102 protein-coding genes, 2 pseudogenes and 1 riboswitch (1 of these 105 cut by a window edge) are annotated in these 97,158 nt (G+C 39.1%); of the genes and pseudogenes, 71 read left to right on the forward strand and 33 right to left on the reverse strand.

Going from position 1 to position 97,158, the window contains the following annotated elements:
* Positions 1 to 606 carry the 3' portion of a nitroreductase family protein gene (locus MHH33_RS03785; RefSeq protein ID WP_342543002.1) on the forward strand. 30 nt of this gene lie to the left of the window's left edge, so only the last 606 of its 636 coding nucleotides appear in the window; its start codon lies beyond the left edge, outside the window; its stop codon occupies positions 604 to 606.
* Positions 607 to 644: 38 nt separating this feature from the next.
* Positions 645 to 941 carry a putative quinol monooxygenase gene (locus MHH33_RS03790; RefSeq protein ID WP_342543003.1) on the forward strand — a complete coding sequence of 99 codons (297 nt, stop codon included), beginning with the start codon at positions 645 to 647 and terminating at the stop codon, positions 939 to 941.
* Between the two features lie 136 nt (positions 942 to 1,077).
* On the opposite strand, the gene MHH33_RS03795 is transcribed toward MHH33_RS03790, so the two are convergent.
* Positions 1,078 to 2,361, reverse strand: a complete 1,284-nt coding sequence (locus tag MHH33_RS03795) for an ATP-binding protein (RefSeq protein ID WP_342543004.1) — start codon at positions 2,359 to 2,361, stop codon at positions 1,078 to 1,080.
* A 389-nt stretch (positions 2,362 to 2,750) separates the two neighbouring features.
* On the opposite strand from MHH33_RS03795, the gene MHH33_RS03800 reads away from it, so the two are divergent.
* The 4 genes and pseudogenes from MHH33_RS03800 to MHH33_RS03815 all read left to right on the forward strand — a co-directional run bounded on the left by MHH33_RS03800 (position 2,751) and on the right by MHH33_RS03815 (position 5,221).
* A complete protein-coding gene (locus tag MHH33_RS03800) occupies positions 2,751 to 3,326 on the forward strand; it encodes a GNAT family N-acetyltransferase (RefSeq protein ID WP_342543005.1) in 576 nt (191 codons plus the stop codon).
* 171 nt (positions 3,327 to 3,497) lie between these two features.
* Positions 3,498 to 3,903: pseudogene (locus tag MHH33_RS03805) on the forward strand (GNAT family N-acetyltransferase).
* A 199-nt stretch (positions 3,904 to 4,102) separates the two neighbouring features.
* Positions 4,103 to 4,885, forward strand: a complete 783-nt coding sequence (locus tag MHH33_RS03810) for a SurA N-terminal domain-containing protein (RefSeq protein ID WP_342543006.1) — start codon at positions 4,103 to 4,105, stop codon at positions 4,883 to 4,885.
* 102 nt (positions 4,886 to 4,987) lie between these two features.
* Positions 4,988 to 5,221 carry a hypothetical protein gene (locus tag MHH33_RS03815; protein ID WP_016429314.1) on the forward strand — a complete coding sequence of 78 codons (234 nt, stop codon included), beginning with the start codon at positions 4,988 to 4,990 and terminating at the stop codon, positions 5,219 to 5,221.
* 42 nt (positions 5,222 to 5,263) lie between these two features.
* Here the strand turns inward: MHH33_RS03815 and MHH33_RS03820 are convergent, their stop codons facing one another.
* Complete coding sequence (locus MHH33_RS03820) at positions 5,264 to 5,800, reverse strand: YdhK family protein (protein WP_016429313.1); 537 nt, start codon at positions 5,798 to 5,800, stop codon at positions 5,264 to 5,266.
* A gap of 497 nt (positions 5,801 to 6,297) precedes the next feature.
* On the reverse strand, positions 6,298 to 7,950 hold the full coding sequence (locus tag MHH33_RS03825) for an ABC transporter substrate-binding protein (protein WP_342543731.1): 1,653 nt from the start codon (positions 7,948 to 7,950) through the stop codon (positions 6,298 to 6,300).
* A gap of 102 nt (positions 7,951 to 8,052) precedes the next feature.
* Between MHH33_RS03825 and MHH33_RS03830 the strand changes: the two genes are divergently transcribed.
* Both MHH33_RS03830 and MHH33_RS03835 read left to right on the forward strand, forming a co-directional pair.
* Entirely contained in the window at positions 8,053 to 9,303 is a 1,251-nt protein-coding gene (locus tag MHH33_RS03830) for an MFS transporter (RefSeq protein WP_342543007.1), read from the forward strand.
* Between the two features lie 182 nt (positions 9,304 to 9,485).
* Positions 9,486 to 10,325, forward strand: a complete 840-nt coding sequence (locus MHH33_RS03835) for an STAS domain-containing protein (protein ID WP_342543008.1) — start codon at positions 9,486 to 9,488, stop codon at positions 10,323 to 10,325.
* A gap of 83 nt (positions 10,326 to 10,408) precedes the next feature.
* Here the strand turns inward: MHH33_RS03835 and MHH33_RS03840 are convergent, their stop codons facing one another.
* Together MHH33_RS03840 and MHH33_RS03845 are read right to left on the reverse strand one after the other, a co-directional pair.
* A complete protein-coding gene (locus MHH33_RS03840; RefSeq protein WP_016429309.1) occupies positions 10,409 to 10,612 on the reverse strand; it encodes a hypothetical protein in 204 nt (67 codons plus the stop codon).
* Between the two features lie 282 nt (positions 10,613 to 10,894).
* Complete coding sequence (locus MHH33_RS03845) at positions 10,895 to 11,899, reverse strand: vanadium-dependent haloperoxidase (RefSeq protein WP_342543009.1); 1,005 nt, start codon at positions 11,897 to 11,899, stop codon at positions 10,895 to 10,897.
* Between the two features lie 228 nt (positions 11,900 to 12,127).
* On the opposite strand from MHH33_RS03845, the gene MHH33_RS03850 reads away from it, so the two are divergent.
* From MHH33_RS03850 to MHH33_RS03865, 4 genes are all read left to right on the forward strand, one after another.
* A complete protein-coding gene (locus MHH33_RS03850; RefSeq protein ID WP_016429307.1) occupies positions 12,128 to 14,023 on the forward strand; it encodes a PrkA family serine protein kinase in 1,896 nt (631 codons plus the stop codon).
* Positions 14,024 to 14,164: 141 nt separating this feature from the next.
* On the forward strand, positions 14,165 to 15,328 hold the full coding sequence (yhbH, locus tag MHH33_RS03855) for a sporulation protein YhbH (RefSeq protein WP_342543010.1): 1,164 nt from the start codon (positions 14,165 to 14,167) through the stop codon (positions 15,326 to 15,328).
* Positions 15,329 to 15,382: 54 nt separating this feature from the next.
* Positions 15,383 to 16,783, forward strand: coding sequence for a SpoVR family protein (locus tag MHH33_RS03860; protein ID WP_342543011.1), 1,401 nt, complete (start codon positions 15,383 to 15,385; stop codon positions 16,781 to 16,783).
* Between the two features lie 238 nt (positions 16,784 to 17,021).
* Entirely contained in the window at positions 17,022 to 17,336 is a 315-nt protein-coding gene (locus tag MHH33_RS03865; RefSeq protein WP_016429304.1) for a hypothetical protein, read from the forward strand.
* 299 nt (positions 17,337 to 17,635) lie between these two features.
* Here MHH33_RS03865 and MHH33_RS03870 read toward each other — a convergent pair whose 3' ends face one another.
* The gene (locus MHH33_RS03870) at positions 17,636 to 17,758 is read right to left on the reverse strand and encodes a sporulation histidine kinase inhibitor Sda (RefSeq protein ID WP_081637837.1); all 123 of its coding nucleotides are present in this window, start codon (positions 17,756 to 17,758) and stop codon (positions 17,636 to 17,638) included.
* 336 nt (positions 17,759 to 18,094) lie between these two features.
* On the opposite strand from MHH33_RS03870, the gene MHH33_RS03875 reads away from it, so the two are divergent.
* A complete protein-coding gene (locus tag MHH33_RS03875; RefSeq protein WP_016429303.1) occupies positions 18,095 to 18,631 on the forward strand; it encodes a GNAT family N-acetyltransferase in 537 nt (178 codons plus the stop codon).
* A 484-nt stretch (positions 18,632 to 19,115) separates the two neighbouring features.
* Here MHH33_RS03875 and MHH33_RS03880 read toward each other — a convergent pair whose 3' ends face one another.
* The 3 genes from MHH33_RS03880 to MHH33_RS03890 all read right to left on the reverse strand — a co-directional run bounded on the left by MHH33_RS03880 (position 19,116) and on the right by MHH33_RS03890 (position 21,340).
* Positions 19,116 to 19,568 (reverse strand): GDYXXLXY domain-containing protein, encoded by a 453-nt coding sequence (locus MHH33_RS03880; RefSeq protein ID WP_016429302.1) that lies wholly within the window; start codon positions 19,566 to 19,568, stop codon positions 19,116 to 19,118.
* Entirely contained in the window at positions 19,565 to 20,734 is a 1,170-nt protein-coding gene (locus MHH33_RS03885; RefSeq protein ID WP_016429301.1) for a DUF2157 domain-containing protein, read from the reverse strand. Before MHH33_RS03885 ends, MHH33_RS03880 begins: the two co-directional genes overlap by 4 nt.
* A 378-nt stretch (positions 20,735 to 21,112) precedes the next feature.
* Positions 21,113 to 21,340, reverse strand: coding sequence for a hypothetical protein (locus tag MHH33_RS03890; RefSeq protein ID WP_016429299.1), 228 nt, complete (start codon positions 21,338 to 21,340; stop codon positions 21,113 to 21,115).
* Between the two features lie 264 nt (positions 21,341 to 21,604).
* Between MHH33_RS03890 and MHH33_RS03895 the strand changes: the two genes are divergently transcribed.
* Complete coding sequence (locus MHH33_RS03895) at positions 21,605 to 22,330, forward strand: gamma-glutamyl-gamma-aminobutyrate hydrolase family protein (RefSeq protein WP_016429298.1); 726 nt, start codon at positions 21,605 to 21,607, stop codon at positions 22,328 to 22,330.
* Between the two features lie 26 nt (positions 22,331 to 22,356).
* On the opposite strand, the gene MHH33_RS03900 is transcribed toward MHH33_RS03895, so the two are convergent.
* Positions 22,357 to 23,355 carry a M23 family metallopeptidase gene (locus tag MHH33_RS03900; protein WP_016429297.1) on the reverse strand — a complete coding sequence of 333 codons (999 nt, stop codon included), beginning with the start codon at positions 23,353 to 23,355 and terminating at the stop codon, positions 22,357 to 22,359.
* A 188-nt stretch (positions 23,356 to 23,543) separates the two neighbouring features.
* Here MHH33_RS03900 and MHH33_RS03905 point away from each other — a divergent pair, with 188 nt between their 5' ends.
* The gene (locus tag MHH33_RS03905) at positions 23,544 to 24,881 is read left to right on the forward strand and encodes a D-serine ammonia-lyase (RefSeq protein WP_342543012.1); all 1,338 of its coding nucleotides are present in this window, start codon (positions 23,544 to 23,546) and stop codon (positions 24,879 to 24,881) included.
* Between the two features lie 269 nt (positions 24,882 to 25,150).
* On the opposite strand, the gene MHH33_RS03910 is transcribed toward MHH33_RS03905, so the two are convergent.
* Positions 25,151 to 25,291, reverse strand: a complete 141-nt coding sequence (locus tag MHH33_RS03910) for a hypothetical protein (RefSeq protein WP_342543013.1) — start codon at positions 25,289 to 25,291, stop codon at positions 25,151 to 25,153.
* Between the two features lie 245 nt (positions 25,292 to 25,536).
* Here MHH33_RS03910 and MHH33_RS03915 point away from each other — a divergent pair, with 245 nt between their 5' ends.
* The 15 genes from MHH33_RS03915 to MHH33_RS03985 all read left to right on the forward strand — a co-directional run bounded on the left by MHH33_RS03915 (position 25,537) and on the right by MHH33_RS03985 (position 36,508).
* Positions 25,537 to 26,265: an amino acid ABC transporter ATP-binding protein gene (locus MHH33_RS03915; RefSeq protein WP_016429295.1), complete on the forward strand. Its 729-nt coding sequence runs from the start codon at positions 25,537 to 25,539 to the stop codon at positions 26,263 to 26,265.
* A gap of 15 nt (positions 26,266 to 26,280) precedes the next feature.
* Positions 26,281 to 27,084, forward strand: coding sequence for a transporter substrate-binding domain-containing protein (locus MHH33_RS03920; protein WP_016429294.1), 804 nt, complete (start codon positions 26,281 to 26,283; stop codon positions 27,082 to 27,084).
* Positions 27,085 to 27,172: 88 nt separating this feature from the next.
* On the forward strand, positions 27,173 to 27,811 hold the full coding sequence (locus MHH33_RS03925) for an amino acid ABC transporter permease (protein ID WP_016429293.1): 639 nt from the start codon (positions 27,173 to 27,175) through the stop codon (positions 27,809 to 27,811).
* Positions 27,812 to 27,823: 12 nt separating this feature from the next.
* Positions 27,824 to 28,486: an amino acid ABC transporter permease gene (locus MHH33_RS03930; RefSeq protein ID WP_016429292.1), complete on the forward strand. Its 663-nt coding sequence runs from the start codon at positions 27,824 to 27,826 to the stop codon at positions 28,484 to 28,486.
* A gap of 199 nt (positions 28,487 to 28,685) precedes the next feature.
* Complete coding sequence (locus MHH33_RS03935) at positions 28,686 to 28,901, forward strand: small, acid-soluble spore protein tlp (protein WP_016429291.1); 216 nt, start codon at positions 28,686 to 28,688, stop codon at positions 28,899 to 28,901.
* Positions 28,902 to 29,156: 255 nt separating this feature from the next.
* Complete coding sequence (locus MHH33_RS03940) at positions 29,157 to 29,546, forward strand: SRPBCC family protein (protein WP_016429290.1); 390 nt, start codon at positions 29,157 to 29,159, stop codon at positions 29,544 to 29,546.
* A gap of 65 nt (positions 29,547 to 29,611) precedes the next feature.
* Positions 29,612 to 29,803 carry a hypothetical protein gene (locus MHH33_RS03945; protein WP_016429289.1) on the forward strand — a complete coding sequence of 64 codons (192 nt, stop codon included), beginning with the start codon at positions 29,612 to 29,614 and terminating at the stop codon, positions 29,801 to 29,803.
* 89 nt (positions 29,804 to 29,892) lie between these two features.
* Positions 29,893 to 31,845 (forward strand): translation factor GTPase family protein, encoded by a 1,953-nt coding sequence (locus MHH33_RS03950; protein WP_342543014.1) that lies wholly within the window; start codon positions 29,893 to 29,895, stop codon positions 31,843 to 31,845.
* A 20-nt stretch (positions 31,846 to 31,865) separates the two neighbouring features.
* A complete protein-coding gene (locus MHH33_RS03955) occupies positions 31,866 to 32,513 on the forward strand; it encodes an SAM-dependent methyltransferase (protein WP_342543015.1) in 648 nt (215 codons plus the stop codon).
* Positions 32,514 to 32,540: 27 nt separating this feature from the next.
* Positions 32,541 to 32,825, forward strand: a complete 285-nt coding sequence (locus MHH33_RS03960; protein WP_016429286.1) for a hypothetical protein — start codon at positions 32,541 to 32,543, stop codon at positions 32,823 to 32,825.
* Between the two features lie 34 nt (positions 32,826 to 32,859).
* Positions 32,860 to 33,126 carry a zinc ribbon domain-containing protein gene (locus MHH33_RS03965; protein ID WP_342543016.1) on the forward strand — a complete coding sequence of 89 codons (267 nt, stop codon included), beginning with the start codon at positions 32,860 to 32,862 and terminating at the stop codon, positions 33,124 to 33,126.
* A gap of 264 nt (positions 33,127 to 33,390) precedes the next feature.
* A complete protein-coding gene (locus MHH33_RS03970; RefSeq protein WP_342543017.1) occupies positions 33,391 to 34,155 on the forward strand; it encodes a GTP cyclohydrolase II in 765 nt (254 codons plus the stop codon).
* Complete coding sequence (gene ribD / locus MHH33_RS03975) at positions 34,148 to 35,242, forward strand: bifunctional diaminohydroxyphosphoribosylaminopyrimidine deaminase/5-amino-6-(5-phosphoribosylamino)uracil reductase RibD (protein ID WP_016429283.1); 1,095 nt, start codon at positions 34,148 to 34,150, stop codon at positions 35,240 to 35,242. The genes MHH33_RS03970 and ribD overlap by 8 nt, the downstream gene beginning before the upstream one ends.
* 24 nt (positions 35,243 to 35,266) lie before the next feature.
* Positions 35,267 to 35,848, forward strand: a complete 582-nt coding sequence (locus MHH33_RS03980) for an HAD family acid phosphatase (protein ID WP_016429282.1) — start codon at positions 35,267 to 35,269, stop codon at positions 35,846 to 35,848.
* A gap of 219 nt (positions 35,849 to 36,067) precedes the next feature.
* The gene (locus MHH33_RS03985) at positions 36,068 to 36,508 is read left to right on the forward strand and encodes a HEAT repeat domain-containing protein (RefSeq protein WP_016429281.1); all 441 of its coding nucleotides are present in this window, start codon (positions 36,068 to 36,070) and stop codon (positions 36,506 to 36,508) included.
* Positions 36,509 to 36,553: 45 nt separating this feature from the next.
* Here the strand turns inward: MHH33_RS03985 and MHH33_RS03990 are convergent, their stop codons facing one another.
* Entirely contained in the window at positions 36,554 to 37,477 is a 924-nt protein-coding gene (locus tag MHH33_RS03990) for an LD-carboxypeptidase (protein WP_342543018.1), read from the reverse strand.
* A 165-nt stretch (positions 37,478 to 37,642) separates the two neighbouring features.
* Here MHH33_RS03990 and MHH33_RS03995 point away from each other — a divergent pair, with 165 nt between their 5' ends.
* Positions 37,643 to 38,836, forward strand: a complete 1,194-nt coding sequence (locus MHH33_RS03995) for a class I SAM-dependent rRNA methyltransferase (protein ID WP_016429279.1) — start codon at positions 37,643 to 37,645, stop codon at positions 38,834 to 38,836.
* A gap of 243 nt (positions 38,837 to 39,079) precedes the next feature.
* Complete coding sequence (locus tag MHH33_RS04000; RefSeq protein ID WP_016429278.1) at positions 39,080 to 40,375, forward strand: HAMP domain-containing sensor histidine kinase; 1,296 nt, start codon at positions 39,080 to 39,082, stop codon at positions 40,373 to 40,375.
* A 186-nt stretch (positions 40,376 to 40,561) separates the two neighbouring features.
* Here the strand turns inward: MHH33_RS04000 and MHH33_RS04005 are convergent, their stop codons facing one another.
* Entirely contained in the window at positions 40,562 to 41,692 is a 1,131-nt protein-coding gene (locus MHH33_RS04005) for a CAP domain-containing protein (RefSeq protein WP_016429277.1), read from the reverse strand.
* Between the two features lie 304 nt (positions 41,693 to 41,996).
* On the opposite strand from MHH33_RS04005, the gene MHH33_RS04010 reads away from it, so the two are divergent.
* The 8 genes from MHH33_RS04010 to MHH33_RS04045 all read left to right on the forward strand — a co-directional run bounded on the left by MHH33_RS04010 (position 41,997) and on the right by MHH33_RS04045 (position 48,717).
* Positions 41,997 to 42,569 (forward strand): VanZ family protein, encoded by a 573-nt coding sequence (locus MHH33_RS04010; protein ID WP_016429276.1) that lies wholly within the window; start codon positions 41,997 to 41,999, stop codon positions 42,567 to 42,569.
* 49 nt (positions 42,570 to 42,618) lie between these two features.
* Complete coding sequence (locus MHH33_RS04015) at positions 42,619 to 42,771, forward strand: Fur-regulated basic protein FbpA (protein ID WP_016429275.1); 153 nt, start codon at positions 42,619 to 42,621, stop codon at positions 42,769 to 42,771.
* Between the two features lie 345 nt (positions 42,772 to 43,116).
* Positions 43,117 to 43,281, forward strand: a complete 165-nt coding sequence (locus MHH33_RS04020; RefSeq protein WP_342543019.1) for a hypothetical protein — start codon at positions 43,117 to 43,119, stop codon at positions 43,279 to 43,281.
* A gap of 88 nt (positions 43,282 to 43,369) precedes the next feature.
* Positions 43,370 to 44,590 carry a hypothetical protein gene (locus MHH33_RS04025; RefSeq protein ID WP_016429274.1) on the forward strand — a complete coding sequence of 407 codons (1,221 nt, stop codon included), beginning with the start codon at positions 43,370 to 43,372 and terminating at the stop codon, positions 44,588 to 44,590.
* Positions 44,591 to 44,593: 3 nt separating this feature from the next.
* Complete coding sequence (locus tag MHH33_RS04030) at positions 44,594 to 45,295, forward strand: amino acid racemase (protein WP_016429273.1); 702 nt, start codon at positions 44,594 to 44,596, stop codon at positions 45,293 to 45,295.
* Between the two features lie 129 nt (positions 45,296 to 45,424).
* Positions 45,425 to 46,576 carry a DEAD/DEAH box helicase gene (locus tag MHH33_RS04035; RefSeq protein ID WP_016429272.1) on the forward strand — a complete coding sequence of 384 codons (1,152 nt, stop codon included), beginning with the start codon at positions 45,425 to 45,427 and terminating at the stop codon, positions 46,574 to 46,576.
* A complete protein-coding gene (locus tag MHH33_RS04040; RefSeq protein WP_016429271.1) occupies positions 46,573 to 47,802 on the forward strand; it encodes an aminopeptidase in 1,230 nt (409 codons plus the stop codon). The genes MHH33_RS04035 and MHH33_RS04040 overlap by 4 nt, the downstream gene beginning before the upstream one ends.
* Positions 47,803 to 47,811: 9 nt before the next feature.
* Positions 47,812 to 48,717 carry an SGNH/GDSL hydrolase family protein gene (locus MHH33_RS04045; RefSeq protein WP_016429270.1) on the forward strand — a complete coding sequence of 302 codons (906 nt, stop codon included), beginning with the start codon at positions 47,812 to 47,814 and terminating at the stop codon, positions 48,715 to 48,717.
* Positions 48,718 to 48,934: 217 nt separating this feature from the next.
* Here MHH33_RS04045 and MHH33_RS04050 read toward each other — a convergent pair whose 3' ends face one another.
* Both MHH33_RS04050 and MHH33_RS04055 read right to left on the reverse strand, forming a co-directional pair.
* Positions 48,935 to 49,288: a DUF4870 domain-containing protein gene (locus MHH33_RS04050; RefSeq protein ID WP_016429268.1), complete on the reverse strand. Its 354-nt coding sequence runs from the start codon at positions 49,286 to 49,288 to the stop codon at positions 48,935 to 48,937.
* A gap of 57 nt (positions 49,289 to 49,345) precedes the next feature.
* Positions 49,346 to 50,416: a M20/M25/M40 family metallo-hydrolase gene (locus tag MHH33_RS04055; RefSeq protein ID WP_342543020.1), complete on the reverse strand. Its 1,071-nt coding sequence runs from the start codon at positions 50,414 to 50,416 to the stop codon at positions 49,346 to 49,348.
* A 134-nt stretch (positions 50,417 to 50,550) separates the two neighbouring features.
* Positions 50,551 to 50,655, forward strand: a riboswitch (TPP riboswitch).
* 95 nt (positions 50,656 to 50,750) lie between these two features.
* On the opposite strand from MHH33_RS04055, the gene thiT reads away from it, so the two are divergent.
* Both thiT and map read left to right on the forward strand, forming a co-directional pair.
* Positions 50,751 to 51,320, forward strand: coding sequence for an energy-coupled thiamine transporter ThiT (thiT, locus tag MHH33_RS04060; RefSeq protein ID WP_016429266.1), 570 nt, complete (start codon positions 50,751 to 50,753; stop codon positions 51,318 to 51,320).
* Between the two features lie 257 nt (positions 51,321 to 51,577).
* Positions 51,578 to 52,327 (forward strand): type I methionyl aminopeptidase, encoded by a 750-nt coding sequence (gene map / locus MHH33_RS04065; RefSeq protein ID WP_016429265.1) that lies wholly within the window; start codon positions 51,578 to 51,580, stop codon positions 52,325 to 52,327.
* A gap of 20 nt (positions 52,328 to 52,347) precedes the next feature.
* Here map and MHH33_RS04070 read toward each other — a convergent pair whose 3' ends face one another.
* Positions 52,348 to 53,079, reverse strand: coding sequence for a TspO/MBR family protein (locus tag MHH33_RS04070; protein WP_016429264.1), 732 nt, complete (start codon positions 53,077 to 53,079; stop codon positions 52,348 to 52,350).
* 149 nt (positions 53,080 to 53,228) lie between these two features.
* Here MHH33_RS04070 and MHH33_RS04075 point away from each other — a divergent pair.
* The 4 genes and pseudogenes from MHH33_RS04075 to MHH33_RS04090 form a co-directional block, all read left to right on the forward strand.
* Positions 53,229 to 53,381, forward strand: a pseudogene (locus tag MHH33_RS04075) (polyphosphate kinase); the annotation flags it as partial.
* Between the two features lie 51 nt (positions 53,382 to 53,432).
* Positions 53,433 to 55,235 (forward strand): M3 family oligoendopeptidase, encoded by a 1,803-nt coding sequence (locus MHH33_RS04080; protein ID WP_016429263.1) that lies wholly within the window; start codon positions 53,433 to 53,435, stop codon positions 55,233 to 55,235.
* Positions 55,236 to 55,241: 6 nt separating this feature from the next.
* Positions 55,242 to 55,787, forward strand: a complete 546-nt coding sequence (locus MHH33_RS04085; protein ID WP_016429262.1) for a GNAT family protein — start codon at positions 55,242 to 55,244, stop codon at positions 55,785 to 55,787.
* 219 nt (positions 55,788 to 56,006) lie between these two features.
* Positions 56,007 to 56,390 (forward strand): DUF4395 domain-containing protein, encoded by a 384-nt coding sequence (locus MHH33_RS04090; RefSeq protein ID WP_342543021.1) that lies wholly within the window; start codon positions 56,007 to 56,009, stop codon positions 56,388 to 56,390.
* Between the two features lie 73 nt (positions 56,391 to 56,463).
* Here the strand turns inward: MHH33_RS04090 and MHH33_RS04095 are convergent, their stop codons facing one another.
* Complete coding sequence (locus MHH33_RS04095) at positions 56,464 to 57,012, reverse strand: carbonic anhydrase (RefSeq protein ID WP_016429260.1); 549 nt, start codon at positions 57,010 to 57,012, stop codon at positions 56,464 to 56,466.
* Positions 57,013 to 57,184: 172 nt separating this feature from the next.
* Here MHH33_RS04095 and MHH33_RS04100 point away from each other — a divergent pair, with 172 nt between their 5' ends.
* Complete coding sequence (locus MHH33_RS04100; RefSeq protein ID WP_016429259.1) at positions 57,185 to 58,333, forward strand: nitric oxide synthase oxygenase; 1,149 nt, start codon at positions 57,185 to 57,187, stop codon at positions 58,331 to 58,333.
* On the opposite strand, the gene mreBH is transcribed toward MHH33_RS04100, so the two are convergent.
* From mreBH to MHH33_RS04115, 3 genes are all read right to left on the reverse strand, one after another.
* Positions 58,334 to 59,341 (reverse strand): rod-share determining protein MreBH, encoded by a 1,008-nt coding sequence (gene mreBH, locus MHH33_RS04105; protein ID WP_016429258.1) that lies wholly within the window; start codon positions 59,339 to 59,341, stop codon positions 58,334 to 58,336.
* 247 nt (positions 59,342 to 59,588) lie between these two features.
* Complete coding sequence (locus tag MHH33_RS04110; protein ID WP_016429257.1) at positions 59,589 to 59,729, reverse strand: hypothetical protein; 141 nt, start codon at positions 59,727 to 59,729, stop codon at positions 59,589 to 59,591.
* Between the two features lie 101 nt (positions 59,730 to 59,830).
* Positions 59,831 to 61,063, reverse strand: coding sequence for an aminopeptidase (locus MHH33_RS04115; RefSeq protein ID WP_342543022.1), 1,233 nt, complete (start codon positions 61,061 to 61,063; stop codon positions 59,831 to 59,833).
* 172 nt (positions 61,064 to 61,235) lie between these two features.
* Here MHH33_RS04115 and MHH33_RS04120 point away from each other — a divergent pair, with 172 nt between their 5' ends.
* From MHH33_RS04120 to MHH33_RS04130, 3 genes are all read left to right on the forward strand, one after another.
* Positions 61,236 to 62,330, forward strand: a complete 1,095-nt coding sequence (locus MHH33_RS04120; protein WP_016429255.1) for a carbohydrate kinase — start codon at positions 61,236 to 61,238, stop codon at positions 62,328 to 62,330.
* Positions 62,331 to 63,251, forward strand: a complete 921-nt coding sequence (locus tag MHH33_RS04125; RefSeq protein ID WP_016429254.1) for a pseudouridine-5'-phosphate glycosidase — start codon at positions 62,331 to 62,333, stop codon at positions 63,249 to 63,251.
* A 256-nt stretch (positions 63,252 to 63,507) separates the two neighbouring features.
* The gene (locus tag MHH33_RS04130) at positions 63,508 to 64,098 is read left to right on the forward strand and encodes a hypothetical protein (protein WP_016429253.1); all 591 of its coding nucleotides are present in this window, start codon (positions 63,508 to 63,510) and stop codon (positions 64,096 to 64,098) included.
* Positions 64,099 to 64,495: 397 nt separating this feature from the next.
* Here the strand turns inward: MHH33_RS04130 and MHH33_RS04135 are convergent, their stop codons facing one another.
* Positions 64,496 to 64,717, reverse strand: coding sequence for a DUF1128 domain-containing protein (locus MHH33_RS04135; RefSeq protein WP_016429251.1), 222 nt, complete (start codon positions 64,715 to 64,717; stop codon positions 64,496 to 64,498).
* A gap of 143 nt (positions 64,718 to 64,860) precedes the next feature.
* Here MHH33_RS04135 and MHH33_RS04140 point away from each other — a divergent pair, with 143 nt between their 5' ends.
* Together MHH33_RS04140 and MHH33_RS04145 are read left to right on the forward strand one after the other, a co-directional pair.
* Positions 64,861 to 65,271: a YtxH domain-containing protein gene (locus tag MHH33_RS04140; RefSeq protein WP_016429250.1), complete on the forward strand. Its 411-nt coding sequence runs from the start codon at positions 64,861 to 64,863 to the stop codon at positions 65,269 to 65,271.
* Positions 65,272 to 65,287: 16 nt separating this feature from the next.
* A complete protein-coding gene (locus MHH33_RS04145; RefSeq protein WP_016429249.1) occupies positions 65,288 to 66,265 on the forward strand; it encodes a YihY/virulence factor BrkB family protein in 978 nt (325 codons plus the stop codon).
* 13 nt (positions 66,266 to 66,278) lie between these two features.
* On the opposite strand, the gene MHH33_RS04150 is transcribed toward MHH33_RS04145, so the two are convergent.
* The 4 genes from MHH33_RS04150 to MHH33_RS04165 all read right to left on the reverse strand — a co-directional run bounded on the left by MHH33_RS04150 (position 66,279) and on the right by MHH33_RS04165 (position 71,455).
* Positions 66,279 to 68,186, reverse strand: a complete 1,908-nt coding sequence (locus MHH33_RS04150) for a heavy metal translocating P-type ATPase (protein WP_016429248.1) — start codon at positions 68,184 to 68,186, stop codon at positions 66,279 to 66,281.
* A gap of 151 nt (positions 68,187 to 68,337) precedes the next feature.
* Entirely contained in the window at positions 68,338 to 69,879 is a 1,542-nt protein-coding gene (locus tag MHH33_RS04155; protein WP_016429247.1) for a fumarate hydratase, read from the reverse strand.
* A 680-nt stretch (positions 69,880 to 70,559) separates the two neighbouring features.
* Positions 70,560 to 70,745 (reverse strand): SE1561 family protein, encoded by a 186-nt coding sequence (locus MHH33_RS04160; protein ID WP_016429246.1) that lies wholly within the window; start codon positions 70,743 to 70,745, stop codon positions 70,560 to 70,562.
* Between the two features lie 329 nt (positions 70,746 to 71,074).
* Positions 71,075 to 71,455: an OsmC family protein gene (locus tag MHH33_RS04165; RefSeq protein ID WP_016429245.1), complete on the reverse strand. Its 381-nt coding sequence runs from the start codon at positions 71,453 to 71,455 to the stop codon at positions 71,075 to 71,077.
* Between the two features lie 83 nt (positions 71,456 to 71,538).
* Between MHH33_RS04165 and MHH33_RS04170 the strand changes: the two genes are divergently transcribed.
* Positions 71,539 to 72,717, forward strand: coding sequence for an MFS transporter (locus tag MHH33_RS04170; RefSeq protein WP_342543023.1), 1,179 nt, complete (start codon positions 71,539 to 71,541; stop codon positions 72,715 to 72,717).
* A 39-nt stretch (positions 72,718 to 72,756) separates the two neighbouring features.
* Here MHH33_RS04170 and MHH33_RS04175 read toward each other — a convergent pair whose 3' ends face one another.
* From MHH33_RS04175 to MHH33_RS04190, 4 genes are all read right to left on the reverse strand, one after another.
* Positions 72,757 to 73,605 carry a neutral zinc metallopeptidase gene (locus tag MHH33_RS04175; RefSeq protein WP_342543024.1) on the reverse strand — a complete coding sequence of 283 codons (849 nt, stop codon included), beginning with the start codon at positions 73,603 to 73,605 and terminating at the stop codon, positions 72,757 to 72,759.
* A 186-nt stretch (positions 73,606 to 73,791) separates the two neighbouring features.
* Positions 73,792 to 75,165 carry a 23S rRNA (uracil(1939)-C(5))-methyltransferase RlmD gene (gene rlmD, locus MHH33_RS04180; protein WP_342543025.1) on the reverse strand — a complete coding sequence of 458 codons (1,374 nt, stop codon included), beginning with the start codon at positions 75,163 to 75,165 and terminating at the stop codon, positions 73,792 to 73,794.
* 51 nt (positions 75,166 to 75,216) lie between these two features.
* Positions 75,217 to 76,020 (reverse strand): delta-lactam-biosynthetic de-N-acetylase, encoded by an 804-nt coding sequence (pdaA, locus tag MHH33_RS04185; RefSeq protein WP_016429241.1) that lies wholly within the window; start codon positions 76,018 to 76,020, stop codon positions 75,217 to 75,219.
* Between the two features lie 48 nt (positions 76,021 to 76,068).
* Positions 76,069 to 76,968 carry a TIGR01777 family oxidoreductase gene (locus tag MHH33_RS04190; protein ID WP_342543026.1) on the reverse strand — a complete coding sequence of 300 codons (900 nt, stop codon included), beginning with the start codon at positions 76,966 to 76,968 and terminating at the stop codon, positions 76,069 to 76,071.
* Positions 76,969 to 77,083: 115 nt separating this feature from the next.
* Here MHH33_RS04190 and recX point away from each other — a divergent pair, with 115 nt between their 5' ends.
* Genes recX through MHH33_RS04205 form a run of 3 tightly spaced genes read left to right on the forward strand, consistent with a single transcriptional unit; the run spans position 77,084 to position 78,489 of the window.
* On the forward strand, positions 77,084 to 77,896 hold the full coding sequence (gene recX / locus MHH33_RS04195; protein ID WP_342543027.1) for a recombination regulator RecX: 813 nt from the start codon (positions 77,084 to 77,086) through the stop codon (positions 77,894 to 77,896).
* A complete protein-coding gene (locus tag MHH33_RS04200; RefSeq protein ID WP_016429238.1) occupies positions 77,886 to 78,218 on the forward strand; it encodes a YfhH family protein in 333 nt (110 codons plus the stop codon). Before recX ends, MHH33_RS04200 begins: the two co-directional genes overlap by 11 nt.
* Position 78,219: 1 nt before the next feature.
* Entirely contained in the window at positions 78,220 to 78,489 is a 270-nt protein-coding gene (locus MHH33_RS04205) for a YfhJ family protein (protein WP_016429237.1), read from the forward strand.
* 69 nt (positions 78,490 to 78,558) lie between these two features.
* Here the strand turns inward: MHH33_RS04205 and MHH33_RS04210 are convergent, their stop codons facing one another.
* A complete protein-coding gene (locus MHH33_RS04210; RefSeq protein ID WP_342543028.1) occupies positions 78,559 to 79,539 on the reverse strand; it encodes a metal-dependent hydrolase in 981 nt (326 codons plus the stop codon).
* 163 nt (positions 79,540 to 79,702) lie between these two features.
* Between MHH33_RS04210 and mutY the strand changes: the two genes are divergently transcribed.
* The 10 genes from mutY (at position 79,703) to MHH33_RS04260 (ending at position 90,132) form a co-directional block, all read left to right on the forward strand.
* Positions 79,703 to 80,767, forward strand: a complete 1,065-nt coding sequence (mutY, locus tag MHH33_RS04215; RefSeq protein WP_342543029.1) for an A/G-specific adenine glycosylase — start codon at positions 79,703 to 79,705, stop codon at positions 80,765 to 80,767.
* On the forward strand, positions 80,767 to 81,513 hold the full coding sequence (gene fabL, locus MHH33_RS04220) for an enoyl-[acyl-carrier-protein] reductase FabL (protein WP_342543030.1): 747 nt from the start codon (positions 80,767 to 80,769) through the stop codon (positions 81,511 to 81,513). Before mutY ends, fabL begins: the two co-directional genes overlap by 1 nt.
* Before the next feature lie 65 nt (positions 81,514 to 81,578).
* Positions 81,579 to 81,791: a gamma-type small acid-soluble spore protein gene (locus tag MHH33_RS04225; protein WP_016429233.1), complete on the forward strand. Its 213-nt coding sequence runs from the start codon at positions 81,579 to 81,581 to the stop codon at positions 81,789 to 81,791.
* Positions 81,792 to 81,927: 136 nt separating this feature from the next.
* The gene (locus tag MHH33_RS04230) at positions 81,928 to 82,473 is read left to right on the forward strand and encodes a DUF402 domain-containing protein (protein ID WP_016429232.1); all 546 of its coding nucleotides are present in this window, start codon (positions 81,928 to 81,930) and stop codon (positions 82,471 to 82,473) included.
* 53 nt (positions 82,474 to 82,526) lie between these two features.
* A complete protein-coding gene (locus MHH33_RS04235; protein WP_342543031.1) occupies positions 82,527 to 84,278 on the forward strand; it encodes an ABC transporter ATP-binding protein in 1,752 nt (583 codons plus the stop codon).
* A gap of 176 nt (positions 84,279 to 84,454) precedes the next feature.
* Positions 84,455 to 85,474, forward strand: a complete 1,020-nt coding sequence (locus MHH33_RS04240) for an ABC transporter ATP-binding protein (RefSeq protein WP_342543032.1) — start codon at positions 84,455 to 84,457, stop codon at positions 85,472 to 85,474.
* Positions 85,449 to 86,432 (forward strand): dipeptide ABC transporter ATP-binding protein, encoded by a 984-nt coding sequence (locus tag MHH33_RS04245; protein WP_342543033.1) that lies wholly within the window; start codon positions 85,449 to 85,451, stop codon positions 86,430 to 86,432. The genes MHH33_RS04240 and MHH33_RS04245 overlap by 26 nt, the downstream gene beginning before the upstream one ends.
* Positions 86,433 to 86,462: 30 nt before the next feature.
* On the forward strand, positions 86,463 to 88,067 hold the full coding sequence (locus MHH33_RS04250) for an ABC transporter substrate-binding protein (RefSeq protein ID WP_342543034.1): 1,605 nt from the start codon (positions 86,463 to 86,465) through the stop codon (positions 88,065 to 88,067).
* Between the two features lie 149 nt (positions 88,068 to 88,216).
* On the forward strand, positions 88,217 to 89,221 hold the full coding sequence (locus tag MHH33_RS04255; protein WP_016429227.1) for an ABC transporter permease: 1,005 nt from the start codon (positions 88,217 to 88,219) through the stop codon (positions 89,219 to 89,221).
* A 17-nt stretch (positions 89,222 to 89,238) separates the two neighbouring features.
* Positions 89,239 to 90,132: an ABC transporter permease gene (locus MHH33_RS04260; RefSeq protein ID WP_016429226.1), complete on the forward strand. Its 894-nt coding sequence runs from the start codon at positions 89,239 to 89,241 to the stop codon at positions 90,130 to 90,132.
* Positions 90,133 to 90,313: 181 nt separating this feature from the next.
* On the opposite strand, the gene MHH33_RS04265 is transcribed toward MHH33_RS04260, so the two are convergent.
* Entirely contained in the window at positions 90,314 to 91,393 is a 1,080-nt protein-coding gene (locus MHH33_RS04265) for an aromatic acid exporter family protein (protein WP_016429225.1), read from the reverse strand.
* A gap of 235 nt (positions 91,394 to 91,628) precedes the next feature.
* Positions 91,629 to 92,918 carry a glutamate-1-semialdehyde 2,1-aminomutase gene (locus tag MHH33_RS04270; protein ID WP_016429224.1) on the reverse strand — a complete coding sequence of 430 codons (1,290 nt, stop codon included), beginning with the start codon at positions 92,916 to 92,918 and terminating at the stop codon, positions 91,629 to 91,631.
* 128 nt (positions 92,919 to 93,046) lie between these two features.
* On the opposite strand from MHH33_RS04270, the gene bcp reads away from it, so the two are divergent.
* The 4 genes from bcp (at position 93,047) to perR (ending at position 95,569) form a co-directional block, all read left to right on the forward strand.
* On the forward strand, positions 93,047 to 93,526 hold the full coding sequence (gene bcp / locus MHH33_RS04275; protein ID WP_016429223.1) for a thioredoxin-dependent thiol peroxidase: 480 nt from the start codon (positions 93,047 to 93,049) through the stop codon (positions 93,524 to 93,526).
* The gene (locus MHH33_RS04280) at positions 93,523 to 94,470 is read left to right on the forward strand and encodes a D-2-hydroxyacid dehydrogenase (RefSeq protein ID WP_016429222.1); all 948 of its coding nucleotides are present in this window, start codon (positions 93,523 to 93,525) and stop codon (positions 94,468 to 94,470) included. The genes bcp and MHH33_RS04280 overlap by 4 nt, the downstream gene beginning before the upstream one ends.
* Position 94,471: 1 nt before the next feature.
* Complete coding sequence (locus MHH33_RS04285) at positions 94,472 to 95,023, forward strand: cob(I)yrinic acid a,c-diamide adenosyltransferase (RefSeq protein WP_342543035.1); 552 nt, start codon at positions 94,472 to 94,474, stop codon at positions 95,021 to 95,023.
* 102 nt (positions 95,024 to 95,125) lie between these two features.
* Positions 95,126 to 95,569, forward strand: coding sequence for a peroxide-responsive transcriptional repressor PerR (perR, locus tag MHH33_RS04290; RefSeq protein WP_342543036.1), 444 nt, complete (start codon positions 95,126 to 95,128; stop codon positions 95,567 to 95,569).
* Between the two features lie 84 nt (positions 95,570 to 95,653).
* Here perR and MHH33_RS04295 read toward each other — a convergent pair whose 3' ends face one another.
* Complete coding sequence (locus tag MHH33_RS04295) at positions 95,654 to 95,998, reverse strand: YgzB family protein (protein WP_016429219.1); 345 nt, start codon at positions 95,996 to 95,998, stop codon at positions 95,654 to 95,656.
* A 127-nt stretch (positions 95,999 to 96,125) separates the two neighbouring features.
* Between MHH33_RS04295 and MHH33_RS04300 the strand changes: the two genes are divergently transcribed.
* The gene (locus MHH33_RS04300; RefSeq protein ID WP_016429218.1) at positions 96,126 to 97,013 is read left to right on the forward strand and encodes a nucleotidyltransferase-like protein; all 888 of its coding nucleotides are present in this window, start codon (positions 96,126 to 96,128) and stop codon (positions 97,011 to 97,013) included.
* Positions 97,014 to 97,158 lie beyond the last annotated feature (145 nt).

Here is a 97,158-nt window from a genome sequence, read left to right on the forward strand (position 1 = left end):
GAAATCGTAACAGGACGTCGTTCCATCCGGAATTATGATCCAACTGTGAAAATAACAAGACTGGAAATGACTGAAATACTAACAACTGCCACGCTTGCCCCTTCATCCGTTAATCTTCAACCTTGGCGTTTTGTTGTCATCGATAGCCCAGAAGGTAAAGCGACATTGGCTCCCCTGGCCAAATTCAATCAAAACCAAGTGGCAACATCTGCTGCAATGATTGCCGTATTTGCAGATATGAACAGCATCGACTATGCTGACGACATTTACGGTAAGGCAGTGGAACAAGGTCTGATGCCAGCTGAAGTCAGAGATGCACAGCTACCAGCTATCAAAGGATTGGTTTCAACCATGTCACCGGAACAATTGAAGGAAATGAACTTAATTGATGCTGGTTTAGTATCCATGCAACTGATGCTCGCAGCAAGAGCTCACGGCTATGACACGAATCCAATCGGTGGTTATGAAAAGGACCAAATTGCTGAAGCTTTTGGTATGGACAAAGAGCGTTACTATCCCGTTATGCTAATTTCGATTGGAAAAGCGATAGATAAAGGGTATCAGTCTGTCCGTCTACCTGTGGATGCCATCACAGAATGGAAATAAAGCTAACAGTCAAGTAACAGAAAAGAGGAACTGAATCGATGTTTATTATTCATGCTGAATTTCAAGTGCAAGTAGAAAAAGAACAAGCATTTTTGGAAGAAATTCATCCACTAATCACAGCCTCTAGAGCTGAAAGTGGAAATGTTTCATACGACTTAATGAAAGATATAGAGAAAGAAAACTTATACACGATGGTCGAAGTATGGCAAGATATGAACGCTGTCGAAAGTCACAACAAAAGTGATCACTTCACTTCCTTTTCAAGTAGAGCTGCAGAATATCTAGCCGGACCTTTGAATGTGAAAATCTACGAAGGTAATGAAAGAATCAAATAATAAGATGGTAAAAAGACACTTCCAGTAATATAGATTGGAGGTGTCTTTTTGCTTTTGTAACTATACTTGCATAATGAATGACGAACGATTTATGAACAAGGTTAATTGATGCTAGGATGCAGAGGGACAAATTCATTTATGAAATAACTTGAAATTTAGATTTAGGCAACAACACTTCCACGCTAGTTCCTTTATCGACTTCACTTGATATATTAATAGTTCCTTTATGAGATTCAATAATACTAAAACTAACAGTCATTCCTAAGCCAATACCTTTTTCTTTTACGCTATAGAATGGCTCACCAATGTGTTTCAAACGGCTTTCCTCAATCCCACACCCATTATCTTCAAATTTAATCGCAAAATAGTTTTCATCTTTTTCGGATAAAGTGACATTGACTTCACCTTGAGTGGATATAGATTCTATAGCATTTTTTAGAATATTGATAAACACCTGTTTTAATTTACTATCATTACAATATGTATCAAAGTTTTCTAATTCATTTAAATTCAGTTGAATGTTTTGAAGCGATGCTTCTGTCGATAACAATTGAATGACTTCTTTAACAATTGTATTTATGTTTTTGTTGGAAAAAATAACTTCCGATGGTCTTGAAACAATCAATAGTTCGTTAACGATGGTATTAATTCGGTCTATTTCATCAATCAACATCTCGGTATGAGGCTCAAGATTAATGGCCTTATCTTTCCCCATTTGCAAAAAACCTTTAATAGTGGTCAAAGGGTTACGTATTTCGTGAGCAATGCCTGCAGCCAGTTCACCAATAACAGACATTTTTTCTGACTGTCTCAACATACTTTCCGTTTCTTTTAATGCGGTAATATCTCTCCCGATTACGACCAGCCCTTTTCTCGAACCATCAGGATTGAAAATGGGCACTTTGAATGCATCGAACGTTTTGCTTGAGCCATCTCTTAATTGAATGGTTTCTTCACAGCGAGTGACTTTCCCAGCCCTCCAAGCTTCCTCGTCGGTATCAATACAATAAATCAAAGCATCATGATAATAATCAGTGTACTGGGCCATCTCTCTATCGTCCTTGCCCCTGTAATCGATGCCTTCTAGTTCGAATAATTGAGCACCAAATTTATTGATTTGAAGCCACTTGCCTTCACCATCTTTAAATGAAACACAGTCTGGCATGGTATCTATTAGCAGTGTGAGCTTCTCTTTTTCTTCTTCAATTAGTTTTGAATCTCTCAAATTTTTAATATAAAAATACAAAAGAATGGCGGTAAAGAAAACAAATAACAGACTTTTGAATGTCTGAAGGAGAAGGACTTTTTCAAAAATGGTGTTAGGATCATATAATAAATAATCTGTCCCTATAACCCAGACTGGACCTATAATCAAATAGACAAACGGAATTATTCGGTAAAAATCGGTGCTTTTTTTCATTGTTGTACCCCTTAAATATTGGAAAGTATGATGCTATTTAGTTATATTGTCACATACAAATGAAATTTCAGCAATTTAACATTACGTTTACTGCACGCTGGGCCTCACAATTTATAGTTTTTCCAGAAGAGATTGGCCATCGGACATATTGTAAAGCAGTTCGTCAAAAGAGGGAATATGAATATGATTAGAGAAGATAAACCTTACACAATAACTTCATAAATACGTACAAGAAGGTTCATTAATGCAGCAAAAGATTAAAATAGCTAAATGGTTACTGGAAGTTGATATTTTGTGCTGGATTACATCACTCTACCTATTGTTCAGTTAGATTTTGTTGCTTTAATGCCATGGAGTCACGGGAAAAATAAATTAAAGTAGGTGCGAACATGATTAAATTCCACGGAACACCAACGCTGGAAACCGAACGATTGATTCTTAGAAGACTGGTTATTGAAGATGCACAAAGCTTCTTTACCCATTGGATGTCTGATGAACGGGTTACGGACAATCTCATAAAAGGAGCACATAAATCAATCAAGGAGTCAGTTGAGAGGGTAACGAATATTGTCAATGAATATGAGGAACAAGAATTTTGTTATTGGGGCATTGAATTAAAAGCAACTGGTGATCTTATCGGAGCAATCGATTTTTATCATTTCGACCTCGGCACGGAAAATTGCGAAGTAGGATTTACACTCGGTTACGACTGGTGGAATCAAGGATATGGAACAGAATCGTTGAAAGCCGTTATGGAATTTGGCTTCAGGCATATGAATATTCATAAGATATCTGCAGCACATAACAGTGATAATCCTGCATCCGGAAAAATCATGCAAAAAGTTGGAATGAAACAAGAAGGGTCGATACGGCATATGATTCGTAACGCTAAAAATCAATACAAAGACTGTGCAATCTACGGGATTCTCCAGGAAGAGTACTTACTACAAGTAAAGATGGGGTGATTACTCATGTCGACAAAACCAGATTTACATGATCTAGTATTCACTCTTTTTTTATTTAAAAAATATCATAATTTAATAATAGGAAACATCATAGATTGATTGGGGCGTAATAATTTGAATATAGTTAGTCTGGAAAGAGCAACAATACCCGATGCAGAAGCTATTTTTAATATGCAAGTCAAAGCATTCATGCCGCTTATGGAAAAGTATAAGGATTACGATATAAACCCAGCGAATGAAACAATAGACCGAGTTGTTTCGAGGATCACTAATCCTCAAGGCATATTTTATAGATACAAAACTTGTAGGTGGAATCCGTATCTTTTGGAAAGAAGATGTTCATTTTTGGATTAGCCCCATGTTTATCAGTCCAACCCATCAAGGGCAAGGTATAGCAAAAAAAGCGATATTGTTAGTAGAAGAAAGCTTTCCTCAAGCCATCAGTTGGGAACTGGCAACAATCCTGGAGGAAGAACGTAACTGCCATTTGTATGAAAAAATGGGGTATATACAGACGGGGGAAAAACGGCGTATTAATGATAATACCACACTGGTTTTTTATAAAAAGTCTGTGTAAAGTGAATCGCCAAAAACAAATGGGAGTGTATTATCATTAAATTTCATGCCAAGCCTAATTTTGGTCATCATATGACAACAAGTTAACAATTCGATGACATGAAGGGGTATGGGTTTAACTATCAGGGATTCTCCGTTAAGATGCAGACTATGCTTTAGTTATAAAGCGTAGCTTTGAATCGAAAGGGGTTTACATGAGAATGAATATTAAAAAAATTATATTACCGTTTGCAGCAGGTGTATTGGCATTGAGTTTAACTGCTTGCAACGGAGAAGATAAAGCAACAAAAGAAGAAAAGCCACAAGAAGAAACGAAGCAGGAAGCAACAAAAGCACCATCTGAACAAGACCAAGCAGCTGCAGCTAAAGAAATGCAGGCAAAGCTTGCTAAGCAAGAAGTAGACGAGAGCAAAGTTGTTGCGGTAGTCAATGAAGAAGAATTAAAAGGTGAGGAATATAATGCAGTATTGGCTTCCGTTCAAGGGCAAATGCAGCAGACAGGTCAAGATCCTAGTAGCAAAGAAGCAGCAAAACAGGTAAAAGAGCAAGTACTTAATACGCTTGTTGGACAAACGTTGATTTTACAAAAAGCGAAAGAAGCAAAAATTACTGCTACAGATAAAGAGATTGATGAACAATATAAATCTTTTGTAGAGCAATACGGTGGAGAAGAAGCAATGAATAAAGCGTTGAAAGCACAAAGCATGGATACTAAAATGCTGAAAACCCAAATTGCTGACTCCATTCTGTTTGAAAAATATCAGGATAAAGTAGTACCTGCCAAAGAAGTAACAGAAAAAGAAATTAAAGCCTATTACGATCAAGCTGCTTCTCAAGCAAAATCGGCTGGACAAGATCTTCCTCCACTTGAAGAAGCAAAAGAAGAAATTAAAGGGATTCTTAAACAACAACAACAGCAAGAATTATTGACTAAACATGTTGAAGAGTTAAAAGCTGACGCTGAAATTGAATTGAAAATCTAATGTATAACTTGCATGGCCTCCCATTAATCTGATTAATAGGGAGGCTTTTGCATGGGTATACTAATCATTATTCACTAAATTAATTATCAGGAGCTATATGTCATGAAAGAATTCAAAATCACTTATTTTTTTGATGAAGACCATTACATCCGGCGATTTATCCATGTTGAATCCATGGAAATTGCAGAAGAGCTGATACAAAGTGAAAGAGAACAAACCATTTCATTTCGTGATAGCAGAGATATATACCATGAGTTGAATACGCGAAATGTTCGAGTCATTCAACTTTCGGAATATCACCGGGTGGATAAAAGCACAAAAAGAGAGGGGCGATGACCATGTCACCGTCCCTCTCTTTATTGTGACTACGAACACACCTTATTCAGCAGAAAGTTCACTTTCAGTTACCCATTTATGATTCTTTACTTCTTCACCATCAGTCGAAGTGTAATCTACCATATACACAGTTGTTTCCTCAGCTGAGTCGATAACTGCGGTGGTGCCTTTCATCCCTTCCGTATGATCTCCCTCGACAATTACTTCATCGCCTTCTGCATATGGTTCAGTAGCAGCGTCTTTTATTTCCTCATGAATGATCCATTTATGGTCTTCTACTTTTTCTCCACCAGTCGTTGGTGTATAAGAAATGGTATATACTGTCGTATCGTAAGCTCCAACGATTGTAGCTTCGGCATCCTTCATGCCTTTCATGTGATCTGTTGTAATGGTTGCTTCGCTACCAACTTTAAAAGTTGGATTTGTTGCGTCTTTTAGCCCTTCAGGAATCTCACCAGAGCTGGAATGTGAACCTCCATGATCCATCTCACTATGGTCGGATTCCTTGCTCGTTTCATTTCCACAACCGCTCAGTGCCACTAGTAATGCAAAACTCAATAAGTACCGTTTCTTTTTCAATGGTATATACTCCCCTATCATTTTGATTTCTTAAATGTAGTATACCCTAATGGGGTATATAATAAAAGTGAAAAGTCTGTCAGGTAGACAGAATGGGATTCTAGGTTGACAGTTCTGGATTCCAGGTAGACAGTTCTGCATTCCAGGTTGCACAAAATTCCGTTCTGCTGAAAATCGTCTCGCTAGCTAAAACTTTCGACGCCGATAATGTCCCACTCTATGAAAAAACCCTTGAATACGTCGATTACGTATCCAAGGGTTGCTCTTATATTTAGTTTGGTGGGGGAATCAGCCAAACGTTATCTTTGTTAACACGTAACAATTTGGCACCATGCGTTAAATACTACAAAACGTTATTACTTTAATGATGCGAAGACAAAACATTATATGTTTCTGTCGAAGAAGAATAAAGAAAACAGATAAAAATCAAGTAACACTTAAACGAAAAGGGCTACCAAATCGGTAGCCCTTTTTAGTACCATGGATGATCTTTTATTCTAAAGTTCGGGTATTACCCATAACTTGGAAAAATCAACGTATCCAAAATGCTTGATATTGACGTTCATTAGATCGGTAGAGAAGGGGATTTGACGTTTTTCATAATATAAAGGAATCATCAGCGAAGCTTCCAAAAGAGCTCTTTCCATTCTCAAGTTCAAGGTAGTCCACTTTTCAAAAGGGGTATGCACATATTCCTTTAAATACATGCTGGCCGTTTCATCGGCCTCAATCATTTTTGCTAATGGGGAGTACCCATTTTTAAGAAAATAGTAAAAGGACAAATCTTGATTCAATTCGAATACTTCACCGTGAATGAACAGATCGGCTTCCTGGTTTCTTGGACTGTTTTGAACTGTCTCGGCAAAGGGAAGCCAAGTGACTTCCACAGGGACGCCTTCTTTTTCGAATACTTCCTTCAGCCACATAGTGGTTTTTTCCGTATAGTTCACTCCTTTTAAAATCAATGGTTCTGAAAAATGGGGGCGTTGCATCACTGGTACTTTGTATTGCTGATCATGACCTATGAGGCAGCTCTTATCGTTGGCCCAAGCACGTGAATGTACGAGTGGAATTTCATGGCGATGCTTCGCTATTACATAGTGCAGATAGTCTCGGACTTCCTTGCACTGAATCTGTGAATCGCGAAACGCATTCATGATTACGACTCCGAAACCTGAGCTACTTTCTACTTGAAAAGTGCCATCTACTGGGTCTTTAGTTGCAGAACGGTAGGCGGTATCGAAGTCTTTTGGTACCTGCACAAATTCCACTGCATCCAATAAAGGTCTTTCCAAAAAATAATCCTTGAAAGCACAGATCGTGGTTTTTAAGTCATTGCTTTCTTCTAAATAAAATGCTCCAGTGCCAAGTAACTGTCCTTTAGTTTCCTTGTAAATGCTTGCAGTTAACGTACCCAAAAGTTGGAGGCAATAGCTGCAACCGTTTGGGAATTCAATATCAATTACTAGAGGTGCCACGATTTCAATGCGCTGAATGGGCTCCCATAAATCCCGGAAATGCTTATGACACATCAATTTTTCCAGACAGAACTTCACATCTTCCGCGGTCAGTATGGATGCATCATGGAACTTAATATCTTTTCTCAAATAGAGTCGGAGTTTCGATGGGGTTACATCCCAACTGTGGGCAAGTTCAGGTGAAACCATCCCCTTTTCGTCAATGGCCACTAATCGATTGAATAGATTCGCCACCAAGCTCGCGCTATGTACTTCTGCCGCTTCCAGTGGATGCATCGTTAGGAAGGTGTATCTTCTTGGAATGATGAGCTTGTCCATGTGGTTTGTGCTTTGGTTGTAGCCGAATTTGGAATGGAACTTATTCATCAAACGCATTTTGCTGTCGCTTGACCACTCGTAGAGTAAATATTTCCCGATCGTTTCGACTGGTTCTTCATCAATCATTTTCATGACCAAGTCTTCATAAACTTCTTCCACATTTTTTTGCCATTGAATCTTCGATGCTTTGCCTCTCCCAAGTCCTGAAGTAAAGATGAGCCAGCCTTCTTTTGTCCACTTCTGCAAGTATCTTGCCGTTTGTTTCCTACTCAGACCGAGGAGTTCCGTTAGTTCATCCAGCCTGATGCTCCCTGATGAAACCGAACGCCATACGGTCAATAAATGTCTATCCATCATGTTCTCCTTTTTTTGAAAAGTGGACATAATTATTTATTTTGTCCATTTTTAATGTCAATAGTCTAGTTTAATATACATAAGTAATAGGAGGGGTTCAACATGGCCTTTAAAGACTATCCACAAAATATAAAAGTTCGGTTGATTACATCGTTTTTCAACCGTGCGGTATCATCAGCGGTCATGCCTTTCATGGCATTATTTTTTGCACAGGAAATGAGCAAGGTATGGGCAGGTATGTTTCTGGTATTCACAGTCATCGTCAGCTTTTTCACTAATTTGATCGGGGGCTATATTTCGGATCGATTCCCACGCAAAAGGGTGTTGCTCCTCACATCTTCCTTAAGTGCGTTGCTGTTTCTATTCATGACCTTGAGTCTATTACCTGAAGACAACTTGATTTGGTTATTTGCGATTGCCTATGCAGCATTCGTAGTGACAAGCAGCCTAGGGCGACCTGCCATGCATGCGATCATCATCGATTCGACCACGCCTGAAAATCGAAAAGCAGTCTATGCCATTGAATACTGGCTCGTAAATCTATCTATGGCAATCGGTGCGGCACTTGGAGGATTGCTTTACGTCAACCATCAAATTGAACTGTTTGCCATGTTGACGGTCACATCGGCCAGTTTACCGATTGCTTATCATATATGGCTGCGGGATGAGTCCACAAGTAGATTGGAAAAACAGCATCAAAATGTATTACTGGATGTAATTCAAAATTATAAAATTGCTTTTCAAGATATACCGTTTGTCAAAGTTGTCGTAGGCTCGATGTTTATTTTTGCCGCTGAGTTTTCACTTAACAGTTACATCGGCGTTCGTCTCGCAGAAACGTTCGAGACGGTACAAATAGGGGAGTTCCAAGTGGGGGGAGTAAGGATGCTGAGTTACCTCAATATCCAAAATATGCTTCTCGTTGTGTGTTTTACGTTTATCATCAATAAACTCACTGATAGGTTCAATAAGAAAAATGTCTTACTGTTTGGACTTCTACTATATGGAATCGGTTATGTAACGGTCACATCTGCCAACACGTGGTACATTTTAGTTCTCTTTAATATCATTGCAACACTGGGAGAACTGATTTATTCACCGATTCGAAATACGGAAGAGGCAAACATGATGCCAGCCAATAAGAGGGGATCTTATTCTGCCTTTTCGAACCTATCATTCAGCGGTGCAGACTTGGTTGCTCGCTCCACGATTATCATGGGTGCATACCTGGTCCCGACCATGATGTCCGTTTACATTGGAGTGATTCTGATGGCTGGTATCGTCTTGTTATATGCAGGTTTATTTATGAGCAAAAATGTTTCAAATGAAGGAATAATAAATGCAACTGTTTGAAGGAAAAAGACCATCCAAAAGATGGTCTTTTTTCGTGCAAAGTGAATGATTTTAAAGTTGAAGCAGTTCATTTGTTATAATTGCATCGTGCAATATTTTACGAACCATTCAAAATCCGATAGTATAAGTAATAATTTAACATCAAATATCGAAAAGTATTTATTTAAAGGAGTACACTCAAGATGTCTACACTCGCAATATCCAACTACTTGAAAGATCATGCACATCAAATAACGGAAGAATGGTTGACTGAGAGAGTAAAAGAGCCGGGTTCATTTTATTCTAATCAAGCTTCACCAGATGTGGAGAAACTCTTGAGAAAGCAGCATCAACATACCATTCAGTTATTGATATCAAGCTTTGATCAAAATGATTTCGATTTTCGGGAAAAACTTGATGAATGGGCTCAAACTGTAGCAAAGTCGCGAGTGGAACATCGAATAGCTATTCATGAAGTTATTAAATTTCTTGGAAAAACGAGAACGCTCTTTTGGGAATATATGAAACAATATATCGATCAAACGAATGAAGATGTTTGCAAACATCAAGTATCGGAATGGAGTGAAATGCTGAATTCCGGATTTGAACTGATGATTGTCAAGTTCTCTGAGTATTACCATGAATTCAACGAAAAACGATTGACCGAGCATCAGGCCTTGATAAAATTACTGGAAATACCACTCATCAAGATTTGTGATAAAATTTCTGTTCTTCCGGTAATCGGTGTGATTAATTCGGAACGTGGATTGTCCTTACTTAATGATATCCCGATGAAGTGTAGTGAAAACATGGTAGAAAGTTTAATTATCGATCTTTCTGGTGTGATTGAAATTGAAGAAGTCGTTGCATTCCAGCTGACTCAACTTGTTCAAGTTTTGAACTTGATGGGGATTGAAAGCTTTATCTCCGGTATTCGGCCAGAAGTTGCAAGAAAAGCAATCAGTTTTGGAGAAGAATTTCATGCAATTTCTAAAATATCTTCAGTTCAAGAAGTGATTGGAAAAAAGAACAATCAAATGTGAGTATCATTAAAATTCAAAAATAGGACACCTCCAATTCTTTTCAAATTGGAGGTGTTTTTTCTTCTATTCAGTTTCACGATACTCTAGGACTTGTAAGATTTTTCTCTTTCACTTTTTTTCCGATGATTCGATGTCATTGGCTCATGTTTTGGTTTTAAGAATCCCTGCTCCACTAATTCCATCGAAATCTCTTCTTTTGGTGAAGTTGCATTAAAATCTTTCTTCTTTGGTGTTTGAGACAAGGGACCTGTAAAGTTAATAGCACCTTTATGATTGTCACTTCCCATCAAAAAACCTCCTTAAAAGTATCGTTCCTTCTTAACATGGTTATAAAAGCGAAGTTCATTCTTTAAATTTCAAAAAAAAAAAAATCATGTAGAACGAAAACATGTTCATGTAAAAGGCGCTTTAAAGGTTTTCTCCAGTCAGCTCCCATTTCTGTACACACACTCAACAATCACTCTTGTACGACTTGGCTATGTCCTCAAATTAAAAAAGACAATCACATAGGATTGTCTTTTGGTTTGAGGATTGATATGTCGGGTTGAATTGTAAAGGTTTTCGTCACACTAAAAATACCATGGAGGCTTGGGCCGGATATCGTTTTGATGGGATTTCTGGTTAACTTTGATTTCACTAGATTCATTCGATTCATGCGTTTTATTGGATTCAAAGGATTCATTGGAATCATTGAATTTAATAGGTTCATTGAAATCTTTGGATTTGGAGATAGATTTGGAATTGAATTTTGTTCGAGACGTACCTTCATCATCGAAATCATACGGGATAAACTGCTTATAGTCATGCGTATTAATATTGGCATTCCGGTATTCCTTAAAAGGTTTGTCAATGGACTTGCCATCTTCATTCTTCTGCGCACGTAAGTGGTCAACTATTACGTTTCCAATATATCTGCCTAATTTCAAGCCTTCGATGTTATCGGCTTCAAAATGAACGCCAGCACATAGACGGCTGAAGGCGTCATCAAAAGCAATTTTTCGTAACTTTTGTGCTTCCATTGGGAAGAAATAGCTTAACACCACTTCTGCACAGCCAGACATGCTGGCATGGCCAGAAGGATAGGAAGGAAATTTAGGCGTGGAAAGAATCGTTTCCATCTCATGGTCATATTGATTTGGTCTGGCAACATCCAATTTATACTTCAAATCCCATACGACAATCTTGGTGTCATTGATTGCCATATGGACAGCAGCTAGTATTCGAGAGGCATAGACAGGACTGACCCCATAGGATTCTACTAAACGGTCAATAATAGAAGTCCACTGTTTAGTAGGGACACCTGTTCCATAAAAAATGGCCAACTGTTTCTGAGTGTTTGTCAGGTGGTTGAGTGTACGCTGAACAATCTTTAATTCTTTTTCAAAATCTATTGCACTAGGTTTTTTAATGGGGAAATGCATTATCGTTCCATTTGGATTCAAGAAGTTCTTTTCTTTGTCTCTTTTTAAATAGGTCAAAGACCGAGAACCTGAAGATGGTGTATCAGGATTTACTGGTGGTTTCTTTTCACCTGCATAAGGTACTTCGGACCAACGTAAATAATTTTTCTTCATTTTTTTCATCTCCACTCTATTATTCCTTTAACCTATGTCAAAGAGTAAGAACATGTGTATTAATTAAAGCTATTCGCAACATGAAAATGATGAGAAAAGTACTTTCTAAAATCGGATATTAATTTTGAAGATCTTTTTGCCGGATGAGGCAATTGTGAAAAGTCCCGGTAATCATAAGTTGTCTCATTTCATACTATGAATAAATCAAACCCTAAACGGAGGGAAAAAATGGATATTTTGAACAAGGTGAAGAGCTTCCGAGAAGAAGAAAACAGCCTAAAGTGGGAGGGTACATTTGCTGAATACTTGACCATCGTTAAGGAACGACCAGAAGTTGCCCAATCGGCTCATTCACGTGTTTATAATATGATCAATAGCCATGGGTTGACGCAAAAGAATGGTCATAAAATGTACCATTTTTTTGGTGAAGAAATATTTGGACTTGAAACGGCCATTGAGCGACTAGTAGAAGAGTACTTTCACCCAGCTGCAAAAAGATTGGATGTTCGAAAGCGTATTTTATTGTTGATGGGACCTGTAAGTGGAGGGAAATCAACAATTGTGACATTGTTGAAACGTGGTTTTGAAAAATATTCAAAAACCGACGAAGGAGCTGTTTACGCGATAAAAGGATGCCCAATGCACGAAGACCCACTTCACCTCATTCCCCACGAGTTACGTGACGAATTTTTTGAAGAGTATGGAGTCCGCATTGAAGGCAGCTTGTCTCCTTTGAACGCGATGCGTTTGGATAAAGAGTTCAATGGACGCTTGGAAGATGTAATGGTGGAAAGAATTTTCTTCTCCGAGGACAAACGGGTGGGAATTGGCACATATACGCCTTCTGATCCGAAATCACAGGATATTGCCGATTTGACAGGAAGTATTGATTTTTCAACAATCGCAGAATTCGGTGCTGAATCAGATCCTCGTGCTTACCGATTTGATGGGGAACTGAATAAAGCGAACCGCGGAATGATGGAATTTCAGGAGATGTTGAAACTCGATGAAAAATTCCTATGGCTGTTGTTATCTCTAACTCAGGAAGGAAATTTCAAGGCAGGAAGGTTTGCATTAATCAGCGCGGATGAACTCATAGTGGCTCATACAAATGAAACAGAGTATGCTTCGTTTATTTCAAATAAGAAGAATGAAGCCTTGCATTCCAGAATTATTGTCATGCCAATTCCTTATAACCTGAAAGTGAGTCAGGAAGAACGGATTTATGAAAAAATGATCCAGGAAAGCGATATGACACATATTCATATTGCTCCGCAAGCATTGCGAGCGGCCGCCATTTTCTCAGTATTAACAAGGCTTGAAACACCTAAAAAGCAAGGCATTGATATTGTGAAGAAAATGCGTTTATATGACGGCGAAAGTGTAGAAGGCTTCAATCAAATCGATGTGGAGGAATTGCAGAAGGAGTTTCCGCATGAGGGGATGAACGGCATTGATCCGCGTTACGTAATCAATCGGATTTCTTCGGCCATCATCCGCAAGGAAGTACCATCGATCAACGCTCTGGACGTTTTGCGTGCACTGAAAGATGGTCTCGACCAACATGCTTCCATCACGCAGGAAGACCGGGAAAGGTACATGAATTATATTTCTATTGCCAGACGGGAATATGATGAAATTGCCAAGAAAGAAATTCAAAAAGCTTTTGTTTATTCCTATGAAGAGTCAGCAATTACCTTAATGGATAATTACCTGGACAATGTAGAAGCTTATTGTAATAAAAATAAAATAAGAGATACTTTGACTGGTGAAGAAATGAATCCGGATGAAAAACTGATGCGTTCAATCGAAGAACAAATTGGCATCTCTGAAAATGCGAAAAAAGCGTTCAGGGAAGAAATCCTCATTCGTCTGTCTGCCTACGCTAGAAAAGGAAAGCGCTTTGAATACAATTCACATGAACGTCTACGCGAAGCTATACAAAAGAAACTTTTTGCGGATTTAAAAGATGTGGTGAAGATTACGACATCGTCCAAAACACCGGATGAATCACAGCTTAAAAAGGTAAATGAAGTAGTTGCGAGACTCATTGATGAACATGGCTATAATTCAATTTCAGCCAATGAATTATTGCGTTACGTAGGAAGCCTGCTTAATCGATAATGGGATGAATATGAATAACAGAACAAGACGAATCAGATAATTCGTCTTGTTTTTCTTACTCTCTGAAGTCAATAACTTGTTCGCCAACGCATATGATAATTAAATTAAAAAACTTTTAATACTGGATGGGTGTGGGTGGAAATGAACGAAAAACCTGATAATCATTTTGTCATCTCACAGGAAGACTGGTCGCTCCATAGAAAAGGCTATCAAGATCAGCAACGTCATATGGATAAAGTCAAAGAAGCCATCAAGAATAATTTGCCGGATTTAATCAGTGAAGAAAGCATTGTTATGTCAAATGGACGGGATGTCATCAAAATTCCGATTCGCTCCTTGGATGAGTACAAAATTCGCTACAATTACGACAAATCAAAACACGTGGGTCAAGGGAATGGTGATAGTCAGGTAGGAGATGTCATCGCCCGTGGTTCCGGGGAAGGAAAAGCCTCTCCAGGGCAAGGGAAACAAGCAGGGGATCAAGCGGGTAAGGATTTTTATGAAGTGGAAATCACCATGGCAGAGCTGGAAAGTGCCCTTTTCAATGAACTTGAGTTACCCAATTTAAAGCAAAAAGAACAAGCTCAAATTAGAAAAGAAAAAATTGAATTCAATGATATTCGTAAAAAAGGGCTGATGGGCAATATTGATAAAAAGCGCACCATCTTAACGGCTATCAAACGCAACGCAGCGAATGGGAAAGCGGAAATTTCGCCTATCCATAATGAGGATTTGCGGTTCAAAACATGGAATGATGAAGTAAAACCGGAATCCAAAGCAGTTGTACTTGCGATGATGGATACGAGTGCATCCATGGGACCATTTGAAAAATATATGGCTCGCAGCTTTTTTTTCTGGATGACCAAATTTCTACGTACCAAATACGAAACGGTGGAAATTGAATTTATCGCTCATCATACTGAAGCAAAGGTTGTCACGGAAGAGAACTTTTTTTCAAAAGGTGAAAGCGGCGGCACCATTTGTTCATCTGCCTATCTAAAAGCGCTGGAACTGATTGAACAAAAATATCATCCTTCTCGATTCAATATTTACCCGGTCCACTTTTCAGATGGTGAAAACATGTCAAACGATAATGAAAGATGTTTGAAGTTGGTAAATGAACTGATGGCCGTTTCCAGTATGTTTGGCTACGGAGAAGTGAACCCCAATAATCGATATTCCACTTTGATGTCCACTTATAAAAAAATCTCGAATCCGATGTTCCGCCATTATATATTGAAAGAAAAACAAGATGTCTATAAAGCATTGAAAAGCTTTTTCCAAAAAGAAATAACTTCCGTTTGAACTGGTCGGTGCCTTGCACTTGTCATTGAATAAACCGTCGGAGGGATTCAATAGATGGAAAAGAATGCTCTTCATCGGGCAATAGACGAAATTACGGAAATTGCAACTGGATTTGGACTGGATACGTATCCGATGCGTTATGAAATTTGTCCTGCTGATATTATTTACACATTTGGTGCATACGGCATGCCCACACGATTCAGCCATTGGAGCTTTGGGAAACAATTTCATAAAATGAAGCTGCAATACGACTTGGGTTTAAGTCAGATTTATGAGCTGGTGATCAATTCAAATCCATGTTATGCGTTTCTGCTTAATACAAATAGTCTCATTCAAAATAAATTAATTATTGCCCATGTGCTTGCCCACTGTGATTTCTTTAAAAACAATGCTCGATTTTCCAATACGAAGCGTGATATGGTCGAAAGTATGACGGCAACTGCCGAACGGATTGCCAATTATGAAATGATTTATGGCAAAGTAGAAGTAGAACGTTTTTTGGATGCGGCCATGGCCATACAGGAGCATGTGGATCCCTCCATTATCAGACATAAATTATTGGACTACGATACGAATGAAGAAGAAAAAGAAGTCAATCGGAAAACTCAGTATGATGACTTATGGAACTTGGATATAAAAGCGAAAGACAATAAGGCACTCATAGAAAAAAGAAAGAAATTTCCGCCATCCCCTGAAAAAGACCTCTTATTGTTTATCCAGGAATATAGCCGTGAACTGGAAGAGTGGCAAAGGGATATCTTAACCATGATGCGGGAAGAAATGCTGTATTTCTGGCCGCAAATGGAAACGAAAATCATGAATGAGGGCTGGGCGAGCTATTGGCATCAGCGAATATTAAGAGAAATGGATTTGACGTCAGCTGAAACCATCGAATTTGCGACATTGAATGCCGGAGTTGTTCAGCCTTCCAAAACGAGTATCAATCCCTATTATCTGGGCTTAAAGATTTTTGAGGATATTGAAAAGCGATACAATCATCCAACAGAGCGAATGAAGAAAAACGGCGTTAAAGAAAATTCTGGCCGGGAAAAAATGTTTGAAGTAAGAGAAATTGAATCAGATATTTCTTTCATCCGAAATTATTTGACGAAGGAATTGGTGAAACAGGAAGATCTATATTTGTTTGAAAAGAAGAATGGAAACTATCAAATTACCGATAAAGACTATGAACAGGTTCGTGACCAATTGATTTCGATGAGGGTGAATGGAAGCTTTCCTTATATCGTGGTTGAGGATGGGGACTACTCGAGAAATGGTGAACTCTATTTAAAGCATGGATACGAGGGAACTGAGCTGGATCCTCTTTATCTGGAACATGTACTGCCTTACATTTATCAGTTGTGGGGACGGTCAGTCTATTTGGAAACGTATGTTGAGAATAAACCAATTGTTTATTCATATGATGGGAAAAAGGTGTCACGTCGATTATTATGATAGACAAAAAAATTCCAGCATCTTTTGAAGATGTTGGAATTTTATTTGGTTTAACCATTACATTTGCTTTCTTAAATAAAAACGGACAGAAATTAAGTTGTAGTTTTTATTTTATTGGCTGTGTTAAAGGATGTAGAAGATATCGGTTGTTTAGCGTACAATTGTACTAGTCGCATGTTCCGCATGAGCCAGCAAGTATGACAGAGCCTATTAATTAACAAGAAAGGAGGTGTTTAAATTGTCCACATCTAAAATATTGAAATGGGTCACCGGCGGTCTTGAAGCGTTATTGGGGATTCCTTTTCTAGGAGCAGGCATTGTAATTGGATTTTTATGGATTCCATTAGGCATTATGTTAGCATTACACATTGTAACATTGGTTCTCACCAAAAAAGATGGTGGTTCGACCACGGGAAGTATACTTGGTATCGTCACTTCTTGTATCGCATGGATTCCTTTTGTAGGAATGATTATGCACATTCTTTCTGCCATTTTCCTAATGATCGACGCTGCTAAACCGGAACATCACAATCTAAATCAACATAATGGATGAAGTATAATATGTAAAATCAAAAGGGTGCCATTACATAGGATTCACTCACTTTTTATAGCAGTTTTCAAAAAAAGTTTGTTTTTCTTTTTAATATCATCTAGTTATTAATTTACATTTTCTGGCAACCGAATTAATTTAAAAAGAATTCCAACTGCTTAGCTAGCAGCTGGAATTCTTTTTGTTCTGATATAAGAAAATCCCATAATCATAGAAAGGAAACCAGCAGCTAATGAGCTACTGGTTTCCTTTTTATAATGATTATTACATGTATATGATAAAAAACAATGAAAGAAAGAGTGTCAGATGTGTAGAGAGCGTCGGCGAATTTCGATTTCCAACAAGTAGATAAATTCAGGACATAACTTTAATTCTTTTGCCTTAACATACGATTCAATCAACAATTCAGATGATAGTTTACTCAAAGTGAATTCACCTCCGATTACATAATAGATGGGCCATTTTAGGAAAGCAGCAAATAAATTGGTAAATATCTTTGATGTAATCTTAATCTATCAGATAGTTTTGTTCGGAACAAGCGTTCTCTTATCCACAGCTATCGGTGGATTAATTGTGATTAACTTGTTGATAGTTAGTAGAAATGTACACTCAGTACCCGGGAAAATGTGTATAACCTTATCCACAGAAACGAAAAAGTGAGAAATTTGTCGAAAAATTTTTTTGGAAATATTGACCTTGGAAGGAATTTCAAGAAAAGTAACGAATAACTCTATTAGAAAGTTGCAATGGAGGAAACGAATTTGATTGATAAGAATGGGCAAATAACAGTGCGAGAACTGAAAATAGAGGATAAGCACTTATTGGCAAAATGGCTTTCGGATCCGAAAGTCTTACAATATTATGAAGGAAGGGACAATCCATTTGACTTGGAAAAAGTAAATGAGAAATTCTATAATTGCGATGAAAATGAAATGAAATGTATGGTTGAATATGAGGATGTTAAAATAGGTTACATCCAGTACTATGAATTGGATGAAGAAACGAGAAATCATTATGGTTATTCTGATTCACCATATAAGATTTATGGCATGGACCAGTTTATTGGGGAAACAGAGTATTGGAATAGAGGCTTAGGAACTCATCTTGTGAAATCTATGGTAACGTTCTTGGTTGAGCAAAAACATGCTGAACTTGTAGTAATGGACCCACAGACATGGAATGAACGTGCCATACGGTGTTATGAAAAATGTGGATTCAAGAAGGTAACTCTATTACCTAAAAATGAACTGCACGAAGGTGAGTATCGTGATTGCTGGCTGATTGAATATCAAAGGTAACAAAAACGGCAAAAGCAATCAAAATAAAAGTATAAAAATTCGCATTCTTATCTATTGCACTCTATCGAAAAAGTTTATGGTCGGCTATTTCTTTCGCTTTCCGCGGACGAAACGCTAGCCTCCTCGGCTCAGCTGTCTATGACAGCTGAGCCTGTGGGGTCTAGCTTATTTCGTTTTTCCGCAGGAGTCTTCAGAAATAACCGACCATCTTACTAATAAAATAATATGAAGAGATACGATAACAGAAGCGAATTCCGTTGATTGGAGTGGAGGCGGCGACTTCAGCGAGAACAGCACGAGCTGAAGGCCCCGCAGGAACGTAGTGACGAGGAGACTAAAGCCGTGCCCGCGAAACGCGTCCGCCGCAAAGGAAATCAACATTTTCTTGCATACGCCTCTTTTTCATTAGTATACAGTTATATTCACTCTTTTTATTTTTTGTCTACAGTCTAACGGCAAAAGCATTTAGCTTTTGCCGTTTTTTCTATTTCTGATCGTGGCGTTTCTCTAAAAATGTAGGACGTATAGAACCCCAAGGGGCTACATCAAGAGTGAGCGCCAAATCCTTCGTTTCCTCTAAATTAGGACCGGTACCTTGTTCCACATAATATTGTTCAAGCTGTGGTGTAGTAATTTGCCCACCATAATTTGTTCCTTGTATAGCTCCCCAAAAATGTTCGCTATCCAATCGATCAATAATGGCATAGCCATCTTTGCCTTCTTTTAATGAAAAATAAATATCGCCTTCCGGTGCAGAAGAGGAAGATTTCAAATCAGGGTATTGCAACATCACATACTCGCCGTAAAAAGGATCATACGGGTCGTAAGGCTCGGCTCGTAACACATATTCTTCACCAAACCAAGAAGCTGCAAAGAAGCTCAAAGCAATCAAGCAAATCATCAGTGTCTGTAAGGCAGGAAATAAAAAGGACTTCATGAAGAGACACCTACTTTCTTCTTGTTAATTCTCCAGGCGATGCCGGACAATGCAAAAAGTAAAAGCGCTCCGATTAGGAAGAATAGGGAGACATCCATTCTTCCCCACGCATAAATGAAATACAGGACAAACTGGACAAGAATGAAAAATACAAAGCCAGGTGCAAGTAGTCTGTCTTTACGATGCTCATTTATTAAATAAGCAAGTGCGATGACTTCGGCCAAAATGGCAAGACCTATTGCCGATTCATCATAAAGCAGAAGTCCGATTAGACTTAGTGCAGCAACCCATTGGAATTTTTTGAATCGGAAATAACTGAACGCGAGTAATGCTGCTCCAACGATAGCCAGAGTGATTGATTCAACAATATTTATCTCGATGAAAGAGAGTTGGGTTTCTCCCAAAATAGCTAAGTAAACTAGAAGCTGTATTCCCCCTATCATAAGGTAGAGAGGACGTACAATCTGTTCTTTTTCCGGGAAGAAATGAATGAAAGCGACAACACCAAATAGTGACCATATTGGCCAAAGTACGTTGTCATATTCAACGACTGACCAAAGTGTGAGTCCTGCTCCAAATAGTAGAATCCAACTAAATGAAATCGAGATGGGCGTTTTACTGAAATAAAACCAGGCTAATGAAACAGCTAAGAATGCTCCCCATTCAAACCACCCCAGAGTTACAACGGAAGTAAATAATACTTGAGCCCCAAAAACAAAAGCGACGATGGCATAAGGAAATTGACGCCAGTGCCAATAATGACCAAGTGCTGCAATGAATATTGCCCATGGTAAAAACGAATTATATAAGGAAAAATGATATGTTTGGACCGTTACAACGATGCTTGCTGCAAACATGGCCAAACCAATAAGACGGAATATGATTGGTTGACCAAATTTTTTCATCTCAGAAAAATGCCCAAGGATGTAAAACAACCACATTACAGAAAGTGTAAGAAATATTCTTAACACATCAGGCATCGCTTGCCAATTGGCCGCAATGAAACTGAACACGGCCAATGAAAAGAAGATAAGCCCGATAATCAAAAGCAGTGGGATTTTAACAGGTTTCGGTTGCTTACTTTCAAATGCAAGAATCTTTTCAACAGTTGATTCGTCGATAAATCCTTCATTTTTCCAACTTTGTAGTTTTTGTTTAAGTACCACGTTACAACTCCTTTATTCTATTTTTTACATTATAGTTTCTTATTATCAGTATAGACATGTCGTCAACTAGGCCATGGATATTTCCTAGAAAAAGGAATAAATGTACATGGCCCATCCCCATCATGATGGAAATGAATTAGTTGGGCAAATTATGTCGGCACTCCCATTTGTGATAGCTCTTATTCTTTATGTATATGCAGTTACATTGACACAGCGTCGATATAGGAAATGATGGCCGCTATATAGAATCTTTTGTTGGTTACAGGGATTATTTGTACAGCGGCCTCGTGTAGTGACCTTTCAGGATTCGCGAATTACACAATGAACAAACAAAAAATACCTCCATTCCATGTAAGGCTACATGAAATGGAGGTATTTTCAATTAGGGTGTATTTCTTCATTGGCTGAAGGATCATTTGTCACTTTTCGTGCTGGATCATTGATTACTTGTTTGTTCAATTCATCAACAAACAGTATGTCCACCGTTTTCATATCTTCATGCATATCAAATAAGCTCACTTTGTCCGTTTGTACGGCATCCGGATTATGCATGTAAGGACCTTTAGCCAATCTACGGTCTTCTTCTGTAAACACTTTTTTCTTCATTGGTTTTCATCCTTTCAACTATTTGTAAAAGGTGGCAGAGAACACTCTTATCATGTGCTTTAAATGAATGACTATGTATACACAGTTAACGTTTAAACGGGAAAAGTAATAAGGATTCCGAAAGGATCATGATGGTAATGACTATTAAAACGAGGTGCTAATTTTTTCCATAACACTTCTTTAAGTCCTTTCTTATGCATATGACAAACTATAGTCCATATTTTATCGGTGACTAAATTTCGAATGAAAGTAAGGGGACAGATAATGAAACCGATTATTGGAATCAGTTCGTTTGTGCAGTACGATGGGGATGAATACTCTGTATCCATGGCCAATGCCCATGCTATCTTACAGGCGGGGGGCATGCCAGTGATGTTGCCACATTTAGAGGAAAAGTCCGATATAGATGAGTTGGCACAATTTTTGGATGGTCTTTACCTGACAGGAGGGTACGATATAGATCCTACACTTTTTGGCGAAGAACCACATCCGATGCTGGGGATTATAGATCCTGCCAGAGACGTTTTTGAATTAGCTCTTATTCGGAAATTTTTAACGCTCAATAAACCGATTTTGGGTGTTTGTCGAGGAATCCAGTCGTTAAATATCGCCATAGGTGGAGATATGTATCAAGATATTGGTGCTCAAATAAAGAATGATTTTTTGCAACATCAGCAACGGGCACCTAAGTCGCATGGTTCTCATTTTGTGAATGTAACAGTTGGTACGTTGCTGCATCAAATCACTGGGCAACACCGTTTGAAGGTCAATAGTCGCCACCACCAAGCCAATCGCAATGTTCCCTTTCCATTAAGAGTCAGTGGGAGTGCAAGTGATGGTGTAATTGAAGCTATCGAAAGTGAAGTGCATTCCTTCGTCCTTGGTGTCCAGTGGCATCCAGAAAACATGTTTTTTGGCGGCGATGAAGCTGCGCGGAAAATTTTCGATGCATTTATAGAAGCTTGCAATAAAAATTTACACCCCCAATAAAAATTATTATTGAGGGAGTCACATATTTATTTTTTTCGTTTTTTGGCTTCCCTTGCTTGACGCTCCCATATTTTCAAGTGAGGATATGGATCGAATGCCCATTCCGTGCGTCCATTATATTTATACATGCCATAATGCAGGTGAGGTGGGAATCGACCTGAAGTTCCTTGTTTCCCATATCCCGAACTTCCCACAAAACCAATAACAGAACCGAGTTCAACGATATCGCCTTTTGCTAATCCTTCATTAAAATAAGCTAAGTGCGCATAATAGTGATAGGTATTTTGAATATCACGTATACCCACACGCCAACCGCCAAATTGGTTCCAACCCAGTTCTTCAACAATTCCATATGAGGTCGATTTTACCGGAACGCCATATCCAGCAAATAAGTCAGTGCCTTCGTGAATGCGTCGGCCACCCCATCCGCGGTTAGCTCCCCAAGTACCTCTATAACTGTAATTCTGATTAAGTGGGATAGGGAAAACATGTTCACCCAGATCCAGTGTGTTGAAGTGTTTATATAATTTGGCAATGGTCATGATTTGATCGACGGTTTTTTCACTTTGGTAGTATTCGTATACGGCCAGTTTAAAGTCTTCTTCAGATTGTCCGTAACTGGCTAAATAAGAAGACATCGTAAAAAGAATATCTATACTATCTTCTGGATTTGCCATGCCGTCTGCATTCCCGTCTAGTCCATTTCCACCAAAAAATGTGATGGATTCAGGTGTTATGTCATCTTTATCAGGATTAAACATTCCTGCCCAGTAATCGTCCGAAAATTGAATGGCAATCGTGCCATCTCTCTTCGGAATGTCTTTCCGCACTTGCTGAATATTGCGTTCAAACTGATCCACAGCGGCTAAATAGTACCAAGGGACAAGTGTGTTTTCAAATTGTAAATAGTAGCTCATGCGCTCTTCCAGTATATCCACTTTCGGCTGCTCTTTTGCAGAAACGACGGAACTTATTAGCAAAGACAGTGTAAAAGCGTATAGTGTTAAGTGAAATATTCGTCGCACTAAATAAACCTCCTTTGTGAATCATTACATTAGAATATCCTGTTCCAAATAAATCATAAGTAGTAAACTTGACCAGTTCATTTTTGCCATTCATTAAGTAGAAATTCAAACTAATTTTGCACATACTATTATGAATGGTGTAGATAATCGGCTCTCATCATCAAATTTAAAGGCCTCACAAAGAAAGGATGAAGAGTTTGATCTTTGAACAATCGGAATTAGATAAATGGGTTCAGCAATATCCGCTTTTGGATGATATCATTCGCTTGGAACCGGTTGTATGGTTAAATTCACAGCTTCAAAAAATGGAAGAAATTGATTCCTTGCCAGTGACGAAAACAGATATGAAGGAAGCCGCAGCGCTATTTCAAAGATTTGCTACTTACTTGGCGAGAGAGTTTCCTGAAACGAAAGAGACGAATGGCATCATCGAATCACCTCTTCGAAATATAGCGAAAATGAAAAATGAGCTGAATACAAAATACGATGCCAAAATAAATGGGGAATTGTTTTTAAAATGCGACAATGAATTGCCCATTGCAGGTTCAATTAAAGCACGAGGCGGTATATATGAAGTCCTGTATTATGCGGAAAAGATGGCGCTAGAAGCAGGTCTAGTTAAAAGAGACGATGATTACAGCGCGTTTTCAAGCGATCATTTCAAGCAATTTTTCAGTCAGTATTCAATCGGTGTTGGCTCTACAGGGAATTTGGGTCTGAGTATAGGTATTATTGGCGCAAAATTAGGTTTTCATGTTTCCGTATACATGTCCGCAGATGCTAAGCAATGGAAGAAAGATTTATTGCGGGCAAAAGGTGCGACCGTACATGAATTCAAAGGAGATTTTGGCGAAGCCATTTTTGCTGGAAGACAGGAAACGAAAAATAATGTAAAAGGCTATTTTGTTGATGATGAAGATTCAAAGCATTTATTCCTCGGGTACAGTGTCGCGGCGATTCGTTTGGAAAAACAACTACAAAATGAAAATATACAAGTTGATGCTGAACATCCTTTATTTGTATATTTACCGTGTGGTGTTGGTGGGTCGCCTGGTGGAATTGCGTTCGGACTAAAACAGGTTTTTGGAGATTATGTACATTGTTTCTTTGTGGAACCCACTCATTCTCCAGCCGTATTAGTCGGGCTGCTGACAGGGGAAAAAGAAAAAGTATGTGTGCAGAATTTCGGAATCGATAACTTAACTGAAGGGGATGGCTTAGCAGTAGGAAGACCGTCATGCTTCGCTTCCTCTATTAGTGAGAAGCTCGTTAGTGGTATTTACACCATGGAGGATGAAGATTTATTTAAATTATTGGCATTATTGTCGGATAGTGAAGGGATCCATCTGGAACCATCAGCCACTTCAGGTCTGATAGGACCAGGACTGATATTAGCGTCCGAATACGTGAAAGAAAATAACTTGAATACTTCTCAAGCCACACATATCGTTTGGGCAACGGGTGGAGCACTTGTACCAAAACATGACATGAAAAGATTTTATGAAAAAGGACAAAGCTTACTTTAATATAGGTTTTATCATATATACACACAAAGACACCCCGAGCAGCTCTGCGACTACTCGGGGTGTCTTGCTCTATCATATTCAGATGAATACTAGATTATGACTGAGAGAAGTGAGAAAGGAATCTAGGCTCAAATAGCAACCTGTAAAATATCAAACCACTGGTCTCTTGTTAAAGATATATACAAAGCCCGTATAGCTGATTCTATGCGTGGCATTTGCCTGAACCCACTATCGGCATAATATGTGCCAGAAGGCTTAAGCAACCACGCTTATGGGACTTCGTCAACGCTCATGGCCCCAACTCCTTTTTCAATTTCTTCAAGCTTTTTACGCAATTTAACCGTCTTCTCATCTTGTGAAGTGAAAATAGCTCCAAGATGTCTCAACCGTCCTTCTTGGCATAAAATCACCGCCCCATGTTCAAAGTTTTCAAATTATTTATTAATAATCTTGGTTTAAAAAATAAATATTAGAGGTATATGAATATTTAGTTAGCATACATAAAGTTTAAGAATGAAGACTTAAAGACAAAAACGAAGAAATATTAACATTGACTATTTCATTAAGTAGTGAATATAATTTTATTAATTCTGAAAATTTCTGCTAGAATGAATTATACATATATACATAAGGGTTAAAATTTAGGAGGTCAAGAATGATTGCATTTAAAGAAGTAAATAAGTATTTTGGAGATTTTCACGTTTTGAAAGATATTAATCTCACAATCAATAAGGGCGAAGTAGTTGTCATAATTGGACCTTCTGGTTCAGGGAAAAGTACTTTGCTACGTTGTATGAATCGGTTGGAAACAATTTCTGAAGGTACCCTTATTGTAAATGATGTTTCAGTAGGGGATAAAAAAACGGATATCAATAAGCTAAGACGCAATATCGGAATGGTATTTCAGCATTTTTATTTATATCCACACAAAACAGTGCTTGAAAACATCATGCTAGCTCCAATGAAAGTATTAGGGCAATCTGCAAAAGAAGCTAAAGAAACAGCTATGTACTATCTTGATAAAGTAGGTATATCTGATAAGGCCGATGCTTTCCCTTCCCAGCTATCTGGTGGCCAGCAACAGCGTGTGGCAATTGCACGTGGTCTAGTCATGAAACCCGAAATCATGCTTTTTGATGAGCCGACTTCGGCACTCGATCCCGAAATGATTGGTGAGGTTCTGGATGTTATGAAAACCCTTGCAAAAGAAGGAATGACGATGGCTGTGGTCACTCATGAAATGGGATTCGCTAAAGAGGTTGCGGACCGAATTGTATTTATGGATGAAGGAAAAATTTTAGAAGAAGCAGTTCCGGCTGAATTCTACGAGAATCCCCGTGAAGAGCGGGCTCGTTTGTTCCTCAGTCGTATTTTAAATCATTAATAGGGGGTAATTGGAATGTTTCAGACAAAAAAATTATTAAAAATGGCTTTTGTATCTACAATGGCCGCTATTTTTCTTGCGGGTTGCAGCGGGGACGATAATGCAAGCGAAGACAAAGATGTACTTGCACAAATCAAAGAGGACAAAAAAATTGTGTTTGGTGTAAAATACGATACTCGTCTTTTTGGATTGAAAAATCCATCAACTGGCGAAGTTGAAGGTTTTGATATCGATCTTTCCAAAGCACTGGCAGAAGAAATGTTCGGCCCGGATGTTAAACCTGAGTACAAAGAAGTTACTTCGAAAACGCGAGTAGGACTCTTGAACAATGATAAAATCGATGCGGTTGTAGCTACGATGACAATTAATGAAGAGCGTAAAAAAGAAGTTGATTTTACTGATGTGTATTTTGATGCAGGACAATCATTGCTTGTAGAAAAGGGAAGTAAGATTAAGGGCATTGAAGACTTAGCAAAAGGAACAAAAGTGCTTGCTGTTAAAGGCTCTACATCTGCAATAAATATTCGTGAGAAAGCTCCTGAAACGACTGTTCTTGAATTTGAAAACTACGCTGAAGCTTTTACAGCATTAAAATCTGGTAAGGGTGATGCCCTGACTACAGATGATTCTATCCTTTATGGCATGGCTGAAGAAGATCCTTCATTTGAACTTGTCGGTGGAACTTTCACGGAAGAGCCTTATGGAATCGCTGTTAAAAAAGGCAATCAAGAGCTTGTCGATGAGTTGAACAAAGCATTGAAAAGCTTAAAGGACTCAGGAAAATATGATGAAATCAAGGATAAATGGATTAAGAAATAATAATTTATATTAGGTTTCTTGTCAGGATGGGCATATTCCGTAAGTAGAATTACGGACTGCTCATCCTGATTAATTAGGAGGAGATCGTTTGCTGGATTTCTCGATACTGACAGATAATATGGATTTATTTGTGGAAGGATTTAAAATCACCATTATTGCTAGTTTAATAGCATTGGTTTGTAGCTTTCTTCTTGGGACACTTATTGCAGTTATGCGAATTGCCCCATTTAAACCGCTAAACTGGATTGGAACGGCGTATGTGGAATTTATCCGTAATATACCTGTACTGGTCATTGTGTTTTTCACTTACTTGGCTGGTAGTTACGGCGGAATGACGGCAGGGATTATAGGATTGACTGTTTACACAGCGGCTTTTATTGCTGAAGCAATCCGTGCAGGGATTTTGTCAGTGCCAAAGGGCCAAATGGAAGCAGCCAGATCATCAGGACTGACTTACGGACAAGCAATGAGGACTGTCATCCTACCACAGGCAATAAAAATTGTTATCCCGCCTCTTGGCAATCAATTTATCAATTTGGTTAAGAACTCATCACTATTAGCCGTCGTGGCAGGTGGGGATTTGATGTATCAAGGGGATTTAATAGCTGCGAAGACATTCTCCACTTTTGATACATATATTTTCGTTGGTTTGTTTTATTTGATTTTAACTATACCTTTAAGTTTTGGCGTAGTATTTTTGGAAAAACGCCTGGCTAGAAGTAATTAAGGAGGTGCATAGATGGATTTCCTGGCACCGTTCACTGATGTATTAACACCGGCCAATATAAAATTTTTACTCGAAGGATTTTGGGTCACAATTAAGGTAGCTGCCATTTCAATTGTGCTTAGCTTTATAATTGGTGGTCTGATGGGGACAATCAGGTACGCGAAGATTCCTGTTGTTTCACATGTAGTTGCATTGATTGTTGAGACAATCCGTAACCTCCCTTTACTGTTGATCATTTTCTTTACCTATTTTGCGTTGCCCGAAATCGGGATTGATATGGAAATAATGACAGCTGCCATCGTGGCATTGACGATTTTTGAATCCGCGATGCTTTCGGAAATCATCCGAAGTGGGCTGAATTCCATTGAAAAAGGACAGATAGAAGCTGGACGTTCATCTGGCTTGAACTACATACAGACATTACGATATATTATTATGCCCCAAGCTTTGAGAAGAATGGTTCCACCGATTGTCAGTCAATTTATTTCCCTTCTGAAAGACACATCTTTGGCTGTCGTCATCGCGTTGCCAGAACTATTGCATAACGCTCAAATCTTATACGCACAGAACGAATCGGGTGTCATACCTATTTTCGTCACTATTGCATTGATGTACTTTATCGTTAACTTTGCTTTATCCTTAGTTGCACGAAGACTGGAATTAAAGCAGGCTTAAAAAAGTCCGGCTCAACAAGTTGAGGTGGACTTTTTTGAAAACTAAAACTGTTGTGATTTCCTCACGCAGTTTATAAAGAAGGTAGATGTAAAAGCAGTGCATTTAAATACGAATTACTAAAAACGAATTCAATGGATAGTATTCAGGAATGTGGGAACGCTAATTCTTGACTAATATTCAAATTGAAGGAGGATTTGTGATGCCTAGACCACTGCCAAATGATTCAGCAGATAACAAAGAAAGACTTAACAAAACGATTGACAATATGGAAGCAGCAGAAGAAGCAATGACGTATGCTGAAGGGAAAGAGCTTGCCGCAATCAAGGAAAAAAACGAACATCGTAAAGAAGCCATTGATGGTTTAAGAAAAGAAATAATCGAAGAGGGCAAATCACGTATCAATGGCTACATTTAAAAGAGTGTAGCATTGCTAAATAAAGATGGAGACTAAACGTTCTCCATCTTTTTTAATGATTCGTCTGTTTGCGTACATAGTGAAAAAGGGACGCAGTAAATATTGACGCACTATGATCTACCTACCGAAAAAATCCAGACTACCTAGAAGGGTGGAAACATTATATGATTCGATTGCAATCTTTTGCAGAAGGAAAGATGCTGATGTCGATCCTAGGTCCATCCTTACAAAAACATGAAAGTGGGAAAATCCATTATGTCTACTGTAATACATCAAGAAATACGTTTTAACGTTAGCCCAAATCACCTCTATGAAGCGCTAACCGATGCAACGAAATTTGCTAAAGTTACTGGCGGTGCACCAACTGAAATCGGTTCTGAAGAAGGAGATTCTTTTTCTTTATTCGGTGGAATGATTACGGGTCGAAATATTGAATTGGTGCCTAATGAAAGAATTGTCCAAGCTTGGCGTGCCGGTAATTGGGAAGCAGGTGTTTATTCTATTGCTAAGTTTGAATTCAAGGAACTTGGCAATGAAACTCAACTCGTATTCACACACACGGCTTTCCCGGAAGCTCAAGGGGAACATCTTGGGACAGGATGGCATGAAAATTATTGGAAACCACTTGAAAATTACTTTACTTAAAATTATTGAGTAAAAACTCCGTTTTGAGAGAACATAAAAGTAATCGAAACGGAGGTGTCATTTTTATGACGAATAATCAGAATAAGCCGGGTGCATATACTCAAACCGGAACAGATATTGAAGAGGTCAAAAGAAATAATGCAAATTCAGGACTTACTTACAATCAAGTGAAGCAGTTGATTGCAAAAACGGTTGGCAATGAACAAACTGAATTCGGCAGTGAGCAAGTCTTTCCAGAACAACAAAAGAAAAAGTAAAGTTCATTATGTGAAGCAGGTGCCTTTTAGGTATCTGCTTTTATCTTTTGTAAATTGTAAGATAGAATTGACATAAGTGAGGTGGCGTGATGAATAAAACAATAGGTGTGTTTGCCCATGTTGATGCAGGGAAAACAACATTTTCCGAGCAAATTCTTTACCATACGAAAAGTATTAAGCAAAGAGGACGTGTAGATCATAAAGATGCTTTCCTCGATAGCCATGAAATAGAAAGACAAAGAGGAATTACAGTATTTGCAGATCAAGCAACTTTTACATATAAAGATTCAACGTATTATTTAATTGATAACCCAGGACACGTTGATTTCTCTCCGGAAATGGAGCGTTCCGTTCAAGTAATGGATTACGCTATTGTTATATTAAGTGCTGTTGAAGGAATCGAAGGACATACAGCAACCATCTGGCAACTACTAAGAAAGCATCACGTTCCTACCTTTTTCTTTATTAATAAGACCGATCGTACTGGAGCGGATGTGAAAAACGTAGTAAAAGAAATACAGGAAGACTTTTCAGCGGACGTCATTGATATTACTCAATCTTTTCACGAAGGTGAAATGACGGAAAGTCTAATAGAATCTATCGCTGAACGCAATGAAAATCTTCTTGAACACTATATGGAAGATGGTTACGAGAAGGATTTATGGATCAACACAATGAAAGACTTGATTAAGGATAACAAAGTTTTTCCGTGTGCCAGTGGGTCAGCGCTGCAGGATATTGGTATAGTCGAATTCCTGGATAAATTTCATCAATTGACCGAGACGCAATATACAAGTGATGAAGCATTCTCTGGAAGAGTTTATAAAGTTAGGCATGATGAAAAAGGGACAAGAATCACTTTTATTAAATCATTAAGCGGTACTTTGAGCGTTAGAGATGAAATAACGTATAGTCCGATAGAGCAAGCATTAACGGAAAAAATCACACAAATACGGGTCTACAATGGGAATAAATTCAAAACGGTAGAACATGTGAAGGCCGGTGAACTTTTTGCAGTTTCAGGACTGACAAATGCAGTTACAGGCGATGGCTTAGGAACTTTATACGGGAAAGCTGATTATGAAATGGTACCGACATTGAAATCCAAAGTTGTTATTGTTCCATCTGTTCATATAAAAGATGCATTGAAGTGTTTTCAATTACTGGATGTGGAAGATCCATCGTTGAATGTGATGTGGGAGGAACGTCTCCAGGAAATTCATATCCATGTGATGGGTGCAATTCAATTGGAAATTTTGAAACAGCTGGTTGCAGAAAGATTTCATTTTGAAGTTGAATTTGAAGAACCGCAAATCCTTTATAAAGAAACCATTAACTCTACTACCATAGGGTACGGGCATTTTGAGCCATTGAAACATTATGCCGAAGTTCATTTGAAAATGGAACCTGCTAGGAGAAACAGTGGTATCACATTTGATAATGTCTGTCATGCGAATCACTTGTCGGTGGGCAATCAAAACTTGGTCAAGCATCATTTATTGGAGAAGGCGCATAACGGATTGTTAACCGGTTCACCATTGACAGATATTAAGGTCACATTACTAACAGGACGAGCCGACAATATGCATACGTCTGGCGGTGATTTCCGGGAAGCCACATACAGGGCATTGAGACAGGGGGTGGAAAAAGCATCAAATCTTCTGCTGGAGCCCTTTTATGACTTTAGGATAAAAGTAGACGTTGATCAGATGGGAAAAGTACTTTCCGATATTCAAATGGCGCATGGAAGTTTTGATTCACCTAAAACGGAAGGCCATAAAGTGATATTGACCGGAAAAGTCCCAGTGGCCACCTTTATGAACTATGCAGCGGAGCTTGCTTCGTTTACACAAGGAAAAGGTGTATTAAATTTGATGTTCGGTGGATATGAGCAATGTCATAATGAAGATGAAGTCATTCAGAGAATTGCTTACAATAAAGATGCAGACCCTGAATATAGTTCATCATCAATTTTCTGCGCGAAAGGTAAAGGCTACACTGTACCGTGGGAGCGGGCAGAAGAACTAATGCATTGTTTATAATGCAGAATAGAGGGTTTTTCATGAGTGAGAAGGAAATGGATAGAATGCTTCGTATTAAAACGGCAGGAACGCTCGAAGTGCTGAATCAGTCCGTGCATTATAATCGATATGAAGCAACACCCTATATTGCTTTAGATGAACTGTTCAAACATTATGAAATAACAAAGGACAATCGAATAGTGGATGTTGGATGTGGCAAAGGTCGGCTTTCTTTTTACATTCATAATCATTTTCAAGTACCGACAATAGGTATTGAAATGAGTGGCAAACTTTATCAAGATGCACTAGAAAATTTGCAGAGCTACGATAAGACTGGGAAGAAATCGAAGGGACTAATTACCTTCGAACGATGTCTTGCTGAGGACTACAAAATTGATTCTAGAGATGATGTATTCTATTTCTTCAATCCATTTTCCGAACAAATTTTTATGAAATTTGTTGAACATATTCTCGATTCGGTGGATGAGCATAAAAGATCTATTGACTTAATTCTTTACTATCCAACCTCAGCGTATCTTTTGTTTCTCGAAACAAGGACAACCTTCGAATTTCTGCGAGAAATCAAAGTACCAGAGCTGTATGAACAAAATGAAAATGAACGATTCATGATTTTTCATCTACCTTTAATGAAACTAAAAATAGAACGTGAAGAGCCTAATACAAACTAAACTTAAAAATGAAATGAGGATGAATTTATGACGAAGGTGAATGAACTGGATGGAGCAAAAGTAATCAAACAAACGAAAAATGACGGAACACTAAAATTAAGCACTATGTATTTTGAAGAAAAAGATGGCACTACGATTGAAGTACCGATAACTGCTTTAGCCATTGCAAAGTACGAAGAAGAACGAGGGTATTATTTATTCATGTGTGATAGCGAATGGACAGTTCAGGACGATCATCATCTTGAATCACTTGAGGAGGCAATCACTTGGGCAGAAAAGAATTTTGATGTGACTGATAAAGAATGGATGTAGGTTTAATAATTCAAGTAGATGAGGTGATATTTAGATGAAGCCATATAAAAATTGTCAAAGTTGTGGAATGCCACTTTCAAAGGATGCTGAAGGTGGCGGTACAGAAAAGAATGGAAATAAAAGTGTCATGTATTGTAGCCATTGTTATCAAAATGGCACGTTTACATCTCCTGAGATGACCGTAGACAAAATGAGAGAGAAGGTGAAAGGAAAGTTGATTGAATTCGGAATTCCGAAAATGTTAACTGGACTGTTCACTCGTAATATTCATAAATTAGCCCGTTGGAATAATTCTAGTTAACAATAAAGAGTAGGGTTGCCATTAAACCAAGTTGGTTCAGAAAGGGATCAACTTTTTTTGTGGAATTAAAACGTGAAAGAATAGAACCTTTTAATCGATATTTCTTGTATGTGAGTTGAGTCTTTACTGGATAGTCATTAATATTCTCTCAACTATTTCTGATATAGATAGTTTGCTTACTTGACAAATTCAAGTTACAAAAATATAATTACTTACATAAAGTAACTTAATGGAGAAAACACGATACAAAAAGGGGATAGTAAAATGAGCGATATTCAAATGGTTTCCAAAGAAGCTCTTTCGGTTTTAAAAGATAAAATAAAGTTAATAAAAAAAGATGATGGTGCGGTTTATTTAGTAGGTCCCATTCGCCTACCTGTTAATTTATATGGAGAAACAGCCATTTTTCAATGGTACTGCTGGTTGAATAGCAACAATGAAAACGAAGATTTTCAACAGATTATAGATAATTTATCTTCTGCCAATCTTGCAGAATATCAACAGTCAAGCGTCTTGGTGTATGGTGATTTTGAAAATGATGAAGAAGCACTTATTAGAATGCACTCCATCTGTCACACTGGTGATATCTTTGGCAGTAAAAGATGTGATTGCGGATTTCAATTGAAACAATCCATGCAAATGATTGTCGATCACGGTTCAGGAGCGTTGTTTTATTTAGCAAATCATGAAGGTAGAGGAATTGGGTTATTCAGCAAAGCCATGGCCTATATTCTTCAGGAAAATGGCTACGACACAGTGGAAGCTAACGAAAGCCTCGGTTTTGTGGATGATTCCCGCAATTATGATGATGCCATCCATGTACTCAAAGCATTGCGTACAAAACCTGTTACTTTGTTGACAAATAATCCGAAAAAACTCGCGGCATTGATTGATGCCGGTATGCCAATTTCAGGTCGCACACCTTTATGGGGAGATGTATCCGAATATAATGAAGCTTACTTGCAGACGAAAATTAAACGCTCGGGACATTTAGAAATCGAGGATGAAGGGACTTGTCCGAATGACTAATCATGAATTTTATATGGATTTGGCCATTAATAATGCAAGGGCGATGAAGGGGCAAACAGATCCGAATCCTCTGGTGGGCTCAGTCATTGTGAATGACAACCGAATTGTTGGAGTCGGAGCTCATTTGAAAACTGGGGAACCACATGCAGAAATTCATGCGCTGCGCATGGCTGGAGACAAAGCGAGGGGTGGAACCATTTACGTCACACTCGAACCTTGCTCCCATCACGGGCGTACGGGTCCTTGTGCGGTGGCGATTGTAGAAGCCGGCTTGAAGAAAGTGGTTATTGCAACGCTCGATCCAAACCCAATGGTCTCCGGACGAGGTGTCAAAATTCTTGAAGATGCAGGAATTGAAGTCATTGTTGGCATTCAAGAAGATGCATCAAGAAAAATGAATGAAGTATTCAATAAGTTCATCGTCGAGAATCAACCATTCGTAACTTTAAAAGCGGGTATTACTTTAGATGGTAAAATTGCTACACATTCATCTGATAGCAAATGGATTACATCTGAAGAAGCAAGAAACGATGTCCATAAAATACGAAATGAAAACATGGCGATATTAGTGGGCGTAAATACTGTTATTGCGGACAACCCAGAATTAACAACAAGAATTCCAAATGGTCGAAACCCGATTCGCATTATATTGGATTCTACCTTAAAAGTTCCACTAGAGAGTAAGGTTGTTACAGATAAATTAGCTGATACCTGGATTTTTACCAGTGTTAACTATGATAGGGACAAGAAAAAAGCCTTGGAGAATTTGGGGATATCTGTTTTTTCCACGTCTGGTTCAAAACATGTAAACCCTGTTGAAGTGATGAAAGTCTTAGGTGAAAAAGGAATTTCATCTATATTGATTGAAGGTGGAGGAACCATCAACGCTGCTTTTTTAGAAAATAAATTGATTGATAAAGCCATTATTTATATTGCACCGAAATTAATCGGAGGACATCAAGCCCCTACTTTCATGGAAGGTACAGGAATTGACAAAATGGGCGATGCTGTTGAATTATTTGATACTGAGATGATAAAAATCGGGAAAGATTTTAAATTTACCGGTTATCCAGTATATAAAAAATGAAAGAAAAAATTGAGGGATTCCATTATGAAGTTTGGCTTTGATATAGACGACACGCTCATTAAGCTGAGAGAACATGCTTTTCATATCTACAATAAAAATTTGAAACAAAATGTTCCCATCGACGTTTTTCATGAAATAAAGATAGTTGAAATACATGAAGCATTCGGACTGGATGCACAACAAGGTGCTGATATGTGGAATCGTTCGCTGGAAGAAATTTATTACACGGCTTGTCCACCTTATCCAGGTGCCGTAGAGGCATTAGTGGAACTAAGTAACCAAGGTCATGAAATATATTATATAACTGCTCGACCGAGTGAACATGGCGAACGGACGAAAAAATGGATGATTGAACAAGGGTTTCCCGTACAAGATGATCGCTTCTTTTGCGGCATGAAGGATCAGGAAAAAGTTGATATCATTCAATCTTTACAACTCGATTATTATTTTGATGACAAGCCGGATGTGTTAAATACACTTTCATCAGCTCATCTCAAACCTTTTGTTATGAATCAATCCTATAACCAGCATCTGACCGTTCCAAGAATAGTGGACTGGTCTGAATTGCAAAAAGTTATCGAAAAAATTGATCACCATCAACTGTGAATAAAAGTATAATTCATCTCTATTTGTGAAACAGCGTATGTGAGTCTTCAGAAAATGGTACAATACTTAGTATAGGAAATTCTTTAGAATGCTTGAATGTTTTTTATCCGCTATGGCTTGTATATACTGATAAGCAAATATGAAATTTTCGATAATAAATAAATGAAAAAACATCAGCTGCGAATAGCTGGGTTTTTTTATTAAAGGAGATAGATTTACATGACTAACAAAGTACAAAATGATCTACCAGAAAATTACGAAGAACTGAAAAAAGAAGCGAACCGTACATCCAGTTGGAGAGCGCGTTTTGATGCAGTTGAGGAATTGGGTCAGTCCAAACACAGTAAAGTGATAGATGTTCTTACAAACCGTATGAACAACGATCCTGTATTTAAAGTGCAAGAGGCAGCTTACCGACAACTTAAAAATTTCGGTGAAGATGTAGAGAAGCCTAAACAAACAAAATTCGATATCATTAAAGGAACGTCTAAAATTTTGTTGCGCATTAAAAAGAGCTTGCCTGCCGATCATTCATATGACGAGTTCAAAGAGAAACTGAAAAAAATGAGACTTGATGTATATGATGCATACGAAGGTGAAAAGGGTGGCGAATTCGATAAGTGGCTTGAAAATGAATGGGCTTCCTTATTGAAAAAATAAATAAAACTAACCGATTGCACATAATTGCAATCGGTTTTTTTCACTCTATGGACTTACAACAGGTTCGAGTACAGTTAAAGTAAGATTAATTGTATTCATCCTCACACTTGCGCCAAGCGGAATGGCAGCCTTAAAACGGCCATGTGCCGTGGCTACATTACTTAATATAGGTTTTCCTAAAGGCACAAGAAAATCATCTATTAGTTGATCGTACGAGACCCCATAGGCAGGTTCGCAATTTGTACACTCGCCCATCATAATTCCGATGCAATCCTCAAATTTACCGGCTAGTTTCAAGTGATTTAAATAGCGGTAAACAGTGTTGATAGGTTCATGTGTATCTTCAAGACAGAGAATCTTTCCTTCCGTATTAATTTCAAAGGGAGTGCCCAATGTGTCCACAAATGACGTCAGATTTCCACCTACAATCGGACCTGTTACATCCCCGGAAACTTTGTTCACGAACGGCATGCCTGGCGGGTTTACAATTTGCCATGGTGCTGGTCTAGCTGAAGTGGCAGCGAAATATTGATTGAAATTATAAGCAGGGGTTCGGGTGTTGAAATCAAGTAACAGTAAACTTTGAAAAGTAATCAAATCTGAATACTCATAAAGAGCGTTCAGTAAAATCGTTACATCGCTGTATCCTGAAATGATTTTTGGATTTTGCCTGATGACATTAAAGTCCAGGAAAGGAAGGATGCCAGCAACTCCGACTCCTCCTCTGGTTGGTAAAATACAGGTAACGGTTTTATCTTCAAACATCTTCATTAAATCCGATGCCCGTTCTTCAGGAGTTCCTGCCAGGAAACCGTCGTTATCATATACATGATCCCCAACAATGACGTTGAAGCCCATATTCTTTAAAGTAGCAATGCCTTCATCAATTCTCTGAGCACTTAATGGACTCCCTAAAGTCACAATCCCAATGGTGTCACCTGCTTGCAGTTGCGGGGGCTTTATAGCCATTTTTATTCAACTCCTTCCAATACACAAATATTCCTCTATTATATGGTTGTTATAAAAAGGAAAGTACTAATAGTAAAGCGAATTCGATGAGTTTAACTGACTTACATATGATTTTCGGCTAAAACAGATGTAGAATAAAAGAAAAACAAATGATTGGGTGATTTTATGAAACAAAATATAAAGCTTAAAGTGAAATCTTCTTTTGCAAAAAATATGAAAGAAGGATACCCGCTCATAACGGACGATGCAATCATCAATATGAAAGATGTAAAAGATGAAGGGACAATCATCGAACTTGTGGATGATCAACACCGTTTCATAGGAAAAGGTTATTATGGCAAACAGAACAAGGGTCGAGGGTGGATTTTGAGCCAAAATCAACATGAAAAATTTGATGCCTCGTTTTTTGAAGAAAAATTAAAACTGGCCATCGAACATCGGGATTCATTATTCCAGGATGCCAAGACAACTGCATTCCGCGTATTTAATGGAGAAGGCGACGGTGTGGGCGGTTTTACAATCGATTATTTCGATGGATACTATGTCATCAGTTGGTACAGTGAAGGAATTTACCAGTTTAAAAATGAAGTGATTCAAGCGTTGTCCAATGTGGTTGACGTGAAAGGTTTGTATGAAAAAAAACGTTTTGCCGTCAAAGGTACTTATATGGAAGATGATGATTTTATTTCGGGAGAAAAGGCTCCTGAACCATTGCTTGTAAAAGAGAATGACATGAATTTTGCAGTGTATTTAAACGACGGGGCAATGGTAGGCATCTTTTTGGACCAACGTGACGTAAGAAGAACTATTCGTGATTCCTATTCAAAAGGGAAAAATGTCTTGAATACGTTTTCTTATACAGGTGCATTTTCAGTTGCAGCGGCACTTGGTGGTGCAATAAAAACGACGAGTGTCGATCTGGCTAATCGCAGTAAAAGCAAAACGATCGAGCAGTTCAGTGTTAATGGTATCGATTTCGAGTCCCAGGACATTATTGTGGAAGATGTTTTTCATTATTTTAAATATGCGGTTCGAAAAGAATTGAAATTTGATTTGGTGATATTAGATCCTCCAAGCTTTGCCCGATCTAAAAAGCATACGTTCAGCGCTGGAAAGGACTATACAGATTTACTTATGCAAGCAATTGCCATTACTGAAAAAAACGGCATGATTGTTGCTTCTTCAAACTGCAGTACGTTTGGCATGACCAAGTTTAAAGGGTTTATTGATAAAGCGTTTAAACAATCTGGTGAAAAGTATACTATCCGGGAAGAGTTCTCTCTCCCTGAAGACTTTAAAACAATCGAAGAATTTAAAGAAGGAAATTATTTAAAAGTAGTGTTCATTGAAAAACGCTAATCCTCTCAGGAAATTTGACTTGAATATTTTTGACTAAATAATAAACTGCCCAGGAAGGCTTGTCCTTTCTGGGCAATTTTAAATATGAAAATAACTATTGAGTGGAAAGAAAAGCCACTAAAACGTTTTAAGAATAAAAAAGTGAATAATCAGATTAAGTCAAATAGTCTAAAAATGTATTGTATATACTTTATACTACAGATAGTATTTAGGTATAAACATCATGAGACGAGGTATACCTTTGTGGAATTACTAACAGTGAATTTCCTATTTAATTTATCAATATTAATTGTTTTACTTTTTTTCTTTTTGATGTGGGCAGAAAAATCAGATGAAAAGAATAATTACCGAGAAACAGCTAAGTTATATTTTATCGTTTCTTTGGTGCTCTGTTATGTATTTTCATACCGCTTGACGGAAGATATAGTATTAGATCTGCGAATAGTCCCTTTTGTGATAGGGGGACTCTATTTGGGGATAAGTCCGATATTGGGTCTACTGATTATCGTTATTCGTGGATTTTTGGGAATCGATAACGGATTCTTTATAGCCGCATTGTTTTACGGAGTAGCCAGTTGGTTTATATGGTATATTTCCCCTTGGTTTTTAAAAAGGTCATCTAAATTCAGAATAATGTTTTCTATAGGGGTAACTTTTCTGGTCAGTTTGCTCATATTAGTAGGTTTAGAAATTCTGTCCCCGCCAGAACATTCTTTAGATTTCTGGTTTGCTTATCTTTTTGTACCGCCACTCGGAGTTGCCATGATTTCTTATCTTATAGAAGGTATTAGAAGAAATGTTCTTTTGCGACAGCGTTTGGTCAAGGCTGAAAAATTAGAGGCAGTTGAACAGATGGGTGCGGCCATTTCTCATGAGATTCGTAATCCCTTGACGTCTGCCATGGGTTTTGTTCAGCTTTTGGAAGATGATTTACTTGATTTGGATAAACGAAAGCAATATCTCAACATTTTAAAAGAAGAATTGCAATCAGCTGAAAAGGTAATACAGGATTATTTAACATTTTCCAAACCGACCATTGAATCCGTAGAAGTATTTCAAGTGGAAGAAGAGCTTAACCAAATACTAAAATTGCTGCAGCCTTCTGCTAATTGGTATTCAGTAAGAGTGGAAAGTGATTATAGCTCGTTAAATTACATACAAGGTGATCGTCAAAAATTTCATCAATGTTTTGTCAATGTCATAAAAAATGCGATTGAGTCCATGCCAAACGGTGGTATTTTATCGGTTTCCTCGCGCGCAGATTCTACTCACGTGACGATCAAGATTCAAGATACAGGAGTTGGTATGACGAAAGATCAAATAGAGCGTCTAGGTGAACCTTATTATTCAACGAAAGGAGATAAAGGGACTGGCCTCGGTGTGATGGTTGTAAATAGTATTGTCAAAGCTATGAAAGGAACCATACGAGTCAAAAGTAAAGTTGGGGAAGGAACTGTATTTACATTTACATTTCATGTGTATAAGAAAAGTAATCAGAATTCTTCAGGACAAGTCAAGCATCAAGATCTTCGTATGTAATGTATGATAATTTCCAAGCCGATCAATGGAATTTTTGGTTTACACGAGGAAACAAGCCGGGCAAAATTCGCAGTCATTTTATTCCGAATTCAAGCCTAATTAACAGCACAATAAGAATCAAGGCCGTTCCCAATTACACGGGAACGACCTTGATTTTGGATTATAGGCATAACCGGAAATTCCGAGTTATGGTTTATAAAAGTTCTCGGTGTAATAGGGTTGATTTTCATCATTAAATGCTACACCCACGCCAAGCAATTCAAAGTCGCTTTTTAAAAGATTCTTGCGATGCCCCATAGAATTCATCAATCCTTCATGTGCAAAAATACTGCTGGACTGACCATAAGCTAAATTTTCTCCAGCTACGGAATAATTGATGTTGTCCATCGTCATGCGATCAAAAGGAGATTGTCCTGATAAATTGGTATGACTGAAATAATTATGTTCTGCCATGTCTACACTGTGTTTATAAGCTGTTACCCTGATTTTGGATTCCCATTTCACTGGTGAGACATTGTGATGAACTCGGGCAGCATTTGTTAAATCGAATAATTGAAATTCAAATCCCTTTTGTAAATCCGCACTTGTGTCACCATATAAAGCACCTTTTTGGTTTTCCAAATGCTTTGAAATAATTTGGATTGCAGTGACAGTATTTTTTTCATGGACGTCATAAAACACAGTCACATAGACATTTTCGATTAAGTAAGTATCCATCTCTCCATCACTATTCAACAAGTATCGGACATTGCCTTTTTGAATGTATTTGATAGGCTTTCCTAATGCATTATGAACAATAGATTTTGGACTGCTCAGTTTGAATCCGTATGAAGTGGAAATCAAGTCATTATTGGTAAATAGCCCATTCACTTGTTGAGACTCATCGAACGAAACCATTAAAAAGTTTTGATAGTCTGTGTGATAGGTATGCCAATCTGAGCCATATTCATTTTTAGTGATGCGTTTCGCCTTGCCTAGCTCGGCATTGACCGATTCCATGCTGTCCCCAATTTGTATGTTATGAACGGCAAATAATCCCTCTGTAGGTGTTGATAGTGCAGGTTTTTCGACTTGATTAATGGATGCATACTTCGTTTCTCCTGCTTCCAATGTCAGTTTTGCGGGTATGGTAGCCACTTTTTGGGATAAATCAGCAATAATGGGCTGCTCTTTTAAATACTCGTATCCTTTAATTACTTGTGCATCAATTGTATTTAAAAAAGATACATCAACGTATTTGCTGGCTGGTTCTTCCCACAGCGGACTTGTTAAATAAGCTGCAAAAAGTAATGTGAGGATTAATTTTATGTAACCCAAATTTTGTTCCACCCTTATCATCAAATTGTATTCTCGTATTGGAAAATACTTGTTATTTGACAGTATATCCAGCGCGACCTGGATGAATACGTGATAAGTGGGGGTTTCTTTTAAAATAGTCTTTGTTAAACGAGATTGCTCGTTTAACGGAGCGGATTTCCACTTTTATTATCTCTGATGTTGATGGTAATTCCCTCATTTCAATAATAATCAATAATAAAAGCTAACTGTCTTAAAATACATTTTGAATAGTAACCTTAAAGGCTTAGAATAAGAGTATTACAGCGAAGAAATTGGGTGTGTGATGGAGTCGATTCTAAAGTATATAGAAGATATGGGCTTTTATATGGTATTAATTTTACCGATCATTCTAGTGGTTCGTTTCATTCAAATAAAACGCAATAATAAACAATTGAATATCTTACGAGAATGCGGGATTGTCTTTTTTTTCATGTTCCTGGCGGGGCTGTTGTCACAGACGATTTTGCCATCAGTGAGCAATCAAGGCGGGGAAGTGCAATTAATAAACGGAGATCATCAAGCAATTAATATAGAACTTTTTCGAGTCTTGTTTGAAACATATAACGCGATTAAATATTTGAACTTATGGCAACCTTTTTTCATTAATTTCGTTGGTAATATTGTGATGTTTCTTCCGATTGGCTTTTTTCTTCCGTTGTTATGGCAGAAATTCAATCGCGCTTGGAAAGTGATTGGGACTGGACTGCTCCTATCATTAGCCATAGAAATATTACAGTTACCTCAAATGCGCAGCAGTGACGTGGACGATTTGTGGCTGAATACATTGGGGACGGCAATTGGCTATGTCTTGTATAGAGGGTTCCCTAAATCGTTCAAAAAATGGTTTAAAAACTAGAGCCATGGGTAAATAACCTATGAATCTAGAAATTAAGGGGTTTGACTGCATGATACCACCAGTAGAAACAAAAATGGACGGAAAGAAAATGACCGTTATCGATGATTTGGTTAAACAAGGCGTATTTAAAGTTGAAGGAAAACAATTATATGAACTATCCCTATATGAATTAATTAAAGAGCATATGGAAAAAGTAGATTAATTAGGTGTCAGAGTAACAGGAGCGATCCAGTTACTCTGGCTCTTTTTTGTGGGTCTGTTGATATAGGTTCATAAAACAGATAAAAAGTGACATTAAATTAACTGGGGAAAAATGATATAATTTCACATTGAAGTGATTAATAAATGATTGAATGAGATGTCGGGAAGCGAAATGTTTGGGAGGAGTTCTCATGAGTCAAACAAAGCGCAAAAAATTTATCAAGGATTGGCTGGATGAGGCAACCATTGCTGATATGTAGGATCTAGTAATGAAATGACTTCTGAGGATTTGGTTTTCATGTATAATTGCGATAAGTAAGTCGATGGACGATTCCAACTTGATGCCGTGGTCTTTCCTCAAGATCATGTGTGCTGTATCGGTGCTGCCGCAGGTACACCATTCATCACTGTTCCTGCGGATTTTTCGCAGGCAGGAGAACCCTTTGGACTTACCTTTTCAGGCTTCGCGTGGAGTGAGCTTTTGCTCATTTCAATGGCATATGCATTCTAACAAAAAGTAATTGCTCGGAGAAAACCGTAATTCACGTTACAATATAAACACAAACTATGTTTTTTTGGAAAAGAGAGTTGATATCACAATGACAACAAATTCATTTTTACCTATATTGCTTGGATCAGATATGAATGCTTATGGAATGGCACGTGCTTTTCACGAAGCCTATGGTTTAAAGCCGCTAGTCCTTGGACGTATGAATTTATCCGCAACACAAGACAGCAAAATCCTGGATTTTCAGGTTATCCCGCGTTTAAATGAACAGGACGTATTCGTTCCGGCACTTATTAAAGTGGCGGGTGAACATACAGACAAAAAGCTTTTGCTCCTTGCATGTGGCGATGATTATGCAAAATTAATCATTAAAAATAAGGAGCAATTGCTGCCTTATTTCGCGGTTCCATATATTGATGAAAAATTAATGGATCGCATCGTTCTTAAAGAGAACTTCTATAATATTTGTGAGCAATACGGCTTTGCCTATCCTAAAACGTCACTATGCACATATGACACGAAGGATACGTTTGCAATTGACTTTATGTATCCAATCATCATTAAAGCATCAAACTCTGTAGCGTACTGGAATTGCTCGTTCCCTGGAAAGAAAAAAGTGTTTGTCGCACACGATGAAGCAGAAAAAAACGCCATTATCGAAGCGATCTATAGCTCATCTTACAAAGATAATTTAACGATTCAGGAATTTATTCCTGGAGACGATTCCTACATGCGCGTGTTGAACGCATACGTTGGGAAAGATGGCGAAGTTAAGCTCATGTCACTTGGAAATCCAATTCTCGAAGAACATTCTCCAGAAGGAATCGGGAGCTATGCGGCAATCATTAATACATTTGATGAGGCATTACTTGACCGAGTTCGTGTATTCCTAGAAGATATTGGCTACACAGGCTTCGCGAATTTTGATATGAAGCTGGATTTGCGTGATGGTGAATATAAACTGTTTGAAATCAACTTGCGAAATGGCCGCAGCAGTTACTATGTAACGGCAAGTGGACATAATTTGATGAAATACGTAGCAGACGATCATATGCTCAATATTCCACAAACATTGACGTATGCGAAGGACAAGCACTTATGGATGATCATTCCTAAAGGTGTATTATTCAAATACGCACAAAACGAGCTGTTGAAAGAAGAAGCCAGGGAGTTAATTTCAGAAGGAAAAGTGACAAATCACTTATTCTACAAAGAGGATTTCAATCCGAAACGTTGGGCGAAATTGACGCTCAATAATTTGAATTACTATCGTAAATACAAAAAATACTTTAATAACAAAGGTTTGTCATAAGTTATGAAGACGAAAATATTAGGCATCATTGGAGGGGTAGGTCCCCTGGCCACTATGTTGCTTGGTGAAATGATTGTCAAACGCACGAAAGCGAAAACCGATCAACAGCATGTCAACATGGTGATTACCAATAATACGGCCATACCAGACCGTACAACATATATCTTAGATCGATCGAAAGCCAACCCAGTGCCAGTGATGATTTCCGATGCTACAAAACTGAAATCTATTGGTGCGGAAGTGTTGGCGGTTCCGTGCAATACTGCTCACTCTTTTTATAAAGAGATTCAACAAGGAGCGGAAATTCCCGTATTGCACATGATTAACGAAACGGCAAAACGTGCAGCTCAAATTGGTGCCAAAAAAGTAGGAATTCTGGCAACAACAGGTACATTGACGGCTTCTGTTTACCAACTGGCTTGTAAAGAGAGTGGCATTCAACCGGTTGTACCCGATGAGGAAACTCAGAAACTGGTCATGTCAGTTATTTATGATGACGTCAAAGCTGGGCAACCTGTCGATTTTCTAAAATGGCAGCAAATCATCAATCAAATGAACGAATTGGGTTGCGATCATTTGATATTGGGCTGTACAGAATTATCGATTGTCAAAAAAGAACTGAATCTTGATGAAACTTATATTGATTCGCTGATGGTATTAGCTGAAAGTGCCATACTTGCATGCGGCTACGAATTGAATGATTAAACATGCTCTGTCTCCTTCATGGGGACAGGGTTTTTATTATGGGGAAAACGACTGAATATATCAGTAAAAGGTTGAAGATAGTGATTTGTGGTACACTAGGAGCATGTATTTATAAAGGTGGAATAACCCATGACATTTATCGAAAACTTAAAACCAGAACTTCAAAATAAATGGAAATTTGAATATGAAATGCCTGTTCAGTCACAATTAATCCCTAGCATGCTGGAAGGAAAAGATGTGGTGGCACAATCGCCGACAGGATCAGGGAAAACTTTGGCGTATGTATTGCCGATATTGAATCAAGTGAATGGTGCCATTCAAAAAACACAAGCACTTATCGTTGCCCCTTCACAGGAACTATCCATGCAAATCGTTGAAGTATTGCGAGAGTGGACTGCAGATACCGATATTACGGTTGCTCAACTAATCGGAGGAGCCAATATGGCTCGTCAATTGGAAAAATTAAAGAAAAAGCCCACAATTGTTGTAGGAACACCGGGGCGTTTGAATGAATTAATGAAATCAAAGAAACTTAAATTGCACGATATACGACATATTGTTTTAGATGAGGGAGATCAACTATTGGCCCGTGAGCATCGTGGTATCATTAAAGCGCTTATCGATGGGTCTAATCATGACAGACAGATTGTGGTCGTTTCAGCAACAATAACAGAAGAAATTGAGCTTGTTGCAAGCCGCATGATGAAAGAGCCGATTCGAATTCAAGTTAGTCATGAAGAATTGCCAGCACAAGGAAAAGTGGTCCATTCATTCGTCAAAGTAGAAGAACGAGATAAAACCGATTTATTGCGACGGTTGGCGCACGTAGAAGGCTTACGGGGTCTAGCATTTGTCAATAATTTAGATCAATTGTTGATGAAAGAAACGAAACTGAAATTCCGTGAAGCAAAAATAGTTGCCTTGCACTCAGATATGAAAAAAGAAGAACGTAAGCAGGCATTGGCTTCTTTCCGTAAAGGCGAAGTAAGCATACTGATCGCTACAGATATTGCAGCACGAGGTCTTGACATTGAAGGATTGACTCATGTCATTCACGTCGATGTACCGCACTCAATAGAACCTTATCTGCACCGTTCAGGTCGAACAGGCCGTGCTGGTGCTGACGGGGAAGTATTGTCTTTATTAACCTACACAGACGAAAAGAATTTTAAAAAATGGACGAAAGAATTGCCTTCAAAACCCGTTCAAAAGGTATGGGATCAAGGTAAATTGATTGAAGGGTCCTCAAAAACGGTGCAACAAAGGGGGAAAAAGAAATGACATTTGAAGAGAAACTAGCCGAATATGCAGATTTGGCAGTTCGCGTTGGAATCAATGTCCAACCTGGTCAATATGTATTGATAAATACAACGACTGATACCCTTGATTTTACGCGTTTGGTTGTGAAGAAATCATATGAAGCTGGAGCAAAGCGTGTCCATGTGAATTTCTCAGATGGACCGATAAATCGTGCTTTTTATGAGTTGGCACCAGATTCCGCTATGCACGAATTTCCTGCATGGATGGTTACACAGCGTGAAGAATTGATCGATCAGCAGGGAGCTTTGTTGTGGATTGATGCAGAAGATCCTGATTTATTGGCTGGAATTCCTGCCAAACGCATTTCCGATCAACAAAAAGTGGCTGGCCGTGCATTGGAAAAATATCGCGCTTCCGTCATGTCAGATAAAATTGCTTGGTCGATTGTAGCTATACCTTCAGAGATGTGGGCAGCCAAAGTATTCCCGGATTTGCCAAAAGAAGAGCAGTTATCCATGCTATGGGAAACGATTTTTAAAACCGTACGCATCGGAGATGGAACTGCTGTTGATCAATGGAAAACACATATCCGCGATTTGGAAGCCCGTGCAACAGCTTTAAATGATAAACGTTTCAAAAAAATTATTTATAAAGCACCAGGCACGGATTTGATAATCGAATTGCCGGATAAACATATTTGGATGTCCGGTGCCAGCAGAACACCTAACAGAACAGCGTTTATTGCGAATATGCCGACTGAAGAAGTGTACACTGCTCCATTAAAATTTGGTGTAAATGGCTATGTCCGTAATACTAAACCATTTGTATATCAAGGTAATATCATAGACAAATTTACGTTAACATTTGAAAAAGGAAAGATCGTGAAGGCTGAGGCTGAAGTAGGGAATGACTTATTGCAGCAACTCATTCAACATGATGAAGGCTCTGCTTATTTAGGGGAGTTGGCATTGGTACCTCATGAATCACCGATTTCATCTTCTGGAATTTTGTTCTACAACACATTATTTGATGAAAATGCCTCTAACCATTTAGCAATTGGCGAAGCGTATCCAACATGCGTTGAGGGTGCACGGGACTTAGAAGAAGCACAGCTTCGTGCTTTAGGATTAAATACATCAATCACTCATGAAGATTTCATGATAGGCAGTGCAGAAATGGACATTGATGGCGAATACGAAGATGGTACAAGAGAACCGATTTTCCGCAAAGGTAATTGGGCATTTTAAGGTGATGTCATGATTATCAAAAAACTAACTGTCGTGTTGTTCAGTCTGGGCCTGTTTTTAGTGCCATTACAGACAAGCGCTCAAGTAATTGGACCAGTTTCTTATGTGGCTCTCGGTGACTCACTTGCGGCAGGTCAAACCCCGACACGTGAGATTGATACTGGTTACAGTGATTTAATTGCCCAAGAAATTGCGAGAAATCAACCACTGGCCTTCTACTCAAAAGATTTGGCGTTCCCAGGATTTACGAGCGCTGATGTGTTGAAGCGAGTCCAATCGAAAGAAGCAAAACCTTTGCTACAAAATGCAAATCTCATCACGATATCTGCTGGAGCAAACGATCTTCTGAGATTAATAAAATCAGATGCAAAATCAGGTTCACTGTCATTTCAGCAAATCCCAGCAGACTATTCTTTGAACAATGTACGAAAGAATATGAAGACCATGCTTGCAGAGTTGAAAAAGATTGCACCAAAAGCGGAAGTGTATGTAATGGGTTATTATTTTGCCTATCCGCATGCTCGTGACTCACAAAAAGTCGGTACTGCGAAACAACTGAATCGATTGAATCAAATTTTGGCAAACGTGGCAAAAGAAGCGGGTGTGAAATTTGTATCTGTGGAAACTGCATTTGGAGATCAAGCCACTGGCAAAGTACCGAACCCTGCTGATGTGCATCCGAATGCTGAAGGATACAGAGCCATGGCTAACAGCTTCTTCAATGTCTATGCTAAAGGTGGCATGCAGGTATTGGCAGGGGAGATTCCTCCTGCAAATCCACTGAGCTTCGAACAGATTATGAAAGACCGTCAAGGAGCAAAGGCAACGGCAGCTGGAGATGAATCTGCCGCACTGCCATCATCATTTTTGGAAGAAGATTATATTGCCATATCTGAAATGAAAACGATGATATAAAAAAAGTTGGAACTCAGATTAATGAGTTCCAACTTTTTATTTGCGTGGATATGTTATTGTTGTGGAGCGTTTTCTTGAATCCAATACTTTTTTTACGATTGGAATAATAATTGGCGCAAACTTTACAGCTGTCTTAACTAAGTTACCGATTCTCATGTGTATCGCTCCTGTCAGTATTGTACATTAATTTAATTCCCGTAAAGAGCCCAAGGTAAACCTATTGCAGTACTTTAATTCCTTGGATGATATTCCAGATCAATACAATAAGATAAAGAATACCATACACTGCAATAAACAAGAAAGGAAGTCCTGCAGTCAGGAAGTTAAATGATGTGCTAGGCTCTACAGTGCCATCAACTGTCGTGCTGAATACTGCGATTGAACCAATCACTAATACAATGAACCCGACAATTCCGAGCACCACGGGAATCAAGTGTGACAGAAGAGAGCGTTTCGCATGATACTTAACCTCAGCTGTCGGTGAAACGAAATATACGATTAATGGCAATAAGAATGGAGCGAATAAAATACTGAAATAACACAAAGCGGATAATATACGTTGATTATCCATTAATACTCCTCCTTTAATGCTTACTGCCTTTAATACGTTACAACATTAATAGAGGTTTCAAATCAATGCATATTTCGTTAAAATGTCTGCATATTGCTCAACGGATGATATCAATACATACTCTCCTGGTCCGTGCCAGTCGTCTCCGCTTGGTCCGAACTCAATTGCTCCAGCACCAGTTTTTGCATAGTAACGTGTATCCGCAGCTCCATGCTGCCCGAATAACACAGCCTCTTTTTGGGTTACTTGTGCTATAACACCAGCAAGAGATTGAACAAAAGCATTATCTTCGGTTGTTGTAATGGCGGGTGTTTTACCGCCAGGTTTGACAATATTTTTGGGGTTAATAGATTGAGCAAGTTCAGTCATTTCTTCAATAATATCTTCCCATTTTTGTCCTGGAACAAAGCGAATATCGTAGTTAACTAGACATTCATCAGGTACGACATTATATCGATCGCCTGCCTGGATTTTAGCCAAGTTAATGGAAGGATATTCGTAATATGGATTGCTTGCTTTCGTAAATGGTAGTGTCTTTAATTGTTCATTAAATTTAAAGGCTGCTTCAATGGCATTCGTTCCTTCCCATGGACGGGATCCGTGGGCAGCTTTTCCGAACAAAGTGACATCCGCATGCAGAATTCCTTTCGATTGAACACTTAGTTTCAGGTGAGTTGGTTCTCCGCAAATGACAAAGTCACCTGAGCGACCAATTTCTACAAGATGACCGGATGTTTTACTTCCACCCGTTTCTTCATCCGTTACAATATGTAAAACAATGCGTTGCTTAAGTTCTTCCCTTGCAGAATAAGTACGTCGGAACGCTTCCATCATGGCTGCCACTCCAGCTTTCATATCTGCGGATCCACGACCATACAAGCGGTCGCCTTCGATAACGGGATTGAATTGCTCGATTTTTCCAGGTACTACATCCACATGGCCATTCCATACGATGGTTGTGGGACCTTGTCCGATTTCAGCGTGAATCATCAATCGGCCTTCATTTTCAAGAACTTCATGTGTGATTTCATGACTATCGAGCCATTTTGAACAAAATCGAAGTGCTTCATTGGCACCTTCTTCTGTATCACTTTTAATTGCTACCAAATTTTTCAATAACTCGATCATGTAACTTCACATCCTCAATAAATTTTTATATTCAGTATACTACCGCTGTTCCAAAAGTCACAGAACTAACGAAACCCTCTTGCTTCTCTTTCCCTCTTTGGTTACAATTAACCCGTAATATCAAAATTAGATGTATTTACCACAAGGGGAGCCTGTAATGGCTGAGAGTGAGCGAGGAACGTTCTAACCCTTTGAACCTGTAAGTTAATGCTTGCGCAGGGATGTGGATAGAAACCGACTCCAACGACGTCAGGCTCTGTCCCTGAGGTTGTTTTTTTATGGTTTTTTCACCCTGACATGCGATTTGCAGTACATCGCAAAAGGAGGAAGCAAGATGAATCGAAGTAAGTTGTTATTATTAATTGAAGTGGCTATTTTTGCAGGAATCGGATTGGTATTGGATATGCTTTCTATTAACTTATGGTTCCAGGGCGGATCTATTAGTCTTGTCATGGTACCAATCGTATTGATGGCTATTCGATGGGGGCTTGCGGGAGGTTTGAGCACGGGTCTGATTATTGGGGTCCTTCAAATTTTAGCGGGAAGAGCTTATATTTTAACTCCTGCCCAAGGTTTCCTGGATTATTTCGTAGCGTTCACAGTTGTTGGCTTAGCAGCACTTGTCAGACATAAAGTAATACAAGCAAAAAATGAGCAGCGTAAAGGAAAAATGATTACTTATATCGTATTGGGAGCTGTTTTTGGTGGGCTCTTCCGGTTCTTTACACACGTAATCGCAGGAGTTATTTTCTTTTCAGAAGCTGCAGAAGGCAAGAACGTTTGGATTTATTCGCTCGTATATAACGGCGGTTATATGATTCCTTCCATTATTTTGACAGCAATTGTGTGCTCCATCATTTTCGTTGCTGCACCACGTTTGATTGAACATCGCAATAACGTTTGATTTATAGGTGTGTCTTTATTGAGTGGAATCATCAATGTTGGTAGCGAGTGGACAGAATTCGTTTTGAATGAACAAAAACCACGTTAAAACCCTGTATGGGTTGTTTTTAAAATTCGGCTGATGACGCAATTCCTCTATTGCGCATACTTTACTAGAGGTTTACCAAATGTTCAGAATGATTTTGGTAAATGGGAAAGCATCTTTTCTTGTGGTATAGTATGGGGTAGATAATTTGAGGAAGAAAGGGTTTAACGAATATGATTGCAAAAACTACTGAAGACTTTGAGTCGTTAAAAACTATCGGTCGCATCGTTGCAGAAATTCGTGATGTAATGCGAGAGGCAACAAAACCAGGTGTCACGACAAAAGAACTTGATGAGATCGCTGGCCGCATGTTTAAAGAAAAAGGAGCTATTTCTGGTCCTAAAGGGGAGTACGATTTCCCTGGATTTACATGCATCAGTGTCAATGAAGAAGTTGCTCATGGCATTCCTGGTTCACGTGTCATCAAAGATGGAGACCTAGTGAACATCGACGTATCCGGATCATTCAATGGCTATTTCGCAGATACGGGAATTTCATTTGTAGTGGGTGAAGGCTACGCGAAGAAAGAAAAGCTATGTGAAGTAGCTGAAAGTGCATTTAACCGTGCAATGTTGAAAGTAAAGGCTGGTGCTCGGTTAAATCAAATCGGCAAAGCTGTGGAACGTGAAGCGAAGCAAAATGGATTAACTGTCATTATGAACTTAACTGGACATGGTATCGGAAAATCTCTTCATGAAGCACCACAGCATATTTTGAATTACTTTGATGCATGGGAACCTACCATCTTAAAAGAAGGTATGGTTTTGGCAGTTGAGCCGTTCATTTCAGAAAAAGCGGAACATATCGTGGAGTCTGGTGACGGTTGGACTTTCTTGACTCCGGATAAATCATTAGTTGCACAGATTGAACATACGGTCATCGTTACTAAAGATGCGCCAATTCTTATTACGAAAATCGATTAAATAATGCGAAAGACCAACTGCTATGAACGCGCAGTTGGTCTTTTTTTAATAAATAGGATGCCCGCTAGCATGACTGCACATAAGAAAAGAGCAGCTGTAGAGACAAGAAGTTCTTCGAAACCATTTCGGACCGCAATTCCGATATAAGCCCAAATAAAGACAAATACATAAGCGATATCAAAATGGTGGAATCGAATATGTAGTGCGAGTGCTGTTCCAACAGTCATCATGATGACTGCCCATAGGGGGTCACTCAATCCCCAGCCATTCCACTGATATAGAGTTAGGACATAACTAATATTCGTAATCGTTGCAACACTGATCCATCCCAAATAAATTGATATTGGAAAGCGACCAGTAAGAAGGTTATCGGATACTGGATAAGTACGATAAAGTAAAGTTAGTGTAATTAGGTATGCAATCATCACGACAACCGTAAATAAGAAATATTCATAATGCCATAAATAAATCCATGCCACATTAAAAATGCAACTGATGATAAACAGATTTGAGCGCTTTATATAGGTTGCATCTATATCTTTACTCCTCTTCCACATACCTACCAACCAAATGAGCATCAATACATAAATAACGGACCAAATTGAAAATACATAGCCGGCCGGTGTAAATAGTACAGGAAGACGATTGGAAATTTCACCAGTTGTTTGATTGTTAAGTGGTAAAATATTTGCCAATGCATTGATGATAACCACACCAATCAGTGCGATGACCATTAGTGCGAAACGAACCACAGCATTCACCTCCTATACATTAGTATAACGTCAGTCCAAAGCAACAACAAATTTCTATTTACCAAAACTCTCTGTAAAATGAAGTTTAAAAGAATGAAGGTCTCTGGATTGACAGAATTTGTCACGGCTGCTGAAGAAATGTTGAACAGGCTCCGTGGTTTATCGTTGAAGCGAATAATAAGAAATATGCACGCAAGGTTGTTTTAAAAAGAATTCTGGAACATATTATGCAAGTGTGCATTGAAAAAGGCATACCCATTGCAAAACTACAGAACGATGTTTCGCAAGGCGAAGAAGCATGATATAATAGTGTAGTGTTTTCAGAAAATTTAGAAAGACATGGGGGAAAGATATTGACTACAAAGACGTATGCTGAAGTTTGGGACTTGGACGTATTTTTTAAGGGAGGAAGCTCATCTCCTGAACTTCGTGAACATTTGGATGCTTTAGCAAGTAGACTTGATACTTTTGAGCAAACTTTATCATCCTTTGTTGTTCCAACAGGGGAATCAGACGCTACTAAAATTTCTTCTATTATTGAAGAAACTAAACAAGTTGCTGAAAATTTAACACAAGCTGGAGCAGTTGTTGGTTGTTATTTAGCTCAAGATACTACTGATAAACAAGCGAACTTATTGCAAGGGGAAATCGGCTCTTTAGGTGCTCGTTTTTCTTCATCCATGCTCGTTGTTCAACAACAGTTATCAAAAACTGAAGAAACTGTTTGGACTGCTTTAATGAAGGACGATCAATTAAAAGAATTTGCTTTTGTTCTAAACGAATGGCGAGATGAAGCGAAGGAATTACTTTCTGAAAAAGAAGAAGATATGATTACCGCTCTTGGGGTGGACGGCTATCATGGATGGGGTCAACTATACGATTTATTGGTTGGTGACGTGAAAGTTCGTGTCACAGTGGACGGAGAAGAAAAAGAGTTCTCTGTAGGACAAGCGAGTAACTTAAGTTCTCATCCGGATGCAAAAGTTCGAAAAGAATCGTTTGAAGCATTAGAACAAGCATGGACAGATAAAGAAGAGTTCTTTGCTAAAACATTGAACCATATGGCTGGATTTCGCTTGGCCGTTTACAAAAAACGTGGCTGGGATTCAATATTAAAAGAACCATTGCAAATAAATCGAATGAAACAGCAAACATTGGATGCTATGTGGGGCGCAATCAGCGCGCATAAAGCTCCATTTGTAGAATATTTAAAGCGTAAGGCTGAGCTGGTAGGAGCAGATGCCATGCATTGGTACGATTTAGACGCGCCAGTAACTGAATCTACTCAGAAAGTGTCATACCAGGAAGGTGCAGAGTTCATTTTAAAACACTTCGGCAAATTCGGTCCGGAGCTTGAGAAATTCTCACGACAGGCATTTGAAGATGAATGGATTGAGGCAGAAGACCGCCCTAATAAACGACCAGGTGGTTTCTGTACTGGGATGCCTCTATCACAGCAGTCCCGTATTTTTATGACATATAGTGGAACGATGTCCAACGTTGCAACATTGGCACATGAACTTGGTCATGCTTTCCATTCATATGCACTTCGTCCTGTACATTGGATGAATCGTCAATATGCAATGGGAGTTGCAGAAACAGCTTCTACATTTGCTGAAATGATTGTAGCTGATGCAGCAGTAAAAGAAGCATCAACAGCTGATGAAAAATTGGCATTGCTTGAAGATAAGATTCAACGAAGTGTCGCATTCTTCATGAACATTCATGCACGATTTTTATTTGAAACTCGTTTTTATGAGGAGCGTAAAAAAGGAATTGTTTCTGCTGCACGCTTAAATACATTGATGGAAGAAGCGCAACGTGAAGCATTTGGAGATGGATTAGGTGAAGTTCATCCGCATTTCTGGGCATCAAAACTGCATTTCTATATCACACATGTACCATTCTATAATTTCCCTTACACATTCGGTTATTTATTCAGCTTAAGCATTTATGCGAAAGCAATTGAAGAAGGCTGCAGTTTCGAAGAAAAGTATATCTCCCTACTTCAAGATACGGCAATCATGTCTGTTGAAGATTTAGCAATGAAGCATTTAGGAGAAGATATCACTCAACATGCGTTCTGGGAAAAAGGCATAGCACTATGTATTAAAGATGTGGAAGAGTTTCTGTCGTTAACTTCATCTAAAGGGTGATTTTCAATGATTTTACTGGACGGACAAACTTGTTTTTTACGAACATTAGATGAAAATGATGCTTCAGATCTCACCAATCTAGTATTTAAGAATCGACATTATTGGTCAATTTATGAACCAAGGCATCAGGATTCATACTTTACCGTAGCAGTACAAAGAGAAAAGATTCTAGAATCACTTCACCATATGAAGAACCAACGCGAATTCAGCTTCGGCATTTATGATAGACAGTCGGGGGAACTAATTGGTCATATTTCTATGTACAGTATTAAACGCCTACCTTTTTCAAGTGCTTTCATTGGTTATTCTATAGATGAATTGAATGTGGGCAAAGGGGTTGCGACAGAGGCGGTTCAACTTCTGGTCAAGTATGGAATGGAAGTTATAGGGTTACACCGCATTGAAGCATATGTTTCTCCGCGTAATGTTGGTTCAATGCGTGTCTTAGAAAAAGCAAAAATGCAAAAAGAAGGCTTGTTAAGACAGCTACTATTCATTAATGGTGAATGGGAAGATCATTACATTTATGCAATTTTAGAAAATGATTATTGAAAAGGCAAGGCCGCTTGGCGGAAATGGCGTAAAATGATGAATGGCTGGTTTCTCAATTGAGAAACCAGTTTTTTTATGTCGATTTCCCGGGAAATATTAGATGTTATAGGCTGATATGTTTACATATTTTCAACCCAATCATATAATAAACTGAAATCCAATAAGAATAGTAGGTTTTAATATGAAAACAATTCCGAAGCCTCTTGTGATGGCGAATCAATGACAATTGTCATATCAGTAGTCATTTCGCTTATTACACAATCCGCGTGGATGTTATTGATTCCTTTAGTTTCATGTCTTTTAAGTTTATTTACAGGATTCAATCCTGTTTTAGCCATAGTTAAGAAATTTTTAACCAAGCCAGCAAATGAATATGCCCAAGAAGATTATGACCAGCTACAATTTAACCAATGGTTGGCCGTTGGGTTTTTATTAATTGCGACGATTAGTTTCTTTATGAATTGGGGTATTTTGTTTAACATTGCAACTGTTATGGTGGGATTAGCAGCATTGATAGCTATTATGGGGTTTTGTATCGGATGCTTCATTCGTTTCCAATACCAACAATGGAATTATCGACGCAAAAAATCAGCAGAACAGTAAAAAAGAGCCTAACATGAACTGCACCCCAATTGTTAGACACACTAACAATTGGGGTGCAGTTTTTTTATGTTTCTTATTCCACAAGTGTAAGTCTGCCTGTTGCGGGATCAATGACCAAACCGTGAACTGGAAAATCTTTGACCATTAGGGGATGATTTTTTACCATATCCACACTATGTCTGACACTTTCGCTCACATCTTCAAAGCCACGCAGCCATTCGTTCAATTCCACACCCGAATAGCTCAGCATATCGATTGTTTCTTGAGCAATTCCCCGATCAATCATTTTCTGCAGCATGACATCCGGTTTGATGGCACTCATCCCACAGTCGTAATGACCAATTATGTAAATTTCTTCTGCATTCAATTCATATACAGCTACAAGTAAACTACGCATGATGCCACCGAATGGATGGTTAATTACAGCGCCGGCGCTTTTTACAATTTTCACATCACCGTTTTTAAAGTTCATTGCCTTCGGTAATAATTCAAATAACCGGGCATCCATACATGTTAAGATAACTATTTTTTTGTCCGGAAATTTTGTTGTAATGAATTCTTCGTATTGTTTTTCAGCTACGAATTTTTGGTTAAAAGAAAGAATTTCGTTTAATAAAGACATTTATCAGTTCCTCCTAAGTAATTTCCTTTCTTATTGTAGATGATTTTTATAGGGATTCGCCACTTTTAAGTCACATTCCTTAAAAACAAGGTAATGTGTACCGATAATCCTTTGTGTAGAATAGAAATATTAACTACACTATAAGGATAAAGAAACATAAAGGATGAAAAACATGAACCATTCAATGCTTGAAGAGGCAGCTAAATTTATTTTTCAATATGGAGAAGAGAATGGACTTTCAATGGAAGTGGTAAATGACCGTCAGCGTTGTGTAGAAAGTGAAATAAGAGCTACTGGAACCTATACACATACACTGGAGGAAATAACGTATGGTGCAAAGCTTGCTTGGCGAAATAGTACGAAATGCATTGGACGGTTGTTTTGGGAAAGTCTCGATATTTTAGATGCAAGAGATGTGGAGTCGTCTGATGAAGTAGCCGGATATCTGCATAAACATATTCAACACGCAACAAATACAGGGAAAATTCGGTCTACGATTACCATTTTTCCGCCACTTAAACAAAATGAACCGCAAAAAGTGCAATTGTGGAGTCATCAGTTGATCCGCTATGCAGGGTACAAATTGGAATCAGGTGATGTTGTAGGTGATCCAGCTTCGATTGAGATAACAAAAATAGCCCAAAATCTTGGTTGGGAAGGTGAGGGCAGTCCGTACGATTTATTGCCCGTGATTTTCCAATGGGATGAAGGGAATCCAATAATGGTACCATTAAATAAAGAAGAAATACTTGAAGTGGAAATCAATCATCCTGTTCATCAAAACTGGGAACCACTTAATCTGAAATGGTATGCGGTGCCAATCATTTCGGATCGATATTTGGAAATTGGCGGATTACGTTATCCCGCTCCTTTTAACGGATGGTATATGGAGACAGAAATCGCAGCAAGAAATTTAGTAGATTCTTATCGTTACAATCGATTGAGAGATGTCGCAGAACAGTTGGAGCTTGATACATCAAGTACGACAACGTTCTGGAGGGACAGAGCCCTAGTGGAACTTCAACATGCAGTGTATGCATCGTATAAAAAGGCTGGAGTCCAGATTGTCGACCATTATACAGCGGCACAGCAATTTCAAACGTTTCGTGATAAAGAAGAAAAGCAGCAAAGAGAAGTAAAAGGGGATTGGACGTGGCTCATTCCACCGGTGTCGCCGGCATTGACTCCAATCTTTCATCAAGGAATTATGAACGAGGAATTGTCGCCGAACTTTATCAAACAAAAGCGACCTGCATTATATAAAAAAATGAGCGAGATGACAGAATCATCCCGCTCACAAGGTTGCCCCTATCATTTTTGATTAGCGGGCAACTTTTTGTATTTTATCCATCATAACTAATGAACGACCTGTACCGATTGCTACAGACTCAAGTGGTTGAGGGGCAATATGAACTGGTACGGAAATCTCGTTAGATAACCATTCTTGCATGCCTTTTAATAGGGCACCGCCACCAGTCAATACAACACCTTGGTCAACAATGTCACCAGATAGTTCTGGAGGACAGCTTTCAAGAGTTGCACGAATTGCTTCCAGAATAGAAAGTAACGATTCTTTCAAAGTCTCTTGAACTTCTACAGAACTGATTGTAATAGTTTTTGGAAGGCCTGTCATGACGTCACGGCCACGCACTTCCATTGTTTCTACTGTATGTGGAATCAAGGCGTACCCGACTTCCATTTTAATTCTTTCAGCTGTGCGTTCACCGATTAACACATTGAATTGTTTACGGACAAAATGAATAATGTCTTCATCCATACGGTCTCCCGCAACTTTAACTGTATTAGACGATACGACACCGCCAAATGAAATGATCCCAACTTCAGTGGTTCCCCCACCAATATCAACAATGACACTTGCAATTGGTTCGCTGACAGGCAGGTCTGCGCCAATCGCAGCTGCTACAGGTTCTTCAATCAAATGTACTTCTTTAGCGCCACTATTTTTCACGGCATCATGAATTGCACGGCGTTCTACTGAAGTAGCGCCAGATGGTGTACATACCATAACGTTCGGTTTACGGACAGAGCTACCCATTTTTTTGCCTACTTTTTTCATGACCATACGCAACATATCTGTCGTTACATCAAAATCAGCAATGACGCCATCTTTCAATGGTCGAATAACTGTAATCGAGCCTGGTGTTTTACCGATCATACTCTTCGCTTCTTCACCAAATGCGACAACTTGTCTAGTTTTTGTATCCACCGCTACTACCGATGGTTCATTTAAAATAATGCCTTTATTTTTTGTATATACAAGGATATTAGCTGTTCCTAAATCAATCCCCAAATCAATACCTGAAAACATGCAGATTCCTCCCTTAAAACGGTTTGCTTCATAAGTATAGAGGATTTTAGTGCATAATCCATATGGTACTTAATGGGAGTTGTCAAATGTTGCAGAATTTCCTGTGACATATGGTATAGAGAGGAGGGGGGAATTAAGTATCTTGTAGGATTTTGTCACATTATCGTTATACTCGTGTAGTGTAAATGTAAACGAAAAGTTAAATCATAACAAAAAGCAATCGTCTGTAGACGATTGCTTTATATGATTAATACTTTGTATTAGGTTTTGGATCGATTATTTCTGCGTCATGAGAAACTAAAGCTCTACCCAAGAAATGCATAACGAATTGACCAGTTATCCCAATAATAATCATAAAGCCAATAACAATTATAATCCCGAAAGTCATGAGAACTCTCCTTTCTACTAACCTATTTGTTCAATAGTTATCAGTATACAGGAGGAAAGTGCATTCTTGAAGGTATTTTACCAATTGTCGAAAATTGTTCATTAAAACGCCCAGTTACCTGCACGGAATATCGCTTCACGAGAGCCGTCTTCCAAAATTCCATCAATGTCCATTTGCTCAGAACCAATCATGAAGTCCACGTGTGTAATGCTTTGGTTTAAGCCGTTCTCCGCGAGTTCTTCTTGAGACATCTTTTTGCCGCCGTCTAAACAGAATGCATAAGCGCTTCCGATTGCAAGGTGGTTTGACGCATTTTCATCATACAGAGTGTTGTAGAAAAGTAATCCGGATTCAGAGATAGGGGATTGGTGAGGTACCAATGCAACTTCTCCTAAATACTTCGCGCCTTCATCCGTATCCACCAATTGTTGTAATACTTCTTGTCCTTCTGCAGCTTCCACTTTCACAATGCGTCCTTTTTCAAACGTGATTTTGAAATCGTCAATAATGTTGCCGCCGTAGCTTAAAGGTTTAGAGCTAACAACAACTCCATCCACACCAGTTTTCAAAGGAACTGTAAATACTTCTTCAGTTGGCATGTTTGCCATGAAAGAATCGCCTTTTTCGTTTACGCTTCCAGCCCCACACCATAAATGGCCTTTAGGAAGTTCAATTGTAAGATCAGTACCCGGTGCAGTGTAGTGTAACTTGTGATATTTTTTTTCGTTTAAATAATCCACTTTTGCATGAAGAGTTTCATCGTGTTTTTTCCATGCTTCGATAGGAGAGTCAACATCTGCACGCACAGCTTTAAAAATTGCTTCCCATAATGCAGAAACTTGCTCATCTTCAGCAACGTCAGGGAACAATTTCGCTGCCCAAGCTTTAGAAGGAGCTGCAATTACTGTCCAACTGATTTTGTCCGATTGAACGTATTGACGATATTTCGATAAAGCGGTTCCAGCAGCCTTTTGGAATGCAGCAATGCGGGAAGACTCAATTCCTTTAAGTAAATCAGGGCTTGAAGATATCACATTCATGAACGCTGCACCTTGATCCGCAAGCTGTTCACGTTCTTGAATTTTCCATGCTGGGAATTCCTCGAAAGAAGCACTTGGAGCCATTTCGAATTTTGTGCGGGTAATGACGTCGTCCGTCCAGTCCACATAAACTTGTTTTGCGCCCACTTCATAGGCTGTTTTAGTTAATAAACGTACAAATTCAGGATTATCAATTGATGCTGTAATGTATAAACTTTGTCCCGGTTGAATGTTAACGCCGACTTTGACAGCTAACTCAGCGTACTTCGTTAATTTCTCATTAAATGATGTCATTTCAATATTCTCCTTTTTCGTCCAGTCTGCTTCTATAGTAGCAATATTCAAAGCAGTAAATCAATTGCAATAATCGTAAAACGAAAGAATAGTTTGGTATTTTGAAAATTAAGTATTGTAATCGCCTTCACAAAAGTTTATATTATAAACAAATGTTTAAAGAGGTGATGTGATGAATGAAAAAGAACAGGCGATCATTGAGATGATTCGCCAAAATCCATTTTTGACCCAAAAAGAAATGGCGGAAACGTTGAACATTTCAAGACCCGCGTTAGCTAATTTAATTTCAGGTTTAATGAAACAAGGAAAGATTGCGGGAAGAGCGTATGTCTTGCATGAAGAACGGGAAATTCATTGTATTGGTGGCGCCAACGTTGACCGTAAATTCCATTTGCAACAAAATGTTCAACTGGGAACATCGAATCCAGCGAATGCGATTGAAAGTGTAGGTGGTGTTTCACGGAATATCGCTGAAAATTTAGGACGCTTAGGACATAAAGTGCGTCTTTTTACAACTGCAGGTAAAGACGCAGATTGGCATACAATCGAAACGGCTTCGCAAAGCTTTATGAACTTGCAATCCATCGAGCAGCTCCCAACTCACACTACGGGTTCTTACTCAGCAATCCTGGATCCTTCAGGGGAGTTGGTTCTGGCTATTGCCAATATGGACGTATATGAAGAATTGACACCTGCCTATCTACAAACCTATGAAATGCTGTTAAGTGGTTCAACACTTATTGTTATTGACTTAAACTGTCCGAAAGAAACGGTACAGTTTATCCAACGATTTGCTTTTGACAATCAAATTCCATTGGCAATAGTGCCTGTTTCCTCACCTAAAATGAATCGCATGCCCGATGAACTACATGGTGTCACTTGGGTCTTATGTAACCTAGATGAAGCCGAAATGTATTTGAAAAAGACGATTAAAACGAATGAGGAATATCATGAAGCTATATTGGAACTTTTAGCTAAAGGTGCAAAGTATGCAGTCATTACAACTGGAAGCAATGGAGTTTATTTTGGTTCCGCTGAAGATGGTGTACGTCACATGCCGGCCGTAAAAGCTTCTTCGCTAGAAGATGTTACTGGAGCTGGTGATGCCTTTGTTGGGGCAACGCTACATAGTTGGTTGGAGGGTTTATCACTACCTCAATCGATTCAAGCAGGTCTGATGAATGCTTCCAAAACATTAGCATCTCCTTACACGGTAAGAACCGAACTTTCAGCAACACGTTTAATAAAAGAAATGGAGGAATTATAAATGAAACAATACATATCTTATTCAACCGAGGTAAAAGAAGCACTGGAGACAGGTAAAGCAGTCGTCGCTCTGGAGTCGACTATCATTTCTCACGGGATGCCGTACCCACAAAACGTAATTACGGCAAAAGAAGTGGAACAACTGATTCGTGACAATGGAGCAGTACCAGCAACGATTGCCATATTGGACGGTCAAATCAAAATCGGCTTAAATGATGAAGAATTAGAAGTGCTTGGAAACAGTCCAGACGTAGCCAAGGCATCACGTCGTGACTTGCCATACTTATTGGCAACTAAACAAAAAGGTGCAACAACGGTAGCAGCGACCATGATTTGTGCTGATTTAGCAGGTATTCATGTATTCGTTACAGGAGGAATCGGCGGCGTACATCGTGGTGCTGAAACAACGATGGACATTTCAGCAGATTTGGAAGAATTGGCACAAACGAATGTAGCGGTCATTTGTGCAGGCGCAAAATCGATTTTGGATATTGGCCTCACACTGGAATATTTGGAGACGAAAGGTGTACCGGTTGTTGGGTATCAAACGGATTCTTTACCGGCATTCTATACGCGAACGAGTCCATTTGGAGTGAATTTCCGTGCGGATGATGCACAAACAGTAGCCGAAATGTTGAGAGCAAAATGGACATTGAATCTGAAGGGTGGAGCAGTCATCGCCAATCCTATTCGTGAAGAAGATGCAATGGAAGAGTCCTTTATTACTGAGATTATTGAAAAAGCATTGGCAGAAGCAGACGAAAACGGCATTGCTGGAAAAAACGTCACGCCATTTTTACTTGGAAAAGTGAAAGAATTAACGGAAGGCAAGAGTTTGGAAGCAAATATTGCCTTGGTTAAACATAATGCAGTTGTTGGTACAGGCATTGCCGTGGCGTATCAAAATTTAATGAATGTGTAATTTCCTAGAGAAGCCTTCCTTGCGAAGGCTTTTTTATGTTTAGTGGAAGAAAATGAGTGAAAGGGAATAAAGAGAGGCTGAGAGGGAGTACACGGGTGACGACCGGTAAAAATGACTTTCTACAGGAAGAAACCAATTTGAACGGAAATAAACCACAAAAACAAAAATTCCTTCTATTAATTTTTTTTTGCAGAAACGCGAACGTCGAATGCCTATACGGAATACGATACATAGATTAACAATTGGAGGTAATGAAATGTATTCGAATATTAATCAATACGTAGCCCCTCTTAATCCATGTCTCAGTCGTGCAGAACTAGAACTGCGTAATACGATGCGTTTACTTTGGTCACAGCATGTATACTGGACAAGAGCAGCCGTGATTGCATTGATAAACGATTCACCCGACCTGGAGATGGTGCTGGCGCGATTATTACGAAACGCTCCCGAGATGGGAGATGCACTCGTGCCTTATTACGGAAAGGAAGCGGGAGACCGTTACAGTGAGTTGATTAAGGAACATCTGGTACTTGCAGCCGATCTGGTGAAAGCGGCAAAAGCGGGAGATACGAAAAGCTTTGAAGCCATTAATAAAAAGTGGTACGCCAATGCAGATGACATTGCTGAATTTTTGAGTATGATTAATCCTTTTATCACGAAACATGAAATGCAGGAAATGATGTACAAACATTTGGAGTTACTTACAGCAGTAACGACTTATTTGCTTGAAAAAAATTATACCGCTTCAATCAACACATTCGACCTATACGAATTACAGGCACTCCATATGGCAGATGAAATTTCTGAAGCCATCGTCGCCCAGTTTTCCTGCCCTCCTTGTTATTGATAATGAGTCTTTGAACACCATTCAAATTTGAATGGTGTTTTTTTATATACTTAAAAGTTTTGTCGATCAGTAATTGAGGAACTTAATAGTATGGAGGGGATGAGCGTGAAGACGGATGTTTTTATCACTGGTGGTGGCATTGGTGGCTTAACACTTTGCTTTGAAGCTAGTGCGTGTAGCGGTTTTCAATAGTTTCTTCCATTCATTCGAAAATATACATCTATTGCCTCAAAAAGAGCAATGGGAGCAATGGCGAACTGACGCTAATTTAACATTATTGGGCATGCAGATTGTCATCAGAGAAGGCAGTTGGTTTTGCTGAGCAATATAAAAAGACCTCTAAGTCAACAAGACTAGAGGTTCTCGGCTAAAAAAGTTCGCTAAGTTTTTTAAAAAATTATTTACGTAATGAACCTAACTCTGATGCGATGGCTTGCATTTCGCTTGGACTGAATGTATCACGCTTCATGACCATGGCATACAAATCGTGTAAATCTTCATACTGAGAGTCATCAAAATGCTCAGATTTCATGGCATCTACATTGACCATACGAAGTTTTTCTTTTATTTGTTCAATCATGTATTCCACATTTTCTTGTGAAGGTTGAGTTAAGTTCATTTGGGATTCCTGCCTTTCGGACAATATGGTTAATCATTTCATGGGACAGAAAGATTGTCAAATCCAATTCACATATTGTTTTAATGAAGAAAGAGTTGGGTATATTAAAGCACAATGATTATTACTACTTAGGAGGTTTTTATATGAAGGAAAGCAAATTATTTAAAGGCATGGTTGTTGGAGCATTGGCAGGAGCGGGGATCAGTTTATTTGATCGTGCGACACGTGAAGAGGTTAAATATAAATTGAAAACGGTATCTTCTGACGTGAAATATTATTCAAAAAACCGTGATGACCTGATAATGAAATTACAGGAAAAAGCAGAAGTTCTACAGACGGTTTATACTCAGATATCCCAAGATGCTAAATATTTATCAGGGAAAGTGGAAGAAATGAAAATCTTGACACCACAAGTGAAAACGTTGGTAACAGATACAAAAGAAGCATTCGAACACTCTAAAGAAGAGTACAAAACCATTGTAAAAGACGATGAAGATGAATTCACTATGCCGGTTTTACCTGAGCATGTATACGAAGAGAAATATTTCTCATAAGGAAGGGAACGATGACATGGCTAACGAAGATATTCCAATTCAACCTAGAGGTAGTCAAAAAACCAAGTCGTCAGGGAATTTCTTAAGTAAGCTGAAATTGATGCAATTTAAGAAAAAAAATAAAGAACCTAAGCATCCTTTTGATGTCACATCATCAAAAGGATTCTTTCAAGAATTAATTGCTCGCATTCAACATGTGGACGTATCAGGCTTAGGGGCACAACTTGCGTTCTTCTTTTTATTATCGCTATTCCCTTTGCTGATTTTTTTGGTGACCTTGTTGCCGTATTTGAATTTGCAGGAGGATCAACTCTTTAATATTTTGCGTACATATGCACCTGTTGAAGTATACACGCTGATTGATGGCACTTTGAATGAAGTGCTCAATAACCGCAACGGTGGTTTATTATCAATCGGGATTCTTGCTACCATTTGGTCTGCATCGAATGGGATGAACGCATTGATAAAATCATTTAACCGTTCATATGATTTGGTAGAAACAAGACCTTTCTTCATCGCAAGAGGTATATCCGTTATTTTCACTTTATTGCTCATAATGCTATTTGTAATTGCACTTGTATTGCCGGTATTTGGCAAACAAATTGGTACTTTCATATTCTCTTATCTCGGCTATGAACAAGGATTTTTGGAAGTATGGAATAATATAAGATGGACCATTCCACCTGTCATGATTTTTATCGTCTTTATGTTGTTATACTGGATTGCCCCAAATCGCAAGTTGTATTTGAAAAGTGTAATTCCTGGCGCAATCTTTGCAACACTAGGCTGGATCATTGTTTCCCTTGGATTCTCATTATATGTTAGTAGCTTTGCCAATTACTCAGCTACATATGGAAGTATTGGTGGAATCATAGTGTTGATGATGTGGCTTTATTTTTCCGGAATCATCTTGATGGTCGGGGGACAAATCAATGCCGTGATACAGGAACGAAAAGAAAAACTGGCCATGAAAAAAGCAGGAGCTGTCGTATAGACGCTCCTGCTTTTTATATGTTCCGATTCAGTAGACGTAAACTGTTCAAGATTACTAGAATCGTACTGCCCTCATGTCCAATGACCCCCAAAGGTAAATTTATCATTTGAAAGAAATTGCTGATGATTAAAATGACAATAACGGTAATGGAGAAAAATACATTTTGCTTAACAATCCGATTCATTTTACGAGACAAGCGGACAGCATAATTGATTCTAGATAATTCATTTTTCATGAGGACGACATCAGCAGTTTCCAATGCCACATCCGTCCCTTCACCCATAGCAATTCCAATCGTTGCAGTTGCCAAAGCAGGGGCATCATTTATGCCGTCGCCAACCATCCCAACATTTTCGTATTTCAAAAGTAGTTCTTTCATATGGCTCACTTTTGTCTCTGGCAAGCATTCGGCAATGTATTGATCAACGCCAGCTTCTTCAGCAATTACTTTTGCAGTTCGTTCATTGTCGCCTGTCAGCATAATCGTATAGACGCCTGATTCACGAAGTAAAGCAATAGCTTCTTTTGCTTCAGGTCGAACTTGGTCTCTTAATGCAGCAATGGCAATGATCCCATCGTTATCTGCTGCGAATACAACTGTCTTTCCTTGTTCGGTCAATTTAGAAGCAATGCCATCATGAAACTTCATGGCTGCATCTGTTCCTACGTAACTCGGTTTTCCAACTTTCCATTGTGTCGTTCCAATCGTTGCATGTATCCCCCAACCGGGAACATCTTTCATATTCGAAATAGGTGAAGTGACAATCCCTTGATTAACCGCAAATTTAGTAATTGCCTTTGCAAGTGGATGCGTTGATTGCGATTCAATACTTGCCCAGTTTGTCAGAACTGAGGTTTCATCCATGCCTTCACGAACGATGAAATCAGTCACTTCGGGCTTTCCTTGAGAGAGCGTGCCCGTTTTATCGAGTGCGATTGCTTTCATGGAACCCACATTTTCTAAATGAACGCCGCCTTTGAACAATAATCCGTTTTTGGCACCATTTGAAATGGCTGAAAGAGTTGCTGGCATAATCGATGCAACGAGTGCACAAGGTGATGCTACTACGAGTAGTACCATCGCCCGGTAAAATGTCGTCGTCCAGTCCCAGCCAAATAGGAAGTGGGGGAGAAACATCATGATGCCTACCGAGATAAGAACAATCTTGACGTACCGGCTCTCAAACTTCTCTATAAATTGTTGCGCCGGTGATTTTTCACTTTGCGCCGATTGCACAAGTTCGATAATTTTTTGTACGAGCGATTCACTGCTTAGCTTGTTCATTTCAATTGTCATGACACCATTTAAATTAACAGTACCGGCAAATAAATGGTCGCCTGTGTGTTTTGATACAGGAATGGATTCCCCACTGATTGCAGCTTCATCTACCAAAGTATTTCCGCTCACGATAATGCTATCTACGGGAATACGTTCACCCGGTTTTACAAGCAGGAGGTTTCCTATTTGCAACTCCTCTACAGCGACACGCTTTGATTGCCCGTTTTCATCCAGCAGCCATGCTTCCTCTGGTTGTAACTTCATTAACGCTGATAATTCGCGTTGGCTTTTATTCATCGTGTAAGTTTCCAAAGCCCCACTTAGTGCAAAAATGAAAATTAGGACCGCACCTTCCGTCCAATAGCCAATAATGGATGAGCCAATTGCGGCAAAAATCATCAGTAACTCAACGTTTAATTCTTTGTTGTGCACTGTGTGTAAAATGCCTTCCTTCGCCTTAGCGTAACCGCCAATTAGAAAGGCGATTAAATAGATAGAAATGGATAAGGAGCTTTCCTCGCCTTTTCCGATCAGCCAAGCGATTACAATTAATACGCCTGATAAAAGTGCTGCAATCAATTCGGCATGTGGTTTGATGCGACTGAACATTGTCAGTGAAATATTTTGCTCTTTTGCTCTCATTTACATTCCTCCTGATAATGAAAATCAAAATCATAGTCCCTAAAATGTACGAAAAGCTGGCACTCCCAAAGGGAATACCAGCATTTATTAGAATTTATATTAATTAATAATCATTATAACATAGAAGTTCTTAAACAGGCAATCTAATGAATTATTTATATACAGGCTCACTGTATTGGGCTAATTTTTCAAGAGATGATTTATCTACATCTGCATGTAAGCTATTGCCGTGAGAATCCATTGTAACGACCGCCGTGAAGTCTTCAACGCGCAAATGCCACATCGCTTCAGGAATGCCGAATTGCATTAAATCCACGCCCTCAACATCTTTTATACAATCCGCATAGTATTGAGCAGCTCCACCAATTGCATTTAAATATACTCCGCCGTGTTCATTAAGCGCTTCCAGTGTTTTTGGTCCCATGCCGCCTTTACCCATAACCGCACGAATGCCGAATTTTTTCATGATGTCGCCTTGGTAAGGCTCTTCACGAATGGATGTAGTCGGACCAGCCGCTTTAATATGCCATTTGCCTTCGTCATCTTTCAAAACAACCGGACCACAGTGATAAATGATTTGACCATTCAAATCTATTGGTGCATCATTTTCGGATAAATATTTATGAATCGCGTCACGTCCTGTATACATCATCCCGCTGATGTTCACGACATCGCCGACTTTTAATTGGCGAATTTCTTCTTCGCTGATTGGTGCACGCAGTTCGACAATGCGAGATGTTGCTTCTTCAGCAGATTGATCTGTACCTGAGTCTTTAAACTCAACTTTTTCGCCTTCTTGATATTGCCATTCATTGATTTCACCAGTCGCAGGGTTAATGTTGATCGCCAATCGACGGTAAGCCCAACAGTTGTAAGCTACGGAAACAAAGAAACTTGCCGGAATACGGTGCATGACACCAATCTTACAACCTAGTAAAGTAGCTTCTCCACCAAAGCCCATCGTGCCAATGCCAAGTGTATTAGCTTTTTCTACAATGTATTCTTCAAGTTCAGCGAGTTGCGCGTTAGGGTTCACGTCATCCACAGAGCGGAATAATTGTTCTTTGGCTAAGTCATATCCGGAAGCACGGTCGCCACCAATTCCTACACCAATGAATCCTGCTGAACACCCTTGACCTTGTGCTTGATAGACTGAGTGAAGAATACATTTGCGAATGCCATCCAAGTCACGTCCTGCTTTACCGATTCCTTCAAGTTGTGCAGGGAGGCTGTACTGAATGTTTTTATTTTCACATCCGCCACCTTTAAGGATAAGCTTCATTTCTATGTAATCTTTTTCCCATTGCTCAAACTTCACAACTGGAACACCTTCGCCCAAGTTATCGCCACTGTTTTCACCAGTCAATGAATCTACTGCATTAGGACGCAGTTTACCAGTTTTCGTAGCAGTAACCATCGCACGTTTGATTGCCGCTTTTATTTCAAGTTGGTTAACCCCAATTGGCGTTTTGATTTTAAAAGTAGGCAACCCAGTATCCTGACAAATAGGGGAGACATTTTCGTCCGCCATTTGAATATTGTTGGTGATTGTATCCAAACTCATCGCAGCGCGAGTGCCCGCATTTTCCGCCGCTTTAGCTTTGCGGACTGCACGACGCACGTCTTTCGGTAAGTTTGTCGACGTTTCTGTAATTAAGTCATATATGCTTTTTTCCAATGTTTCTAAGTACATGTGTGTTGACCCCTCTCATACATTGCTTAGTCATAATTCCACTCTCCATTATACTCTTTTCAGTTGGCTAAAAAAAGGAATGGATGTCGAAAGGAGGGAGGGGGGTAAGGAGAAGTTGGATGCGAATGGACAGAAAGAGATTTGTATGGACGTAAAACCATTGCAGATGGATATAAACCGCCTCTGACTGGACATAAATCACATGCGAACCGACAGAAATGGTCTGCGATTAGTCAAAAAACATTTCATAGCTTAAAATTTCATTCGAACTAACCGCTTTGAACTTTCACGGTTGATTTTACAAAAAAGGAATCTGCGCCCTTTCCGCGGACGAACTGGCAAGCCTCCTCGCTCGTACCTCACTGCGGGGTCTTGCCAGCCCGTTTTTCCGCAGGAGTGGCGCAGATTCCTTTACTTTAACAATATGATTAACAGACTCTAGAACACCCTATTAAATAATGTTGTTGATATTACGAAGAGTGCATTTGCGCCTAGCTGGCCGCAAGAGCGTGAAGAATGAGACCGCAAGTATGTGGTTTTCATACTTGTTGGGCTCATGCGGAACGTGCGGCAAGCGCAAATGTACGATAAACAACCACACCATTTAACAGAGCTAAAATAAAATAGAATTTGGAACATAAAAAAGAGAGCACCCATATAAATAGGCACTCTCCATGTGTTCATTCAGGACGGTTTTTAAATTGTTCCATCTTTTCTTCTAAGTCATCCATCATCGCAATCAAGCGATCAATGTCTTCAAGTTCAGTCGTTTCTGGTTCAATTGAATCTAATACTTCTAAGAAAATGTGAAGACGTTCTTTTAAGTATGTGACTTGTTGGTCTTTGTTTGAAATTGACTTGCCCATGTGAGCCACCTCGCTTTACACATACATCGTAGCCCATATACAATGATTTTTCAACTGTCAGTAGGACTTATGAAATATTTTAATATTAAATGTATTTTGAATATTTACAAAAGTTAATTAACGTGTTAAGGTTAATTTACTTCAACAAGAGAGGGGAGGCCGTAGTGAATAGTCGAAACCAATCAATCAGTTAGAAGGAGGGGGTTCGAACATTTCACCGGCACAATAGCCGTGAATCGATATATGGATACTCAATTGGATATTAGTGATATTTAGAAGGCTCAGCCAATCATCTGTTCGCAGATCATCGACTGAGCCTTCATCAATGTCTAAATAAGTTCGAACGTTTCTACGACTTCAATTGATTGGTCTACAGAACGGACCATAGAACAATTTTTCTTCGTCAGAATCATTGCTTTTTCAACTTTCGCTTCCTCGAGTTGACCTCTTAATTTGAAATGGATGTGCACTTTTTCGAGTCGATTTGCTTCTTCAGGATTGCGCAACACTTCCAATACTTCAATCTCCATATCCTCAATCGGCATACGCATCTTCTCACATACTTTTCGAAGAACGCCGCCACTACAGCCTACAAGAGACGAAACAATTAATTGGTAAGGTCTAAATCCTTTTGTTTCATCTCCTGAAATCGTTAATTTTCCAAACTCCAACTCTGTTTCTAATCCATATTCTGTCATCACATACTTCAACGCAAATCCCTCCTTTATGATAGAATTGTACCGAAACTTGGTTGAAATGAATATAATTTCAACCCGTACGCAGGAGGACCTTCATGAATCAGTTTACAGCCTTAGAAAAAAGAAGATTTTGGATTTTAGTGGTCATTGTTTCGATATCTGGATTTTCGCAAGGAATGCTGTTGCCACTCATTTCTGTAATTTTCGAACAAGATGGACTTTCTTCTTCATTGAACGGTTTGAACGCAACAGGGCTATATATCGGAACACTTTTAATTTCTCCATTTATGGAACAGCCACTTCGAAGATTTGGTTATAAGCCCGTAATTCTCATCGGAGGGATGTTGGTTTTTGTATCATTGCTGTTATTTCCGCTATGGAAAAGTGTTGTTTTTTGGTTTATTTTGCGATTGTTCATTGGAATAGGAGACCATGCACTTCATTTTTCGACTCAAACATGGATTACAAGCTTTTCGCCACAAGAACGCTTAGGGCGCAATATCGCATTGTACGGACTGTCATTCGGAATTGGTTTCGCAGCAGGTCCTTTATTTTTGCCACTCGTTTATATTTACGAAGGCTTGCCGTTTATCATATCGGGGATTTTATGTATGTCCGCTTGGTCACTCATATTTTTTGTAGATAATGATTTTCCCGGGCATATACATGAAACATCCACAATGCGAGGGACATGGGCACGTTTTGGGGCAACCATTGGATTTGCTTGGGTAGCTTTTATCCCTCCATTTAGTTACGGATTTTTGGAGTCCAGCTTGCATGCCATTTTCCCAGTCTACGCGTTGCGAAATGATGTCAATGTGTCTATGGTTTCCATTATATTAGCTGCATTTTCAACAGGTGGAATCCTTTCGCAGTTACCATTAGGTGCTCTAAGTGATCGAATCGGCAGAAAGAAAGTCGTATTATTTTCGTTGTTTGGCGGCGCGTTCTCTTTTAGTTTGGCAGCCATGTTAGAGAATAATGTTTGGACACTTATCGGTGCATTTCTACTCGCTGGTTTGTTCGTAGGGTCAACATTTTCTCTTGGTATTTCTTACATGGCGGATTTAACGCCTAAAGCTTTATTGCCATCAGGGAATTTACTATGCGGGATTTTCTTTAGTATCGGCAGCTTGACCGGACCATTTTTGGGCGGTGTGTTTCTGGAGTACTTTAAAGACTTCAGTTTTTTATGGCTTATTTCGTTATTTTTATTGACGTTAAGTTTATTAAGCTTGTTGAAGCCCAAAAAACAGCATGTCCAATCGAGTTGAGATTCGATGGGACATGCTGTTTTCAGTTATGAGAGGTCATTATAGATTTTTTGCTTTAAATGTATCACCATCTTCAATTGTTCCCGCTTCATATCCTTTTTTGAACCAACGCATGCGTTGCTCAGAAGTACCATGTGTAAAACTTTCCGGTACGACGTATCCTTGCGTTTTCTTTTGAATATTATCATCACCTACTGCACTTGCAGCAGTAATCGCTTCTTCAATATCGCCTACTTCTAAGTAGCCTTGACCTTCTGCGTAATGGGCGAAAACGCCAGCATAATAGTCCGCTTGCAACTCCAGACGTATTAAATATTGATTGAACTCTTCTTCACTCATTTTATTGCGAAGTGCCATTACTTCCTTATTTGTACCTAAAAGTGTTTGCACGTGGTGACCAACTTCATGGGCAATAACATAAGCCATTGCAAAGTCACCAGGAGCTTGGAATTTTTTATTCAATTCTTCATAAAAGCTTAAATCAATATAGAGTTTATAATCACCTGGACAATAAAATGGTCCTACGGCTGAGCCTGCTGCTCCACAAGCGGATTTGACTTGACCGTTATACAATACCATGACCGGTTCCTGATATTCCGATCCTTTTTCTTTGAAAAGCTCGCTCCATACAGTTTCGGTGTCTGCCAGGACAACTGAAACGAAATCCGCCAGTTCTGTTTCTTGTTCAGTTTCTTCGTATTGACCTGCTTGGTTCGTATCAGTGCCTTGTATATTATTTAAAATATCACCGGGACCACCGCCACCGATTAGCGTCATAATAATGACAATGACAAGACCAATTCCACCGCCAACAATTCCTATTCCACCAGCACCCATCCCTCTGCGATCTTCTACGTTTGCACTTTGTCCTCGACCTCTCCATTTCATAGCAATTCCTCCGTCTATCCAATTTAGCTTTATATTCGTAGTAACTCATTTTCTTTATTCCCTAGAATTAAAAATAATAATCCTTGATATTAAACAAAAAGAAAAAGCATGCCCAATTGAGCATGCCAGAAATTTTTATTTATTTTGAGGCTATGTTAAGTGATTCTAGTGTTTATCGCTTAATGATTATTTACGCTCCAATAATGTGACGCTTTCGATTTGTGCTGTTTGCGGGAACATATCGATAGGTTGGATATAGACGATATTGTAAACCTTACGCAATTCGCTTAAATCTTTTGCTAAAGTGGATGGATTACATGACGTATAGACAAATCTTTTTGGTCGCACATTTAAAATAGTGTGCAATAAACTGTCCGCTAAACCGGTCCGAGGTGGATCTACAGTTAGGACATCAGGGGAGAACCCTTCACGGCTCCATGTGGCAAGCCACTCTTCAGCAGTGCCAGTCTCGTAAGTAGCGTGAGTGAATCCTTGCTTCTCTGCGTTTTTCTTTGCATCGTAAATACTATCCGCAATGATATCCATTCCTCGTACTTCTTTTGCTTGATCGGCTAACCATAAGCCAATTGTTCCAACACCACAGTAAGCATCGACAACGGTTTCTTTACCTGTTAATGCTGCAGCCGATTTAATTTCGTTATATAAACGAACGGTTTGAGCGGGATTCAATTGGAAAAATGCTCGTGCAGATAAATCAAATGAAAGTTCACCTAATTCTTCATGGAGTGTTTTCTTGCCATGAAGAACTATTGTTCGCTCGCCAAAAATTAAAGAAGTTTGCTTCGGATTGACATTTTGGACAATCGAGACAATGGCAGGATCTATGGTCGCCAATTTATCAATGAGTAGTTGACGTTTCGGCATTTCTGCAAGTGTAGTGACAAGTACTAACTGAATTTCACCTGTTTGAATGCCGGTACGGACCACAATTGTTCGTACTAGACCATTGCCGGTTTCACTATCATAAATCGGTATTTTAAGTTTCTCTAGAATTCTTTTTACTGCATTCGTCACAAGTGTTGTATGTGGATGTTGCACGATACACTCATCGATATCTAATAACTGATGTGTACCTTCCGCAAATAGACCAGCTTTTACTTTCTTGCCGTCTTTACGTACTTGGAATTGACTTTTGTTGCGATAATGCCATGGATTTTCCATGCCTATTGTCTGGCGCACTTCGATATCATTGGCAATGTCTTTTACGTATCGTTCAAGTGATTGCACAATCAAATCACGTTTTTCTTTAAGCTGTTGTTCATAAGTCATATGCTGCAACTGACACCCACCGCAAGCTTCATAAACAGGGCAGGGTGCTTCTTGACGGTGAGGTGAGGCCTTACGGATCTTTAGAATGCTTGCTTCAGCAAAATTGCGCTTGACTACTTGTACTTGAGCGGTCACTTCTTCTCCTGGAAGAGCGCCTGTAACGAAGACGACATTGCGCTTATAATAGCCAATGCCTTCTCCATTAATGCCAAGGCGTTTGATTGTCAGCGGGAATTTTTGACCGACTTCGATTATGTTTTCTTGTGACAAATGTTTTCACGTCCTTTACTACTGGTTTCTACAGTATATAGGACAGACCAGTTAATGAAAAGACAACGGGAATTCGATTGCTTCATTTACCAATGCGTCTAACGATGAAAATGTGTAGCCTTTCGCTTTGGCATCACGAATAAAATCGGGTAAAGCGGCTGCATTATCCGGAGAAACCGTATGCATCAAAATTATGGCACCTGGATGAAGTTGGTTCATTAAATGGTTGTATGCATAAGCCTTTCCTTGTGGACGATCAGCATACCAATCAACGAAAGCGACAGACCAGAACATATGGCGATAGCCGAGCTCGTTACCATAGGCAAGTAATTTTTCACTGAAAACACCTTCAGGAGGCCGTGCAAAATATGTTCTCTTCACGCCCGTTTTTTCGGCAAGAATCTGATCGAATTTTTCCCATTCTTCTTTCATTCGTTCTTCCGATAAATTAGCCATATTTGGATGGCCATACGAATGATTTCCTATTTGATGGCCTTCCTTCACCATACGTTGGACCAGTTCCGTCGCACTTTCTACATAATGACCTGTCAGAAAAAAAGTGGCAGGTGCTTTTTCTTTTTTCAATGTGTCTAAAATAGATGCAGTGTAGCCATTTTCATAGCCATTGTCGAACGTAAGGTATAGGATTTTTTCATCGGGAGACCCTTTGTAATAGGCTCCATATTTTTTCAAGAGTTCATCAAATGCACTCCCGGCTTGAGCTTGTTCTTCCTGTTTTGATTTTTTGAATCCCCAATTAAGAGATTCGGCATCTACTTGAAATGGATTCAATAAAATGCCCAGAGTTAATATTGCACATGAGGCAATGACGCCTACGGTATGTTTCCACCACATAAAAACGCAACCTTTCTTTTTAAGATAGGTTGCGTTTTCTCTGAAATGTTATGCATAAATATTTTTAAGTGCCTGTTGCAAATCTGGATAAGTGAATTTAAAACCATGGGTTAACAATTTATCGGGAATAACTCTTTGTCCTTCCAAAACAAGTTGACTCTTGTCACCCAGTACAAGTTTCAATGCAAGTGAAGGTACGGGCATCCAATGAGGTCGCTGTAAAACTTTGCCCAAAATTCCCCCAAAATCATTCATTTGTTTCGGATCTGGCGCTGTTACGTTAAAAGGACCTGAAAAATCTTTATTTTCTATTGCATAAAGAATGGCTTTGGCGACGTCAGCTACATGGACCCATGATACCCATTGATGGCCAGTTCCGACTTTTCCTCCGACACCCATTTTATAAGGTAAAGCCATAAGGGGAAGAGCACCCTGATCTTTTCCAAGGATTATGCCAAAACGGCCGCAAGCCACACGTGTCCCAAATTGCTCCGCTTCCGTCGCTTTACTCTCCCAGTCCTCAACTGTTTTTGCCAGGAAATCCGATCCACGATAAGACGAATGTTCGGTATATGTTGCATGTTCAGAAGGGGGATAAATTCCGATTGCGCTTGCATTAATCAAAACGGAAGGCTTTTTCGTCACTTCTTTAAAAATGCGCAAAACTTCATTTGTTGCATTCATTCTGCTTTCATAAATTTTTTGTTTTTGTTCCGAAGTCCAGCGACCTTCATTAATTGATGCACCGGCTAGATTAATCCAAGCATCCATGCCTTCAACGTGTTCTTCAGGTTTAGCACCATCTGTAAGCCATTTGACCATATGTACCGAGCCGTCGGATTGTTTATCCGAACGCGTTAAAATAAACACTTCATGTCCTTTGTCGGTTAGTTGCTTCGTTATCTCCTGTCCGACAAATCCACTTCCTCCAGTAATCGCTATTTTCATTTAATATAATCCTCCTTTATAAAGCTGTTAGATGTATAATACCCTTTCTTCTATAAGTGTACGCAAATGAATGTGCCTCTAATAATGTGTATACTTGTTACATGAGGTGATAGTTGTGACAGTCATTACGAAAATCATGCGTCAAAAAAATAATCCTGAACGTTATAATATTTATATAGAGGAAAAATACGCATTTGCGGTAGATGAATCGCTTCTTATTAAGTACCAATTATCGAAAGGCAAAGTGCTGGAGGATTGGGAAAGAGATGAAATCGTCTATGACGACGAAGTGCGAAAAGCATTTAACAAAGCACTTCAATTCTTGAGTTTCCGTATGCGGAGTGAACACGAAGTTAAGAAGAAACTGCTTGATGCTGAATACGGAGAAGCCGTTGTTTTGGAAGCCATTCAAAAATTGTATCAATTGAATTTTTTGAACGACGAATCCTTTTCTAAAGCATTGCTTGAAACGCAAAAGAAAACAGGTAAAAAAGGTCCTCGTGCCATCCAACAGGAACTCAAGAAAAAAGGAATCGATAAATCGTTGCAAGAAGAAGTGCTTGAAACGTATACGGAAGAAGACCAAATTGAAATTGCAAAAGGTCTGGCTGCAAAAATAGCCAACCAGCATTCATCCAAAACGCCAATGCAAGTAAAGCAAAAAATTCAGGACACCTTGTTGCGTAAGGGATACTCTTATGCCATTATTAGCAAAGCTATTGAAGATATTGAATTTGAAACAGAACCAGAAGAATGGGAAGAAATGATTGCAGATCAAGGAGATAAAATCTGGCGGAAATTCTCTTCGAAATATACCGGGTTTGATCGTAAACGCAGAGTGAAGCAAGCCTTGTATGTAAAAGGTTTCCCTGCAGAACAAATCGAAATGTTTATTGGAAAAAAGGAGCTCGAAGAAGATGGAAATTGAAAAAAAATATAGTCAGATGTCCGAACAGGAATTACGCCAAGCAATCGCCAAACTACTGGAACAGGCACGTAAAGCGAGTCAGCTTGGTCATGTAAACGAATATGCTGTTCTGGAACGTAAAGCAATTATGGCACAAGCTTATTTAGTAGATCCTGCATCGATTGTACCTGGAGAAATGTATCGGATTGAAGGAGATCCAGGAGTCTTTTTCCAAGTGGATTACTTAAAAGGGCGTTTTGCTTGGGGTTACCGACTTGGTGGGGAAAAATTTACTGAAGCATTGCCGATATCCATGCTAAAACCATTGAAGGAGGGAAAATAATATGCAACAGCAAATCGAACAATTAGTTCAAGAACTTGCAGCAAAGAATGAGTCATTATCTGTCGCCAAAGCACGTGTGTGGATTGAATTATTATGGTCAGATTTTGAATCATCTTACGCAAAAGCGGGCTATGATTATAAAGGTACCGAAGTTACTGAGAAAGTAATTCGTCAATGGATTGAAAGCTATGGAGAACGGATTCATGAATTTGCAGGTAACAATCCTAAATATGCTCATTTGCTACAAGTGGACAACGATTCACAACAATAAGAAAAGATTTGTTAACCGATTATGGTTATCGAATAAGAAAAGTACACGACATCGAGTGTCGTGTACTTTTTAGTTTGAAAGGAAATCCAATTTTTTATGAAGTTTTTCTTCACTGAAAATCCAGCCAGTATAAGAATTAACGATTTCCAGATCTTCATTTAAATGAGCAACAGCTACGAATGGGTAATAATCATTGCTGCGATAACGCAAATCAATGAGACGAACTTCATGAATGTGATCATGATCTGTAATTTCCCAACGGTATATAGGAGAGAATGAGATGAAAGCTTGCAAGTTCTTGTCTTTCAATGCAGCTTTCACAAGGGGAGAATCTGGTATCGTTTTACGTTCAAAGCGATCGTAAATATTGATTGAACGTCCATAAGCTCTACCTACATAGTGATGCGTTTTAGAGATTGCTGCAATACGCCATTGGAAAAAACGAATCGTTGGTGCGATGATGATTTCTTCCGCAGTAGGAATCGTATTTTTAACTGCATGTCTGACTGCATGCTGGACTGCAAACCTAAGAAGGTAATAGACAAAAACAATTGCGTATAGCAACAGCATTGTATATACCGGATTTGCACCGAATGCCCAGAACAACAAGGCGACCACATGCAAACCAAAAATGATGGGATCAAATGTATTGATTACTCCAAGAGCCACCCATTTATTTGAAAATGGACGTAGCGCTTGCGTTCCGTATGAATTGAATATGTCCACAAAAACATGGAGAAATACGGCCAGAAATGTCCATAACCATAAATGCATTAGGTCTGAACTCGGCATAATTAAATGAAGGACGCCGGAAATCGCCAAAGGCCATAGCAAGACAGCCGGAATGGAATGGGTAATGCCACGATGATGGCGAATATATACCGCATTATTTCTTAATTTCAGGACCGTATCAAGGTCAGGAGCCTGTGAACCAATAATGGTTCCTGCAATGACGGCTGTGGCGGTCATGGAATGGTTAGCAACCACTGGGTCAATCATGGCTAGTCCACCTAAAGCGATTCCCATGACAACATGAGTACCTGTATCCAACTGTATCAACTCCTTTTGTATGGAGACTGCCCGAATAATTTTGTTCATCATAAGATATTTTTGTTAAAATAACAAACGGTTAGACTTCCAAGATTGATTGCATTCTACAAATTGGTATACCCGTAATGTAGAACATGTAATCAACAGAATGTAGGTGTAAAGTATGAATGAATTTAACAAAATTGAATTTCGTAAATCGTTAATTGAATGGTATTTAGAAGAAAAAAGAAATCTACCTTGGAGAGAGACATCAGATCCTTACAAAATATGGGTTTCGGAAATCATGCTCCAACAAACAAGAGTGGATACAGTCATACCTTATTACAATCGTTTTATAAAAGCTTTTCCTACAATGGAAGAATTGGCGAATGCTGAAGAAGAAAAAATTCTGAAACAATGGGAAGGTTTAGGCTACTACTCCCGTGTACGGAACTTACAAGCAGGAGTAAAGGAAGTAGTTGAAACTTATAATAGTGTAGTGCCTTCAACAAGAAATGAAATTTCGACACTAAAAGGTGTAGGTCCTTACACGGCTGGTGCCATATTGAGCATTGCTTATGGACGACCTGAACATGCGGTTGACGGGAACGTCATGCGAGTATTATCACGGGTTCTTCTAATAAAAGAAGACATCGCAAAGCCGAAAACGAGAAAAATTTTTGAACAAGCGGTTTCTGAAATCATCGACCCGCAAGATCCATCATCCTTCAATCAGGGATTGATGGAACTGGGCGCAGTGATTTGTACGCCAACATCGCCAAAATGCTTATTGTGTCCAGTTAGAGAAAATTGTGCTGCTTTTTATGCAGGTGAACAAAATGACTTGCCAATAAAAACGAAAAACAAAAAAACGAAAGCACAACATTATGATGTTTATATTGCCCAAAATGAACAAAAACAATTTCTCATGGAAAAAAGACTTGAAACAGGTCTGTTGGCGAACATGTGGCAGTTCCCCATGATTGAGCGTGCAAACAAAGATGAAGGGACGATTCCACAGTTCCAAGATTGCTATGGCACACATTTTACAAAAGAAATGGATTTAGGTTCTTTTAAACATGTCTTTTCTCATTTAACATGGGAGATGAATAGTTTCGTTGGACATGGAGTCGAAGTAAGTCTGACTGAAAGTTGTAAGTGGTTATCATTAGAAGAAATTAAAGAAGTACCGATGCCTGTCCCAATGTTGAAAATTTGGCAGGCTTATATGGAGAGGGGAAAACAATAATGACAACAAACAAAGTGGCGTTAGTTACCGGAAGCAGCAGAGGACTCGGAAAGGCAATTGCGATTGAACTTGCAAAAAATGGCTATGATATCGTTGTAAACTATGCACGCAGCAAAACAGCTGCTCTCGAAACAGTGAAAGAAATTGAAGCACTTGGTCAAAAAGCCCTTCTTGTACGCGCAAACGTAGGAGATGTAGAAAAATTAAAAGCGATGTTTGAAACAATTCGTGAAGAGTTTGGCCGTCTGGATGTATTCGTAAGCAATGCAGCTTCTGGAGTTCTGCGACCAGTAATGGAATTGGAAGAATCCCACTGGGACTGGACCATGAATATTAATGCGAAAGCCATGCTATTTGGGGCACAGGAAGCGGCGAAATTAATGGACCGAGGCGGAAAAATCGTTGGAATCAGCTCACTAGGCTCAATTCGTTATTTAGAAAATTACACAACTGTAGGCGTATCAAAAGCGGCGATTGAATCCATTACGCGTTACTTAGCTGTCGAACTTGCGGCAAAAGGGATTGCAGTAAATACAGTTTCCGGTGGAGCGCTTGATACAGATGCATTAAAGCACTTCCCGAATCGCGAAGAACTATTGGATGACGCAAGAAAAAATACACCTGCTGGACGTATGGTTGAAATCGAAGATATGGTCAAAACAGCCATGTTCTTGATTTCAGATGGCTCGGATATGATTCGCGGTCAAACCATCATTGTGGATGGCGGACGCTCCATCGTAATGTAAAAAAAAATTTGTAAGCATAAGTTTTCTCAACCTGCACACATTAATGAGTATGGAGGTGAAAATTCATGCCAAACAAAAACAACAACCAACCAACCAACGCTGCAGAAGTACGTAGACAAAATCAACAATCAACGATGGGTACTCCAGCTAACTTCACTACAGAGTTCGGTTCTGAAACTGATGTTAACGAAGTAATCCAACGCAATCAACAATCTGCTCAGAAGAAAAACAATGCTTCTGGTCCACAAGCAAACCGCAACAATAATTCAACTAAATAATGAATATTCACCACTAATCAGCGAGGGCTTATGCCTTCGCTGATTTTTTTGCTACAGTTTTTGTAAATTGGTTGGTATAATGAGTACACTGCAAGATTTATATATATTGTGCTTTGACGAAAAGGTGGGCTTATCCATGTCAATACCAGCAGAAGGAGAAACGATTCAGATCCACAGCTACAAGCATAACGGCAAAATCCACCGCGTCTGGCAGGAAACAATGGTTCTGAAAGGGACAAGAAATATTGTCATTGGCGCGAACGAACGCACGCTCGTTACCGAGTCAGACGGTCGCACTTGGTTAACACGGGAACCATCGATTTGTTATTTCCATGCTGAACACTGGTTTAATATCATTTGTATGTTGCGCGAAGATGGTGTGTACTATTACTGCAATATTAGTTCACCATTTATTTACGATAACCAATCTTTAAAATACATTGATTACGACTTAGATGTTAAAGTCTTCCCAGATATGACATTTACAATTTTGGACGAAGATGAATTTGAAGATCATAAAAAGCAAATGAATTATCCTGAGGTTATTGATACGATCTTACATCGTAATGTGGAAAAACTAATTAGTTGGATTAAACAACGAAAAGGACCATTTGCACCAGATTTTATCGAGGTGTGGACAAGCCGTTACCTATTTCACAAGCAACTTCGAATACGTGAGTAAATGATGCCTGTTGAATCCCAACAGGTTTTTCATTTGGAAAGGAAAGTGAACGGATGAGCAGTACAAAAAGATACATGAAGTTTGTTAAACCATATACTTGGCAAATTGTCCTCACGGTTGCCATTGGGATTGTCAAATTTGCCATCCCGTTATTTATTCCACTATTAATTAAAATTGTAATTGACGATATCATCAGTGTAGATACATTGACAGATGCGGAAAAGACGCGGCAGTTATTTTATTGGCTGGGCGGAACTGCACTCGTATTCTTCATTGTAAGACCTCCGATTGAGTATTACCGACAATACTATGCACAACTTGTCAGTAACAAAATTTTGTATGATATAAGACAAGAATTATACGCACACTTGCAACGCCTGAGTTTGCGGTTTTATTCAAACACACGGGTTGGAGAAGTCATCTCCCGTGTAATCAACGACGTTGAACAAACCAAAAACTTTGTCATGATTGGCTTAATGAATTTATGGTTGGATTTAGCCACGATTTTGATTGCTGTTGCGATCATGCTGACAATGGATGTTCCATTAACTCTCGTTACATTACTGGCTTTCCCATTCTATGCGTTCAGTGTGAAATACTTCTTCGGACGATTGCGTGACCTAACTCGAAAACGGTCTCAAGCACTGGCGGGTGTCCAAAGTTATTTGCATGAACGTGTCCAAGGTATGAGCATCATTAAAAGTTTTACTTTGGAAAAACATGAACAGCAAATTTTTGATAAAGCAAATGGCGAGTTTCTTGACAAGGCTGTTGATCATACAAAATGGAATGCGAAAGCTTTTGCTGTAGTCAACACCATTACGGATGTTGCGCCACTTTTGGTTATTGCCTACGCTGGATATCAAGTTATCAATGGAAATTTATCTGTCGGGACAATGGTTGCGTTTATCGCGTATATCGAACGTCTTTATAATCCTTTAAGACGATTGGTCAATTCATCAACTACACTGACGCAAGCGTTTGCTTCAATGGACCGGGTATTCGAACTAATGGATGAAAAATACGATATTGAAGATGGTCCAAATGCGCAGGATATGCCGACTATTAAAGGGAAACTGCAGTTTGATCACGTTTCTTTCAAATACGAGGAAGAAAATAATCTCGTGTTAAATAATATGAATTTCACGGTAGAGCCAGGTCAAACAGCTGCTTTTGTAGGAATGAGCGGAGGTGGGAAGTCGACCATCATCAGTATGATTCCCCGATTTTATGATGCAACAAGCGGTTCGGTCAAAATAGATGACCAGGATATTAAAGATGTAAAACTTCATTCATTACGCGAACAGATTGGAATAGTATTGCAAGATAACATACTGTTCAGCGACTCTGTGAAAGCAAATATACTTATGGGACGTCCAGATGCTACGGAAAACGAAGTAATTGAAGCGGCAAAAGCTGCGAACGCTCATGACTTTATCGTTTCGCTACCCGAAGGTTACGAGACGAAAGTCGGGGAACGTGGAGTCAAGTTGTCAGGAGGACAAAAACAACGTGTTGCCATTGCGCGCGTATTCCTGAAAAATCCTCCAATTTTAGTTTTGGACGAAGCAACTTCTGCGTTGGACTTGGAAAGCGAGTCCTTGATACAGGACTCTTTGGAGCGCTTGGCACATGACCGGACCACGATTATTGTCGCCCATCGCCTTTCGACGATTACTCATGCGGATCAAATCTTTGTTATTGATCATGGCGAACTAAAGGAACAAGGAACGCATGATGAATTAATGAATTCGAAGGGAATATATTACAACTTATTTCAAGTTCAACAACTGGATATAGACTAAAAAGGTTCTCCTGAAAAGGGGAACCTTTTTTTGTTAAACAATAGAAGTATGACTTATATAATAAATATTGCAATTATAATTATTATTTGTATAATAAAGAACATATCGAATTTTCTGAAATAATGATACTAATAAAACTATTTATTTCGTATGCTAGGAAAAGGAGGGCCATCATCATGAGTGAACGAAAAGCGATTCTTCAAGTAAGAAGTCTTCAAACATCCTTTTTCACAGATGACGGAGTAATTCCCGCAGTAGACAATATTGATTTTTCCGTACATGAAGGAGAAGTACTCGGTATCGTAGGGGAATCTGGTTGTGGGAAAAGTGTTACTTCTTTATCCATTATGGGGTTAGTACCAAGTCCTCCAGGTAGAATTACTGGTGGTGAAATTCTTTTCGGCGATAAGGACTTAACTAAATTAAGCGATAAAGAAATGCGTAAAGTCCGCGGCAACGACGTGGCAATGATTTTCCAAGAGCCTATGACATCTTTGAATCCATTGTTCACAATAGGGAATCAATTGATGGAAGCCATTCTTATCCATAAAAAAGGCTGGTCAAAAAAACAAGCAAATACACGTGCAATTGAAATGCTTACCCTTGTAGGTCTTCCGCGTGCTAATGAATTGATGAAAGAATATCCGCATCAATTATCAGGTGGGATGAGACAGCGGGTCATGATAGCGATGGCTCTTGTATGCGATCCGAAAGTGTTAATTGCAGATGAACCGACAACTGCACTTGATGTAACTATTCAAGCGCAGATTCTGGCATTGATGAAAGACTTGAATGAACGATTGAATACAGCTGTTTTGTTAATCACACATGATCTTGGGGTTGTGGCAGAGACTTGTGAAAGAGTTGTGGTCATGTATGCGGGCAAAATTGTTGAAGAAGGTCCGGTTCAAACGATTTTTAAAGACCCTCAACATCCATATACAAAAGGATTGTTGCAATCCGTTCCGGACATGCGTTATAAAAAACAACGTTTATATTCAATTCCCGGTAATGTACCAAAACCGGGTACCATAAATACTGGATGTCGCTTTGCTGCACGATGCGAGTTTGCATTTGAAAAGTGCCTGACACACAATCCAGAATTGTATAAAACTGCATCGGTACATAAGACAAGATGCTTCTTGTACGAAGATCAGGAGGTATCCACTCATGACAGAACCCTTGTTGAAAGTTGAAGGACTTAAGAAGTATTTTCCCATACGTAAAGGATTACTCAGTCGTGTGTCTGGGCATGTAAAAGCGGTTGATGATGTATCGTTTTATGTAAATAAAGGCGAAACCCTGGGAATTGTGGGCGAGTCTGGCTGTGGGAAATCTACTACCGGTCGCATGCTTATGAGATTACTAGAACCGTCAGAGGGAAAAGTAGTTTTCGATGGTAAAGAACTGACGAATATATCCGATGATGATATGCGAAAGGCACGCCGGGAAATTCAAATGGTTTTCCAGGATCCATATGCTTCCTTAAATCCTAGACATACCATTGAGAAGATTTTGGAGGAGCCTCTGATTGTACACGGAATCGGTGACGCCAAAACCCGCAAAAAGAAAGTCCATGATTTTCTGGAGATTGTTGGGTTAAGCAGTTACCATGCAAAACGCTATCCTCATCAATTCAGTGGTGGACAACGTCAGCGTATCGGCATTGCCCGTGCGCTCATGACGAACCCTAAACTGATTATTGCAGATGAGCCCGTTTCAGCTCTTGACGTGTCCATTCAAGCACAAGTGTTGAACTTGATGCAGGATTTACAAAAAGAATTAAACCTGACTTATATATTTATCGCGCATGATCTAGGGGTTGTTCGTCATATAAGTGATCGAGTAGGGGTTATGTATCTAGGCAAAATGGTCGAGCTTGCTAAAAGTGAGTTGCTTTATGACAAGCCACTTCACCCTTATACACAGGCTTTGTTGTCTGCTGTACCGATTCCGGATCCGAATTTTGTGCGGGAACAAATGCTTATAAAAGGAGATATTCCTAGTCCGTCAAATCCTCCGTCGGGATGTACTTTCCACACGCGCTGTCCTTTTAAAATGGATGTGTGTACAAAAATCGTACCGAAGTTAGAAGAAGTTGAACCAGGTCATTCTGTTGCCTGCCACCTATACGGTGAACATGCGCAACAATGATAAATAAACAAACAATATGGAGGGGTCAATTTGAGTAAGAAGAAACTGTGGTCACTTGCTTTATTAACAATGCTAGTCCTCTCAACGATTTTAGCGGGCTGTCAATCTGATTCATCAGACGGAAACAGCGGAGACGACGAAAAAGAACCGAAAATTTTAGTGTTTGGTCGTGGTGGAGATTCTGTATCTCTAGATCCGGCAACTGTAACTGATGGAGAATCATTTAAAGTAACGCAAAACGTTTTTGAAACACTTGTGAACTTCGGTAAACAAGATACAGAAATCAACCCAGGCCTTGCAAAAGAATGGAAGCCTTCAGAGGATGGCTTAACTTATACATTCCAATTGGAAGAAGGCGTTAAGTTCCATGATGGTACTGACTTCAATGCAGAAGCTGTTGTAGCTAACTTTGAGCGTTGGGCAAATGGTTCTGGTGAAGACTTCTATTACTATTCATCAATGTTCGGTGGTTACAAAGGTGATGAAGGACATGTTATCGATTCTGTTACTGCAGATGGAGATTACACAGTCGTGTTCAAATTAAAACGTCCACAAGCACCATTCCTTAAAAACTTAGCAATGAGCCCGTTCGGTATTGCGAGCCCGAAAGCTTTTGAAGAACAAGGAGCAAAATTCGGCGATAATCCAGTAGGTACTGGACCATTCAAATTTGTCGAGTGGAAACGTAATGATTCAATCACAATTGAAAAGAACGAAGATTATTGGGTTAAGGGTCTTCCTAAACTTGATAAAGTAGTTTTCAAAGCAATTCCAGATAACTCAGCTCGTTTGAACGCTTTAAACACAGGTGAAATTGATTTGGCTGATGGTGTAAATCCTGCTGATGGCAAATCTGTTGAAAGCAACTCAGAATTGCAATTATTCGAACGTCCATCAATGAACGTTGGTTACTTAGGTTTAACTAGTACACGTCCTCCATTTGATAAAGTGGAAGTACGTCAAGCAATTAACCATGCAATTGACAAACAAGCGATCGTAGATGCATTCTTTGAAGGTCGCGCTGAAGTAGCGAAAAACCCAATGCCTCCAGTAATCAGCGGCTATAATGACGACATTGCTGGATATGATTTCGATCCAGAAAAAGCAAAAGCACTATTAGCTGAAGCTGGTCTTGCAGAAGGCTTTGAAATGGAACTATGGGCAATGCCTGTACCACGTCCATATATGCCAGATGGCCAAAAAGTGGCAGAAGTTATTCAATCAAACTTAGCTGATGTTGGCATCAAAGCGAAAATCGTTACATTCGAGTGGGCAACTTACTTGGAAAAAGCTCGTAACGGAGAAGCAGATGCATTCATGTTAGGTTGGACTGGTGATAATGGTGATGCGGATAACTTCCTATACGTATTACTTGATAAAGACAATATCGGAAGCAATAACTATTCATACTATAGCAACGACGAATTACACGACATCCTAATTGAAGCACAATCAGAAGTTGATGAAGACAAGCGAAATGAACTTTACGGTCAAGCTCAAGAAATCATTTTCGAAGACGCTCCGTGGGTACCGCTTGCTCACTCTACTCCACTTCTTGCAGGTAAAGCGAATCTGGTAGACTTCTTACCACATCCGACTGGTTCTGATAAGTTAGCAGAAGTAGACTTCAAGTAACAAACTGACTGATGGGGAGAAGTCTACGTGATTTCTCCCCATTTTATTTACGAAAACAAATGAAATGAAATCGTGGAAACGGGCTGCAGTCATATTGGTCCACTAAGAATTTTGATTTACATATCGCATCAGATGGAGAGGTGAAGACAATGCTTCACTATATCGGGAGAAGACTATTGCAATTAATCCCAGTTTTGCTGGGCATGACGTTTGTCGTTTTTATGATTATTCGTGCCATTCCTGGGGACCCAGCACAAGTTATTTTGGGTCAACAAGCGACGAAAGAAGCGATTGAGGCATTACGAGCAAAGCTCGGATTAGACAATCCGTGGTATGTCCAATATTTTGATTATCTAGGTGGATTGTTAAAGGGTGATCTTGGAGAATCTCTACGGACAACTACACCAGTTTCTGAAGAAATTTGGCCGTATCTAGCTGCTACATTTGAATTATCTCTATTTGCGGTTCTTATAGCAGTCATTGTCGGTGTCAATGCAGGTATCATTTCTGCCTGGTTCCAAAACTCATGGTTTGACTATACAGCCATGATATTAGCGCTAGTTGGCGTGTCCATGCCGATTTTCTGGCTTGGTTTGATGATGCAATATATTTTTGGAATCGAGCTTGGCATTCTTCCAACTACAGGACGTGAAGACGTCAGGAATCCCATAGATTCAATAACCAATCTTTATGTGTTGGATACTATTCTTCAAGGACGCTTTGATCAATTAGGCATTGTATTGAAACATCTGGTCTTACCAGGGCTAGCCCTTGCGACAATTCCGATGGCAATCATTGCCCGTATGACTCGTTCCAGCATGCTTGATGTAATGAGATCGGATTATGTACGTACTGCACGTGCGAAAGGTCAAAAAATGTTCTGGGTTGTGTACAAGCATGCATTGAAAAATGCAATCATCCCAGTTCTGACAATTATCGGTCTGCAAATGGGATTACTGCTTGGCGGTGCCATATTAACAGAATCCATCTTCGCGTGGCCGGGAGTTGGCCGTTACATTTATGAAGCAATCAATTTCCGCGACTACCCAGTAATCCAATCAGGTATTCTTGTCGTGGCATTTATCTTCGTTATGATTAATTTGTTAATTGATATTCTTTACAGTTTGATTGATCCACGAATTAAATACGATTAAGAAGGAGGAATCTCATAATGGTCGGATTCGCGCCTAAACCATCAGATGTAGTAGCACAACAAGATAAAGTAGCGGGCCCTTGGCATGAAGCTTGGCGAAGCTTTAAGAAAAGTAAAGTCGCCGTAGTCGGAGCTGGGATTGTTCTCTTCTTTATCATCGTGGCATTCATAGGACCTTGGATAGCACCACAAGGCATAAATGAGCAAGATTTACCCAATCGATTGCAGGCACCATCTGTTGCTCATTGGTTCGGAACAGATGACATGGGCCGAGATATATTGTCTCGCATTATCCATGGTGCACGTATTTCATTATGGGTTGGATTCTTCTCAGTAATCGGTTCGGTGGTTGCAGGAAGTATTTTAGGAATTGTAGCAGGTTATTATGGTAAGTGGGTGGATGCGGTTATTTCCCGCATTTTCGATATCATGCTCGCATTTCCAAGTATCTTACTGGCAATCGCTGTCGTATCGGTATTGGGACCTTCCTTGCAAAATGCATTAATTGCCATTGCCATCATTAACATTCCGAACTTCGGTCGATTGATTCGATCAAAAGTTTTGAGTATTAAGGAAGAAGAGTATATCACTTCAGCAAAAGCAATCGGTATGCAGGATATCCGAATATTATTCTCGCATATTTTACCGAACTCAATGGCACCAGTTATCGTGCAAGGCACACTTGCCATAGCAACCGCCATTATTGAAGCGGCAGCACTTGGTTTCCTTGGTCTTGGTGCAGAAGCTCCGGCTCCGGAGTGGGGCAAAATGCTGGCAGATTCCAAAATGTATTTAATTAATGCTCCTTGGACCATGATTTTCCCAGGTATCGCCATTATGCTGACGGTATTGGGATTCAATTTAATGGGAGATGGATTGCGTGATGCACTGGATCCACGCATGAAGAACTAGTTAGTTACTGAAGAAGTCATTCCTTTTTAGGGAATGGCTTCTTTTTATGGGATGTAGGGCGTCTGTTGGCTGAGCTTCCGGTTAGTTGGACAAATAAGCATTTTAGTCGGGGTAGGGAAAAAATGAAAATCGTCTGCACGAAAAAGCAGCCATCTCACTGAAGAGATGACTGCCCTATCAATTAAAATCCATCTTCAAGCTCGACTTTTATTTCTTCACCGTGATAATTCTGGTGGGAAATGATAAGCGTATCTAAGTGTTCCAGTTGTTCTTCATAATCCAAAATTGCAGAAAGTACATGCAGTAAATGATATGAAGAAAAAGACTCTTCTTCTTTGGAGAGTGCGATTTCTCTCGCGAATATTTCCATTACTTCATGACGTTGAAGCGTAGCATCACTGCCGTTCCAAAACGAATGTTCCGGTTTTAACTTTCCTGTATATTTCAGATGTAGCTGTTCATGATATGTCAACAAAAAGTCCAGTCTTTCTTGAATCATCAAACGAAATTGATCTGGGAGATTGGCCAATTCATTTTCATGTAAATGAAGACGTTTCAGAACATCCCAGCTTTTATTAGCGGTTGAAATCATTTGACGATATACCACAAGTTTTCGGGCTTTCGCACGTTTTTCATTTCGGAAGTAGCTACGCTCTTCTTTATAGAATAAATAAAACTGATCGACTTTTATTAATCGTTCTCGCAACTTTTCAAGCGTATGTTTTGTGGCATTATGTTCAGAAGCTTGACGTTCCGCTAATCGCGTCCAGCGAATCAACTCATCGGTAGTCGAATGAATCGATTGAAATAACTTGGTTTCATACTTCGGTGGCATGAATACTAAGTTAACTACAAATGCGGCAAGCACACCGACCACAATAGTTGTAAAACGAATTAGAGCAAATGTTATAAAGTCATCGTTCTGTACTTCCATAATCGCAATAATTGTCACAAGCGCAAGTGAAATGGACTTCTCTAATTTTAATTTCAACATGATAGCAATCGTGATAACAGCGGCTAAACCCACGGCTACATAATTGTGGCCAAATAAAAGAGCAAAAATAACTGCAATTCCTGCACCAATAATATTACCTTGAATCTGTTCAATAATTGTTAAATAGGAGCGGTAAATGGAAGGTTGAAGGGCAAATATTGCCGCGATTCCTGCAAAAACAGGAGACGGTAAATGCAATAAATCAGCCATGTAGAGCGCAAAAACGATTGCGACACCTGTTTTAACGATTCGTGCACCAAGTTTCATATATGCTTTATTTCCTTTCCGACTTCTTAAAAAAGGCTTAATAAAATGCCTTTCTGAAACTCTTTATTGTCTAGCTTGTTAGACCAGACTGCACCTCCATTTCATTCCTTCCATCGAGAAAAGGTTTCCATCGAGTTGTTGCAACACAAGAGTCTGTCTAAATTGGCCTGGATTGCTTTCTGAGTGACAGGCTTTTTGCTACTTTACAGCAGGGCAGCTTTTGGGTCAACCATACTTAGGCAAGTTTTGAAAATGCATAATCCACAGCGATTAACGATTGTTTAACATCTTCTTCAGTGTGAGCAGTCGTCAGGAACCAAGCCTCATACTTCGAAGGAGCCAAGTTGATACCCTGTTCCAGCATTAGTTTAAAGAATCGTCCAAAAATCTCGCCATCAGTCGCTTCGGCTTGTTCATAATTTTCTACTTTCACATCCGTGAAGTAAATTGTCAATGCACCCATTAAACGATTGATTGTGATTGTCACGTCATGTTTAGCGGCTGCTTTCAAAATACCTTCTTCCAACAGTGCACCTAAACGATCCATTTCTTCATATATACCCGGTTGCTTCAGTACTTCTAAACATGCAATTCCAGATAATATAGACGCTGGATTTCCTGCCATAGTTCCCGCTTGGTAAGCTGGTCCTAGTGGTGCGACTTGTTCCATAATTTCTTTTCGTCCGCCGTATGCGCCGATTGGCAAGCCACCCCCGATGATTTTCCCAAGAGCAGTCAAATCAGGTGTCAAACCAAGTAAATCTTGTGCACCACCGTAGTGGAAGCGGAATGCTGTAATTACTTCATCATAAACAATAAGTGCACCTTTTTGTTTGGCAATATCATGCACAAGAGGTAAAAAGCCTTCTTTCGGTTCGACAATCCCAAAATTACCGACGATAGGTTCAACTAAAATACAAGCAATTTCGTCGCCCCATTTTTCCATCGCTTCTTTATAAGCTTCTGGATTATTAAAAGGAATGGTGATTACTTCTTTTGCGATAGATTTAGGGACACCAGCAGAGTCAGGAGTACCCAGTGTCGCAGGGCCAGAACCGGCAGCTACAAGAACCAAATCCGAATGACCATGGTAACATCCAGCAAATTTCATGATTTTGGTACGTCCTGTATAAGCACGTGATACTCGAATCGTCGTCATGACCGCTTCTGTTCCCGAATTCACAAAACGGACTTTATCCATCCCAGGCATAGCTTCTTTCAGCATTTTTGCGAATTTCACTTCATGAGGAGTAGGTGTACCATACAATAATCCATTTTCAGCTGCCTTAGTAATGGCCTGCGTAATATGTGGATGGGCATGCCCAGTAATGATGGGACCATAAGCTGCAAGATAGTCAATGTATTTGTTGCCATCTACATCCCAAAAGTATGCTCCTTGTGCTCTTTCCATGACAGTTGGTGAACCGCCACCGACTGCTTTGTATGAACGTGAAGGGCTGTTAACGCCTCCAACGATATGTTGTAAAGCTTCTTCATGTAATGCTTCTGACTTAGTTCTATTCATATTTATATCCTCCGTTCCTTTTCTAACATCCTTAATAATAGACAAAAAGGAAGGAGAACGCCAAGAAAATTGAAACTCCTGCCATTCTTAGGTACGATTAAACAAATAGTAAAGTGGAGGGAATGTTCATGACAACACTTGAAGGCATGCAAGCACCAGATTTCACATTACGAAACGAAAAAGGGGAAGAAGTTTCACTGCGAAATTACGCTGGGAATAAATATGTGCTGCTTTATTTTTATCCGAAAGATTCTACTCCAGGGTGCACAACTGAAGCGTGTGATTTCAGAGATATGCACGAATCTTTCCGTGACCTGAATGCCGTTATTTTAGGAGTCAGCCCAGACGGGGAACGAGCGCACACAAAGTTCATTGAAAAACACGGATTACCATTTTCATTATTGATTGATGAAGACCATGCAGTTGCAGAGTCGTATGGAGTTTGGGTTCTTAAAAAAATGTTTGGTAAAGAATATATGGGAATCGAACGTTCCACATTCCTAATCGATCCGACGGGAACTGTCGTAAAAGAATGGCGTAAAGTAAAAGTGAAGGGACACGTGGAAGATGCTCTCGTAACTTTGCGTGAATTAGTGACAGCTAAATGATCAATGTACTTTTTACTTTTCCGGTTAAGGAATATTTGATAGAAGAATTACTGACTGAGTTTCCGAAAGTTGAGTTCATTTTTTCTTCTATTAAAGATGAAAATGCACTTAAACGAGCTGAAATCATTGTGACCTATGGCGAAGATATTTCAAAAGAAACACTTGATCAAGCACTTTCGTTGAAATGGCTCATGGTTGCTTCTGCGGGATTAGAAAAAATGCCGCTTCGTGATATTGCGAAGCGAAACATTTTAGTTACCAATGTCAAAGGTATTCACAAAACACCAATGTCTGAATCCGTCCTAGCACATTTACTTGCCCTTAAACGTGCTTTACCGTGGATGTATAAACAACAGGAAAACAGTGAATGGAGTAAGCGCTCAGGGTCTATGGAGCTTTTTGGAAGTACGGCTCTGATAATTGGCCCTGGTGCTATCGGCAGTGAAATCGGTCGGTTGTTGCAAGCGTTTGGCGTAACAACAATTGGTTGCAATCGCTCTGGGCGAAAAGCACCCAACATGAATGCAATGATTACTTTTGATCAATTAAATGAAGAACTACCCAAAGTTGATATCATCATTTCTGTCTTACCAAGTACATCGGAAACAAGGGGTCTTATTACATATAATCATTTCGTATTAATGAAGGAAGATGCAATTTTTATGAATTTTGGTCGTGGTGATCTGGTAAAAGAGGAACAACTCATACAAGCAATGAAGGAACGTCAAATTGCTTATGCTGTTCTTGATGTTTTTGAGAGTGAACCACTTGATGACAGTCATCCGCTTTGGAAAATGGAAGGGGTTATTGTTTCACCTCATGTTTCCAGCCATTCTTCAGAATATGTACCACGAGCTCTAAAGATTTTCCGGCATAACCTACATGAATGGATGGAAACGGGATCGAATTTTCAAAATGTCATAGACTTAGAAAAGGGGTATTAACGTGAAAATTTATACTAAAACAGGCGACAAAGGGACAACTTCACTTATTTATGGATCGCGAGTTGCAAAGAATGATGCTTTGGTAGAAGCTTATGGTACATGCGACGAAGCGAATTCCATGATAGGAGTTGCCCTCAGTTTTATCCAAAATGAGTTTTTTGAAGAAAAAGAGACTGTTTTGCAAGCTTTCCATCAAATCCAAACTACCCTTTTTCATGTGGGAGCGGAACTGGCCACACCTGCTGGAAAAGAAGTGAAATGGAAACTGGAAGATAGTGAAATCACAAAACTTGAAAATTTAATCGATGAATGGGATGCGCAGTTGCCGTCATTACAAAACTTCATTTTGCCTAGCGGTCATCCTGCCGGGGCGACCCTGCATGTAGCTCGCACCATAGTTCGACGCGCTGAGCGTTCTGCGGTCAGTATTGGCGATAGCGTATCTCCACTTGTTTTAGCTTACTTAAACCGTTTATCTGATTTCTTATTTGTTGCTGCACGCTTCGTTAACTTGCGCCTAGGTCAGAAAGAAAAAGGATTACACGCTGAGTAGGCCTTGATGTAATGGGTTTTTGTTGACTTTTTCGTTACTTCTTTCTTATACTAATTGTAACGATTATAAAATAATAATCTTTATGAAGTGAGGTGCATGGCGATGACTGAAATGCATTTACGTGACGCATTGGATAATTTGAAATCAACAGGAGTCCGAATTACACCACAGCGTCATGCGATTTTAGAATTTCTCATCCAATCCATGATTCATCCAACAGCAGATGATATATATAGAGCGCTTGAAGGGAAATTCCCAAACATGAGCGTAGCGACGGTATATAATAATCTTCGTGTTTTTAGAGAAGCCGGATTAGTAAAAGAATTAACCTATGGCGATTCATCGAGTCGGTTTGATTTCGTTACCAATGATCACTATCACATTATTTGTGATAATTGTGGCAAAATTGTTGATTTCCATTATCCAGGTTTAGATGAGGTAGAACAATTAGCTTCTCACGTCACTGGATTCAAAGTAAATTCGCATCGTATGGAGATTTACGGAACATGTCCGAACTGTGAAACATCAGCTATAAAAGTTCAATAGTAAACAAAAAGAGCATTTCGGTGCTCTTTTTTTTGTACAAAAAAAGGGCTAACATTCTATAATGAATGTTAGCCCACTTGGTTATTATCTTTTTCGGTTTAAAGATTCATCAAATTCCTGACCTTCTAAAGTAGGATCTAATGTAAGTGGTTCTTTACAATACATACACATATCAACACGACCTAAAACTTTGGTATACTTTCCGCAGTTAGGGCAGACAACTTGAACTGCTTTCGTGGAAAGCATTCCAATCCATGCGTATACACCTGTGCTGCCTATAATGGCTAGCAGACCTAAAAACATAAACAGAGTCATGACGATTTGATTTTCTCGGAAGAAGATGCCGATATACATGATGACAAAACCGATGAAAATCAATGATAATGCAAACGAACGAATTCGATTTATTTTATTTTTATAAGGTTTCATATTGTGTTCCTCCTTAATCATGTTTACTATACCATAATTGGTAGTGTAAATCGTTTGAAGGAATCTCACAACCTTTGTCGAAAAAAGAACATATACCATTTTGATTAATTTATGAGGGGGACTTCCGTTGGAACAAATTCTGCGTCCTATTTATCAGGAAAGAGCGAGCCAACCAAATACGCTCGGCGTCATTTTAGTCGAGAAGAGAGAAAAAGTTAGTCAAATAACGGATACATTCGATACTATTCTTTTAATATTAGCTAAAGATGCAACACAGCCTGTGTTTACGAAACATTATACATTTAACGATAAAAAAGCAGCGATGCACATTGTTACTGAGAAACAGTTACGGAAATGGTTACTTCTTGGAACTAATAGAAAAATCGTGGACTGGATTTTTTATGGACGTGTCATGTTCGACCGTAATGAATTTGTTCATGAATTGAAAACTGAGTTAAAAGATTTTCCCTTTTATGGACGTAAAATTAAAATGGGAATTGAATTTGCAAAACTTTTGCGTCGTTATTTAGAAGGAAAAGTGTTCTTTGAACAAAAAAACTACATGGATGCATACAATCATATTGTGGATTCCTTGCACCATCTTGCACGACTGGCTGTTTTTGAAAACGGCATGCATCCTGAAGTAACTGTTTGGTCGCAGGTCAAAATAATTGAACCCTCCATCTATAAACTATATGAAGAATTGCTATCAAGCGAAGAACCAATCGATAAAAGATTGGAGCTATTGTTCTTAGCAAGTGAGTTTATGATCCATTCAAGAACCAAAGACGGGTCACGTCATATATTAGAAGTCATGAGCCAAAAAGATCATTGGACGATTCAAGAATTGCACGAACAAGAAGAGCTCAGAAACTATTCGGTCGACTTGGAAGTCTTTATTGAATTTCTTGTAGAGAAGGGCTACATCCACGTAGAACGAATAGAGACGAAGAGTGATAAAATCTTTCACCGCTACTATAAAGTTGAACAAATTGATGAGGAAGCACCACAGTAAATAAGGCGCTTGAAAAAGCGTCTTATTTTTTTCTTGACGTTTGAATAAAAGCCTGTATATAATAGTAAACGTCGCTGAGCAACACAGCATGAAAAAATAGATTTAAAAAGTGCTTGACTCTCTTACTTTAAAGTGCTAAATTAGA

Origin of the sequence: Paenisporosarcina sp. FSL H8-0542 (assembly GCF_038632915.1) — a bacterium.
Taxonomy (GTDB): domain Bacteria; phylum Bacillota; class Bacilli; order Bacillales_A; family Planococcaceae; genus Paenisporosarcina.

Bases quoted from the DNA above. Each gene is read 5' to 3' on its own strand.
- MHH33_RS03790 (WP_342543003.1), top strand. From the start codon at position 645: ATGTTTATTATTCATGCTGAATTTCAAGTGCAAGTAGAAAAAGAACAA.
- MHH33_RS03795 (WP_342543004.1), bottom strand. From the start codon at position 2,361: ATGAAAAAAAGCACCGATTTTTACCGAATAATTCCGTTTGTCTATTTG.
- MHH33_RS03800 (WP_342543005.1), top strand. From the start codon at position 2,751: ATGATTAAATTCCACGGAACACCAACGCTGGAAACCGAACGATTGATT.
- MHH33_RS03810 (WP_342543006.1), top strand. From the start codon at position 4,103: ATGAATATTAAAAAAATTATATTACCGTTTGCAGCAGGTGTATTGGCA.
- MHH33_RS03815 (WP_016429314.1), top strand. From the start codon at position 4,988: ATGAAAGAATTCAAAATCACTTATTTTTTTGATGAAGACCATTACATC.
- MHH33_RS03825 (WP_342543731.1), bottom strand. From the start codon at position 7,950: ATGGATAGACATTTATTGACCGTATGGCGTTCGGTTTCATCAGGGAGC.
- MHH33_RS03830 (WP_342543007.1), top strand. From the start codon at position 8,053: ATGGCCTTTAAAGACTATCCACAAAATATAAAAGTTCGGTTGATTACA.
- MHH33_RS03835 (WP_342543008.1), top strand. From the start codon at position 9,486: ATGTCTACACTCGCAATATCCAACTACTTGAAAGATCATGCACATCAA.
- MHH33_RS03840 (WP_016429309.1), bottom strand. From the start codon at position 10,612: ATGGGAAGTGACAATCATAAAGGTGCTATTAACTTTACAGGTCCCTTG.
- MHH33_RS03845 (WP_342543009.1), bottom strand. From the start codon at position 11,899: ATGAAGAAAAATTATTTACGTTGGTCCGAAGTACCTTATGCAGGTGAA.
- MHH33_RS03850 (WP_016429307.1), top strand. From the start codon at position 12,128: ATGGATATTTTGAACAAGGTGAAGAGCTTCCGAGAAGAAGAAAACAGC.
- yhbH (WP_342543010.1), top strand. From the start codon at position 14,165: ATGAACGAAAAACCTGATAATCATTTTGTCATCTCACAGGAAGACTGG.
- MHH33_RS03860 (WP_342543011.1), top strand. From the start codon at position 15,383: ATGGAAAAGAATGCTCTTCATCGGGCAATAGACGAAATTACGGAAATT.
- MHH33_RS03880 (WP_016429302.1), bottom strand. From the start codon at position 19,568: ATGAAGTCCTTTTTATTTCCTGCCTTACAGACACTGATGATTTGCTTG.
- MHH33_RS03890 (WP_016429299.1), bottom strand. From the start codon at position 21,340: ATGAAGAAAAAAGTGTTTACAGAAGAAGACCGTAGATTGGCTAAAGGT.
- MHH33_RS03895 (WP_016429298.1), top strand. From the start codon at position 21,605: ATGAAACCGATTATTGGAATCAGTTCGTTTGTGCAGTACGATGGGGAT.
- MHH33_RS03905 (WP_342543012.1), top strand. From the start codon at position 23,544: ATGAAGAGTTTGATCTTTGAACAATCGGAATTAGATAAATGGGTTCAG.
- MHH33_RS03915 (WP_016429295.1), top strand. From the start codon at position 25,537: ATGATTGCATTTAAAGAAGTAAATAAGTATTTTGGAGATTTTCACGTT.
- MHH33_RS03920 (WP_016429294.1), top strand. From the start codon at position 26,281: ATGTTTCAGACAAAAAAATTATTAAAAATGGCTTTTGTATCTACAATG.
- MHH33_RS03930 (WP_016429292.1), top strand. From the start codon at position 27,824: ATGGATTTCCTGGCACCGTTCACTGATGTATTAACACCGGCCAATATA.
- MHH33_RS03935 (WP_016429291.1), top strand. From the start codon at position 28,686: ATGCCTAGACCACTGCCAAATGATTCAGCAGATAACAAAGAAAGACTT.
- MHH33_RS03940 (WP_016429290.1), top strand. From the start codon at position 29,157: ATGTCTACTGTAATACATCAAGAAATACGTTTTAACGTTAGCCCAAAT.
- MHH33_RS03945 (WP_016429289.1), top strand. From the start codon at position 29,612: ATGACGAATAATCAGAATAAGCCGGGTGCATATACTCAAACCGGAACA.
- MHH33_RS03950 (WP_342543014.1), top strand. From the start codon at position 29,893: ATGAATAAAACAATAGGTGTGTTTGCCCATGTTGATGCAGGGAAAACA.
- MHH33_RS03955 (WP_342543015.1), top strand. From the start codon at position 31,866: ATGAGTGAGAAGGAAATGGATAGAATGCTTCGTATTAAAACGGCAGGA.
- MHH33_RS03960 (WP_016429286.1), top strand. From the start codon at position 32,541: ATGACGAAGGTGAATGAACTGGATGGAGCAAAAGTAATCAAACAAACG.
- MHH33_RS03965 (WP_342543016.1), top strand. From the start codon at position 32,860: ATGAAGCCATATAAAAATTGTCAAAGTTGTGGAATGCCACTTTCAAAG.
- MHH33_RS03970 (WP_342543017.1), top strand. From the start codon at position 33,391: ATGAGCGATATTCAAATGGTTTCCAAAGAAGCTCTTTCGGTTTTAAAA.
- ribD (WP_016429283.1), top strand. From the start codon at position 34,148: ATGACTAATCATGAATTTTATATGGATTTGGCCATTAATAATGCAAGG.
- MHH33_RS03980 (WP_016429282.1), top strand. From the start codon at position 35,267: ATGAAGTTTGGCTTTGATATAGACGACACGCTCATTAAGCTGAGAGAA.
- MHH33_RS03985 (WP_016429281.1), top strand. From the start codon at position 36,068: ATGACTAACAAAGTACAAAATGATCTACCAGAAAATTACGAAGAACTG.
- MHH33_RS03990 (WP_342543018.1), bottom strand. From the start codon at position 37,477: ATGGCTATAAAGCCCCCGCAACTGCAAGCAGGTGACACCATTGGGATT.
- MHH33_RS03995 (WP_016429279.1), top strand. From the start codon at position 37,643: ATGAAACAAAATATAAAGCTTAAAGTGAAATCTTCTTTTGCAAAAAAT.
- MHH33_RS04010 (WP_016429276.1), top strand. From the start codon at position 41,997: ATGGAGTCGATTCTAAAGTATATAGAAGATATGGGCTTTTATATGGTA.
- MHH33_RS04015 (WP_016429275.1), top strand. From the start codon at position 42,619: ATGATACCACCAGTAGAAACAAAAATGGACGGAAAGAAAATGACCGTT.
- MHH33_RS04025 (WP_016429274.1), top strand. From the start codon at position 43,370: ATGACAACAAATTCATTTTTACCTATATTGCTTGGATCAGATATGAAT.
- MHH33_RS04030 (WP_016429273.1), top strand. From the start codon at position 44,594: ATGAAGACGAAAATATTAGGCATCATTGGAGGGGTAGGTCCCCTGGCC.
- MHH33_RS04035 (WP_016429272.1), top strand. From the start codon at position 45,425: ATGACATTTATCGAAAACTTAAAACCAGAACTTCAAAATAAATGGAAA.
- MHH33_RS04040 (WP_016429271.1), top strand. From the start codon at position 46,573: ATGACATTTGAAGAGAAACTAGCCGAATATGCAGATTTGGCAGTTCGC.
- MHH33_RS04045 (WP_016429270.1), top strand. From the start codon at position 47,812: ATGATTATCAAAAAACTAACTGTCGTGTTGTTCAGTCTGGGCCTGTTT.
- MHH33_RS04050 (WP_016429268.1), bottom strand. From the start codon at position 49,288: ATGGATAATCAACGTATATTATCCGCTTTGTGTTATTTCAGTATTTTA.
- MHH33_RS04055 (WP_342543020.1), bottom strand. From the start codon at position 50,416: ATGATCGAGTTATTGAAAAATTTGGTAGCAATTAAAAGTGATACAGAA.
- thiT (WP_016429266.1), top strand. From the start codon at position 50,751: ATGAATCGAAGTAAGTTGTTATTATTAATTGAAGTGGCTATTTTTGCA.
- map (WP_016429265.1), top strand. From the start codon at position 51,578: ATGATTGCAAAAACTACTGAAGACTTTGAGTCGTTAAAAACTATCGGT.
- MHH33_RS04085 (WP_016429262.1), top strand. From the start codon at position 55,242: ATGATTTTACTGGACGGACAAACTTGTTTTTTACGAACATTAGATGAA.
- MHH33_RS04090 (WP_342543021.1), top strand. From the start codon at position 56,007: ATGACAATTGTCATATCAGTAGTCATTTCGCTTATTACACAATCCGCG.
- MHH33_RS04095 (WP_016429260.1), bottom strand. From the start codon at position 57,012: ATGTCTTTATTAAACGAAATTCTTTCTTTTAACCAAAAATTCGTAGCT.
- MHH33_RS04100 (WP_016429259.1), top strand. From the start codon at position 57,185: ATGAACCATTCAATGCTTGAAGAGGCAGCTAAATTTATTTTTCAATAT.
- mreBH (WP_016429258.1), bottom strand. From the start codon at position 59,341: ATGTTTTCAGGTATTGATTTGGGGATTGATTTAGGAACAGCTAATATC.
- MHH33_RS04110 (WP_016429257.1), bottom strand. From the start codon at position 59,729: ATGACTTTCGGGATTATAATTGTTATTGGCTTTATGATTATTATTGGG.
- MHH33_RS04115 (WP_342543022.1), bottom strand. From the start codon at position 61,063: ATGACATCATTTAATGAGAAATTAACGAAGTACGCTGAGTTAGCTGTC.
- MHH33_RS04120 (WP_016429255.1), top strand. From the start codon at position 61,236: ATGAATGAAAAAGAACAGGCGATCATTGAGATGATTCGCCAAAATCCA.
- MHH33_RS04125 (WP_016429254.1), top strand. From the start codon at position 62,331: ATGAAACAATACATATCTTATTCAACCGAGGTAAAAGAAGCACTGGAG.
- MHH33_RS04130 (WP_016429253.1), top strand. From the start codon at position 63,508: ATGTATTCGAATATTAATCAATACGTAGCCCCTCTTAATCCATGTCTC.
- MHH33_RS04135 (WP_016429251.1), bottom strand. From the start codon at position 64,717: ATGAACTTAACTCAACCTTCACAAGAAAATGTGGAATACATGATTGAA.
- MHH33_RS04140 (WP_016429250.1), top strand. From the start codon at position 64,861: ATGAAGGAAAGCAAATTATTTAAAGGCATGGTTGTTGGAGCATTGGCA.
- MHH33_RS04145 (WP_016429249.1), top strand. From the start codon at position 65,288: ATGGCTAACGAAGATATTCCAATTCAACCTAGAGGTAGTCAAAAAACC.
- MHH33_RS04150 (WP_016429248.1), bottom strand. From the start codon at position 68,186: ATGAGAGCAAAAGAGCAAAATATTTCACTGACAATGTTCAGTCGCATC.
- MHH33_RS04155 (WP_016429247.1), bottom strand. From the start codon at position 69,879: ATGTACTTAGAAACATTGGAAAAAAGCATATATGACTTAATTACAGAA.
- MHH33_RS04160 (WP_016429246.1), bottom strand. From the start codon at position 70,745: ATGGGCAAGTCAATTTCAAACAAAGACCAACAAGTCACATACTTAAAA.
- MHH33_RS04170 (WP_342543023.1), top strand. From the start codon at position 71,539: ATGAATCAGTTTACAGCCTTAGAAAAAAGAAGATTTTGGATTTTAGTG.
- MHH33_RS04175 (WP_342543024.1), bottom strand. From the start codon at position 73,605: ATGAAATGGAGAGGTCGAGGACAAAGTGCAAACGTAGAAGATCGCAGA.
- pdaA (WP_016429241.1), bottom strand. From the start codon at position 76,020: ATGTGGTGGAAACATACCGTAGGCGTCATTGCCTCATGTGCAATATTA.
- MHH33_RS04190 (WP_342543026.1), bottom strand. From the start codon at position 76,968: ATGAAAATAGCGATTACTGGAGGAAGTGGATTTGTCGGACAGGAGATA.
- MHH33_RS04200 (WP_016429238.1), top strand. From the start codon at position 77,886: ATGGAAATTGAAAAAAAATATAGTCAGATGTCCGAACAGGAATTACGC.
- MHH33_RS04205 (WP_016429237.1), top strand. From the start codon at position 78,220: ATGCAACAGCAAATCGAACAATTAGTTCAAGAACTTGCAGCAAAGAAT.
- mutY (WP_342543029.1), top strand. From the start codon at position 79,703: ATGAATGAATTTAACAAAATTGAATTTCGTAAATCGTTAATTGAATGG.
- fabL (WP_342543030.1), top strand. From the start codon at position 80,767: ATGACAACAAACAAAGTGGCGTTAGTTACCGGAAGCAGCAGAGGACTC.
- MHH33_RS04225 (WP_016429233.1), top strand. From the start codon at position 81,579: ATGCCAAACAAAAACAACAACCAACCAACCAACGCTGCAGAAGTACGT.
- MHH33_RS04230 (WP_016429232.1), top strand. From the start codon at position 81,928: ATGTCAATACCAGCAGAAGGAGAAACGATTCAGATCCACAGCTACAAG.
- MHH33_RS04235 (WP_342543031.1), top strand. From the start codon at position 82,527: ATGAGCAGTACAAAAAGATACATGAAGTTTGTTAAACCATATACTTGG.
- MHH33_RS04240 (WP_342543032.1), top strand. From the start codon at position 84,455: ATGAGTGAACGAAAAGCGATTCTTCAAGTAAGAAGTCTTCAAACATCC.
- MHH33_RS04245 (WP_342543033.1), top strand. From the start codon at position 85,449: ATGACAGAACCCTTGTTGAAAGTTGAAGGACTTAAGAAGTATTTTCCC.
- MHH33_RS04255 (WP_016429227.1), top strand. From the start codon at position 88,217: ATGCTTCACTATATCGGGAGAAGACTATTGCAATTAATCCCAGTTTTG.
- MHH33_RS04260 (WP_016429226.1), top strand. From the start codon at position 89,239: ATGGTCGGATTCGCGCCTAAACCATCAGATGTAGTAGCACAACAAGAT.
- MHH33_RS04265 (WP_016429225.1), bottom strand. From the start codon at position 91,393: ATGAAACTTGGTGCACGAATCGTTAAAACAGGTGTCGCAATCGTTTTT.
- MHH33_RS04270 (WP_016429224.1), bottom strand. From the start codon at position 92,918: ATGAATAGAACTAAGTCAGAAGCATTACATGAAGAAGCTTTACAACAT.
- bcp (WP_016429223.1), top strand. From the start codon at position 93,047: ATGACAACACTTGAAGGCATGCAAGCACCAGATTTCACATTACGAAAC.
- MHH33_RS04280 (WP_016429222.1), top strand. From the start codon at position 93,523: ATGATCAATGTACTTTTTACTTTTCCGGTTAAGGAATATTTGATAGAA.
- perR (WP_342543036.1), top strand. From the start codon at position 95,126: ATGACTGAAATGCATTTACGTGACGCATTGGATAATTTGAAATCAACA.
- MHH33_RS04295 (WP_016429219.1), bottom strand. From the start codon at position 95,998: ATGAAACCTTATAAAAATAAAATAAATCGAATTCGTTCGTTTGCATTA.